Here is a 115,343-nt window from a genome sequence, read left to right on the forward strand (position 1 = left end):
CGGCGCGTTCGCCACGTACTTCGCCACCGGTATCGACGGCGTCTTCACCGACAACCCGGACACCGGCCTCCTCGCCCGCGAGGACTTCCTCAAGAAGAACTGACCCACCGCTGCTCCACGGCTCGGTACAGAGCCGAGCCGTGGCCGGTCCCGCTCGTCAACAGCCGAGCCCGCGGACCCGGTCGGGTGACGCACGGCCGTCCCGGCAACCTCGCGCCGGGACGGCCGCGTCGTGCCGCATATGACCCACGACATGGTTGCCACCCTGCGCCCCCTGCTCGTCGCCGAGGCCTCGGCCGAGGCATATGCCTCCGGGACCGAATCCAGTGACCTGGAACAGGACGTCTGGGTGCGCCTCCTGGAACGCCTCGGTACGGAGGGCCCGCCCGCCGATCCGGCGGCCTGGCTGCGCGTCGCCGTCCGCACCGAGGCCCGGCGCGCCGGCCGCACCGCGAGCATCGAACGGCCGTACGTGTCCGAGCCCGCCGACGACAGCGGACCGGGGCCCGAGCAGCTCGCGCTCAGCGCCGCCCGGCGCCGCGCCCTGTACTCCGCCGTACGACGCCTGCCGGGCCGCTGCCCGCGCCTCATGGCCGCTCTGCTGTCCCCGAAAGACCTCACTTACCGGGAGATCGCGGGGGAGTTGGGTATCTCACAGGGCAGTCTCGGTCCGGATCGTTCCAGATGCCTGAGTTGTCTGCTCCGAATGCTCACATCGGAGGTTGCGGCGCATGAACCGCGGGGATAGGAGTGAGGGACAACCGGCGGAACAGGTGAGCGGGAGGCATGCACACATGGGCATGAGCGTGACCATCTCGGCGGCGGCCGAACAGGACGCCGAACAGATCCTCAAACTGCAGTTCCTCTGCTACCAGAGCGAGGCCGAGCTGTACGGCGACTACAGCATCGAGCCCCTCACCCAGCCGCTGGACTCCCTCAAGGCGGAGCTCACGGACGGCACGGTCCTGGTGGCCCGGCTCGGCGACGAGGTGGTGGCCTCGGTGCGCGGCGCCGTGGGCACGGATGGCACGGCCCGGATCGACAAGCTGATCGTGCATCCGCGGATGCAGCGGCACGGGCTGGGCGGGCGGTTGCTCGACGCGATCGAGTCGCGGCTCGCGGCGGACGCGGGGGCGAAGAGCTTCCAGCTCTTCACCGGGCACCGCAGTGACCGCAATCTGCGGTTGTACCGGAAGCACGGGTACGAGCCGGTGTCGACCGAGCGCGTCGATGAGCGGCTCAGCGTGGTGACGTTGGCGAAGGACGCGCAGGCCGGCGCGTTCGTGGCAAGCGCTTGACGCTCCGCGCGGCGGCCGGTGCGAGTCCGCGTGTCCGTCGTGCCCGGGCGCGCGGTTCCCCGCGCCCCTGAAGGGGCGCGCCTCTCTATGAGGTGACTGCCCTGCTCCCGCGCAGCCAGAACATCGCTGTGATCGGGAGCAGGACCGGGATGAACAGGTAGCCCATGCCGTAGTCCGACCAGACCGTGGCGTCGGGGAAGGCGGAGGGGTCGGCCAGGGTCCAGGTGCCGACGATCAGCACGCCCGCGAGTTCGGCGGCGCAGCACACCAGCGCCGCCCTGCGGGCCCGCTCGCCGCCGCGGACGAGCGAGTAGGTGATGAAGCCGTACACGAGGCCGGCCACCGCCGACAGCGAGTAGGCGAGGGGCGCTTTGTCGAACTCCGTCGCGATCTGTACGGCCGAGCGCGACACGGCGCCGACGACCATCACCCCGTACAGCCAGACCAGCAGCATGCCGGGGCCGCGGATCAGCCGCGTGCGGCCGGGCTTCCCGGACGCCTCGGGCGAACCGGGCCCCCCGGGTGTCCTGGGCTCCTCGGCGGGCACCGCCATCTCAGCCTCCCCAGATGTCGTAGAGCCGTACCTGCAGCACGGCGAGGACCACGCCGCCCGCCGCGACCGTGATCGAACCCCAGCGGGTGCGCTCCGCCAGTGACATGAAACCCGCCGCCGGGACGCACGCGAAGGCGCCGATCAGATAGGACACGAAGATCGTCGTGCCCTGCTCGGGCTTCTCGCCGCGGGCCAGCTGGACGATGCCGACGACGAGCTGGACGAGGGTGAGGAGCGTCACCACGGCCATACCGATGAAGTGCCAGTCCTTGGTCGGCTGGTCCCGGTAGGCGGCCCAGCCGCACCAGGCGGCGAGCGCGAGCGCGGCGACGGCCGTCGCGACCGTCAGGGCATCAAGCATGCCGCGACCCTATTACGGGCCAAAAGGCCCGCTGCTCCCGCCCCCGGGGTGCCCCGTAGGGTCGAGGGCATGAAGATCCGAGCCGATGCCCTGCTGTTCGACAACGACGGAACGCTCGTCTCGTCCCTCGAGTCGGTGTACCGATGCTGGAGCAGGTGGGCCGCGGAGTACGGGATCACCGCCGAGGAGTTCGCCCGGGTCGAGCTGCACGGCCGCCCGGCCGCCGAGATAGCCGCCGACCTGCTGCCCGCCGCCCGGGTCCCCGAGGCCGTCGTGCGCATCGAGCAGCTGGAGGTGGAGGACGTCGCGGGCGGTGTGCACCTGCTGCCGGGGACGAAGGCACTCCTCGACTCGCTGCCCGCCGACCGCTGGGCCGTCGTCACCTCCGCCACCCGGCGCCTGGGCGAGGCCCGTCTCGCCGAGGTCGGCATCCGCCCGAAGAACCTGGTCGCCGCCGACGACATCACGCGCGGCAAGCCCGACCCCGAGCCGTTCCTGCTCGCCGCCCGGCGGCTCGGCGTGGACCCGGCCCGCTGTGTTGTCTTCGAGGACGCGCCCGCGGGACTCCAGGCGGGCCGCGCGGCCGGCATGACCACCGTGGCATTGACCACAACGCACCGGGCCGCCGAACTGAGCGCGGATGTCGTGGTCGAGGACCTCTCGGCCGTGTCCGCACTGGTCACCGACGCCGGAGTGGAGCTCTCCGTCGGCGACTGAGCGGCGTCTGAAAGGTGTCCACCGCTGTCCGTCATGCGGACAGCGGTTCTCTGTCCCACGCAAAGATCTGCTTTAATTTTCTCATGACCACGACGAGCAGCCGCATCCTTGCGACCGAGGCGACCATGACGCCCGGTGCTCGCTGTATGTGTCGAATGCGCGCCTTCTAGAGGGCCCCCGCACCACCCCAGCCTCGCGCCCCGAAGCGAGTTAGCTCACGTCTGCCCGTACGCCCTTCTCCGTACGCGACTGAGCCCGCCCCGCGCACGCAGTTCTGCCGAAGCCCGGTTCTCGACGCCACCGCGTGAACGACCGTGCCGCGTTCGACCGAAATGCACCCGTGCCCGGCGCACACCCACGCCCTGCACTCGACAGTGACGGAAACCCCAGTGATCACGACAACAGGCCTTACCAAGGTCTACCGCTCACGCGGCCGAGAGGTCACCGCCCTGGACGGCGTCGATCTGCATGTCCGCGAAGGCGAGGTGTACGGCGTCATCGGACAGTCCGGCGCCGGCAAGTCCTCTCTCATCCGCTGCGTCAACCTGCTGGAGCGCCCCACCGCCGGCACCGTGACCGTCGCGGGACAGGACCTCACGGCCCTCGCCGGGCGCGGCCCGCGCGCGGGCAAGGAGCTGCGGCAGGCGCGCAGCCGTATCGGCATGGTCTTCCAGCACTTCAACCTGCTGTCGACGCGGACCGTCCAGGACAACGTCGAGCTGCCGCTGGAGATCCTCGGGAAGTCGGGGAAGGAGCGCTCGCGCAAGGCGCTGGAACTGCTCGACCTGGTCGGTCTCACCGACAAGGCCAAGTCCTACCCCGCCCAGCTCTCCGGCGGCCAGAAGCAGCGCGTCGGCATCGCCCGCGCCCTCGCGGGGGACCCGAAGGTGCTCCTGTCGGACGAGGCGACCAGCGCCCTGGACCCCGAGACGACCCGCTCCATCCTCCACCTGCTGCGCGACCTCAACCGCCAGCTGGGGCTGACCGTCCTGCTCATCACGCACGAGATGGACGTCGTCAAGACCGTCTGCGACTCGGCGGCGCTCATGGAGAACGGGCGGATCGTCGAGTCGGGCACCGTCACCGAACTCCTTGCCACCCCCGGCTCCGAGCTGGCCGCCGCGCTCTTCCCGGTGAGCGGAGAGGCCTCGGGCGACGACCGCACGGTCCTCGACGTCACCTTCCACGGCGACGCGGCGACCCGGCCGGTCATCTCGCAGCTCTCGCGCACGTACAACATCGACATCTCGATCCTCGGCGCCGCGATGGACACCGTCGCGGGCCGGCAGGTCGGCCGTATGCGCATCGAGCTGCCCGGCCGGTACGAGGACAACGTCGTGCCGATCGGCTTCCTGCGCGAGCAGGGCCTGCAGATCGACATCCAGGGTCACGCGCCCGCGCTCGTGAAGGAAGGTGCCAAGTGACCTGGTCCGAGATGCAGCCGCTGCTGGAGCAGGCGTGTTGGGACACCCTCTACATGGTCGGCTGGTCGACGGTCATCGCCGTCGTCGGCGGACTGCCGCTGGGCATCCTGCTGGTCCTCACCGACCGCGGCGGCCTGCTGCAGAACACCGTGCTGAACAAGGTCATCGGGCAGGTCGTGAACATCGCCCGCTCGATGCCGTTCATCATCCTGATGGTCGCGCTGATGGGCTTCACCCGGTCGATCACCGGCACCACCATCGGCCGTGAGGCCGCCATCGTGCCGCTCGCGATCGGTGCGATCCCGTTCTTCGCGCGCCTGGTCGAGACGGCTGTCCGCGAAGTGGACGGCGGGCTCGTCGAGGCCGTGCAGTCGATGGGCGGCAACACCTGGACCGTCGTCCGCAAGGTGCTCGTCCCCGAGTCGCTCCCGTCGCTGATCTCCAGCACCACGACGACGATCGTCGCCCTCATCGGCTACTCCGCGATGGCCGGCACCGTCGGTGCGGGCGGCCTCGGAGACATCGCCATCCGCTACGGCTACCAGCGCTTCGAGACCGAACTGATGTGGATCACCGTGGGCGTTCTCGCCGTGGTCATCTCCCTCATCCAGTTCGTCGGCGACTACGCCGCGCGGGGGCTGTACCGGCGCGGCGGCCAGTCGGGTGCCGCGCCGCGGCTCAGGCTGCTCAGGAGCAGGGCCGCGGTGAACTCCGGTTCCGAGGCGTCCGACGACACCGACTCCGCGGACACCTCCAGCGAGGCGCCCAAGGCCGAGGTCGGCAAGGTCGCCTGAGGCCCTCGCGGGCCGCTCCCCATACGTCCCCACCCCACCCGCAGATGTCCCCGCACACCCTTCGCGGGTTCACCCAGCCCACATGGAAAGGCACTTTTCGTGCGTAACGCCGTAAAGCTCACCACCGCTGTCCTCGCCGCCGGAGCCCTCACCCTGGGCCTCACGGCCTGCGGCTCGGACAAGGACGACGCCTCCGACACCAGCGGACCGCTGATCGTCGCCGCCAGCCCCGTCCCGCACGCCGAGATCCTGACCTATGTGAAGGACAACCTCGCGAAGGACGCGGGACTCGACCTCCAGGTCAAGGAGTTCACGGACTACGTCCTGCCGAACACCGCGACCGAGGACGGGTCCGTCGGCGCCAACTACTTCCAGAACCAGCCGTACCTCGACGACTTCAACAAGAAGAACGGCACCCACATCGTGCCCGTCGTCACGGTCCACCTGGAGCCGCTCGGCCTCTACTCCAGCAAGATCAAGAAGGCCGACGAGCTGAAGAGCGGCGCGACCGTCGCCGTCCCGAACGACACGGTCAACGAGGCGCGGGCGCTCAAGCTCCTCGACGCCAACGGGATCATCACGCTCAAGGACGGCGCGGGCAACGACGCGACCCCCAAGGACATCGCGAAGAACCCGAAGAACCTCAAGTTCAAGGAGCTGGAGGCGGCCCAGACCCCGCGCTCCCTGGACGACGTGGACGCCGCGGTGATCAACGGCAACTACGCCATCGAGTCCGACCTCAAGCCCTCCGAGGACGCCCTGGTGCTGGAGTCCGCCGACGACAACCCGTACGGCAACTTCCTCGCCGTCAAGGAGGGCAACGAGGACGACCCGCGCGTCAAGAAGCTCGCCAAGCTCCTGACCTCCGCCGAGGTCAAGAAGTTCATCGAGGACAAGTACGCCGGTTCCGTCATCGCGTCCTTCTGACCGATCGCCCCGCACCATCCGAGTCACTGGAACCACCTGAGGAAGGCGCCGACGATGCGCAAACCCGTCATCTCCGCGGCGGCCGCCGCACTGGCCCTCGGTCTCGCCCTGACCGCCTGCGGTGCGAAGGACGAGGGCTCCGGGGGCGGAGGTGACGACGGCGCGCTGATCGTCGGCGCCACCGCGGTCCCGGCCGGCGAGGTCCTGTCGTACATCAAGAAGGACCTCGCCGCGAAGAACGGACTCGACCTGGAGATCAAGGAGTTCACGGACTACGTCCTGCCGAACACCGCGCTCCAGGAGGGCTCGCTCGACGCGAACCTGTACCAGAACGAGCCGTTCCTCGACGACTTCAACAAGTCCAAGGGCACCGACCTGGTCCCGGTCGTGGACGCGTACCTGCCGCCCATGGGCGTGTACTCGAAGAAGGTCCAGGACGTCGCCGACCTCCCCGACGGAGTCACCGTCGCGGTGCCCAGCGACATCACCAACGAGGGCCGCGCCCTGAAACTCCTCGCCTCCGAGGGTGTCATCACGCTCAGGGCGGGGGCCGGTACGACCGCGTCCCCGGCGGACATCGTGAAGAACCCGAAGAACCTGAAGTTCAAGGAGCTGGAACCCGCGCAGCTGCCGCGTTCCCTGGACGACGTGGCCGCCGCGGTCATCAACAACAACTACGCCCAGGACGCGGGCCTCAGCCCGGCCGACGACGCCGTCCTGCTGGAGTCCGCGAAGGACAACCCGTACGCGAACCTCCTCGCCGTGAAGAAGGGCAACGAGGACGATCCGCGGGTCGAGAAGCTCGCCGAGCTCCTGACCTCGGACGAGGTGCGGAAGTTCATCCAGGACACGTACAAGGGATCGGTCCTGCCCGTCACTTCCGGGTGACGCCGTGACCCGGCCGTCCCCGGGCCGTTCCCCCCTGCGCCACGGTGTCGACTCGTCGACAAGGAGCCGACGCCGTGGTGCAGTTCGGTGCCTGCATGCTGCATGCTGGGCAGTTCAGCAGGCCCGACGGTCCCTGATGGTTACGGAGCGGCGCATGACGAACACCTTCCCCGACATCTCCCTGAACACGGAGCGGTTGGTGCTGCGCCCTCTTGAGGACGAGGACATTCCTGCCTTCACGGAGATGATGAACGACGAACAGGTCGCGGCCTGGACGTCCGTGCCGCAGCCCTTCACCGAGGCCGCCGCCCGCAACTGGATCGAGGAGTACGCGCCCGCCGAGCGCACCTCGGGCCGTGGACTCGACCTCGTCGTCACGGAGTTCCTCACCCAGCGCCTGGTCGGCATCATCCAGCTCGGCAACACGAATTGGCATGTCCGCTCCACGGAGCTCTCGTACATCACCGCCCCCTGGGCCCGCGGCGAGGGCTACGCCTCCGAAGCGGCGCTCGCCACCGCCCAATGGCTGTTCAACGACCAGAAGTTCGAGCGTCTCGAACTGCGCACCGCGGCGGACAACACCGCCTCCCAGCAGGTCGCGCAGAAGATCGGCTGCATCAGCGAAGGCGTCCTGCGGGGCGCCTGTATAGCGCGCACCCGCACCGAGGACGGGCGCTGGGAGGACCTGCGCACCGACTTCATCGTGTGGGGCCTGCTTCCCGAGGACATCGAGGGCATCGCCGAGCAGCTCGCCGACACCGGTGGTTTCACCGCGTACTCCGACTGGAACTGAACCGGGAGGGGCCCCGGCCCCCGGCCCGCAACCCACCCGGACACCACCGAAGCGCCCCTGAGACCCCCGCCGACACCCCTGCCGACACCTCCGAACATCACGAGGTACGCTCACGGGGCTCCGCACGCCTGCCCGGCGGCTCACCGCCCACCCGACGACCTGCGAAGACTCCAGGAGACTGACGACGATGGCCGACCGGGTCACGGTGATCGGCTGTGACGGCTCGCCGCTGACCGACGCGGCGCGCTCGGCTCTCGGCGCCGCCACACTGGTGGCGGGCGCGGCACATCACCTGGCCCTCCCCGAGGTGCCCACGGCCGCCGAACGCATCCGGCTCGGCAGCGTCACCCTCGCCGCCCGCCGCGTCACCGCCCACCGCGGCACGGCCGTCGTCCTCGCCGACGGCGACCCCGGCTTCTTCGGAGTCGTACGCACCCTGCGCGCCCCCGAGTTCGGCCTGGAGGTCGAGGTCGTCCCCGCGGTCTCGTCCGTGGCCGCCGCCTTCGCCCGCGCCGGGATGCCCTGGGACGACGCACAGGTGGTCGTCGCACACCCGCGCACCCTGCGACGCGCGGTGAATGTGTGCCGAGCCCACACCAAGGTCGCCGTCCTCACCTCACCCGGCGCCGGACCCGCGGAACTCGGACTGCTCCTCGAGGGCGTCCACCGCACCTTCGTCATCTGCGAGGAACTGGGCACCGAACGCGAGCGCGTCACGATGCTCACCTCCGACAAGGTCGCCGACCACACCTGGCGCGACCCGAACGTCGTCATCGTCATGGGCGGCCCGGTCACCTCCTCCGAGGGCGGCGGCTGGATCGCAGGGCGCGACCCGGGCACCGGCCCGCGCGGCTGGGCGCTGCCCGACGACGTGTACGGCGACCAGCTCGGCGAGGGCGAGACCGAGGTCCTGCGGGCCGCCCAACTCGCCCGCCTGGGGCCGCGGATCGGCGACCTCGTCTGGGACATCGGCTCGGGCAGCGGTGCCTTCGCCACCGAGGCCGCGCGCTGCGGCGCCGCCGTCATCGCCGTCGACCGGGACGCGGACGCCTGTGCCCGCACCATGGCCACCGGCCGCCGCTTCGGCGTCCAGTTCCAGATCGCGCACGGCATCGCCCCGTACATCCTGGAGAACCTTCCCGAGCCGGACGTCGTACGCGTCGGGGGCGGCGGTGCGGCGGTGGTCTCCGCCGTCGCCGACCGGCGCCCCGAGCGGATCGTCACCCACGCCGCGACCCGCGACGCCGCCGAACTCATCGGGCGGGACCTGTCGGAGCACGGATACCGGGTGGAGTGCGCCCTGCTGCAGTCCGTCGAGCTGGACACGCGTGTCTGGACGGAGAAGGAGCGGAGTGTGGCGTTCCTCCTCTCGGGAGAGCTGGAACGGCGCCACACGCCGCGCTGAGCGGCTGGCGACGTGTCCGCCGGCGCGTCGCGGCCGGCGCCCGGCGGCCGGAGGCCGGTCGCGCCACCCCCCGCGCCCCCGTGCCTCTGAGGGCGCCGGTCGGTGCGGTGTGGTGCGGATCGGTGTGGTGCGGGGCGGGGTCACCGCTCGATCGCGTCCTGTGATCCTGTTGTCGTACTGCGCGCGGTAGGCTGGCCGATCGTTGTACTGCAATCGGGTTGTCCGGTATTTCGCCGGTCAATGCCCGCGAAACGCACCCATTTTGAGGGGCGTGTGGTACGGCAGAACCGGAGGACGCGCAAAGTGGCGCAGTCCACAGCGGGCCGTGACGGATCACCCTGTCGCGGTGGCGGGCCGACCGCGACAATGCCAGTTAATGGCTTTGTCGACCGGTCGTTCGTGCCGCCCGGCCCGTGTGCTCGTTCTCATGACGGGCGGTCGGTGCGCCGCCCCGGACGAGCAGGTCGTAGGAGCACTAAACCGATGGGCGAGGGGTACGCATGACCGACACCGGCCAGGTCCCGGGCGAGGGACTGCCGGAGAACGCAGGCATGGTGGAGCAGCCGGGCGTCCCCGCCCCCGGTGCGTACACCTACCTCTCCGAGCCCACCGCCGAAGACGAAGACCTGTTGCTGCTGCCGGGCGCCCAGGGTGCGTGGGGCAACGAGGTGGCCCCACCGGTTCCGGTGCCGGTCGTCGAGGCCGTCCACGAGCCAGGACCGCACGAGACGTCGGGCCGTGACAGCGGTTCGGTCGACCTCAGCGCCGTCCGGATGTCGTCCTCCGCGCCGCAGCCGCCCGTCGCCCGTCGCCCGCTGCACCTCGGCCCGCCGACCCCGGACGGTGCCGGCAGCCCGGTGCGTTCGCTCGCCGACCGCGGTCCTGCGGGGGCCCCGGGCACCCCGTTCCCCGTACGGCAGACCGGCCCGGCCCCGTCCGGTCCCGAGTACCTCGACGCGCCGCGTGACGAGATCGCGTTGCAGGGCGCGTCTCCGTGGGGCGCCCGGGCCCAGGTCCAGGTCGCGCCTCCGGTGGCACAGGTCGTTCCCGAGGGGACGCCTGCAGAAACGGTCTTCCCGGAGGGTGCGGGGGCGTACGCGGGCGCTCCGGTGACCGCGGGGGGTACGGCGGTCGCGCAGGCGCCCGACGCGCAGGCGTCGGAGGTGCATGCGCCCGGCGTGGGGGCCGGGCCGTCGCTCGCCGAGAGCCCGGAGGCTGCCGCTCCGTTGGAGCAGGCGGCAGGGGTTCCGCAGACGCACGCGCAGGTACAGGCGCAGGTGCAGGCGCAGGCACAGGACGTTTCGGGTGCTGACCCGGATCCTGAGGCAGTGCCCGCGCCGGCAGTCGTGGAGCAGGCCGAGAGCGTGGTGGACCCGGCTCAGGCCGTGGTGGACCCGGCGGTGGCCGCCGTGGAGGCCACGGAGGGCGCGCAGGTTCCCGGGCAGGTGCCCGGGCAGGCTCACGAGGAGGCTCCCCAGGAGGCGTACGTTCCTCCGCAGCCGGAACCGGTTCAGGCCCAGGCCCCGTCCGCTGATCAGCCGCAGCCGCAGTCGGCCGAGATCGCCCAGCCCGCGGAGGCCGTCCAGGTCCCGGATGCCGTCCAGGTTCCGGAACCGGTCATGGTCCAGGACTACGCGCAGGCCCCTCAGCTCGCCGACGGTTCGCTGTTCCCGCAGGCTCCGGAAGGGGGCCACGGCCCCGAGTACGCCCAGGCGCTCCCGGAGTTCGCGCACGCCCCTCAGCCGGCGTCCTTCCCGGACGCGCCCGCCGCCGTCCACTTCGCCGGCCCGGACGAGGCCGGACAGTACGCCGCCGTGGCGCCCGAACCCTCCCAGGTCCAGCCGGTCGAAGACGCGGCACAGCAGCCCGTGTACGAGGGTCAGGTCCCGCCGCCCGTCCACCCGCTGGAACCGCAGACTCAGGACACGGCAGCCCCCTTCGCCGAGGCCGGACCGCACACCGGCTTCCAGGAGCCGCAGCCGCAGTCGATGCAGGCCGAGCCCGTCGTCGTCGCGGAGGCCGGCCAGTTCCAGGAGGCCGCCGAGGCCCCGCACTTCGCCGCGCCTGCCGAACCCGGTGCGCCGGTGGAGGTCGCGGAGGGCGCCGACCCGAGCGCCGGTGCTCCCGCCGCGCCACAGCCCGACGCCACCGCACACGCCGAGGCGGCCCAGCCCCAGGACGAGTTCCATGCGGCTGAGCAGCCTGCCGGACAAGCCGCAGAGACCGACCAGGTCGGACAGATCAACCAGGTCGGACAGGTTGATCAGACCGATCAGGTCGGACAGTTCGTGCCGGTCGAGGGCGCGGTCCCGTCCGTCCCGTACCTCGCTCCCACCCCGCCGCACGGCATGACCGTGCAGCCCGTCGCGGAGGAGCGGGTGGAGCAGCCCGCCGAAGGCACGGCGACCCCGGCCGCGGCTCCGGTCGAGCAGCCCGCGCCGGAGCCCGTACCCGAATCCGTACCCGAACAGGCCCTCGCATCGGTACCGGCCGCGGAGACCGACATCGACCCGGCCCCCGACTCCGACCCCGACCTCGATCCCGACGAGGAGCCGATCCTCGTACTGCCGGCCCCCCGGGAGGCCGAGCCGGTCCCCGAGGCCGGGACGCTTCCCGCACCGGCGGCTCCCGTCGAGGCCGGAGCCGAGGCCGGGGCCGAGTCCGAGGACGACAGCCCGGAGCCCGTAGTCGCACAGCAGGCGGAAGACCTGGACACCCGGGCCGCCGACCAGGAAGAGAGCACGGCCGCCGTGGCCCAGACACATGAGTCCACCGGCCCGGCCGCGCCCGGCTACGACGACGCCGAGCGCGAGGCCGTCCTGCGTGTGATGCGCGAGCGCCGCGACATCCGCAACGGCTTCCGCAGCGACCCCATCCCGCACGACGTGCTGCTCCGCGTCCTGGAGGCGGCCCACACGGCGCCGTCCGTCGGCCACTCGCAGCCCTGGGACTTCGTCGTCATCCGCTCCGCCGAGACCCGGCGTTCGATGCACGAACTGGCCGCGCGCCAGCGGGAGGCGTACGCCAAGTCGCTTCCCAAGGGCCGAGCGAAGCAGTTCAAGGAACTGAAGATCGAGGCGATCCTCGACACCCCGGTGAACATCGTCGTCACCGCCGACCCGACCCGCGGCGGCCGTCACACGCTGGGCCGCCACACCCAGCCGCAGATGGCCCCGTACTCCTCGGCGCTCGCCGTGGAGAACCTGTGGCTCGCGGCCCGTGCCGAGGGCCTGGGCGTGGGCTGGGTCAGCTTCTTCGACGAGCGCGAGATGGTCCGGGGTCTCGGCCTGCCCGAGCACCTGGAGGTCGTCGCCTACCTCTGTGTCGGCTACGTCGACGAGTTCCCGGACGAGCCCGAGCTGATGCAGTCGGGCTGGTCCAAGCGCCGCCCGCTGTCCTGGGTCGTCCACGAGGAGACGTACGGCCGTCGCGCGCTGCCCGGCGAGGAGCCGCACGACCTGCTCGCCGAGACGATCACCAACATCCGGCCGCTGGACGCCAAGGCGCTCGGCGAGGCCTGGGAGCGCCAGAAGCGCATGACCAAGCCGGCCGGTGCCCTCGGCATGCTGGAGATCATCTCCGCGCAGCTCTCCGGCCTGTCCCGGATGTGCCCGCCGCCGATCCCGGAACCGGCCGCCGTCGCGATCTTCGCGGGCGACCACGGCGTACACGCCCAGGGCGTCACCCCGTGGCCGCAGGAGGTCACGGGCCAGATGGTGGCCAACATCCTCGGCGGCGGCGCGGTCTGCAACGCCTTCGCCGCCCAGGTCGGCGCCGAGGTCTGCGTCGTCGACGTGGGTGTGGCCTCCGACCTGCCCGCGACCCCGGGCCTGCTGCCGCGCAAGGTCCGGGCGGGCACCGCCGACATGACGACCGGTCCCGCGCTGACCCGCGAGGAGGTCAGGTCGGCCATCGAGGTGGGCATCGAGACCGCCCGCGACCTGGTGGCGGCCGGGAACAAGGCGCTGATCACCGGTGAGATGGGCATCGCCAACACCACGGCGTCGGCCGCCCTGATCTCCGTCTACACCGGCAGCGACCCTGCCGAGGTCACGGGCCGAGGTACCGGCATCAACGACGAGACCCTGGCGCGCAAGACCGACGTGGTACGCCGCGCCCTGGAACTCCACCAGCCGGACCCGGCCGACCCGATCGGCGTCCTGGCGGCCATCGGCGGCCTGGAGCACGCCGCGATGGTGGGCCTCCTCCTGGGCGGCGCGTCCCTCCGCACCCCGGTGATCCTCGACGGCGTCAGCGCGGGAGCCGCAGCACTGGTCGCCCGCGCTATCGCCCCCGAGGTCCTCGCGGCCTGCATCGCCGGCCACCGCAGCGCCGAGCCCGGCCATGTGGCCGCACTCAACAAGCTGGGCCTGCGCCCCCTGGTCGACCTCGACCTCCGCCTCGGCGAGGGCACCGGCGCCCTCCTGGCCCTCCCGGTCGTCCAGAGCGCGGCCAGGGCGATGCACGAGGTGGCGACGTTCGACTCGGCAGGCGTAACCGAGAAGTAGCGCGGGGGTCCAGGGGAGGAGCCCCGGTTTCGGGAAGGGGCGGGGTCGGGGAAAGAACCCCCACCCACCCCGACCCCCACCACCCCGCCCCATAAAATCCGCACGTCAGGCCCGCTCCACCGCCGCAGCGCGCCCCCCGCACCACCCGCATGAGGAGCCGCACCTCCATGGCCGAAAACCCCGCCTACCCCGTAGGCCTCCGCCTCGCCGGCCGCCGTGTCGTGGTCCTCGGCGGCGGCCAGGTCGCCCAGCGCCGCCTCCCGGCCCTCATCGCGGCGGGCGCGGACATCCAGCTCGTGTCCCCGTCCGCGACCCCGTCGGTCGAGGCCATGGCGGACGCGGGCGAACTGACCTGGACGAGGCGCCGGTACGAGTCGGGCGACCTCGCGGAGTCCTGGTACGTCCTGATCGCCACGCCTGACTCCGCGGCGAACGCCGAGGCCTCCGCGGAGGCGGAGGCCCGCCGTGTGTGGTGCGTCCGCGCGGACGACGCCGACGAGGCCACCGCCTGGACCCCGGCGACGGGCCACAGCGAGGGCGTCACGGTGGCGGTTCTGACCACGGACGTCAAGGGCCGCGATCCCCGCCACACCGCGGCCATCCGCGACGCGGTGGTCGAGGGGCTGCGCGACGGCACCCTCGTGGCACGCCACCACCGCACCCGCACGCCCGGCGTCTCCCTGGTCGGCGGCGGCCCCGGCGACCCGGACCTGATCACGGTCCGCGGCCGGCGGCTCCTCGCCGAGGCGGACGTGGTCATCGCCGACCGCCTGGGCCCGCGCGACCTGCTCGCCGAACTCCCGCCGCACGTCGAGGTGATCGACGCGGCGAAGATCCCGTACGGGCGCTTCATGGCCCAGGAGGCCATCAACAACGCGCTCATCGAGCACGCCCTGCAGGGCAAGGCGGTGGTCCGGCTCAAGGGCGGCGACCCCTTCGTCTTCGGCCGCGGCATGGAGGAGGCGCAGGCGCTGGCCGAGGCGGGCATCTCCTGCACGGTCGTCCCTGGCATCTCCAGCTCCATCTCCGTCCCGGGCGCGGCGGGCATCCCGGTCACGCACCGCGGGGTCGCCCACGAGTTCACCGTCGTGAGCGGTCATGTGGCCCCCGACGACGAACGCTCCCTCGTCGACTGGGCGGCGCTGGCCAAGCTCCGCGGCACCCTGGTCGTCCTGATGGGCGTGGACAAGATCGGCGCCATCGCCCGTGCCCTCATCGAGAACGGCAAGGCGCCCGGCACCCCCGTGGCGCTCGTCCAGGAGGGCACGACCGCGGCGCAGCGCCGTGTCGACGCGACCCTGGCCACGGTCGGCGAGACCGTCCGGGCCGAGGAGGTACGGCCGCCGGCGGTCATCGTCATCGGGGAGGTCGTGACCGTGGGGGCGGACGGCTCGTTCGAGACGTCCGACGGGACCTCCGACCCGACATCTGAGTAACCCCGGGTAACACAACCCGTTCCAAGCCGTTGGCACCGCACCCAGGACAAGGCAGTATCACCCTGTGGCCGATCTCATCACCGTTGAGGACCCAGCCGACCCGCGCCTGCGTGACTACACAGGCCTGACCGACGTGGAGCTGCGCCGCAAGCGCGAACCGGCCGAGGGCCTGTTCATCGCCGAGGGCGAGAAGGTCATCAGACGGGCCAAGGACGCCGGTTACGAGATGCGCTCGATGCTGCTGTCCGCCAAGTGGGTCGACGTCATGCGCGACGTCATCGACGAACTCCCGGCCCCGGTCTACGCGGTCAGCCCCGACCTCGCCGAACAGGTCACCGGGTACCACGTGCACCGCGGCGCGCTCGCCTCGATGCAGCGCAAACCGCTGCCGACCCCCGACGACCTGCTCCGCACGGCCCGCCGGGTCGTCGTCATGGAGTCGGTCAACGACCACACCAACATCGGCGCGATCTTCCGCTCGGCCGCGGCCCTGGGCATGGACGCGGTCCTGCTCTCGCCGGACTGCGCGGACCCGCTGTACCGGCGTTCGGTGAAGGTCTCCATGGGCGCCGTCTTCGCCGTGCCGTACGCACGCCTGGACTCCTGGCCCAAGGGGCTCGACTCGGTCAGGGAGGCGGGCTTCGGCCTCCTCGCGCTCACCCCGGACGAGAAGGCCAAGACCCTCGACGAGGTGGCCCCGCACCGCATGGACCGGGTCGCCCTGATGCTGGGCGCGGAGGGCGACGGCCTGTCCACCCAGGCCCTGGTGGCGGCGGACGAATGGGTCCGCATCCCCATGGCCCACGGAGTCGACTCCCTGAACGTGGGAGCGGCAGCGGCGGTCGCGTTCTACGCGGTGGCAACAGGCAGACCCACCCTGTAAAGAACCCCAGCGACCGGCCGGGCCCCGCCAGGGGCGCGAGGAACGGTGCGACAAGCCACAACGCCCCCGCACCCGGGCGCCCAATGCAAGCAAGCCGCTCGGCCAAGCCCCCCTCAAGGGGCGCGGGGAACTGCGCGGCCAGCCACAGCGCACCCGCACCCGGCAGCCAACCTCTACCCGCCCACCCCAACCCCGCCCGGCCGATAAGCCTGCTCCTGCCGCACATCCGCACCGGAGCCCGAACGCTCAAGCCCCCGAGCAGGCCCCTGACACCCCTGCGCCGCCGCGATCGCCAGCGCCACGAGCAACGTCACCACCACGAACACGAACAGCCGCTGCCGCAACAGCCGGGGATTCGCGGGCCGCCGCCCCGTCCCGGTGGTGCGAGGCCCGGTCCGCGGCCCGGTCCGAGGCCCGCCCCGCCCCGCACCACTCCGCGGCGCCCCGGTCCAACCCCCGGACTGCCCGGCACGGCTGCCCGACCGAGCCCCGGACCGCGACGAGGATCCCTTGCCGCCGCCGACACCCCCGCCACCGCTGCCGCCGGCACCCCCGCGGCCACCCCCACGCGGCGCGGAAGTCCCCTGCGTACGCCGCTGAGTGCGCTGCTCCGGATAGTCGTAGTCGTCGGCGAGCCGCCCCGTGGGCCGGTCGGCCTCCGCCGCACGGGGAGCGGGCGGCCGGGCCTCGCCCATGCCCTGCGCCTCCCGCGCCGCGATCTCCTTGAGCCGCAACGACAACTGCAGTGTGCTGGGCCGCTCCTCGGGATCCTTCGCCAGACAGGCGCGTACGAGAGGGGCCAGCGCGTCGGGCACACCGTGCAGGTGCGGCTCCTCGTGCACCACCCGGTAGAGCATCACTTCGGAACTGCCGTGCCCGAAGGGCGAGTCCTGCGTCGCGGCGTACGCCAGCGTCGCGCCGAGCGCGAAGACATCCGTGGCCGGCGTGACCGCGGCACCCCGCACCTGCTCCGGCGCGAGGAAGCCGGGCGACCCCACGGCCGTACCCACGTGCGTGAGCGTGCTCGCGCCGGTCGCCCAGGCGATACCGAAGTCGATGATGCGTGGCCCCTTCGGGGACAGCAGGATGTTCGACGGCTTGAGGTCCCGGTGCACGACGCCGGCCTCGTGCACGGCGAGGAGCCCCTCGGAGAGCGCCGCGCCGACGGACGCGACCTCGGACGCGAAGAGCGGCCCGTCCTCGGCGACCTTGTCGTGCAGCGAGGGCCCGGGGACGTACTGCGTCGCGAACCAGGGCCGTTCGGCCTCCAGATCCGCGGCGACGAGCCGCGCGGTGCACCCGCCCCTGATCCGCCGCGCCGCCGACACCTCGCGGGCGAAGCGCGACCTGAACTCCTGGTCCTCCGCGAGGTCGGGCCGGATCACCTTCAGCGCGACCCGCTGGCCACGCCGGTCGGAGCCCAGATAGACAACGCCCATCCCGCCCGCGCCGAGCCGTCGGTGAAGCCTGAACGAGCCGACGACACGCGGGTCCTCGCGCCTCAGGCGCATCATCGCCATGTCCATCCCCGCTGCCCGGTCCGTTTGACGAGCCACAGCTTACGTTTCCGCGGCCGGGTCCGCGCAGAGGCCGCGCCCTCGCGGCCCGACCGATTGTCAGTGCCGGGTGGGAAACTTGAAAGGTGGTCAGGGGACGGGGGACTGCGGCGGCGTTGAGCTGCGCGGATTCCCAACCATCGCTCGCAGAAGGGGGATTGGGCCCGTGAAGGGTGATCGCGTGGAGATAGTGGTCGACGCGGGAGACACAACCCGTACGTACGAGGTGGTGGCCAGCCGGGCGGGCCGTCGGGTGGAGACGGCGGTCCGCAGAGGGGTGGTCGAAGTGAGCGAAGTCACCAGGAGTGGATCAGTCGTCCGGACGGCCCGCTTCATGGCCACTCGGGTGCTCGCACTCGTCGAACAACCGGTCCCGAGGGAGGACAGCTCGGAACAGACCGGACGTCCCCTCCGGGAAACCCCCGAGACCTAGGACCTCTTCTCCACCCAGGGGAGTACTCCGCAGGTCACCGCTCATCCTCCGGGAGGCCCGGCAATAGGTACGAGGGCATGACGACCCGCACGCCCCTCCCGCCTAGATTTGTTGTCAAGCGGCGGGTGGCAGCACTCGTCCCCCGAGGTCAGACACCCGCCGCTGCCAGATATCGAGAGCCGACCGTCAGAAGCCGGCTGTCAAGAGCCGGACATCGCAAGAGCCGGACATCGGAAGCTTTTCAACAGAACGGTCAGGAGAGGGACCATGGCTGACACGGCATCGCGGACCATGATCCGCGCACAGGGACGCAAGGCGTACACCGCCGCGTTCGGGCCCAGCCGGTCCGGCCGACGCCACCCCCTGGTGGCGACGGCCATGGTCCTCCCTCTGGCCACCCTGCTCGTGGTCGTCTTCGGCGGCTGGGAGGCAGTGGTCACACAGGCGTCGTCCGTGGGCGTGATGCTGGGGCGCTGAGCGGCGCCCCAGGCCCGGAAGAGCGGTCCGGGCGGGGACATCCGGCCATGAAACCCCGTGGGGACGGGGGTGCGGCGGACGGCAAAAAATGCGGGCGCAGCTGGGGAGCTGCGCCCGCATTGCTTTGCCTGCGTACGCACCTGAGACCCGTGCCTGAGACCCTGTGGACCCGCCCACGCGGGACGGGGACGGGATCGTACGACTTCAGGGGGACCCGAGTGACCGCAGATGTGCTGCCCGCGCTCAGCGCGAAGGTGCGGGCCGCCGCCCATCCGGCGGCGGAGGCCTGCGTCTGCGGCGCGGACACCTCCGTGCTGGCCGACCGTCCCGACGGCACCGTCGTCCGGCACGGCGCCACGGTGGCGAAGGCGCACGCCGCCGGTACCGACCTCGCGGGGCTCGCGGCGCGACTGGCCGTGGCCGCGCACCCCGCGCTCGCCGGCATCCTCCTGCCGCCGCACGGGCCGGGCGCGGCCGAGCTGGACGGCAGACCGGTCACCTTCTGGTCCTACGGCACTCCCGTGGACCGTGAGGACCCGGACGCCGCCCCCTGGGAGGAGGCCGCGGCCCTTCTCGCGCGGCTGCACCGGACTCCGGACTCCGTCCTCCCGCCCGGCCTTCCTCCCATGCGCGGCCCGGCGAAGGCGGCCCGCGCGGTCGCCCGGCTCCGGGCGGCGGGCCCGCACCCGGCGGCCGCCCCCGTACTGCGTGCCTGGGCCGTCCTGCCCGCCTGGGCGCGGGACGAGGCCCCCATGCCGGACCTGGGCACGCTGTGCCACGGCGACCTCCACCTGGGCCAGCTGGTGCGGCCGGGGAGCGGCGACTGGTTGCTCATCGACATCGACGACCTCGGCCGCGGCGATCCCGCCTGGGATCTGGCCCGCCCCGCCGCCTGGTTCGCCTGCGGGCTTCTCCCGCCCGACGAGTGGACGCGTTTCCTCACCGCGTACCGGAAGGCCGGGGGCACGGCCGTTCCCGCGGACAGCGACCCCTGGCCGGCCCTCGATGTGCCGGCCCGCGCCCTGAGCGTGCAGACCGCGGCCCAGGCGATCGCCAAGTCGGTCGCGGGCGGGCGCCCGTTGGACGAGGTCGAGACGTCCGTGATCGACGCATGTGACCGAATGGCGGCGCACCCGCCCGAGTTGGCACCGGACTTCGCGACGTAGGGTGCAACCGACCGCAGCCGGGCAGAGTCTGTCCTGGCGGAAGCAGTACCGACAGGCGAGGAGTTGAGCCGAGCATGCAGTGTCCGAAGTGCCATGCGCCGATGCACACGTACAACCGCAATGGTGTCCAGATCGAGCAGTGCAGCGGTTGCCGGGGGATCTTTCTCGACTACGGCGAGCTGGAGTCGCTGACCCGCCTGGAGGGTCAGTGGTCGCAGCCCGGCCCGCCGCCCCCGGGTGCCCCGCAGGCCTACCCGTCCGCCCCCGCGCCCGCCTGGGGGGCTCCGCAGCACGGCGGCCACGGCGGTCACGGTGGTCACTACGGCCACAAGCGTCAGAAGGGCTTCGGCCACATGCTCTTCTCCTCCTGACCGGTCGCGACCGGCCCTGACCGGTCCCGCCCTGCTCCGAGGAACGACGAAGCCCCCGACCGTACGAGACGGCCGGGGGCTTCGGCTGGTGCGCGATACTGGGATTGAACCAGTGACCTCTTCCGTGTCAGGGAAGCGCTCTCCCGCTGAGCTAATCGCGCGGGGGCCCTGCTGGTGATGCGTACCGCTCAGGTACTACGTACTGCCTGTACTACGTACTGCTAGTACTGCGTGCGCGATACTGGGATTGAACCAGTGACCTCTTCCGTGTCAGGGAAGCGCTCTCCCGCTGAGCTAATCGCGCGGGGATCCGGTGAACCGGATCAGTGGACGATACTGGGATTGAACCAGTGACCTCTTCCGTGTCAGGGAAGCGCTCTCCCGCTGAGCTAATCGTCCTTGGAGGTGGAGACGGGATTTGAACCCGTGTAGACGGCTTTGCAGGCCGTTGCCTCGCCTCTCGGCCACTCCACCAGGAGCGCGGGGGGTCGGGAAGATCCCCCACTTCCTGCGAGCGGACGACCAGGTTCGAACTGGCGACCTCAACCTTGGCAAGGTTGCGCTCTACCAACTGAGCTACGTCCGCTTGTCGTTTCCGGTCGGCTCTCGCGTCCCGGCGACGTGTTGAACTCTAGCGGATACCGGGGCCAGCACAAAAACGCGTTTGCGCAGCGTGCTGCGTTACGCCCGCTCCAGGACACGGCCGAGGCACCCGCAGGTCACCCACCATAGACTCACGGTTGTGCACGACCTCCCAGCTCTCGCCCGCTTCGGCGGCCTCGTCGCGACCGGCCTCGTCGAGGTCACCGACGATCCCTCGGCCCTCGACTCCAGCGGCTTCTGGGCCGTCGCCGCCGACTTCGAGGGCCGCGTGGTCTGCGCCCGTTTCGCGGACGTACGCACCGAGGCCGTACCGGCGCCGGTGCCGGGCCGGTGGACGGGACCCGCGGCCGGCGACTGGACGTCGTCGCTCGACCGCGCCGCGTACACGGCGGGTGTACGCCGCATACGTGAGCTCATCGCGGCGGGCGAGGTGTACCAGGCGAACCTCTGCCGGGTCCTGTCCGCGCCCATCGCCCCGGACGCCGACGTGGACGCGCTGACCGCCCTGCTGGCCCGCGGCAACCCGGCACCGTACGCCGGAACGATTCGCCTCCCGGGCCACGGGGTCGACATAGCCACCGCGTCCCCGGAACTCTTCCTGCGCCGCACCGGCCGTGTCGTCGAGTCGGGTCCGATCAAGGGCACGGGACGCACCGAGGCGGACCTCCTCGAAAAGGATCACGCCGAGAACGTGATGATCGTGGACCTGGTCCGCAACGACCTCGGCCGGGTGTGTGCCGCAGGCAGCGTGACCGTGCCCGACCTGTGTGTCGTCGAGAAACATCCCGGCCTCGTCCACCTCGTCTCCACCGTCCGCGGCGAACTGCGCGAGAACGTGGGCTGGCCGGAACTGCTGGGTGCGACCTTCCCGCCCGGATCCGTCACCGGCGCCCCCAAGTCCAGCGCCCTGCGGATCATCGAAGAACTGGAGACGGCTCCCCGAGGGCCGTACTGCGGCGGCATCGGCTGGGTCGACGCCGACCGCGGCACCGGGGAACTGGCCGTCGGGATCCGCACCTTCTGGATCGACCGGGCCGAGGGTGTGCTGCGCTTCGGCTCCGGCGCGGGCATCACCTGGGGCTCGGATCCCCGGCGAGAGTGGGAGGAGACCGAGCTGAAGGCCGCCCGGCTGCTCGCTGTAGCGTCGGGGGAGTACCCAGGGGCGTACGACGCGGCGGAGGCGGGTGGGCTCATGTCCGCGCGGGGCCCCGGAGTCTCCGGCCGGAAGCGCACGTCAGGCCGGTGACCCGGCACGTTCTCGTCGTTCTCGTGAGGTGAGGTTCAGTGAAGATCTGGCTCGACGGCGGGCTGCAGGACAGCGAGTCGGCCCGTGTCTCCGTGTTCGACCACGGACTGACGGTGGGCGACGGCATCTTCGAGACGGTGAAGGCGACCGACGGCCGCACCTTCGCGCTCACCAGGCACCTCGACCGCCTGGCGCGCTCGGCGAGCGGCCTCGGACTGCCCGAACCCGACCGCGACGAGCTGCTCAGGGCCTGCGCGGCCGTCCTGGACGCCAATCCCGTGCCGCTCGGCCGCCTGCGGATCACGTACACCGGCGGTCACGGGCCGCTCGGCTCGGACCGTGGGGAGCAGGGGCCGACCCTGGTCGTGGCGCTGGCGGAGTCCGCCCGCCGCCCCGACTCCACCGCCGTGATCACCGTCCCCTGGACGCGCAACGAGCGCGGCGCGCTGACGGGCCTGAAGACGACGTCGTACGCCGAGAACGTCGTCGCCCTCGCCCGCGCGCGCGAGCACGGCGGTTCGGAGGCGCTGTTCGCGAACACGGTCGGACAGCTCTGCGAGGGCACGGGGTCCAACGTCTTCGTCGTCCTCGACGGCGAGATCCACACCCCGCCCGTCGCCTCGGGCTGCCTCGCGGGCATCACGCGCGCCCTCACCGTCGAGTGGACCGGCGCCAAGGAGACCGACCTCCCGCTGGACGTCCTGGAGCGGGCCGAGGAGGTCTTCCTGACCTCGACGCTGCGCGATGTGCAGGCCGTGCACCGGGTCGACGGCCGCGAACTGCCGGGCGCGCCGGGCCCGGTGACCGCGAAGGCCATGCGGATCTTCGCCGAGCGGGCGGCCGACGACCTGGATCCCTGAGGTCGGTCTCCGGGTCGGTCTCCGGGTCGGTCCCTGAGCCGATCCCTGGGCCGGTCGTCGTGCGGTGACTCGTCGGAACCGGCGGCCGAACTCGATGGCGTGAGGGCGTCCGGACGGGTACAACACCCCTGATGACCACCACCCTGCGGCCGACCGAGCCGCTTCAGCGTGACGCCGGCGGGGCGCTCTCCCGCCATTACACGGTCTGTGTGAACAGCCGTCCCGTGGGCGCGATACATCTCGCCACCGACCCTGGTTCCGGCCCCTCCGTCGCCCGGATCCACGAACTGGGCATCGAGGAGCCGGACCGTGGGCGCGGCAGGGGCACGGTGGCCGCGCTCGCCGCGGAGGAGGTGGCGCGCGGCTGGGGCTGCCGGCGGATCGAGGTGTCGGTACCCGCCGACGCGGCGGCGGCCCTGCGGCTCACGACGGCCCTCGGTTACGTGGTCCGCAACCGCGCCATGGAGAAGCGGCTCGGCGCGCCTGCGCCCGAACTCCCGGCCGGCAGCCGGGGCCGTGCCATGACGGAGGACGAGTTCACACCCTGGATGGTGCGGGCCAAGGAGGCCTACACCCAGGAGTGGATCACCCGCGGGGTGCCCGGGGCCGAGGCCCGTGCCAAGGCCGACCGGGACTACGCCACCTTGTTGCCGGACGGACTCGGCAGCGCGGGCACGGACCTGGACGTCCTGGAGCACGACGGAACCGTGGTGGGCGTGCTGTGGGTGGCGTCGCGTGACGGCTGGGCGTTCGTCTACCGCGTCGACGTCGACGAGAGCCACCGGGGCCGGGGGCACGGCCGCTCGCTGATGCTCCTCGCCGAGGCACGGGCACACGCCGCCGGACGCGCCGGTGTCCGCCTGAACGTCTTCACCGGCAACACCCCGGCCGAGCGGCTGTACGAGTCGCTCGGCTACGAGGCGACGACGTACCACTTCTACAAGGACTTGCTGTAGCGGCGGGGGCGGGCCGGAGCCGCCGGAACCGAGCCGGGGGAGCCGCCCGGGCCGGTGGAGCGGCCGGGGCGGGTGGAGCGGCCGGGAAGGACGGAGGAGGTGAGCGTCAGGCGTCCGGCGCGGCCAGCAGGCGGTCCACGATCTCCTCGACGCGCTCGCGCAACCCGTCCTGGCTCTTGCCGCCGTCCAGGCGCTCGCCGTCGATGACGTACGTCGGCGTGCCGGTCACGCCGATGGCCTTGCCCTCGGCCTGGTCGGCATCGACGATCAGGATGTGCCGGCCGTCGATGAGGGCCGTGTCGAACTCCTCGGCGTCCAGGCCGAGACCACGGGCCACATCGAGGAGGACCGCCTCCCCGTCACGGTCCAGCTCCGCCACGCGCTCCAGCACCGCTTCGACGTACGGCCAGGCCTTGCCCTGTTCCGCGGCCTCCTCGGCGGCCTGGGCCGCCGCGAACGCGTGCTTGTGCTTCTCCAGCGGGAAGTGCCGCAGCCGCAGCTCCAGCCGGTCGCCGTAGCGGGCACGCAGCGCGCGCAGGTCGTCGAGGGCACTACGGCAGTCCGGGCACTGCAGTTCGCACCAGATGTCCAGTACGGGGACGGCGGCGCGGGCGGGGGAGGAGTCGCTCATGGGGCCAGTCTCCCAGCCGGGACCCGCGCACCCCAACCGGGACCTCCGGCGGACCCGGGTCGGACCGGCACCTCAGGAGGACCCGACCCGGAGATGTCCCTGAGGTCTCCCCGGACCATGGCATACCGGGCATGCGGCGGTGCAGGATGGAAGGGACGAAGTACCCCTGCCCGACCCCGCCCGACCTGCCTGGAGGACCGGATGATTGCCGAGACCGTCTGTTCCGCCGTGGCCGCGGCAGGCCTGGGCATCGCCGCGGTCACCGCGTACCGCAAACGTCTTCTCACCGCGGCCCGCCTTGCCGCGTACTCGCTGGTGCCGCTCGGCCTGGTGATGACCGGGGTCGTCGAATGGGCGGCCGACACGGCCTTCAGCCCGACGGCCTGGGCCGGGTTCGGCGTGCTCGGAGCGGCCTGGCTGCTGTTCATGACCACGCGCGCCGTGGAGCGGCGTACGGGCGGCACCCGCAAGGAGCGCAGGGCGGCCCGGGCCGCGCAGCGCGACGCGGTGGCTCCGGCGGCCTCCGCGCCCTCCCTGGGCCCGGCGGCATCCCGTCCGGCGGTCCGTCCCGAGCCCAAGCCGCGCAAGGCCCCGGCGGGGGAGGACTTCAGCGACATCGAGGCGATCCTGAAGAAGCACGGGATATGAGGAAGCAGAATCAGCGGCACGCGAGGATCGTCTGACGCGCCGCTACGAGCCGCGCTGAGAGCAGCCGTCTGAACCCACGTCCGCCCTCCCTCACCGCTCGCCAGACCGGTCGTGTCGACGGCCTCACACCCGCGTATCCCAGATCGTGGAACACCGTGTCACGGATTTCGGCTAACTCCCCCATAATCCGGGCGTGTTGATCGCGTAGGGCGTCTCGGCTGCGTCATCATCGCGGCGAGATGCTGGACACAACCCAGAGCGACACCGTGGTTCCTCCCGAGGAGCGGCGGGGTTGTCTCTTCGCGCTTTCTCAGCCACCGCTGATGATCTTCCTTGCGGTGATCGGCTGTTTGCTGCTCATGGCTTCGCTGCACGATCTGCTGCTGCTCTGAGCCGTACGCGGAGTCCCCGGCGTCACCCGCTGAGGACTCCGTCAGCCTGCCGCTTCCTTGCGCCGCGCCCGGTAGGCGGCCACATGCAGGCGGTTTCCGCAGGTGCGGCTGTCGCAGTAGCGGCGGGAGCGGTTGCGGGAGAGATCGACGAAGGCGCGTCGGCAGTCCGGTGCCTCACAGCGGCGCAGCCGTTCCTCTTCTCCGGCCACCACGAAGAACGCCAGCGCCATGCCGCAGTCCGCGGCGAGATGGTCGGCGACGGACGCGCCGGGCGCGAAGTAGTGCACGTGCCAGTCGTAGCCGTCATGGTTGGTGAGACGCGGCGTGGTGCCGGCGGCGGCGACCAGCTCGTTGATGAGCGAGGCGGCGGTACGGGCGTCCGGGGCGGCGAACACCGCGGCGAAACGCCCCCGGATCCGGCGCACCGCCGAGAGATCGAGCTCGGACAGGGTCCCGACATCGCTCATGTCGTGTTTTCGCACGAAGTCGAGCAGTGCCGCGAGGTTCACGAGTCCGTCCGGGGTGTCGTCATCCGGTGCGGTGTTCACCAGATCGACCACGGTGTCGAGGGCACACCGGGTGTCGTGGGTGATCAGCACGTTTCGCTCCCTGGCCTGAAGGTCGGGCGAACGCCCGCCGATGCTGGCCGATGCTAGCGGCTCCAGGCCCCGCGACACCGGGCCCAGCCCTCCGCCCCCCAGGACCGGCCCGCTGCCCCACCACCCTCGGGGCCACGAAAAACACCACACCCCCGGGAACGAGCTGCGCTCAGCCCGGGACGACGTGCAGCCCCACTCACCCGGGGGCGCGGGGAACGGCGCGCTCAACGCAGACCGGCGTGCACCGGCCACACGGCGTGCAGCCCGACCCACCCGGGGGCGCGGGGAACGGCGCAATCAGTTGGAAACGACACGTACCCGGCAGGGAACCGCACGGGCGCCGCCCCCGCGCGCTAACGCGGAGACGGCGCCCATGTCATCCATATGCGGTTGTCTGAGCCCGAGCCGTCTCCCCGAGTGGACGGCGCCGGGCGGCTTGGTACGAAGCCTCGTCCTAGCTTTCGGCCAGGATGTGTGAGAGCTCCGTATCGAGATCGAAGTGCCGGTGTTCCGTGCCGGGAGGCACGGCGGCGTCGGTGCGCTTCAGGAACGACTCCAGGGCCCGCGCAGGGGCCTCCAGCAGAGCTTCGCCCTCCGGAGAGCTCAGGGCGATGCACACGACGCCCTGACCGTGACTGCGGGACGGCCAGACTCGGACGTCGCCGGTACCGGTGGGCCGGTGCAGGCCCTCGGCGAGAAGGTCGCGGGCGAACACCCACTCGACAGTCTCCTCCGCTCCGGTGTGGAAGGTGGCGTGCACGGCGTAGGGATCGGCCGTGTCGTACCGCAGGCCTGCGGGGACAGGCAGAGAGGACTCGCTCGACACAACGAGGCGCAGGTGCAGCTCGCAGCTGACCGTGGTGTTCATAAGCGCCAGGGCCTTTCGCTCAGTGTGCGCTCGGGGATTCGCACGTCGGCGAAATCGACATGCCACCTACGGTGCCGTTGTAAACCCCTCTGAGTGTTTTGCGTGTCTTTAGGTACCTCATCCGGCCGAGTCCTCGTTCGCGCACTACGACCATTCCGGTGACCGGTTTCCGTCCGGTAGGGTTTGGCCGTATGAATACGGGGAGTGACCGAACGGGGGAGGTCGCCGTGGCGGCCGACGAAACCAAGAGCGAGCCGGCGCTCGGATCCCGTGCGCCGCAATTCATCCAGGCACGCCGCATGCTGCACCTGAGCTGGCAGGTGGGCGTCTTCGTAGTGGGTCTCGCGGTCGTCGTGGCCGGCGTGATCATGCTGCCTCTGCCCGGCCCGGGCTGGCTGGTGATCTTCGGCGGTATGGCGATCTGGGCGACCGAGTTCGTCTGGGCGCAGCTGGTGCTCCGCTGGACGAAACGCAAAGTCACCGAGGCCACACAGAAGGCTCTCGACCCGAAGGTCCGCCGCCGCAACATCATCCTGACGACCATCGGGCTGGTGATCATCGCGGTACTGGTCGGGGTGTACGTGTGGAAGTTCGGCATCGAGATGCCGTGGAACATCAAGGAGTAGCGGCGGTTCACGCACGCACGGGCCGGTCGGACGCACGCCCTGACATGGGGTAATCTACTTCCTGCGCCCGGGCGATTAGCTCAGCGGGAGAGCGCTTCGTTCACACCGAAGAGGTCACTGGTTCGATCCCAGTATCGCCCACACTGCCGACAGGCGGCTTGGGTCCACGAGTTCCGTGGACCCAAGCCGCCTGTCGGCGTTCGGAACACCTCCGCCCGCCGGAAGTTCACCCGGCACCCGGCACGGCCCCCCGCAGCCGCGGCCCACGGTCCGCAATCCGTGCCCTCGCCCCCATATGCGTCCGACAGCCGTACGCCAGCCATACAGCAGTCGCCCAGCGGCAGCAGTCGTGTGCACCGCTCGCAGCTCTAGGCCTCGCCCGCGTCCCGCCTCGACGGGCGGCGCGTCCCGCCCCGAGGGGGCACGAGCCTCGCCGCGTGACGCCAGGGCTCCACGCGTGACGCCAGGGCTCAACAGGGCGGCCGCCCGGCCCCACCCCCCTCTACCTGCGCAGTCGCCCAACTCCGTAGTCAGTTCGTCCCAGTTGACGCTCACGCGTCCGCGAGGCGGTTCACATCAATTCCTGTCCGAATCATTGACGGCCGCTGAGGGCCTCCGTACCTTGTGCCAGCAAGCGCTTACTTGAAACGATTCATGGCAGCGGACAGTGACGTCGCGAGGAGGCCCGACTGTGGGGATAAACGGGAGTGTCGAGAGGCGGACGGTCCTCAAAGTGGCCGGGGCGTCGCTCGCGACGGCGGGGCTGGCCGCGACCACGGGCTGTGGGGGAGACGGCGGCGGGTCGGGCGACGGCACGGTCGAGATCCGCTTCGCCTGGTGGGGTGCCGAGGAGCGCGCCAAGCGCATCAACCAGTCCATCAAGCTCTTCGAGAAGAAATACCCGAAGATCAAGGTGAAGACGGACTTCCAGGATTACGTGGCCTTTTGGGAGAAGTTCCAGACCCAGGCCGCGGGCGGTAATCCGCCGGACGTATTCCAGAACGCGGTCGCATTCCTGCGGAAGTACGACAAGAGAAGTGTTCTGCTCGACCTCAAGTCGCAAGTGGACGCGGGAAATCTGGACCTCAAGAACTTCCGGGCGGGAGTCGAGAAGGTCGGCGAGGTCGACGGAAAACTGCTCGGCGTGCCCGTCGGCTCCAACACCATGTCACTCGTCATCGACGAGAAAGTCTTCAAAGCCGCCGGCGTGAAGGCCGAGCAGGGCTGGACCTGGGACGAGTACTTCGCCGCGCTCAAGAAGATCCACGACACCCAGAAGGTGGCGGGTGACACCGGCTACTTCGGGATCATGTACCTCTACGACCTCTATCTGCGCCAGAACGGCAAGGCGTTCTTCACCGAGGACGGACTCGGTTTCGACGAGGCCGATCTGACGGAGTGGTGGCAGGACGGCTACAACCGCGTCAAGGCCGGCATCGTCACCGACCCGAAGAAGGTCGAGCAGCTCAAGCCCAAGTCGGCGCTGGCCTCCGGGGACGGGGCGTCCGAGTTCACCTGGGACAACTTCACCGTGCGCTACACCACGGAGGGCGACAGCAGCTACGGCCTGGCGCCGATCCCCACGACCGACGGCAAGGAGACGGGCCAGTACCTCGGCTCGCTCATGCTGAGCGGTTTCGCGCGGACCAAGCACCCCGAGGAAGTCGCCCAGTTCATCTCCTTCATGGTCCACGACCCCGAGGTCGGCAAGATCATGGGCTACGACCGCGGCATCCTCGCCACCACCGAGCAGTTCGAGGCGTACAAGCCGACGGACGCCCCCAACCAGGCGATCGCGAAGTACGAGGCGGACGTCGCCGAGGCCGGACTGCTCGGGACCATCACACCGCACCCGGCGGGCGCCGACACGGTGGAGGCCGCGTTCCTGCGGGTCGCCGGTGACATGTCGACGGGCAAGACGAAGGTCTCCGACGCGGTCAAGCAGTTCTTCTCCGAGGCGAAGACCGCCCTCGCCACCTGATGGGAACAGCAGTGACGACGCTCATCAAGGACTCTCCGCCGGATGCCCCGGAGAAGCGTCCCGGCCGTCCCGTCGCCGTGCGGCGACGGGGCCGCCGGGAGAATCTCGCCGGCTACCTCTTCATGTCCCCCTGGATCGCGGGCTTTCTGCTGCTGACCGCGGGGCCCATGGCCGCATCGCTGTATTTCGCGTTCACCGACTACAACCTCTTCGACTCCCCGAAGTGGATCGGCTTCGACAACTTCACCAGGATGCTCGACGATCCCCGGTGGCAGAAGTCGGTCGAGGTGACGGCGAAGTACGTCGTCATCGGCACCCCCCTGAAACTGCTCCTCGCGCTCGGGGTGGCCCTGCTGCTCGCCCAGAGCCGCCGCGGACAGGCCTTCTACCGGGCCGCGTTCTACGCCCCCTCGCTGATCGGCGCGAGCGTGTCCATCGGCTTCGTGTGGCGCGCGCTGTTCTCCGACGACGCCGCCGTGGACCGTACGCAGTCGTTCCTCGGGTTCGACGTGGGCGGCTGGGTCGGCAACCCGGACTGGGTGCTCTACAGCCTGGTGGCGCTCACCGTCTGGCAGTTCGGCGCACCCATGGTCATCTTCCTCGCCGGTCTGAAGCAGGTACCGAAGGAGCTGTACGAGGCGGCCGAGGTCGACGGCGCCGGACCGTTCAAGCGGTTCTGGAGCATCACCCTGCCGATGATTTCCCCGGTGCTGTTCTTCAACGTGCTGCTGGAGACCATCCACTCGTTCCAGATCTTCGGTTCCGCGTACGTCGTCTCCAATGCCACCTGCGGACCGGCCGACTCCACGCTCGTCTACACCTGTTACCTGTACCAGAAGGGCTTCAAGGAGGCCCAGATGGGCTTCGCCTCCGCGATGGCCTGGATGCTGCTGCTCGCCGTGGCCCTGGTGACGGTGGTCCTCTTCTGGTCCCAGAAGCGGTGGGTGCACTACGAGGAGGCCTCCCGATGAGCACCACCACCCCCACGACCACAGGCACGGCGACGAGTACGGGTACGCGTACGGACTCCGCCCCGCCGCGCAGGGCTCCGGCGCTCGGGCGCAAGAGCACCGGCTCGCTCGCCTGGCACCTCGGCGCGCTGCTCGTCCTCGCGGTCGTCCTCTATCCCGTCGTCTGGGTCATCGGCGCCTCGTTCAAGCCGAGCCGGGAGATCATCGGCAGTCTGCAGCTCTTCCCGACCAGCCCGATCCTGCAGAACTTCAAGGGGCTGGCCGACGGCATCGCGGACATCTCGATCGCCACGTTCTTCCAGAACTCGCTCTTCTACGCGCTCGGCTCGGTCGTCGGCATCCTGGTCTCCTGCTCGCTGACGGCGTACGGGTTCGCCCGCATCCGGTTCGCCGGGCGCAACCTGATGTTCTCGCTGATGATCGGCACCCTGCTGCTGCCGTACCACGTGCTGCTCATCCCGCAGTACGTGATGTTCCAGAAGATGGAACTGATCAATACGTACGTGCCGCTGCTGATCGGCAAGTTCCTGGCCACCGAGGCGTTCTTCGTCTTCCTCATGGTGCAGTTCATGCGGAACCTGCCCAAGGAACTGGACGAGGCGGCGCGGCTCGACGGCTGCGGGCATCTGAGGATCTACTGGTCGATCGTGTTGCCGCTGTGCCGCCCGGCCCTCATCACCAGCGCGATCTTCACCTTCATCAACGCCTGGAACGACTTCATGGGCCCGCTGATCTACCTCAACGAGCCCGCCAAGTACACCGTCTCCCTCGGCATGATGATGTTCCGCGACCAGGAGGGCGTCGCCAACTACGGCGGCATGATCGCCATGTCGCTGGTGGCGCTGCTGCCCGTGCTGGCCTTCTTCCTCGCCTTCCAGCGCTATCTGATCGACGGTATGGCGACCTCCGGTCTGAAGGGCTGACTCACCCATGAAGGCTCGTACCGCACCGGTGCCGGTGTCCGCGCGGAAGCACCCGAAGCGGGAGTCCGTCCTCGCCGAGCGGTTCGCGCTGTTCGCCGAGTGTCTGCTCACCGGGGTGTGGATCGCGGTGGCCTCGCTGCCCGTGGTCACCTATCCCGCCGCGTTCGCCGCCGGGTCCCGGCACCTTCGGCGGCGTACGGCCCATGAGGCGGGTGGCTGGCGGGAGTTCGTCGTGGACTTCCGTGCGGCTGTGCGCGGCGGGTGGCTCGCCGGGCTCGCCGGGTGGGCCGCGGCCCTCGCGGTGTGGGTCGATGTGCAGGCCGTACGCGCCGGGATCCCGGGCGGCCCGTTCGTCGGGGCCGTGGGCCTGTTCGCGCTGCTCGGGCTGGCCGTCGCCGGGCTGCGCGCGGCGGCTGTCTGGGAGCCCGGCGCCCGGTGGCGGGAACTGCTCGGCGCCGCCGGACGCCGTACGGTCCTCGACCCCGCGGGATCCTTCCTGCTCGTCGGCGGCCTTGCTGTCGTGGCCGTCTCCGGCTGGTTCGTGCCGCCGTTGGCGATCCCCGTCCTGGGGGCTCTCGCGGCGGCGGCCCTCGCCGTGGAGGAACGCGGCCGGCGCCGCTGACCGGCCGCTTCGACCGCCCTCCACGCAGGCTGTCCTGGCCGCTTCACACAAGGTCGGCGCTCCGGCGTCGCACCTCTCTCTGTCATGCACCTGACCTCCTCGCAAGGAAAGGAAAGGCCATGTCCCCCATCCCCCGCAGGTCCCTCCTCAAGGCGGCCGCCGTCGCCGGAGCCGCCGCCCAGTTCAGCTGGGCCCTGGGCGCGCAGGACGCACAGGCCGCGCAGGCCGCCCCGAGAGCCGAGGCCGCCGACGCGGATCCGGTGACCCTGGACTGGCTGGAGGACGGCGGCCTCGGCGAGGCCCCCGGCTCGACCGTGGGCGTGCCCTGGCCGAAGGGCGCGTACGACAAGGACCAGACGTTCGCGCTGACCGACTCCGACGGCAAGGCCGTGCCCGTGCAGTCCTGGCCGATCGGCTACTGGCCCGACGGCTCACTGAAGTGGACCGCGCACGCGGTCGGGCCGGGAGCGGGCAGCGGAAGACTCACCCTCGACACGGGGTCGCCCGCCGCCCCGGAGAAGAAGGTCACGGTCGGCAGGAGCGGCGGCACCCTCACCGTCTCGACCGGGGTCATCACCGCGAGGATCGGCACGAGTGGGTCCACCCTCGTCAAGTCCGTCACCCGCGGAACGACGGAGATCGCCAAGGACGGCCGGCTCGTGCTGCTGCGCCAGCCGGAGATCGAGGACGGCGACCAGGGCGCCGAGAAGTACGAGCGGTTCGAGAGCGTCGTCGCGAAGGCGGAGGTCGAGCAGGACGGGCCGGTCCGTGCCGTCGTACGCATCGACGGCAAGCACCGCAAGGGCAGCCGCAGCTGGCTGCCGTTCTCGGTGCGGCTCTACTTCTACGCGGGCGGCGAGTCGTTCCGCATGGTCCACACGATCACCTTCGACGGCACCCAGGAGCCGGGGAAGGCGAGCGGTGACTTCATCCGCGGCATCGGCGTGCGCTTCAAGGTGCCGATGCGCGACGCCGCGTACGACCGGCACATCCGTATCGGCGGTGAGGGGACCGGGCTGCTGCGCGAGGCGGTCAAGGGCATCACCGGGCTGCGCCGGGACCCGGGCTCGGCCATCCGGACGGCTCAGTTCGAGGGGAGGAAACTGCCCGATCCGGCGACCTGGGACCAGCGGGTGACCACCCGGCTCCAGTACATCCCCGAGTGGGGCGACTACACCCTCTCGCAGCTCTCCGCCGACGGTTTCGGCGTGCGCAAGCGCACCAAGAAGGGCCACGGCTGGATCTCCGCGGGCGGTGGCCGGCGGGCCAGCGGCTTCGGGTACGTGGGCGGTGCCAGCGGCGGATTCTCCTTCGGGCTGCGGGACTTCTGGGAGAAGTTCCCCGCCCAGCTCGACATCCGCGACGCCCAGACCGACGAGGCCGAGGTCACGCTCTGGCTCTGGTCGCCCGAGTCGCAACCCATGGACCTGCGCTTCTACCACGACGGCATGGGCCAGGACACGTACCCCGAGCAGCTCGAAGGCCTCAACATCACCTACGAGGACTACGAGCCGGGCTTCGGCACCCCCTACGGGATCGCCCGTACCAGCGAACTGCTCTTCTGGGCCCATGAGTCGACGCCGAGTGCCGAGGCGATGGCGAAGCAGGTGGCCGCCGTACGCACGCCGGCGCAGCTCGCCGCGCCGCCCGGGCATCTCATCAAGGCGGGAGTCTTCGGCCGGCTGTTCTCCGAACCGGACCGCTCCACCGCCGCCAAGGCGAAGATCGAGGACCATCTCGACTTCCTCTTCACCTATTACAGGGACCAGGTGGAGATGCGTAGGTGGTACGGGTTCTGGGACTACGGCGACATCATGCACACGTACGATCCGAGCCGCCATCAGTGGTGCTACGACGTCGGCGGCTACGCCTGGGACAACTCCGAGCTGTCGCCGGACCTGTGGCTCTGGTTCGCCTATATGCGCTCCGGGCGTGCCGACATCTTCCGGTTCGCGGAGGCGATGACCCGGCACACCGGTGAGGTGGACGTCTACCACCTGGGGCAGTGGGCCGGCCTCGGTACCCGGCACGGCGTGCAGCACTACGCCGACAGCGCGAAGCAGCAACGCATCGCCAACACGACCTACCGGCGGTACTACTACTTCCTCACCGGCGACGAACGCGTGGGCGATCTGATGCACGCCAACGTCGACTCCGACGAGACGTTTCTCGTGCTCGACCCGATCCGCAAGATCCGCACCGAGCCGTACGAGCCGGACCGCAACGCCCTCTCGATCGGCTTCGGCACCGACTGGAGCGGGCTCGTGTCGGCGTGGCTCACCGAGTGGGAGCGGCGCGGGCCGAAGTGGGAGAAGGCGCGGGCGCGGGTGCTGTCCACGATGGAGACCATCGCCGCGCAGCCCAACGGGTTCGTGCAGGGGAGTGCGCTGTACGACCTGGACACCGGGAGGTTCGCTGTCGCGGACGCGCCCGTGGTGGGCGTCTCGCATCTCTCGGCGATGTTCGGGCTCGTCGAGCTGAACGCCGAACTGCTCGACCAGATCGACATGCCGGAGTTCAAGGAGGCGTGGCTCGACTACTGCCGGTACTTCAACGCGACCAAGGCCGAACAGAAGGCTCGTTACGGGTCCGACTTCGGGTCGCTGCTGCTGTTTCAGGGGCACTCACGGCAGGACGCGTACGCGGCGGTGGAGTTGGGCGACGACGCGCTGGCCGCGCGGGCGTGGCGGCAGTTCTACAACAGTGCCGACACGTGGGACTACAAGGAGTCGACCGACTGGTCCACGAAGAAGGTGGAGGGGCCGGTGGGGCTGGTCGCCGGCAGCGAGGCGTCCTGGGTGTCGACGAACACGACGGCGCTGTACGGGCTGGCGGCCATCCAGAACTTGGCATTGATTGGCAACAAGATGCCGTGACGCTCCGCCGGCTGGACCCCCTCACGGGGCGCGGTGAACTGCGCACCCCAGCCACGACGTGCCTGTAGCGGTGCGCGTACCGGCAGTGCGCCCACGCCTTTTCCCGGCGGGGCACCTCCGGGGAGGGGGTGTCCGGGTGCGGGTCCGTCGGGGCTGGCCGCGCCGTTCCCCGCGCCCCTCGGGAGCGCCCCTGGCGGGGCGACTCCCCGAGGGGCGCGACGTCAGCGCAGCTTGGACAGGGTGTCCCGGAGGCGGCGGGCGTCTCGTAGGCGTTGTTCGTATGTGGCGCCCAGGGTCAGGAGCAGGAGGCCCGCCAGGGCGGGCGGCGCCCAGCGGGGGACCGCGCCATGGCCTGGGCGATGTACGGGGCCAGTTCGTGGAGCGCGGTCAGGAGGAGCGTGGCGCCGCCGAGGATCAGCGGTGCCCGGAGGCGGTGGCGGACGCCGACGAGCGTGACGGCGAGTGCCGCGGCGCCCAGCAGCAGAGGGCGCAACCAGTTCGCGTCGCCCCACACCGCGAGGAGGCTCGGCAGCAGCGTCACCGAGAGGCCGGGACCGTACGCGGTCCAGGACGAGGCCTCCGCGTCACGGCTCCTGCGGACGTACCCGAGAAGCAGCGCGGGCACGGTCACCGGCAGCGTGTACGCCTCCGGCGCGCCGACCTCCCAGGCGGCCAGGCGGACCCAGGTGGCCAGCACGAACAGCGCGGCCGCCGCATGGCCGACCCGCCTGCGGTCCGCACGTACCGCCGTGCCCGCGGCGATCACGCCGCACAGGGCCAGGACCAGGGCGAGGACGGGCAGGTCGGCGGTCGCGAGGCCGATCGCGAGCAGCCCCGCGACGGCGCCCGTGATCTCGGCGGACACCGTCGTCGTGCGGTCGCCGAGCCGGGGCGCGAGCACCGCGGCGACGGCCGGCACCACCAGGACGAGCAGCGCGATGTGCTGCGGCCGCCAGTCGAGGGACGCGCCCGTGGCACAGGCGAGCGCCGTGGCGTACGCGAGGGCCGCGGCGGTCGTGACGGCCCTGACGTGCGGGTGCTTCCAGCGCGGCAGGACGGCGGCCGACGCGAACACCGCGGTCAGGCTCCCGAGCACGGTGAGCGTGGCGGCCTCGGAGGCCAGCGAGAGGGCCACGAGCTGGAGCGAGCCGAGGAGCGTGAGGCAGAGCGCGGTGGCCGGGAGCAGCGATGCGCGTCGGCCTTCCGGCGTGGTGCAGTCGCCGTCGCCGGTCGCGGACGTGTACGACGCAGCCGTCAGCGTCGCCACCGTGGTCGCGCCGTGCACCAGCAGGGCCGCCGGGTAGGGGAGTTGCGTGATCGCGGGGAGAATCAGGGCCGTGGACCAGGCCAGGAGCAGTGCCCCGCTCAGGGCGAAGGGGCGCGGCGGGCCGCCCCGGAACGTCAGGGCCAGCACCGCCGCCACCGCCGTCAGCACAAGCGGAGCGCTCTCCGTGCCGGACATCCACGGCGCGGAGACCGTCACCGCCTCGCGGGCGTCCGACGGGGTACCGGACCACACGCGTGCGGCCCAGTCGGCCGGGCCGAGAAGGATCAGCGCGACGAGGGGCAGGGTCCAGGCCACGGCGAGCGCCTGCACCGCCGTGGACGCCAGGAACAGGCCACGGCGTACGGCCTCGGGCAGCCAGGTGCCGCGTACCGGCAGCAGTGCGATCGCGCAGGCCAGGCAGGCCGGGACCGTCCACACACCGGGCAGTGCCGAGCGCAGTACGCCACCCGCCGCGGCGACGGCGAGCAGACCGCCGGCCGACGCGAGACCGAGAGCGGCCCGCGCCTCGGGGGCACGCCACGCGGCCCCGAGCGCGATCGCCGCGGCGAGGGCGAGGAGCGCCGCCGCACGGGCGGCGGCGCTCGGACCGGGGGCGTCCCACGTGAGGAGGCCGGCCGCCAGAACACCCAGGGCGCCCGTCCCGTACGCGCCGGCGGCGGCGACGATCCGTACGGGCCGCACCGGCGTCGTGAGGGCCACGGCCGCGTCGAGCGCCGCCGTCACCAGGAGTGCTGCCGTGATCGTGTGGTCGCCCGTGCCGGCCGCCACCGCCCAGAGCAGCAGGGGGAGTTGAGCCGCCACCACGGCCGCCGGGAGCGGCAGCCGCAGATCGCCGAGCACACGCCCGTACGCCGTCCACAGCGCGGCCAGGAGCGCCGCCGCCGCTGCCGCGTAGCCGGTACCGTCCAGCGAGGAGAGGGCGACCTCGTGCAGCGCGTAGGCGTCGAGGACCGTCAGCGCGAGGCCGAGGCCCGCCACCGATTCCGCCGTCGAGCGGAGCCCGCGCTTCAGCAGCGGCACGGGCGCGGCGAGCGCGGCCGTGGTGACCACGCCGAGGACCGCCGCCCGTCCGGCGATGCCCATGTCGCCCCAGCTCACCAGCGTGAACGCGATGGCCGCGATGGTCAGCAGGACGCCGCCGAGCACGAGCAGCACGTTCTGCACACCGGGGGCCGTGGCCTCCGGGCGTGGGGGCCGTGGCCCGCGCGGCGGCCAGGTGGCCGGGCCGTGGGCCGGGGCCGTCTGGGGCCCGGCCGACCGGAGCACGTCGAGCAGCCAGGCCCGGCGGGCCAGCAACTGGGCCCTGCGGGCGTCCAGTTGCCACAGCTCGTGGTCGAGGATCCGCAACTCCTCGGCCGGCGGCGGAATGTTCGTCATACCCCGGAGTGTGGTCCGGGTCACGTGCCACGGCATGAGCGCACATACTCAGGTCGTACTCAGATCCGTCATGGGTGTGCCGTCGGCGGGCATACCCCGCTCATGAGACCCATGGACATGGACTGGACGCACTATCGCTTCCGCAGCCTCTGGACCCTCGCCGCCCCGCTCGACGACGTCTTCGGCGCGCTGGCCGACGCCGAGCGCTATCCGCGCTGGTGGCCGCAGGTGCGCGAGGTGACGCCCTTCGACGAGGTCAGCGGTGTCATCCGGATCCGCTCGGTACTGCCGTACGACCTGGTCCTCACCGCCAGGGAGGTCCGGCGCGACCGGGCGGCCGGGATCCTGGAGATCGCGATGACGGGTGACGTGGACGGCTGGGCACGGTGGACCGTCGTCTCCGACGGGCCGGACACCCGCGCCCGCTACGACCAGGAGGTGCACGTGACCAAGCCGCTGCTGCGACGGTTCGCGGTGCCCGGGCGGCCCGTCTTCCGCGCCAATCACGCGCTGATGATGCGGGCGGGACGGCGGGGGCTGGCCGCCCACCTCCGGGGGAACCGTGAAGCGGTTTGAAGGAAACGCACGGAGACCTGTATTGTTCGGTGCGTTCCCGGGCGATTAGCTCAGTGGGAGAGCGCTTCGTTCACACCGAAGAGGTCACTGGTTCGAACCCAGTATCGCCCACCGGGAAAGGCCGGTCCGTCACAGACGGACCGGCTTTTTGCATGGTCGCGCCAGTGAGGGCCGCTCAGGCGGCCTCCGCCGGGAGTTCGGGGCGCAGGGGCCAGGACTGGTCGACCACCTCGTCCGAGCCGCTGCGCGCGAACCACGCCTGCAGGCCACGGGCCTGCGCCGCGTGCCAGCCGCCCTGCAGCGTGTGCAGTTCGGCCGGCGTGAGCCGCTCCATGCGGGTCGCGAAACGCCGCCCGATCGCCCGGACGACCTCCAGTGAGGCCAGCGCGTCGGCCGCCGCCTCGTGCGCGCCCTGCAGCTCCACCTCGTAGTGCGCGCACAGGTCCGTGAGCGTGCGGCGGCCCTTGCGGTAGCGGTCCAGATACTTGTCGAGGACCCGCGGATCGAGGACGCGCAGCGGCACGCCCTCGAACCAGTGGTCCAGCGAGGATGCCCGGTGCCTGCGCAACTCCCGGTCCAGGAGCGTCAGATCGAAGGGCGCGTTCATCACCACGAGCGGGCGTCCCGCCGCGCTCTGCTCGGCCAGTTCCCTGACTATCTCGTGCATCACGGGCGCCGGCCAGCGGCCGCTGCGCCGCAGATGTTCGTCCGTCAGCCCGTGCACCGCCGTGGCGCCCTCGGGCACCGGCACCCCCGGATTCACCAGCCAGCGACGCACGCGCGGGCGGCTGCCGGGAGCGTCCTGGACGACGACGGCCGCCGACACGATCCGGTCGGTTTCCACGTCGACACCGGTCGTCTCCGTGTCGAAAGCGGTCAGGGGCCCTTCGTACCAGCACGTCATACGCACACAACTCCTCGTTCACCTTCGGCAGTTGACGCGCCGTCCCCTGCCCTTTTTGTGATACCCGGGCTGTTTGCGCCGTACGCCGGAAGGAGACAACAGAGGTACGGGTCTTTGCAGTTCAGCGACTCGTCGCGGGGATTCACCGGATTCGGAAGGCTGTTGGACATGGCGCTCGCGCAGCCCGAGCAGGGCGGGCTGCTGCCCCGGCGGACGGCACCGCATCGCGGCTCACTGGCCACCACGGCGTGCATGGAGACACTGCAGGTCGGCTATCTGCACGCGGTGGCGGCCGCCTCGGGCTGCTCCCTGTCCCAGCCCTTTCCGGACAACGGCATCGACTGGCACGTCAGCCACAGCGCCCCCGGGCACACGGTCGACGACGAAGTCACCATCAAGGTGCAGCTCAAGTGCACGTACCAGATCCCGCCGAACCCGCCGGGCGCGGCCTTCTCCTTCACGCTCGACAACGCCCACCTGGAGAAGCTGGCCCGGACCCCGGTCTCGGTGCACAAAATCCTGGTCGTGATGCTGGTGCCCAGATCGCAGGACGACTGGCTGCGCGCCGGCCACGAAGGCCTCGACCTGCGGCACTGCTGCTACTGGATCAACCTCGCCGGACACCGGATCACCGGCCGGCGCAGGACCACCGTGCGGATACCGACCACGCGCGTCTTCGACGACAGGGCGCTCTGCGAGATCATGACGCGGGTCGGTACGGGAGGCATACCGTGACGCACCGCCCCTTCGACGAGCCCCTACGCCCCGTCAGGCCCCACCCCGTCGAGCCGCCGGGGCTGTGGGACCAGCCGCCGCGGCCGGACGAGGTCGACCCGGCGGTCCTCGGCGCGCTGCTGCACCGGCACGGCTGGCAGCGCCGCGGCGGAGCGCCGGGCCGGTACGGCCGCTGGACCCCACCGGGGCCCGGCGGTTCCGGCACCAGTCTGCTCGTGCCGGAGAGCCGGGCGTTCCCGGACAGCGAGGACCTCCTCGGGGAGGCCCTCGTCGCGCTGTCCCGCAGCGGCTCGCCCGCCGCCCGTGACGTCCTGGTCGGTCTCGCCGTGCCCAGCGACGAGATCCACTGGTGGCGCGATGTGCCGGTGGGCCCGGTCGGCACGTCGCCGTGGACCGTCGAGGAACAGACGCGTACGGCGGCACGGCAGATCCTCCTCGCGGGCGCCCTCGCCACCCGCGGGCGGGCCGGCTACCACGGCGCCCGCCACCGCAGGCCCGCCGCCGCCCTGCTGGACGACGCGCTCGTCGGAGCCGCCCCCGGCGGCCGTCGCCTCACTGCCTTCGTACCGGTCGCCACCGGACGCCCCCTCGCCGTCCGGCTGCACCACGCGTTGTCCGCGGCCCGTGAGGCGATCGACTACCGGCGCGCCACCGGCGGCATGGACGCCTTCGACGGGGCTGTCGAGGCGGGGGTGAGCCATGAGCTGACCGAGGCGCTCGTGGCGCTGGTGCGGGGCACGGAGGGCGCCAGGGTCGCCGTCGAGTGGGCGCCCGCCGCCGGGGTCCCCGAGGGGTGCGCGGCGTCCGCGGAACCCGTCGAGTTCTCGCCCGGCGACCTGCCCGCGCTGCGCGAGGCGGGGGCCCGCTATCTGCGGGAGGAGCCGTCCGTGCCCGTGCGTATCACCGGCGCAGTGGTGCGGATGCGCAGGTCAGGGCCGCGCGGCGACGGAACCGTACGGCTGAAGGTCATCGCGGGGGCCGAGGTGCCGCACGTCCGGATGACCCTCGACGAGGAGTCGTACCGCATCGCGGGGCACGCCCATCTCGTCGGGCTGCCGGTGCGCGTGCACGGGCGGCTGGAGAGCCGCGGCGGATTCCGGCGCCTGACCGGGGCGTCCGGGGTCACCCCGGTCCAGGTGGACGAGGCGGAGCGCGACCGCCTGATGAAGTCGCTCCAGGAGAACCTCGACTTCTTCGAGGAGGCCTGCACCGAGGGCTGACGTACGGCCGCGACGGGGTACGGCGGCGATGGCCGGCGTGCTCCGTCGGCACGTGCGGCGGGGGCCGCGAGGGCGTGATGGTTAACCGTTTCGCGGTGGGCGCCCCCGGCTCGGTACGATCCTTTCCATTACGCACGCAAGAGAAAGTGCGTTCCCTTCAGGCAGGAGAGTCCGGTGTCAGACGTCCGTGTGATCATCCAACGCGATTCCGAGCGGGAAGAGCGCGTGGTGACGACGGGGACTACGGCGGCCGAGCTCTTCGCCGGTGAGCGCACCATCGTCGCCGCGCGCGTGGCGGGCGAGCTGAAGGACCTCGCGTACGAGGTGAAGGACGGCGAGACCGTCGAGAGCGTCGAGATCTCCTCGAAGGACGGTCTCGACATCCTGCGCCACTCCACCGCGCACGTGATGGCCCAGGCCGTGCAGGAGCTGTTCCCCGAGGCCAAGCTGGGCATCGGCCCGCCGGTCAAGGACGGCTTCTACTACGACTTCGACGTGGCGAGGCCCTTCACCCCCGAGGACCTCAAGGCCGTCGAGAAGAAGATGCAGGAGATCCAGAAGCGCGGCCAGCGCTTCTCGCGCCGCGTCGTCACCGACGAGGCCGCCCGTGAGGAGCTCGCCGACGAGCCCTACAAGCTGGAGCTGATCGGCCTCAAGGGCTCCGCGTCCAGCGACGACGGCGCGGATGTCGAGGTGGGCGCGGGCGAGCTGACCATCTACGACAACCTCGACGCCAAGACCGGCGACCTGTGCTGGAAGGACCTCTGCCGCGGTCCCCACCTGCCGACCACCCGGAACATCCCGGCGTTCAAGCTGATGCGCAACGCCGCCGCCTACTGGCGCGGCAGTGAGAAGAACCCGATGCTCCAGCGCATCTACGGCACCGCCTGGCCCACCAAGGACGAGCTGAAGGCGCACCTGGAGTTCCTCGCCGAGGCCGAGAAGCGCGACCACCGCAAGCTCGGCAGCGAACTCGACCTGTTCTCCATCCCGGAGCAGATCGGTTCGGGCCTCGCGGTCTTCCACCCCAAGGGCGGCATCATCCGCCGCGTCATGGAGGACTACTCGCGGCGCCGCCACGAGGAGGAGGGGTACGAGTTCGTCTACACCCCGCACGCCACCAAGGGGAAGCTCTTCGAGACCTCGGGCCACCTGGACTGGTACGCCGACGGCATGTACCCGCCCATGCAGCTCGACGAGGGCGTGGACTACTACCTCAAGCCCATGAACTGCCCGATGCACAACCTGATCTTCGACGCGCGCGGCCGCTCCTACCGCGAACTGCCGCTGCGCCTCTTCGAGTTCGGGACCGTGTACCGGTACGAGAAGTCGGGTGTGGTGCACGGTCTGACCCGCGCCCGCGGCTTCACCCAGGACGACGCGCACATCTACTGCACCAAGGAGCAGATGGCGGAGGAGCTGGACAAGACGCTCACCTTCGTCCTCGGCCTGCTGCGGGACTACGGTCTGACCGACTTCTACCTGGAGCTGTCCACCAAGGACCCGGAGAAGTTCGTCGGCTCCGACGAGGTCTGGGAGGAGGCCACCGAGACGCTGCGGCAGGTGGCCGAGAAGCAGGGTCTCCCGCTGGTCCCGGACCCGGGCGGCGCCGCGTTCTACGGCCCGAAGATCTCCGTCCAGACCAAGGACGCGATCGGCAGGACCTGGCAGATGTCGACCGTGCAGCTCGACTTCAACCTGCCCGAGCGGTTCGACCTGGAGTACACGGGCCCCGACGGCACCAAGCAGCGCCCCGTCATGATCCACCGTGCGCTGTTCGGCTCCATCGAGCGCTTCTTCGCGGTCCTCCTCGAGCACTACGCGGGCGCGTTCCCGGCGTGGCTCGCGCCCGTCCAGGCGGTCGGCATCCCGATCGGCGACGCGCACATCGACTATCTGCAGAAGTTCGCCGCCGAGGCGAAGAAGAAGGGGCTGCGGGTCGAGGTCGACTCGTCCTCCGACCGTATGCAGAAGAAGATCCGCAACGCCCAGAAGCAGAAGGTGCCCTTCATGGTCATCGCGGGCGACGAGGACATGGCCGCCGGTGCCGTCTCCTTCCGCTACCGCGACGGCTCCCAGGAGAACGGCATCCCGCTCGACGAGGCCATCGCGAAGATCGCGAAGGTCGTCGAGGAGCGCGTGCAGATCTGAGCGTCCCGCGCGCCCGGCGCGTGACGGAAAGCCCCCGGCCGGCTCAGCCGCCCGGGGGTTTCTCGTTGCCGCCAGGTGGCTTCTCGGTGCCCTCGCCGGCGAAGACCTGGAGCAGCCAGGACGAGAAGGAACCCGTGACCGCGCCGAGCAGGGCGAGCCCGCAGGCCATCATCGCCACCGCGACCAACCGCCCCACGGGTGTCACGGGAGCCACGTCGCCGTACCCCACGGTCGCCAGCGTCGCGCAGGCCCACCACACCGCGTCGCCGAACGTGTGGATCGTCGCGCCCGGTGCCGTGCGCTCCTGCTGGTACACGGCGAGCGCGCCCGCGAAGCCGAGGAGGGACACGGCGAGACCCGCGTACGTGATCACGCGGGCGTGCAGGGTGAGCCGGGGCCGGCCGCGGCGCCGCTGAACCGCCTCGTAGACCTTCACCACACGCAGGGGACGCAGCAGGGGCAGCAGCAGGACGACCGTGTCCAGCCAGTGCTTCCGTACGAAGTGGGGCCCCTGGCCGCTCAGCCGCCAGCGCACGGCGTAGTCGACGGCGAACACCGCCCAGGCCCCGAGCATGACCGCGACACAGGCGCTCGGCCACGGCCGGGGCAGCCCGTGGCCCAGGACCCGGATCGCGTACGAGGTGAAGAAGAGCACCGAGGCGAGGGCGAGCGGCATCTCGGTGCGGCGCTCCCAGTGTGCCGTGCGGGTGTCGTCGTCCATCACCTCAGCTTGGCGGCGGGCCCTTTCGCGCGGTACCCGGCGACACGCCGCGAACGGGCGAAGCCATATGCTTCACCCCATGACGAGTGAGCCGGAGCAGCAGATCGGAGTCGGCACACAGGACGCGTTCCAGCGCCTGTGGACGCCCCACCGGATGGCATACATCCAGGGTGAGAACAAGCCGACCGGTCCCGGGGCCGACGACGGCTGCCCCTTCTGCTCGATTCCGGCGAAATCCGACGAGGACGGCCTCGTCATCAAGCGCGGCGAGCAGGTCTACGCGGTGCTCAACCTGTACCCGTACAACGGCGGCCATCTGATGGTCGTGCCCTACCGGCACGTCGCGGACTACACCGATCTGACCGTCCCCGAGACCGCCGAGCTAGGCGAGCTGACCAAGCAGGCGATGACCGCGCTGCGGACCGCGTCCGGTGCGCACGGCTTCAACATCGGGATGAACCAGGGTTCGGTCGCGGGGGCCGGGATCGCCGCGCACCTCCACCAGCACCTCGTGCCCCGCTGGGGCGGGGACACGAACTTCATGCCGGTGGTCGGTCACACCCGCGTGCTGCCCCAACTCCTCGCGGACACCCGAAAGATGCTCGCGGAGGCCTGGCCGTCGGCCTGAGGCCCGGCCTCCCTGAGGTCCACCCGGCGTAGACGCCTACGCGTCGTACAGGTCCGCCTTCCTGGGGGAGGCGTCCTGGACGGCCCCGCTGAGGGCGGACGAGCGGTTGCCGAACTTCGTCGTGTCCACGCCGTTGTCGTTCAGCACCCGGATCGCGGCCGCGTGCACCACCCGCAGCACGGGGGTCGCGGCGCGCAGCGCGTCGTCGGCCATGAAGCGGTGCCGCCAGGGCTTGGCCGCCCAGGCGTGCCGCAGACCGAAGGGCTCCGGCAGGATGAGCTTGCCGCCGAGGTGGTCGAGGATCGGCGGATACCAGGTGAAGGGTGCCCGCACCGCGAGCCGTACGACCTCGTCGGCGTCGATCAGCGGCAGTTTCTGCGTCTTGGTCTCCCAGAACCTGACGGTCTTGGGGACCGTCTTCGTCTTGGCGGCGGGCTTGCCGAAGAACAGCGAGTGCACGGGCCCCAGGGCGTGTCCGGTGACCTCGATGCGCAGCGTCTCGTGCAGCACGGTCACGGTGATCAGCATCGTGATGATCAACTGGCCGTCCCAGAGCGTCCACTGGACCCCGAGGTAGTGCCGGTCACCGCTGCCGAACTGCTGCTTGTTGCAGATCTCCTGTATTTTGTGCGCCTTGATCTGGTAGGCGTCCACGTCGGTGCCGCCCGGGCGGGAGACCGAGCCGGCGTTCTCGTTGATCGGGGTGACCACCCAGTGCTTTATCGAAGGCGCCGGGAAACCGCCGGTGTTGAGCGGGCCGCGCTCCAGCATGCGCAACTGGTCGTGGATCGACCGGATGACGTCCCAGCTGCGGAACGGATGGATCTCCTTGGTGGGGTCGGCCGACACCAGGTCCTCGGCGAGCTGCCAGGTGCCCCAGCGCGTACCCATGCCCAGTATGCCCTTGGGGCCCGCGTAGAAGACCGAGTTCGACTGCTGCTCCGCGCTCAGCCGGGCCAGGCCCTGGCGCAGTCGCTCGGCCTCCGTCTCGCCGGGGCTGCCGGGCACCGCCTCGGGAATCTTGGCGCCGACGCCGCCGCCCGCCAGCAGGCTGCTCCACCGCTCCCGCAGGTCGCGGGCGGTGCGCTCACAGATCTGCTTCGCCCAGACCCAGCCGAGGACGGGCGCGACGATCGCGGCGCGTGCGTACCAGGCCCAGAAGCCGCTGAACGGCATCTTCAGCAGGAAGAGGACCGCCAGGCCGCCCACGCCGATCAGGATCGCGGTGCCGAGGGCTCCGGCCCGCTTGTCCTCGGCCTTGGCGACCGAGCGGCGGATCTGGAAGACCAGCAGCCAGATGAGCAGACCGGGCAGGAAGATCAGGCCGGTCAGCACCATCACGGCGGTGAGCCAGCTGTCCCGCTCCTTGCGGATGCGGGTCGCCGCCAGGCAGTGCTCGACCACCACCTGCGGTTCCGTGCCGAAGGACTGGATGAGCGGGCTGCGGCCACCGCCCAGCATCCGGACCTGCACGGCCCGGGAGAAGGCCTCGCCCAGGTTCGGCTTGAAGATCGAAGCCCACTTCTGTCCCGGTGCGACCTTCGACTGGTGCCACTCGCTGTTGGCGTCGAGGATCGCTTCGACGGGACTGTCCCGGTAGGCCGCGGAGGCGAGCGCGAACGTCGCCGCCGTCTGTCCCGCGGAACCCGAGAGCGGCACCTGCGCCCCCGGACTGAAATCGAATGCGTCGTCCGCCATTACCGCCCCCATCGCCGCCGTGCCCCGCTGCTGCGGCATTCCCGACTTCGGTGCTCCGCACACCTGTTGATCAGGTCATCGTCTTGATCAGGTTCTCAGAGTATCGCCAGGGGCCGACATTCGTCGGCGGACGGCCGCAGCCGTCCGCCGATCGAAGGGGAGATCAACTAGTGAGCGCCCTGAGCCTGTTCGCGGATCCGGTCGGTCAACTGCGGTGGCATGGGCTCGTGCCGGGCGTAGGCGCGGTCGAAACGCGCGGTGCCGTGCGAGAGGGAACGCAGATCGACCGCGTACCGCCCGATCTCGATCTCCGGGACCTCGGCCCGTACGAGGGTCCGGCCGCCCGGCGCCTGCTCGGTGCCGACGACCCGCCCGCGCCGGCCCGACAGATCGCTCATCACGGCCCCCACGTACTCGTCGCCCACCAGGACCGTCACCTCGGCGACCGGCTCCAGGAGATGGATCCGCGCGTCGTTCGCGGCCTCCCGCAGGGCGAGCGCGCCGGCGGTCTGGAACGCCGCGTCCGAGGAGTCCACGGAGTGCGCCTTGCCGTCGGTCAGCGTGATCCGTACGTCGATGAGGGGATAACCCGTGGTCACGCCCCTGGCGGCCTGGGCGCGCACTCCCTTCTCCACGGAGGGGATGAACTGCCGGGGCACGGCGCCGCCCACCACCTTGTCGACGAACTCGATGCCGGAGCCGCCGGGCAGCGGCTCCACCTCGATCTCGCAGATCGCGTACTGCCCGTGCCCGCCGGACTGCTTCACATGGCGCCCGCGCCCGGCAGACTTGGCGGCGAACGTCTCCCGCAGCGACACCTTGTGCGGTACGACGTCGACCTGGACGCCGTAGCGGTTGCGCAGCCGTTCCAGGGCGACGTCCGCGTGGGCCTCGCCCAGGCACCACAGGACGACCTGATGGGTGTTCTGGTTCTGTTCCAGGCGCATCGTCGGGTCCTCGGCGACCAGCCGGCCCAGGCCCTGCGAGAGCTTGTCCTCGTCGGCCTTGCTGTGTGCCTGGATGGCGAGCGGCAGCAAGGGGTCGGGCATCTCCCACGGCTCCATCAGGAGCGGGTCGTCCTTGGCCGAAAGTGTGTCACCGGTCTCGGCGCGGTTCAGCTTGGCCACACACGCCAGATCGCCCGCGATCGCGTGTGTGAGGGCGCGCTGCTGCTTGCCGAACGGCGCGGACAGGGCGCCGATGCGTTCGTCGACGTCATGGTCCTCGTGACCGCGGTCGGCGAGGCCGTGCCCGGAGACGTGCACCGTCTCGTCGGGGCGCAGGGTCCCGGAGAACACCCGCACCATCGAGACCCGGCCGACGTACGGGTCGGAGGCGGTCTTCACGACCTCGGCGACCAGCGGCCCGTCCGGGTCACAGGCCCTGACCTTGCGGGCCCTGCCGTCCGGGGTGGTGACCATGGGGGCCTCGCGCTCCAGCGGCGTCGGGAAGCCACCCGTGATCAGTTCGAAGAGCTCCACCGTGCCCAGCCCCTGCCGGGCGCCCTCGGCGGCAGGCGCGGCGGCCAGCACCGGATGGAAGACCCCGCGCGCGACGGCCCGCTCCAGATCCTGCACGAGTGTCTTGAAATCGATCTCCTCACCGCCGAGATAGCGGTCCATGAGGGTCTCGTCCTCGCTCTCCGAGATGATTCCCTCGATCAGCCGGTTGCGGGCCGCCTCGATGAGCGGCAGGTGCTCGGGACCCGGCTCGGACTCCTTGCGCTCCCCGGACGAGTAGTCGAACAGCCGCTGCGAGAGCAGCCCGATCAGCCCCGTCACCGGCACGTGCCCGTCGGGCCCCGCGGCGCCGTGCAGCGGCAGGTACAGCGGCAGTACGGCGTCGGGGTCGTCCCCGCCGAAGGCGTCCGCGCAGATCCGGGTCATCTCGTCGAAGTCGGCCCGCGCCGACTCCAGGTGCGTCACCACGATGGCCCTCGGCATGCCGACCGCCGCGCACTCCTCCCACACCATGCGCGTCGAGCCGTCCACCCCGTCCGAGGCCGAGACGACGAAAAGGGCCGCGTCCGCGGCTCGCAGACCGGCCCTCAGCTCGCCGACGAAATCGGCGTAACCGGGAGTGTCCAGCACATTGATCTTGTATCCGTCCCAGTCGACCGGGACCAGGGAGAGCTGCACCGAGCGCTGCTGCCGGTGCTCTATCTCGTCGTAGTCGGAGACGGTGCCGCCGTCCTCCACGCGGCCCGCCCTGTTCACCGCTCCCGCGGTCAGCGCGAGAGCCTCCACCAGAGTCGTCTTGCCCGAACCGCTGTGGCCGACCAGCACCACATTCCGTACGGACGCGGGGTGGTCGGCCGCCGTAGCCCTGCCGGCGGCTCCGGGGTGTGCGTTCGCCTTGTCGCCCATGGAATTGCCTCCCGTGCACGGTGAGGTCACTGTGGGCGCGGGCCTGCGGATCCGCGAATGGCGGCTCCGATGACGCCCGCGGTGCCATCGAGCTTTGCACTCGTGTCACGGTGCGTCCATACACCGGACGCGATCCCGCCGCCCCCCTGTCACGGCCCCCGGATGTCACCAGGACGTGACCCGGGGCGCGGGTGCCCGACCGTCGCACACGCGCACGCGTGGCTACGATGGGCCAGCCGGTGGCCAGCAGGGGCCGCCCGGCCACACCGACCGTCGGGAAGGCCATGCTGAACAAGTACGCGCGTGCATTCTTTACGCGTGTCCTCACACCGTTCGCCGCGTTTCTCATCCGCCGGGGGGTAAGCCCCGACACGGTCACCCTCCTGGGCACGGCCGGAGTGATGGCGGGCGCGCTGGTCTTCTACCCCCGGGGAGAGCTCTTCTGGGGCACGATCGTCATCACGCTCTTCGTGTTCTCGGATCTGGTCGACGGCAACATGGCACGCCAGCTGGGCCGCTCCAGCCGCTGGGGCGCCTTCCTCGACTCGACACTCGACCGGGTGGCCGACAGCGCGATCTTCGGCGGCTTCGCCCTCTGGTACGCGGGCGGCGGTGACAACAACGTCCTGTGCGCCGTGTCGATCTTCTGCCTGGCCAGCGGTCAGGTGGTGTCGTACACCAAGGCGCGGGGCGAGTCGATCGGCCTGCCCGTCGCCGTCAACGGCCTCGTCGAGCGCGCCGAACGTCTGGTGATCTCGCTGGTCGCGGCCGGTCTGGCGGGCTTCCACAAGACCTTCGGGGTGCCCGGCATCGACGTACTGCTGCCGATCGCGCTGTGGATCGTCGCCGTGGGCAGTGTCGTCACCCTGATCCAGCGCGTCGTCACCGTGCGCCGGGAGGCCGCCGAGGCCGACGCGGCGGTCGCCGCCCCGCCCGAGAACGCGCCGGGAGCCGCGCCGGGAACGACCCCGGGAGCCGGGCCGGGGAACGCCTCGCACAACAGCGGGGCCACCTCGTGAGCGGTCTGCGGGACCAACTGTCCTACGCCGCGTACGCCGCGGGCTGGGGAGCCGTCAAGAAGCTCCCGGAGCCGGTGGCCGTGCGCCTCGGCCGGACCATCGCCGACATCGCCTGGAAGCGGCGCGGCAAGGGCGTACTGCGCCTCGAATCGAACTACGCGCGCGTGCTGCCCGACGCGTCCCCGGAGCGGCTCAGGGAGCTGTCCCGCGCGGGCATGCGCTCGTACCTGCGCTACTGGATGGAGTCGTTCCGGCTGCCGGCCTGGAGCAAGGAACGCATCAGGAGCGGTTTCGAGCCGAAGGGCCTCCACCATCTGACCGAAGGGCTCGCGGCGGGCAAGGGCGTCATCATCGCGCTGCCGCACCTGGGCAACTGGGACCTCGCGGGTGCCTGGGTCACCACCAAGATGGAGATCCCGTTCACGACGGTCGCCGAACGCCTCAAGCCGGAGAAGCTGTACGACCGGTTCGTGGCGTACCGCGAGGGCCTCGGCATGGAGGTGCTGCCGCACAGCGGGGGCACCGCGTTCGGCACGCTGGCCCGACGGCTGCGCGACGGCGGTCTGATCTGCCTGGTCGCCGAGCGCGACCTGTCCGCCTCCGGGGTCGAGGTCGGCTTCTTCGGGGACACGACCCGGATGCCCGCGGGTCCCGCGCTGCTCGCCCAGCAGACCGGCGCCGTGCTGCTGCCGGTGACACTCTGGTACGACGACTCGCCCGTGATGCGTGGCCGAGTCCATCCCCCCGTCGAGGTGCCCGCGTCAGGTAGCCGGGCCGAGAAGACGTCTGTCATGACACAGGCGCTGGCCGACGCCTTCGCCACGGGGATCGCCGACCACCCGGAGGACTGGCACATGCTGCAACGCTTGTGGCTCGCCGACCTGGAGCCCCGCCCGGGGCAGCCCGAGGGGGAGCCGGCCCCGGGGCCCTCCGGTGCGGAACTCCCGTCCGCGGCGGTACGCGACGATCAGGTCCGGCACGACGATCAGGTCCGGCCCGGGGAGCGGCCATGAGGATCGGCATCGTCTGCCCGTACTCCTGGGACGTGCCCGGGGGAGTCCAGTTCCACATCCGGGACCTGGCCGACCACCTCATCGCGCTCGGACACCATGTGTCCGTCCTCGCCCCCGCCGACGACGAGACACCGCTCCCGCCGTACGTCGTCTCGGCGGGCCGTGCCGTTCCCGTGCGGTACAACGGCTCGGTCGCGCGCCTGAACTTCGGGTTCCTGTCCGCCGCGCGGGTCCGCCGCTGGCTGCACGACGGCACGTTCGACGTCATCCACATCCACGAGCCGGCCTCGCCCTCCCTCGGCCTGCTGGCCTGCTGGGCGGCCCAGGGGCCGATCGTCGCCACCTTCCACACATCGAACCCGCGGTCCCGGGCGATGATCGCCGCGTACCCGATCCTGCAGCCCGCCCTGGAGAAGATCAGCGCGCGGATCGCGGTGAGCGAGTACGCCCGGCGCACGCTCGTCGAGCACCTGGGCGGTGACGCCGTGGTCATCCCGAACGGCGTCGACGTGGACTACTTCGCGAAGGCCGAGCCCAACCCCGAGTGGCAGGGCGGGACGATCGGTTTCGTCGGCCGTATCGACGAGCCCCGCAAGGGCCTGCCGGTCCTGATGAAGGCGCTGCCCGCCATCCTCGCCGAGCGGCCGGAGACCCGGCTGCTGGTCGCCGGACGCGGCGACGAGAAGGAGGCCGTCGAGAAGCTTCCGGCGGAGCTGCGCTCGCGCGTGGAGTTCCTCGGCATGGTCAGCGACGAGGACAAGGCGCGGTTCCTGCGCAGCGTCGACCTGTACATCGCGCCCAACACCGGCGGCGAGAGCTTCGGGATCATCCTGGTCGAGGCCATGTCGGCGGGCGCGCCCGTGCTCGCCTCCGACCTCGACGCGTTCGCCCAGGTCCTCGACCAGGGCGCGGCGGGCGAACTGTTCACCAACGAGGACGCGGACGCGCTGGCCGCGGCGGCGGTACGGCTCCTCGGCGATCCGGCGCGACGCGCGGAACTGCGGGAGCGGGGGAGCGCGCACGTGCGGCGCTTCGACTGGTCGACGGTCGGCGCGGACATCCTGTCCGTGTACGAGACGGTCACGGACGGCGCGGCGGCGGTGGCGGCGGCGGACGAACCGGCGGAGCCGGGGGGCCTCCTGGCCCGCTTCGGCCTGGCCCGCGACTGAGAGGCGCCGTCCCCTGGGGGCTGCGCCCCCAGACCCCCGCATCGGCCTGAACGGCCTCGTCCTCAAACGCCGGACGGGCTAAAAAGCACAGGCCCGGCGAAGCCGGCCTGTGAGGGGCGCGGGGAACTGCGCGCTCAACCCCGACCGACCCGCACCCAAAACCCACCGGGCGCCCGACTCACCTAGGGGCGCGGGGAACTGCGCGCTCAACCCCGACCGACCCGCACCCAAAACCCACGGCCACCCCCACTCACCCAGGGGCGCGGGGAACGGCGCACTCGGCCCTCATCGGACCCGCACCCGACAACCCCGGCGCCGGAGGCGCCGCGCACGCGCCGACGCCGCGTCAGACGGCGCAGGCCCCACCGGTAGCGTGTGCCCCCGTGACCTCCACCCTGATCTGGATCGTGGTCGCCCTCGTGGCGATCGGCCTCTACCTGAGCTGGACGGCAGGCCGGCTGGACCGCCTGCACTCGCGCATCGACGCCGCCCGCGCAGCACTCGACGCCCAGCTCCTGCGACGCGCCTCGGTCGCGCAGGAACTGGCCACCGCCGGAGTGCTCGACCCGGCCGCCTCGATGGTGCTCTACGAGGCCGCGCACGCGGCCCGGCAGGCCGAGGAGGACCAGCGGGAGGTCGCCGAGAGCGACCTCAGCCAGGCACTGCGGGCCGTCTTCGGAGCGACCGAGCAGGTAGAGGCGGTCCGCGCGGCCCGCGGCGGCGAGGACGCGGCCCGCGAACTCGCCCAGGCGGTCCGCCGCGTACCGATGGCCCGCCGCTTCCACAACGACGCCGTACGGGCCGCCCGCGCGCTGCGCCGCCACCGCAAGGTGCGCTGGTTCCGGCTGGCCGGACACGCCCCGTTCCCGCTGGCGTTCGAGATGGACGACGAACCCCCGACGGCGCTGGCGGACCGCCCGGGCACGTAGCCCACGCGCCCCCGGGGACCTCCGCCCGGCCGGTGCGTGCATCCCTGACAAGTCCCTGACCAGCGGAAAAGCTCCCTACGGGCCGGAAAATGAGCCACCGCCTACCCATTGGCCCTTGCTGTGGCCTGCTCCCCAGGCGTTTCCTCGGTGTTTGCAGAAGCCCTCTTTCACCGAGTGAGGTCAACCCGTGTCCAGCACGCTCTCCCACCCCGCCCAGCCCACCGACACCCCGGCCACCGGCACCGCGCGCGTGAAGCGCGGCATGGCCGAGCAGCTCAAGGGCGGCGTGATCATGGACGTCGTCACGCCCGAGCAGGCGAAGATCGCCGAGGACGCGGGCGCCGTGGCCGTCATGGCCCTGGAGCGGGTCCCGGCCGACATCCGCAAGGACGGCGGCGTGGCACGCATGTCCGACCCGGACATGATCGAGGGCATCATCGAGGCCGTCTCGATCCCGGTGATGGCCAAGTCGCGTATCGGCCACTTCGTGGAGGCCCAGGTCCTGCAGTCCCTCGGTGTCGACTACATCGACGAGTCCGAGGTGCTCACCCCCGCCGACGAGGTCAACCACTCCGACAAGTGGGCCTTCACGACCCCCTTCGTCTGTGGCGCCACCAACCTGGGCGAGGCCCTGCGCCGCATAGCCGAGGGCGCGGCCATGATCCGCTCCAAGGGCGAGGCCGGCACCGGCAACGTCGTCGAGGCAGTCCGCCACCTGCGCCAGATCAAGAACGAGATCGCCCGGCTGCGCGGCTACGACAACAACGAGCTGTACGCAGCCGCCAAGGAGCTGCGCGCCCCGTACGAGATCGTCAAGGAGGTCGCCGAGCTGGGCAAGCTCCCGGTCGTGCTGTTCTCCGCGGGTGGCGTGGCCACTCCCGCCGACGCCGCCCTGATGCGCCAGCTCGGCGCCGAGGGTGTCTTCGTCGGCTCCGGCATCTTCAAGTCGGGCGACCCCGCGAAGCGCGCCGCGGCCATCGTGAAGGCGACCACCTTCTACGACGACCCGAAGATCATCGCGGACGCGTCCCGCAACCTCGGCGAGGCCATGGTCGGCATCAACTGCGACACCCTCCCCGAGTCCGAGCGCTACGCGAACCGCGGCTGGTAATCACCGCCCGGACGGCAACCGCCACGCGGACGGCGGCAAGCGCCCTCCCGACGGTAACCATCCTCTCCAGGGCACCCCTTCACACAAGGCAGGCACTCCGTAGATGAGCACCACCCCCGTCATAGGCGTCCTGGCCCTCCAGGGCGACGTACGGGAGCACCTCATCGCCCTGGCCGCGGCGGACGCCGTGGCCAGGCCGGTGCGGCGCCCCGAGGAACTCGCCGAGGTGGACGGACTGATCGTCCCCGGCGGTGAGTCCACCACCATCTCCAAACTGGCCGTCCTCTTCGGCCTGATGGAGCCCCTCCGCGCGCGCGTGCGGGCCGGCCTGCCCGTCTACGGCAGCTGCGCGGGCATGATCATGCTCGCCGACAAGATCCTCGACCCCCGCTCGGGCCAGGAGACCATCGGCGGCATCGACATGATCGTGCGCCGCAACGCCTTCGGCCGGCAGAACGAATCCTTCGAGGCGAAGGTCGACGTGACGGGCATCGAGGGCGATGCTGTGGAGGGACTCTTCATCCGGGCCCCGTGGGTGGAATCCGTGGGCGCGGAGGCCGAGGTGCTGGCCGAGTACGGCGGTCACATCGTCGCCGTGCGCCAGGGCAACGCGCTCGCCACGTCGTTCCATCCGGAACTGACCGGCGACCACCGCGTGCACGGTCTCTTCGTCGACATGGTGCGCGCGACCCGGACAGCGGCGTCCTAGTAGGATCTGGGGGTCCCCCAGGCTCTCGAGGCCTCGGGAGTTCGTACTGGTTGGGTTACGCGAAGGAGACAGGCAGATGTCCGGCCACTCTAAATGGGCCACGACGAAGCACAAGAAGGCCGTGATCGACGCCAAGCGCGGCAAGCTCTTCGCGAAGCTGATCAAGAACATCGAGGTCGCGGCGCGTATGGGCGGCGTGGACCTCGACGGCAATCCGACGCTTTACGACGCCGTGCAGAAGGCCAAGAAGTCCTCGGTCCCGAACAAGAACATCGACTCCGCGGTCAAGCGCGGCGGTGGTCTCGAAGCCGGTGGCGCCGACTACGAGACGATCATGTACGAGGGTTACGGCCCGAACGGTGTCGCGGTGCTCATCGAGTGCCTCACCGACAACCGCAACCGCGCCGCCTCGGACGTACGCGTCGCCATGACCCGCAACGGCGGCAACATGGCCGACCCGGGTTCCGTCTCGTACCTCTTCCACCGCAAGGGCGTCGTCATCGTCCCCAAGGGCGAGCTCTCCGAGGACGACGTCCTGGGTGCCGTGCTCGACGCGGGTGCCGAGGAGGTCAACGACCTCGGTGAGTCCTTCGAGGTCCTCTCCGAGGCCACCGACCTGGTCGCGGTGCGCACCGCGCTCCAGGACGCGGGCATCGACTACGACTCCGCCGACGCCAACTTCGTCCCGACCATGCAGGTCGAGCTGGACGAGGAGGGCGCCCGGAAGATCTTCAAGCTCATCGACGCCCTTGAGGACAGCGACGACGTCCAGAACGTCTTCGCCAACTTCGACGTGAGCGACGAGGTCATGGAGAAGGTCGACGCGTAACACCGCGCGCCGCGCGTCACCGCGCCGCGGGCGGTACGGGCTCAACGGGCCGACGGGACACACCCCGTCGGCCCGTCCCGTTCCCGGCCGGTCCTCCTGTCGGGCGTCGCTGGCGGGCGTTGTCGGTGGCACCCGATAACCTGCACGAATCGGGGGCAGCTCCCCGGTGACGGCCGGGTGGGGCCGAAAGACCGAAGGAGGGGGCCGGGTGCGGGTACTGGGCGTTGACCCCGGATTGACCCGGTGCGGTGTCGGTGTCGTCGAAGGCGTGGCGGGCCGGCCGCTCTCCATGATCGCCGTCGGAGTCGTCCGCACCCCCGCCGACGCGGAGTTGGGGCAGCGTCTCGTCGCCATCGAGCAGGGCATCGAGCAGTGGCTCGACGAGCACCGGCCCGAACACGTCGCCGTGGAGCGGGTGTTCAGCCAGCACAACGTCCGTACGGTGATGGGCACCGCCCAGGCCAGCGCCGTCGCCATGCTCTGCGCGGCCCGCCGCGGCATCCCCGTCGCCCTGCACACCCCCAGCGAGGTCAAGGCCGCCGTCACCGGCAGCGGCCGCGCCGACAAGGCCCAGGTCGGCGCCATGGTCACTCGGCTGCTCCGGCTCGACGCGCCCCCCAAGCCCGCCGACGCCGCCGACGCCCTCGCCCTCGCCATCTGTCACATCTGGCGCGCCCCGGCCGTGAACCGCCTCCAGCAGGCACAGGCCGCGCACCGCCGGGCCCAGCTCTCCAGCCGGAAGGTCACCCGATGATCGCGTTCGTCAGCGGCAAGGTCGCCGCCCTCGCCCCCGACTCCGCGGTGGTCGAGGTGGGCGGTATCGGCATCGCCGTCCAGTGCACCCCGAACACCCTTTCCGGACTGCGCATGGGCCAGGAGGCCCGGCTCGCCACCTCCCTGGTCGTCCGCGAGGACTCCCTCACGCTGTACGGATTCGTGGACGACGACGAGCGCCAGACCTTCGTGCTGCTGCAGACCGCGAGCGGGGTGGGCCCGCGTCTGGCCCAGGCGATGCTCGCCGTGCACAGCCCCGACGCCCTGCGCCGCGCGGTGTCCACCGGGGACGAGAAGACCCTCACCGCCGTCCCGGGCATCGGCAAGAAGGGCGCCCAGAAGCTGCTGCTCGAACTGAAGGACCGCCTCGGCGAGCCGCTCGGTACGGGTGGGGCGGCCATCGGGCGGCCCGTCGCCGCGGGATGGCGCGAGCAGTTGCATGCCGCGCTGATCGGGCTGGGGTATGCGACGCGGGAGGCCGACGAGGCGGTCTCCGCGGTCGCGCCGCAGGCGGAGGCGGCCGGCGAGGTGCCGCAGATCGGTCAGTTGTTGAAGGCCGCGCTCCAGACGCTCAACCGGGCTCGCTGAGCGGGCCGCCGACCGCGGGGGAGGGGGCGTCCTGAAGGCGCGGGTGCGTCGTGGCCGGTCGCGCAGTTCCCCGCGCCCCCTCGGGGGCGCGCCCTCACGGGTCGCGCCCCCGTAGTAAAGACTTCTATCCGTACGACCCGGACCCACTACCCCGCGAGGCACGCCGAATGAACTGGGACGAGACGACCGACGACGCCGACGCCGAGCGGCTCGTCGGCGCGTCCACCGACCGTGAGGAGCAGGCCGTCGAGGCCGCCCTGCGGCCCAAGGACCTCGGTGAGTTCATCGGTCAGGAGAAGGTCCGCGAGCAGCTCGACCTCGTCCTGCGCGCGGCACGAGCGCGCGGCGCCACCGCCGACCACGTGCTGCTCTCCGGCGCCCCCGGTCTGGGCAAGACCACCCTCTCGATGATCATCGCGGCCGAGATGGAAGCCCCCATCCGCATCACCAGCGGCCCCGCCATCCAGCACGCGGGCGACCTCGCGGCGATCCTGTCCTCCCTCCAGGAGGGCGAGGTCCTCTTCCTCGACGAGATCCACCGCATGTCCCGGCCGGCCGAGGAGATGCTCTACATGGCGATGGAGGACTTCCGCGTCGACGTCATCGTCGGCAAGGGCCCCGGCGCCACCGCCATCCCCCTCGAACTGCCGCCCTTCACACTTGTCGGCGCCACCACGCGCGCGGGCCTGCTGCCGCCCCCGCTGCGCGACCGCTTCGGCTTCACCGCCCACATGGAGTTCTACGAGCCCGCCGAACTGGAGCGGGTCATCCACCGCTCCGCACATCTGCTCGACGTGGAGATCGACCCGGACGGAGCCGCCGAGATCGCCGGCCGTTCCCGGGGCACGCCGCGTATCGCCAACCGTCTGCTGCGCCGGGTCCGCGACTACGCCCAGGTCAAGGCCGACGGCGTCATCGACCAGGACATCGCCAGGGCCGCCCTCGCGGTGTACGAAGTGGACAGCCGCGGCCTCGACCGCCTCGACCGTGGTGTCCTCGAAGCCCTCCTCAAGCTCTTCGGCGGCGGGCCCGTCGGCCTCTCCACGCTCGCCGTGGCCGTGGGGGAGGAGCGGGAGACCGTCGAGGAGGTGGCCGAACCCTTCCTCGTACGCGAGGGGCTGCTGGCCCGTACACCCCGCGGACGCGTCGCCACCCCGGCCGCCTGGGCTCACCTGGGCCTCACGCCGCCCCGGTCGTCGACCGGTGGAAACGGACAAGGGGACCTGTTCGGGGCGTGACGGCGAGGGGGCTCGCGAGGTCAGGAACCCCGGTGCCATGCTGAGCGTTGTTCCTTGACGGCGGACTCGCTTAGACTCCGCCGATGCCGCCCTTGTCGACGGTGTACATACCCCCATCCACAGGCCGCTCACCATCGCGGTCGACTGAAGGAAGTTCCGTCCCGTGAGTCTCGTGACCCTCCTCCCGTTCATCGTGCTCATCGGGGCCATGTTCCTGATGACCCGGTCGGCCAAGAAGAAGCAGAATGCGGCTGCGCAGATGCGCAACGAGATGCAGCCCGGCACCGGTGTCCGCACGATCGGTGGCATGTACGCGACGGTGAAGGAGGTCAACGAGGAGACGGTCCTCCTTGACGCAGGCCCGGGCGTCGACCTGCTCTTCGCGAAGAACGCCATCGGCGCGGTCCTCGGGGACGACGAGTACAACCGCATCGTCCACGGCATCGAGCACGACCTGAAGTCCGACGAGTCGGTCGTGCCGGACGACGCCTCCTCCCTCACCGAGACGGACGAGTCCGCCGACGTCTCCGACGACCGTCACGTCGACCTCGGCAAGAAGGACACGGCCGACGAGCCGGTCGTCAAGCCGGTCGCCGAGCCCATCGCCGAGCCGGTGGTCGAGCCCGCCGACGAGTCCGCCGTCGCGGAGCCGAAGAAGACCGACGCCGCAGAGCTGAAGAAGTCCGACGGCGAGTCCGACACGAAGTAGCCACGACCGGGTGACCGCGGAGTGCGCCGCTCGCGCGCCGCGGTCCCCGGACGTCCGGCTTCGCGCGGAACCTCCACACCATTTGATGCCCGTCCGCGAAGGTACCGAGAGACCGGGCGGACGAAGAGGGAGAACGAGAAGGTGGCAGCACCTAAGAAGGGCCGACAGGGCACCCAGGGCAGGCCGGGGCGCACCTTGGCCCTGATCCTGATCGCCATCGTGGCGCTCACCGGCGGCATGTTCGCCTCCGGGCACACGACACCGCGACTGGGCATCGACCTCGCCGGCGGTACGAGCATCACGCTCCAGGCGAAGAACGAGCCCGGTCAGAAGAACGCGATCAACAAGACCAACATGGACACCGCGGTCGACATCATGAACCGCCGTGTCAACGGTCTGGGCGTCAGCGAAGCGGAGGTGCAGACCCAGGGCGACAGCAACATCATCGTCAACATCCCCAAGGGTACGAACTCCGAGCAGGCCCGGGAACAGGTCGGCACCACCGCCAAGCTCTACTTCCGTCCCGTCCTGGTCACCGAGGTCTCCGGCGCCGACGCCGCGACCCCGTCCCCGAGCGCGTCCGGCAGCTCCTCCGCGAGCCCGTCCGCCTCGGCCGAGGAGAGCGAGAAGGCCACCTCCTCCTCGTCGCCCTCCGCCTCTGCCACCTCGCAGGGCCGGGCGGTCACCGACGCGCTGAAGGCCGACCCCACTCCCTCGGCGAGCGGCGGGAGTTCCTCCGCCGACGCGTCCGCCTCGCCTTCCGCCTCCGCGAGCACCGACCCGGCGACCGCGAAGCTCCAGGCGCAGTACACCGCGCTGGACTGCAGCAAGAAGACGGTCCGCGCCAAGGCCGGTGACGGCGTCAAGGCCGGCGACCCGACCGTGGCCTGCGGCCAGAACTCGCAGGGCCAGTGGCAGAAGTACATCCTCGGCCCGGCCGAGGTCGAGGGCACGGACGTCGACAAGGCCTCGGCCGTGTTCGACACCCAGGGTGCCGCGGGCTGGAAAGTCACCATGGACTTCACCGGCAAGGGCGGCAAGAAGTTCGCGAGCATCACGGGCAAGCTGGCGCAGAACCAGTCCCCGCAGAACCAGTTCGCCATCGTCCTCGACGGTGAGGTCGTCTCCGACCCGTACGTCAGCCAGGCGCTGACCGGCGGCACCGCGGAGATCTCCGGCAGCTTCGACCAGCAGGAGGCCCAGGACCTCGCCAACATGCTGTCGTACGGCGCGCTGCCGCTCACCTTCACCGAGGCGAGCGTCACCACCGTCACCGCCGCGCTCGGCGGCGAGCAGCTGGAGGCCGGTCTGATCGCCGGCGCCATCGGCCTGGCCCTGGTCATCATCTACCTGGTGCTCTACTACCGGGGTCTGTCGCTCATCGCCATCGCCTCGCTGCTGGTCTCCGCGGTCATGACCTACGTGATCATGGCGCTGCTCGGCCCGACCATCGGCTTCGCGCTGAACCTGCCCGCGGTCTGCGGCGCCATCGTGGCCATCGGCATCACGGCGGACTCGTTCATCGTGTTCTTCGAACGCATCCGTGACGAGATCCGCGAAGGCCGTTCGATGCGTCCCGCCGTCGAGCGTGCCTGGCCGCGCGCCCGGCGCACCATCCTGGTCTCCGACTTCGTGTCGTTCCTCGCCGCCGCCGTGCTCTTCGTCGTCACCGTCGGCAAGGTCCAGGGCTTCGCCTTCACCCTGGGTCTGACCACCCTGCTCGACGTGGTCGTCGTCTTCTTCTTCACCAAGCCGCTCATGACGATCCTGGCCCGCAGGAAGTTCTTCGCCGAGGGCCACAGCTGGTCCGGCCTCGACCCGAAGCGACTGGGCGTCCAGCCGCCGCTGCGCCGCACCCGTCGCGCGTCCGCCCCCGTCGACACGAAGGAGGCGTGAGATGTCGAAACTCGGCACCCTCGGCGCCCGGCTCCACCGCGGTGAGATCGGCTACGACTTCGTCGGCAAGCGCAAGATCTGGTACGGCGTCTCGATCCTGATCACCATCACGGCGATCCTGGGCCTCGCGGTACGCGGCCTGAACATGGGCATCGAGTTCCAGGGCGGCGCCGTCTTCACCACCGAGCGCACCAGCATCTCGGTGAGCCAGGCCGAGACGTACGCGGAAGAGGCCTCCGGCCACGACGCGATCGTCCAGAAGCTCGGCAACGGCGGACTGCGCATCCAGGTCGCCGGCGTCGACACCAGCAAGTCCGACCAGATCAAGCAGCAGCTCGCCAAGGACCTGAAGGTCGACTCCGAGAAGATCGCGGCCGACCTGGTCGGCCCCAGCTGGGGTGATCAGGTCGCCAACAAGGCCTGGCAGGGCCTGGCGATCTTCATGGTCCTGGTGGTGATCTATCTGGCGATCGCCTTCGAGTGGCGCATGGCCGCGGCCGCCCTCGTGGCGCTCATCCACGACATCACCATCACGGTCGGCGTCTACGCACTGGTCGGCTTCGAAGTCACACCGGGCACCGTGATCGGTCTGCTCACGATCCTCGGTTACTCGCTGTACGACACGGTGGTGGTCTTCGACAGCCTCAAGGAACAGACGAAGGACATCACCAAACAGACCCGCTACACGTACAGCGAGATCGCCGACCGCTCGATCAACGGCACCCTGGTGCGTTCCATCAACACCACGGTCGTCGCGCTGCTCCCGGTGGCGGGCCTGCTGTTCATCGGTGGCGGTGTCCTCGGCGCGGGCATGCTCAACGACATCTCGCTGTCGCTGTTCGTCGGCCTCGCGGCCGGTGCGTACTCCTCGATCTTCATCGCCACGCCGCTCGTCGCCGACCTCAAGGAGCGCGAGCCGCAGATAAAGGCACTGAGGAAGCGCGTCCTGGCCAAGCGGGCCGCCGCCGCGGCGAAGGGCGAGTCCCTGGAGACCCCGGTCGTCGAGCGTTCGTACGAGGACGATGAGCCGGATGACGAGGCGACCCCCGCGGTCGTCGGACCCCGTGCCCAGCGGGCCCAGCCGTCGTCCCGCGGCAGGGGTCGCGGCCGTCCCTCGGGCAAGCGCCGATGACCGGCATCGAGGAGCTGCTGCTCAGCCGCATCCGTGACGTGCCGGACTACCCGGAGCCGGGAGTGACGTTCAAGGACATCACCCCGCTCCTGGCGGACCCGGCGGCGTTCACGGCGCTCACCGAGGCCCTGGCGGAGATCAGCGTCCGCAACGGCGCCACGAAGATCGTCGGCCTGGAGGCCCGCGGCTTCATCCTGGGCGCTCCCGTCGCGGTCCGCGCCGGACTGGGCTTCATCCCCGTACGCAAGGCCGGCAAGCTCCCCGGAGCGACCCTCAGCCAGTCGTACGACCTGGAGTACGGCTCCGCCGAGATCGAGGTGCACGCCGAGGACCTGGCGCCGGGCGACCGCGTCATGGTCGTCGACGACGTCCTCGCCACCGGTGGCACCGCCGAGGCCTCGCTCCAGCTGATCCGCAGGGCGGGCGCCCAGGTCGCCGGAGTCGCCGTTCTCATGGAGCTCGGCTTCCTGGGCGGCCGTGCCCGTCTGGAGCCGGCCCTGGACGGCGTCCCGCTGGAGGCACTGCTCACGGTCTGAGCGAGCGCACGGCCTGCCGCCCGGCAACCGGGCGGACACCCGTCCGACACCGCTCAGAACCCCGCAGGACACCGCGCAGGCGGGTCCCGGAGGAATCCGGGACCCGCCTCTCGTGTTTCTCCAGTGGAAGGCCGTCCCACCGGCCGAAGGGGAGACCCGGGCCCGGGATCGCTACCATGGGGTTTCCGGAGCCTGACCGGGGACCCGGATCGCGCACGAGGAGCCCTCTTGCCAGACGAGGCCCAGCCACTCGCCCCCAGGGCCGAACGCCCGGGGGTACCACCGGCCGCCAAGCCCGACCAGCCCGCGGCGCCCGCGCCCGCCGGGCCCGCAGCCGCGCCCGCGAAGAACGGGTCGGCCGCCCCGGCCAAGGCGGCGGATCAGCCACGTCCCGAGCCGGCGGCTCCCGAGCGGCAGGCATCCACGCCCGCGGCCCGCCCCGCGTCCGCCGCCCGGCCCGCCTCCGGTCAGCCCGCGCGCTCCGGTGGTGGCTCCTCCAACCGTGTACGGGCCCGGCTCGCCCGTCTCGGCGTCCAGCGCTCGAACCCGTACAACCCGGTTCTGGAGCCGCTGCTGCGGATAGTGCGCAGCAACGACCCGAAGATCGAGACGTCGACGCTGCGGCAGGTCGAGCGCGCCTACCAGGTCGCCGAGCGCTGGCACCGCGGCCAGAAGCGCAAGAGCGGCGACCCGTACATCACGCACCCGCTCGCGGTGACGACGATCCTCGCCGAGCTGGGCATGGACCCGGCCACGCTGATGGCGGGACTCCTGCACGACACCGTCGAGGACACCGAGTACGGGCTCGACACCCTCCGCAAGGACTTCGGCGACCAGGTCGCCCTGCTCGTCGACGGCGTCACCAAGCTCGACAAGGTCAAGTTCGGCGAGGCCGCGCAGGCCGAGACCGTCCGCAAGATGGTCGTCGCCATGGCCAAGGACCCGCGCGTCCTGGTCATCAAGCTCGCCGACCGCCTGCACAACATGCGCACCATGCGGTATCTCAAGCGCGAGAAGCAGGAGAAGAAGGCGCGCGAGACCCTGGAGATCTACGCGCCGCTCGCCCACCGCCTGGGCATGAACACCATCAAGTGGGAGCTGGAGGACCTCGCCTTCGCGATCCTCTACCCCAAGATGTACGACGAGATCGTGCGCCTGGTCGCCGAGCGCGCCCCCAAGCGCGACGAGTACCTCGCCATAGTGACCGACGAGGTCCAGTCCGACCTGCGCGCGGCCCGTATCAAGGCGACCGTCACCGGCCGCCCGAAGCACTACTACAGCGTCTACCAGAAGATGATCGTCCGCGGCCGTGACTTCGCGGAGATCTACGACCTGGTGGGCATCCGCGTCCTCGTCGACACGGTCCGCGACTGCTACGCGGCGCTGGGCACCGTCCACGCCCGCTGGAACCCGGTTCCGGGGCGGTTCAAGGACTACATCGCGATGCCCAAGTTCAACATGTACCAGTCGCTGCACACGACGGTCATCGGCCCCAACGGCAAGCCGGTCGAACTCCAGATCCGTACGTTCGACATGCACCGCCGCGCCGAGTACGGCATCGCGGCCCACTGGAAGTACAAGCAGGAGGCCGTCGCCGGCGCCTCCAAGGTGCGCTCCGACCAGCCGCGTACCACCGGCAAGGACGACCACCTCAACGACATGGCGTGGCTGCGCCAGCTCCTCGACTGGCAGAAGGAGACCGAGGACCCGGGCGAGTTCCTGGAGTCCCTGCGCTTCGACCTCTCCCGCAACGAGGTCTTCGTCTTCACGCCGAAGGGCGATGTGATAGCGCTGCCGGCCGGCGCCACACCCGTCGACTTCTCCTACGCGGTGCACACGGAGGTGGGTCACCGCACGATAGGAGCACGGGTCAACGGACGCCTCGTACCGCTGGAGTCGACCCTCGACAACGGCGACCTGGTGGAGGTCTTCACCTCCAAGGCGGCCGGCGCCGGACCCTCCCGGGACTGGCTGGGCTTCGTCAAGTCGCCCCGCGCCCGCAACAAGATCCGCGCCTGGTTCTCCAAGGAGCGCCGCGACGAGGCGATCGAGCAGGGCAAGGACGCCATCGCGCGGGCCATGCGCAAGCAGAACCTGCCGATCCAGCGCATCCTCACCGGCGACTCGCTGGTCACCCTCGCGCACGAGATGCGCTACCCCGACATCTCGTCCCTGTACGCGGCGATCGGCGAGGGCCATGTGGCCGCGCAGGGTGTCGTGCAGAAGCTCGTGCAGGCGCTCGGCGGCGAGGAGGCCGCCACCGAGGAGATCGACGAGAGCGTCCCGCCGGCCCGCGGCCGTGGCCGCAAGCGCCGCTCGAACGCCGACCCGGGTGTCGTCGTCAAGGGCGTCGACGACGTGTGGGTCAAGCTGGCCCGCTGTTGTACGCCCGTCCCCGGCGACCCGATCATGGGCTTCGTGACGCGCGGCAGCGGGGTGTCGGTCCACCGCACGGACTGCGTCAACGTCGACTCCCTGTCCCGCGAGCCCGAGCGCATCCTCGACGTCGAGTGGGCCCCCACCCAGTCCTCGGTGTTCCTGGTCGCCATCCAGGTCGAGGCGCTGGACCGCTCGCGGCTGCTCTCGGACGTCACGAGGGTCCTGTCCGACCAGCACGTCAACATCCTGTCCGCGGCCGTCCAGACGTCCCGCGACCGGGTGGCCACCTCCCGCTTCACCTTCGAGATGGGCGACCCCAAGCACCTGGGCCACGTCCTGAAGGCGGTCAGGGGAGTGGAGGGCGTGTACGACGTCTACCGCGTCACCTCGGCCCGCAGGCCCTCGGAGGCCTGACGGCCCGACACCACACAGGAGGGGCTCCCGTACAGGTTCGTACGGGAGCCCCTCCTGTGTTCGTGATTCGGCGTGCTACCCGCCGAACTCGTGCAGGCCCTTCAGCGCCTGGTCCAGCAGCGCCTGCCGGCCGTCGAGTTCCCGCTGGAGCTTGTCGGCCTTCGCGTTGTTCCCCGCGGCGCGTGCCGTCTCGATCTGCCCCTGGAGCTTGTCCACGGCCGCCTGCAGCTGCCCGGTCAGACCCTCCGCACGCGCGCGTGCCTCCGGGTTCGTCCGGCGCCACTCGGTCTCCTCGGACTCCTGGAGAGCCCGCTCCACCGCGTGCATCCGCCCCTCGACCTTCGGGCGGGCGTCCCGCGGCACATGACCGATGGCCTCCCACCGCTCGTTGATCGAGCGGAAAGCGGCCCTGGCCGCCTTCAGATCCTGCACCGGGACGAGCTTCTCGGCCTCCTCGGCCAGCTCCTCCTTGAGCTTCAGGTTCTCCGTCTGCTCCGCGTCCCGCTCGGCGAAGACCGAGCTGCGCGCCGCGAAGAACACGTCCTGGGCGCCGCGGAAGCGGTTCCACAGGTCGTCCTCGTGCTCGCGCTGGGCACGGCCCGCGGCCTTCCAGTCCGCCATCAGCTCGCGGTAACGGGCCGCCGTCGGACCCCAGTCCGACGAGGCCGAGAGCGACTCGGCCTCCGCGACCAGCTTCTCCTTGGTCTTGCGGGCCTCCTCGCGCTGCGCGTCCAGCGACGCGAAGTGCGCCTTGCGCCGCTTGGAGAACGCCGAGCGCGCGTGCGAGAAGCGGTGCCACAGCTCGTCGTCGGACTTCCGGTCGAGCCTCGGCAGGCCCTTCCAGGTGTCCACGAGCGCGCGCAGCCGCTCACCGGCGGCCCGCCACTGGTCGGACTGGGCCAGCTCCTCCGCCTCGACGACCAGCGCCTCCTTGGAGTGCCTGGCCTCGTCGGACTGCTTCGCCCGCTGCGCCTTGCGCTCCTCACGACGGGCGTCGACCGTCTCGACGAGCTTGTCCAGCCGGACCTTCAGCGCGTCGAGATCCCCGACCGCGTGGTGGGCGTCCACCTGTTCGCGGATATGGGCGATGGCGACCTGGGCGTCCTTCGAGGACAGGTCGGTGGTCTTCACCCGTCGTTCGAGGAGGCCGATCTCCACGACCAGGCCCTCGTACTTGCGCTCGAAGTAGGCCAGTGCCTCGTCGGGGGTACCGGCCTGCCAGGAACCGACGACCTGCTCGCCGTCGGCGGTACGCACGTACACGGTGCCCGTCTCGTCGACGCGGCCCCACGGGTCGCTGCTCACAGCGCCTCCTCCACATGATGCCTGCGTGGGGCTGCTTTGCCCCCGGGCATCGTCCACAGTTTCGTCACGGCCAACATAGGCGACCGGCGGGGCGGCTGTCCGCATCCCGCGCGACCGAAATTTCGCTGCCGAGGGTCAGGATTTCGTCACGGTCGCCTTGTCGATCACGACGGTCGCGTTGGGGGTGCCGTCGCCCTGGCCAGTGCTCTCGCCGGCGGCCGCGATTTTCTTCAGCACCTTCATGCCCGATTCGGAAATCGTGCCGAACGGTGTGTAGTTGGCCGGCAACTGACTGTCCTGGTAGACGAGGAAGAACTGGCTGCCGCCGCTGTCGCGGCCTTCCTTCGTCTGCGCGTTGTACTGGTTGGCCATCGCCACCGTGCCCGCCGGGTACACATCGCCCTTGAGGCGCTTGTCCTTGAGGTTCTCGTCGGGAATGGTGTAGCCGGGACCGCCCATGCCGGTGCCCTGCGGGTCGCCGCACTGGAGCACGTAGATGCCGTTCGTGGTGAGGCGGTGGCACTTGGTGTGGTCCAGATAGCCCTTGCCCACCAGGAAGCTGAACGAGTTCACGGTGTGCGGGGCCTTCGAGGCCGGCATGTCGATGTCTATCGCGCCGCAGGTCGTCTGCAGCTTCATCGTGTAGTCCGCCGACTTGTCGATGGTGATCGCCGGTTCCTTCTTGTAGGTCAGCGACTTCACCTTGCCCGCGGCGGCCTTGTCACAGGGGTCCGGAGCCTTGCTGGGGGCGGAGGCGCTGGGGCTGGCCTCCGCGGCCGCGTTCGACTTGTCGTCGTCGTCCTTCTTGAAGACCCCGGTCGCGTACGACACCACACTGCCGACGACGATCACGCCGAGGACCGACGCGATCACCGCGTTACGAGCGTGGGCCTTGCGCCGAGCGGACGTACGCCGCTGCTGTTGCCGCAAGAACTTCTCCCGGGCGAGCTGACGCCGCCGCTGTTCCTGGGTGACCACCGGGTTATCTCCTCATGCGTCTCGTACGTCAGGTGGGACGCGTGCGTCTTGTGAGCCGACCGCCTGCGTGTGCCCCGTACCGTATATGGGTTCGCTGTGGTTCCGGCAGCGCCGGTAGGCTCTGAACCGCAGCGAAGCCATTCCCCGTACGACATACCGACGCGCCGTATCGACGCCATACCGAAGGACGAACGTGCTCATTGCCGGGTTCCCCGCCGGGGCCTGGGGCACCAACTGTTATCTGGTCGCCCCCGCCGCCGGTGAGGAGTGCGTGATCATCGACCCGGGCCACCAGGCCGCCCAGGGAGTCGAGGAGACGCTCGCCAAGCATCGGCTCAAGCCCGTCGCCGTCGTCCTCACGCACGGCCACATCGACCATGTGGCCTCGGTGGTCCCGGTGTGCGGCGCGCACGACGTGCCCGCCTGGATCCACCCCGAGGACCGGTACATGATGAGCGACCCGGAGCGGGCACTCGGCCGCTCGATCGGCATGCCGCTCATGGGTGAGCTCACCATCGGTGAACCGGACGACGTGCGGGAACTGACGGACGGCGCCGCGCTGAAGCTCGCCGGCCTCGACTTCTCGGTCGCGCACGCGCCCGGCCATACGAAGGGGTCGGTGACGTTCCGGATGCCCGAGACCACGGAGATCCCTTCCGTGTTCTTCTCCGGGGATCTGCTCTTCGCCGGCTCCATCGGACGCACCGACCTGCCCGGCGGCGACATGGACGAGATGCTCGGCTCGCTGGCACGTGTGTGCCTGCCGCTCGACGACTCGACCGTGGTGCTGTCCGGCCACGGCGCCCAGACGACCATCGGCCAGGAGCGCGCCACCAACCCGTATCTGCGGCAGGTGGCGGCGCCCGGCCCCGGAGCGGACCCCACCTCCGCTCCTCGACGAGGAATGTGACGAGAGACCTCCCGTGAGCACCTTCAAGGCCCCCAAGGGCACGTACGACCTGATTCCGCCGGACAGCGCGAAGTACCTCGCGGTGCGCGAGGCGATCGCCGCTCCGCTGCGCAACTCCGGTTACGGCTACATCGAGACGCCCGGCTTCGAGAGCGTCGAGCTGTTCGCGCGCGGGGTCGGTGAGTCCACCGACATCGTGACGAAGGAGATGTACGCCTTCGAGACCAAGGGCGGCGACCAGCTGGCGCTGCGCCCCGAGGGCACGGCCTCCGTGCTGCGGGCCGCCCTGGAGGCCAACCTCCACAAGCTCGGCAACCTCCCCGTCAAGCTCTGGTACTCGGGCTCCTACTACCGCTACGAGCGCCCGCAGAAGGGCCGGTACAGGCACTTCTCCCAGGTCGGCGCGGAAGCGATCGGCGCCGAGGACCCGGCCCTGGACGCCGAGCTGATCATCCTGGCCGACCAGGCGTACCGCTCGCTCGGGCTGCGCGAGTTCCGGATCCTGCTCAACTCGCTGGGCGACAAGGAGTGCCGGCCCGTGTACCGGGCCGCCCTCCAGGACTTCCTGCGGGGCCTCGACCTCGACGAGGAGACCTTGCGCCGCGCCGACATCAACCCGCTGCGGGTCCTCGACGACAAGCGGGACGACGTCCAGAAGCAGCTGGTAGGGGCGCCGCTGCTGCGGGACTACCTGTGCGACGCGTGCAAGGCGTACCACGAGGAGGTGCGCGAGCTGATCACGGCCGCGGGTGTCTCCTACGAGGACGACGCGAAGCTGGTCCGGGGGCTCGACTACTACACGCGGACGACCTTCGAGTTCGTCCACGACGGGCTCGGTTCGCAGTCCGCGGTCGGGGGTGGCGGACGCTATGACGGTCTCTCCGAGATGATCGGTGGGCCCGCGCTGCCGTCCGTGGGCTGGGCGCTGGGCGTCGACCGCACGGTCCTCGCCCTTGAGGCCGAGGGGGTCGCCCTCCAACTGCCCTCCACCACCAGTGTGTTCGCCGTGCCGCTGGGGGAGGAGGCGCGGCGGGTGCTCTTCGGGGTGGTCACCGAGTTGCGGCGCAACGGGGTCGCTGCGGACTTCTCCTACGGGGCGAAGGGGTTGAAGGGCGCGATGAAGAACGCCAACCGCAGTGGCGCGCGTTACACCGTCGTCGCCGGTGAGCGGGACCTGTCCGAGGGCGTGGTCCAGCTCAAGGACATGGAGTCCGGGGAACAGGTCGCGGTGGCCGTGAACGAGATCGTCGCAGAACTGGAGTCCCGCCTGAGCTAGGGCCCCTTTTTTCTCGCCCCCGCCGCCCCTACCCTTCCCGTCACTGACTCGGGGGCGCTGCCCCCGAACCCCCGCTCCTCAAACGCCGGAGGGGCTGAGATGTCGCCGGACGGGCGTACATCTTTCAGCCCGTCCGGCGTTTGAGGACAACGGGGGCGAGGGGGCGCAGCCCCCATGCGGGACGGGAACGGGAAGGGGCGGCGGGGGCGAGGAAAGGTCACTCCAGCAAGCCGAAGCGCATCGCGCTGGTGACCGCCGCCGTCCGGTCGTCGACCCCCAGTTTTCCGAACGCCCGCAGCAGATGCGTCTTCACCGTCGACTCCCCGATGAACAACCGCCGCCCGATCTCCGCATTCGTGCACCCCTCGGAAACCAGCCGCAACACCGCCACCTCCCGCACGGACAACCGCGGCCGCTCCGGCCTCGCACGCAGCTGGTCCACCAGCCGCGCGGCGACCGAGGGCGCCAGTACCGTCTCCCCGCGCGCGGCGGCCCGCACCGCGTCCGCCAGCTCCCCGCGCGGCAGATCCTTGAGCAGATAACCCGCAGCCCCGGCCTCGACCGCCCGCAGGATGTCACTGTCGGTCTCGTACGTGGTGAGCACCACGATCCGGCACGGGAGCCCCGCCTCGGTCATCCGGACGATCGAGTCGACGCCACCGCCGCCGGGCATCCGCAGGTCCATCAGCACGATGTCGGGGCGGAGTTGTGCCGCCAGCGCCTCCGCCTGGGGGCCGCTGGAGGCGTCGGCCACGACATCGAGATCGGGTTCGGCGCTGAGCATCGCGCGCAGCCCCTCGCGTACGACGGGATGATCGTCGGCCAGGACGATCCGGATCACGGGGTACCCCTTTCGAGTGGTGCGCGTGGCATGAGCGGCACGGGAAGCCGGACCGTCACCGTCGTGCCCTCGCCGGGCGCGCTGCGGACCACCGTCGTCCCGCCCACCTCGGCGGCCCGCGCCCGCAGCCCCGCGAGCCCGTAACCACCGGACGGCAGGGAAGGGTCGAAGCCGCACCCGTCGTCGCCGACACCCACCGAGAGCCGCTCGTCGGAGTAGCGCAGGTCGATCCCGACAGTGGCTGAACTCCCCGCGTGCTTACGGGCGTTGGACAGCGCCTCCTGGCAGGCGCGCAGGACGACGACCTCCGTCGCGGCGGGCAGCGCCCGCACGGGCCCCGACACGGTCACCGACGCCTCGTGCCGTGCGGCGAGCCGGCGCAGCGCGTCGGGCAGCGACGCCCCGTCGAGGTCGGCGGGCGTACCGCCGGCGACCAGGGCCCGTGCCTCGGCGAGGTTCTGCCGTGCGGTCCCCTCCATCAGGACCAGATGCCGGCGGGCCTTCGCCACGTCGGAGCGGTCCAGCTCCGCCTCGACGGCCTGCGTGAGCATCAGCAGACTCGTGAAGCCCTGGGCGAGGGTGTCGTGGATCTCCCGGGAGAGGCGTTCCCGTTCGGCCAGGGCGCCGTGCGCGGCCGAGAGCCGGGAGAGTTCGTGGCGGCTGGCGTCCAGTTCGGCGATCAGCGTGGCCCGGTCCTGGCTCTGCTCGATGACCCGGATGATCCAGCTGCCGACGGCCGCCGAGCAGCAATCCTCCGATGCACCACGACCCCAGCACCAGCGCGATGCGACCGAACTCCCAGCTGCCCGCCTGCTCCAGGACCTGCGCCGAGTCCGGCAGGAACACGCCCCGCAGCCCCTGGCACATCCACTTCAGCGGGAACACCGCGCTGATGCCGAGCATCCAGTCCGGGATGGTGTCGATGGAGATGTACACCCCGGAGATGAACTGCAGTACCAGGAAGGGCAGTACGACCACGGAGGTGGCGCTCCTGCCGGTCTTGGGGACCGAGCTGATCGCGATGCCCAGCAGGGCGCACGCCGTCAGGCCCAGCAGGAAGATCCAGCCGAAGTGCAGCCACCTCGTGGCGTCCGAGGGGAGCTCCACGCCGTAGAACGTGATGCCGACGGCGAGCAGGATCACCGTCTCCAGGAAGCCGGTGACGAGAACGAGCCAGATCTTCCCGATGAAGTACGCGGCCGGCGGCATCGGCGTGCCGCGCAGCCGGCGCAGCACCTTCTCGTCCCGCTCGATCGCGATGGAGATGCCGAGCGACTGGAAGCTGGTGGTCATGATGCCGGCGGCCATCATCGCCGGGACGTACAGCTGCGAGGCGGTGACGCCGGCGCCCGTCACGTCGTCGCTGAAGATCGACGCGAAGAGGAAGAGGAACACGATGGGGAAGGCGAAGGTGAAGACCACCTGGTCGCGCAGCCGGAAGAACTGCTTGATCTCCAGGGCGCCCCGGTGGAAGCCGAGCCGCCAGGCCGCCGGGAGCCGCTGCGTGCCCCTCTCCCGCGTAGGCACCCGTGCCGTGGTCGTGGTCATCGCGCGGCCTCCTGCCCCGTGAGCCGCAGATAGACGTCCTCCAGGGTCGGGCGGCTCACCCGCAGCCCCGGGATCTCCCCGTCGAAGCGCTGCGTCAGCTCGGCGACCGTACGCGTGGGTGTGCCGGTGCGTTCCGTACGGGGCGAGCCGTCGGACTCCGTCCACTCCACGGTGGCCTCGGTGCCGAACCGGTCGCGCAGCTCCGCGGGTTCGCCCTCGGCCACGACCAGTCCGCGCGCGATCACCGCGAGCCGGTCCGCGAGCGCCTCCGCCTCCTCCAGGTAGTGCGTGGTCAGCAGGATCGTCGTGCCCTCGGCCGCGAGCCTGCGGATCAGCTCCCAGAACTGCCGCCGGGCCGCCGGGTCGAAACCGGTCGTCGGCTCGTCCAGGAGCAGCAGATCCGGGCCGCCGATCACTCCGAGCGCCACGTCGAGCCGGCGCCGCTGCCCGCCCGAGAGCGCCTTGATCCGGCTGCCCGTCTTCTCCTCCAGGCCCACCAGGCCGATGACCTCCGCCGGGTCACGCGGCGCCGGGTAGTAGCGCGCGAAATGGCGGACCGTTTCGCCCACCGTCAACTCGGCGGGCGCGGATTCGTCCTGCCAGACGATGCCGACCCGCGAGCGCCACGCGCGCGTGGCGTCCACCGGATCCAGACCGAGCACCGAGACCTCGCCCGCGTCGCGGGAACGGTTGCCCTGCAGGATCTCCACCGTGGTGCTCTTGCCCGCGCCGTTGGGTCCGAGCAGGCCGAACACCTCGCCCCGCCGGATGCCGAGGTCGATGCCGTCGACGGCGGTGATGTCGCCGTACCGCTTGCGCAGCCCCCGTACGTCGACCGCGAGTTCGTTCGCGTGTGCTGTCATGCGAACGAGCGTCCCGCCGAAGCGAGCGTTCCGGGACGACCGCACGTACTTCCTTATGTCCATCGAACGGTGGACACACGCGCGTGTGCGGCACAATGACCGTGCCCGGAAGGTCCTCTCAAGCTACGGAAACGGCGTGATGAGCAAGACGACAGTCAGGGAAGGCGTCTCCACCGGCCCGGAGGCCGCCGGAGCCCCACGGACCGTGGGCGGCGGGCGGTTCCTCGCCCTGCTGCTGGTGATCACGGGCGCGGCCGGGCTGCTGGCCTCCTGGGTCATCACCATCGACAAGTTCAAGCTGCTGGAGGACCCGGGCTTCACGCCGGGCTGCAGCCTGAACCCGGTCGTCTCCTGCGGCAACATCATGAAGAGCGACCAGGCCTCCGCCTTCGGGTTCCCCAACCCGATGATGGGCCTCGTCGCCTACGGCATCGTGATCTGCGTCGGTGTGAGCCTGCTCGCCCGGAGCACCTTCCCGCGCTGGTACTGGCTGACCCTGAACGCGGGCATGTTGTTCGGCGTCGGGTTCGTGACCTGGCTGCAGTACGAGTCGCTGTACACGATCAACTCGCTCTGCCTGTGGTGCTGCCTGGCCTGGGTCGCGACCATCGTCATGTTCTGGTCCGTGACCGCGCACAACGTCCGGCACGACTTCCTGCCCGCGCCCGGCTGGCTCAAGGGGTTCTTCGGCGAGTTCGCCTGGGTGCTGCCGGTCCTGCACATCGGGATCATCGGCATGCTGATCCTGACGCGCTGGTGGGACTTCTGGACCAGCTGAACGGGCTCAACCACCCGATGTGACCGCCGGAGCCCTTGCGGGACAAGGGCTCGGCCGCTCTGTCAGTGGCGTGACATAGGGTTTCGAACGTGGAGCCCGACCTGTTTACCGCCGCAGCCGAGGAACGCCAGGAGAAGGACCCGTCCGGGAGCCCTCTGGCCGTCCGGATGCGTCCGCGCACTCTCGACGAGGTCGAGGGCCAGCAGCATCTGCTGAAGCCGGGCTCGCCCCTGCGCAGACTCGTCGGCGAGGGCGGCGGCGGCCCCGCCGGACCCTCCTCGGTGATCCTCTGGGGTCCGCCGGGCACCGGCAAGACGACCCTCGCGTACGTGGTCTCCAAGGCGACGAACAAGCGCTTCGTGGAGCTGTCCGCGATCACCGCGGGCGTCAAGGAGGTCCGCGCGGTCATCGAGGGCGCCCGCCGCGCCACCGGCGGCTACGGCAAGGAGACCGTCCTCTTCCTGGACGAGATCCACCGCTTCAGCAAGGCCCAGCAGGACTCCCTGCTGCCCGCCGTGGAGAACCGCTGGGTGACGCTGATCGCGGCGACCACGGAGAACCCGTACTTCTCGATCATCTCCCCGCTGCTGTCCCGCTCGCTCCTGCTCACCCTCGAACCGCTCACCGACGACGACCTGCGCGGGCTGCTGCGCCGGGCGCTCACCGACGAGCGCGGTCTCAAGGGCGCCCTCACCCTCCCCGAGGAGAGCGAGGAGCACCTGCTGCGGATCGCGGGCGGCGACGCACGCCGTGCCCTCACCGCCCTGGAGGCCGCCGCCGGGGCGGCGCTCGACAAGAAGGACGCCGAGATCACCCTCCAGACCCTGGAGGAGACCGTCGACCGGGCCGCGGTGAAGTACGACCGCGACGGCGACCAGCACTACGACGTGGCCAGCGCCCTGATCAAGTCGATCAGGGGCTCGGACGTCGACGCGGCACTGCACTACCTGGCCCGGATGATCGAGGCCGGCGAGGACCCCCGGTTCATCGCCCGCCGGCTGATGATCTCCGCCAGCGAGGACATCGGCCTGGCCGATCCGAACGCCCTGCCGACCGCCGTCGCGGCCGCCCAGGCCGTCGCCATGATCGGTTTCCCCGAGGCCGCGCTCACCCTCAGCCACGCCACCATCGCCCTCGCCCTGGCCCCGAAGTCGAACGCCGCGACGACCGCGATCGGCGCCGCCATGGAGGACGTACGCAAGGGGCACGCGGGTCCCGTGCCCATGCATCTGCGGGACGGGCACTACAAGGGCGCGGCCAAGCTCGGCCACGCGCAGGGGTACGTGTATCCGCACGACCTGCCCGAAGGCATCGCCGCCCAGCAGTACGCGCCCGAGGAACTCAAGGACCGCGAGTACTACACCCCGACCAGGCACGGCGCCGAGGCGCGCTACGCGGACGCGGTGGAGTGGACCAGGAAGCACCTCGGTCGAGGACGGTCCTGATCACCTGTAGACTCTCCGAAGCGCTGCGTCCCGTGTCCGGCCCCGGCTGGCACCACCAGAACGGGACATGCAGCCGGAGCCCCCACCCCCGGGTGAGGAATCCAGGAGCGTCGCGCACCGTCGAAGGTGTCGCGGGCAGCCCATCACCCTCTCGGAATTCTCCGGGAACCGGTCGGTGGGCCTCTCGCGTGCTGCACATGTGCCCAGCTCAGGGAGCGGCTGCCCAGCAGGTCCGTCAGGGCCCGAAGGGTTTCCCTGGCTGCGGATGCGACCTCCCCTAACCACTGGTGAAGCCGTATTCACATCAGAAATCACGAGGTGTTTGGTTCATGACGAACCAGTCCCGCCCCAAGGTCAAGAAGTCGCGTGCCCTCGGCATCGCGCTGACCCCGAAGGCCGTCAAGTACTTCGAGGCCCGCCCCTACCCGCCGGGCGAGCACGGCCGCGGCCGCAAGCAGAACTCGGACTACAAGGTCCGTCTGCTGGAGAAGCAGCGTCTGCGCGCGCAGTACGACGTGTCCGAGCGTCAGCTCGTCCGCGCCTACGAGCGTGCCGCCAAGACGCAGGGCAAGACCGGTGAGGCCCTGGTCATCGAGCTGGAGCGTCGTCTCGACGCCCTGGTTCTGCGTTCGGGCATCGCCCGCACGATCTACCAGGCCCGCCAGATGGTCGTCCATGGCCACATCGAGGTCAACGGCGGCAAGGTCGACAAGCCGTCCTTCCGCGTCAAGCCGGACGACGTCGTGATGGTCCGCGAGCGCAGCCGCAGCAAGACGCTGTTCGAGGTCGCCCGTGCCGGTGGGTTCGCCCCCGACGGTGAGACCCCGCGCTACCTCCAGGTGAACCTCGGCGCCCTGGCGTTCCGCCTGGACCGCGAGCCGAACCGCAAGGAGATCCCGGTGATCTGCGACGAGCAGCTCGTCGTCGAGTACTACGCCCGCTGATCAGGCGTACACCGCACCACCGGCCTCGCGCCTGCTTTCAGCCCGTCGCCTCCCCACCCTTGCGGGTGGGCGAGGCGGCGGGTTCTCGCATGTCCGGGGGCGCCGGGATGCCACGCGGCGCCGCCGGCGCGCCGAGTGCCTCCGGCCGGGTGCGTCCCAGCGCCCGGCCCACCGCCGCCTGCCGGCCCAGCCGCGCCCCGGCCCGTACGCACTCCTCGTACCGTTCGTCGCCCAGCCGCTTACGGGCCATGGCCTCGCACTGCTCGTGCGGAGCGTTGTAGTGGGCCGAGCCGAACAGCGGCAGCCCCACCGACGGCCACATCCGGGACGCGGAACCCTGGAGCACCGCCGCCTCGGCCGCGTCGCCCTCCGCCACGGTGATCAGCGCGAGCAGTTCCACCGCCAGGACCGTGCCGAGCAGGTCGTGGAAGGCATCGGTGATGTCCAGGCCCTCCGCCAGCAGCCGCCGGGCCCCGGTCAGATCACCCTCGGTCCAGGCCGAGTACGCCAGCACATACAGCGCGTACGCCAGTGACCAGCGCTCCCCGTGGTCGACGCAGACCCGGCGCACCTCCTCGCACAGACGCACCGCGCCCGGCAGATCACCCTGGAAGGCCAGCGCCATCGCCAGCTCCACCTGTGCCATCAGGACGTTGCTGTTGAGCTCGCCGATCTCGTGATAGCGGTCGAGCGCCGAGCGCAGCAGGCTCTCCGCACGGGGCATGTCGTCGGTGACCAGGGCCAGACAGCCGGTGCGGTGCTCGGTGTAGGCCAGCGCGGTCCGGTTCCCGGCGAGTTCCGCCGTCCGGCGGCACTCGCCGAGCGCGGTGAACGCGGGCACGGTGTCGCCCTGGAGGATCGCCACATAGCCGAGCACCCACAGCGCCTTCAGCCGCGAGCCCTCGTGCTCGGTGTCGAGGTCAAGGCTGCGCTCCAACCAGTGCCGCCCCTCCGACAGCCGCCCGCAGCCCACCCAGTAGAACCAGAGGGTCCCCGCGAGGTACTGGCCCAGATGCCCGTCGTCCGGCTCGCTCAGGCAGTGCTCCAGGGCGCGGCGCAGATTCGGCAGTTCCGCCTCCACCCGCGCGGCCACCTCGCGCTGCCGGGGCGAGAACCAGTCCAGTTCGCCCCAGGTCGCGAGCCCCATGAACCAGTCGCGGTGGCGCCGCCGCAGCCGCGCCCCGTCGTCGGTGGCCTCCAGCCAGTCCGCGCCGTACGCCCGGACCGTGTCCAGCATGCGGTAGCGCACCCCGGCCGGTGTCTCCTCGCGGGTGATCACCGACTGGGCCAGCAGCTCGTGGAGGACGTCGAGGATGTTGTCGGGGTGCAGCCCGCCGCCCCCGCACACGTATTCCACGGACTCCAGGTCGAACTGTCCGGCGAACACCGACAGCCGCGCCCACATCAGCCGCTCCACCGGTGTGCACAGTTCATGGCTCCAGCCGATCGCCGTCCGCAGCGTCTGATGGCGTGGCAGCGTGTCGCGTCCACCGCCGGTGAGCAGCCGGAAGCGGTCGTCGAGCCGGGCCAGCAGCTGGGCCGGGCCGAGGGCCGGCAGCCGTCCCGCGGCCAGCTCCACGGCGAGCGGGACCCCGTCGAGCCGCCGGCAGATCTCCTGGACGTCCGCGCGGTTGCCGTCGTGCAGCGCGAAACCCGGCGTGCCGGCGGCGGCGCGGTCCGCGAACAGCTCGGCCGCCTCCGGCTCGGTCAGCGGTGCCAGCGGGAACACCCGCTCGCCCTCCACCGAGAGCGGTCTGCGCCCCACGGCGAGCACCCGCAGGCCCGCCGTGCGCCGCAGCAGCTCACCGACCAGCGACGCGCACGCGTCGACCAGATGCTCGAACCCGTCGAGCACGAGCAGGAGTCGGCGCTCCGCGAGATGGTCGAGCAGGACCCGGCGCGGCGGCCGCGAGGTGTGATCCGTGAGTCCCAGCGCCTCCACGACCGCGTACTCGACGAGTTCCGGTTCGCGCAGCTCGGCCAGCTCCACCCGCCACACCCCGTCGTCCGGCCGGAGCCCGGCCGCCGCGCGCGCCGCCAGCCGCGACTTGCCGACCCCGCCCGGGCCTGTCACCGTCACCAGCCGGCCGGCGTCCAGGGCCGCGCCCAGCTCCGTCAGTTCGGCCGCGCGGCCCACGAAAGCGTTGAGTTCGAGGGGCAGATTGCCGGCCCGGTGACCGCCCGCCCCCGTGTCGGAGGGCTCAGAACCCTGAGAAGAGCGCATAGGAAACGGAGCGTACTCATCCATGAGCACTCCGTACAATCACTTCGCACAACCCTGGCGGGGGCGGGAGTAATCCGGTACGGAGCCGCGGCCCCGGCGCGATAGGGTCGGAGGACGACTTTTCGATGGTGAGGCACGAGTTCAGGGAGCGGGTGCGCAGTGTCCGGTGGTGAGGTGGCCGGGATCCTGGTGGCCGTCTTCTGGGCGATCCTGGTCTCCTTCCTCGCGGTGGCACTCGCGAGGCTGGCCCAGACGCTCAGGGCGACCACCAAGCTCGTCGCGGACGTGACCGAACAGACGGTCCCGCTCCTCGCGGACGCCTCCGCGGCCGTGCGCTCCGCGCAGACCCAGATCGAGCGCGTCGACGCCATCGCGGCGGACGTCCAGGAGGTCACGTCGAACGCGTCGGCGCTCTCCTCGACCGTCGCCTCGACCTTCGGCGGCCCGCTGGTGAAGGTGGCGGCGTTCGGCTACGGCGTACGCCGGGCCATGGGCGGCCGCCGCGAGGACGAGCCCGCCAAGCCCACGCGACGCACCGTGATCGTGGGCCGCACCGTCCCGTCGGCGCGACGGGGAAAGCGGAAGAAGGACTGACGCAGCGATGTTCCGCCGTACGTTCTGGTTCACCGCGGGCGCAGCCGCCGGCGTATGGGCCACCACCAAGGTCAACCGCAAGATCAAGCAGCTGACGCCCGAGAGCCTGGCGGCCAGAGCCGCCGACAAGGCGATCGAGGCGGGCCACCGCGTCAAGGACTTCGCACTCGACGTCCGGGCCGGCATGGTCCAGCGCGAGGCGGAACTCGGCGAGGCGCTCGGACTGAACGCCGACCCCGAACTGCCTCCGCGCCGCCTCGCCGCCCTGGAGAGCGGCGACGACCCGCAGCACGGCAAGAACCCGAAGTACAGCAAGAACCCGACGTACGTCGAGAGGTCGACGTACACGTACAACCGGAATGAGGACCACTGATGGAGTCGGCCGAGATTCGTCGCCGCTGGTTGAGCTTCTTCGAGGAGCGCGGGCACACCGTCGTCCCTTCGGCGTCGCTCATCGCGGACGACCCGACTCTCCTCCTGGTCCCGGCCGGCATGGTCCCCTTCAAGCCGTACTTCCTCGGTGAGGTCAAGCCTCCCTTCGCCCGTGCCACCAGCGTCCAGAAGTGCGTCCGTACGCCGGACATCGAAGAGGTCGGCAAGACCACCCGGCACGGCACGTTCTTCCAGATGTGCGGCAACTTCTCCTTCGGCGACTACTTCAAGGAAGGCGCCATCAAGTACGCCTGGGAGCTGCTGACCAGCCCCCAGGACAAGGGCGGTTACGGCCTGGAGCCGGAGAAGCTCTGGATCACCGTGTACCTGGAGGACGACGAGGCCGAGCGCATCTGGCACGAGGTCGTCGGCGTCCCGAAGGAGCGCATCCAGCGCCTGGGTAAGAAGGACAACTACTGGTCCATGGGCGTCCCGGGCCCCTGCGGCCCGTGTTCCGAGATCAACTACGACCGCGGCCCCGAGTTCGGCGTCGAGGGCGGCCCCGCCGTCAACGACGAGCGGTACGTGGAGATCTGGAACCTCGTCTTCATGCAGTACGAGCGCGGCGAGGGCACCTCGAAGGAGGACTTCGAGATCCTCGGCGAACTGCCGAGCAAGAACATCGACACCGGCCTCGGTCTCGAACGCCTGGCCATGATCCTTCAGGGCGTGCAGAACCTGTACGAGATCGACACCTCCATGGCCGTCATCAAGAAGGCCACCGAGCTGACCGGTGTCGAGTACGGCGCCGCCCACGCCTCCGACGTCTCCCTGCGCGTGGTCACCGACCACATGCGGACGTCCGTGATGCTCATCGGCGACGGCGTCTCCCCGGGCAACGAGGGCCGCGGCTACGTGCTGCGCCGCATCATGCGCCGCGCCATCCGCAACATGCGGCTGCTCGGCGCCACAGGACCGGTCGTGCAGGACCTCGTCGACGTCGTCATCGAGATGATGGGCCGGCAGTACCCGGAGCTGGTCTCCGACCGCAAGCGCATCGAGACCGTCGCCCTCGCCGAGGAGGCCGCCTTCCTCAAGGCCCTCAAGGGCGGCACGAACATCCTCGACACCGCCGTCACGGAGACCAAGGCCTCCGGCGGCACCGTCCTGTCCGGCGACAAGGCCTTCCTGCTCCACGACACCTGGGGCTTCCCGATCGACCTCACCCTGGAGATGGCCTCCGAACAGGGCCTCTCGGTGGACGAGGACGGCTTCCGGCGCCTGATGAAGGAGCAGCGGGAGCGCGCCAAGGCCGACGCCAAGGCCAAGAAGACCGGGCACGCCGACATGGGCGCCTACCGTGAGATCGCCGACGCTGCCGGCGAGACCGACTTCATCGGCTACACGAGCACCGAGGGCGAGTCCACGGTCGTCGGCATCCTCGTCGACGGCGCCTCCTCGCCGGCCGCCACCGAGGGCGACGAGGTCGAGATCGTCCTCGACCGCACCCCGTTCTACGCCGAGGGCGGCGGCCAGATCGGCGACACCGGCCGCATCAAGATCGACACGGGCGCCGTGATCGAGGTCCGCGACTGCCAGAAGCCCGTCCCCGGGGTGTACGTCCACAAGGGCGTCGTCCAGGTGGGCGAGGTGACCGTCGGCGCCAAGGCCCAGGCCGTCATCGACGTACGCCGCCGCACGGCCATCGCCCGCGCCCACTCGGCCACCCACCTCACGCACCAGGCCCTGCGCGACGCGCTGGGCCCGACGGCCGCCCAGGCCGGTTCCGAGAACCAGCCCGGCCGCTTCCGCTTCGACTTCGGCTCCCCGTCCGCCGTACCCACGGCCGTGATGACGGACGTCGAGCAGAAGATCAACGAGGTGCTCACCCGCGACCTCGACGTGCACGCCGAGATCCTCAGCATCGACGAGGCCAAGAAGCAGGGCGCCATCGCCGAGTTCGGCGAGAAGTACGGCGAGCGCGTGCGCGTGGTCACCATCGGCGACTTCTCCAAGGAGCTGTGCGGCGGCACCCATGTGCACAACACCGCCCAGCTCGGCCTGGTCAAGCTGCTCGGTGAGTCGTCGATCGGTTCGGGCGTACGCCGTATCGAGGCCCTGGTGGGTGTCGACGCCTACAACTTCCTCGCCCGTGAGCACACGGTCGTCGCCCAGCTCCAGGAGCTGATCAAGGGCCGTCCGGAGGAGCTGCCGGAGAAGGTCTCGGCCATGCTCGGCAAGCTGAAGGACGCCGAGAAGGAGATCGAGAAGTTCCGCGCGGAGAAGGTCCTCCAGGCCGCCGCCGGTCTCGCCGGGTCCGCCAAGGACGTACGCGGCATCGCACTTGTCACCGGGCAGGTCCCGGACGGCACGAGCGCCGACGACCTGCGCAAGCTGGTCCTCGACGTACGCGGCCGTATCCAGGGCGGACGGGCCGTCGTGGTCGCCCTGTTCACCACTGTCAACGGCAAACCGCTCACCGTCATCGCCACCAACGAGGCCGCCCGCGAGCGCGGTCTCAAGGCCGGTGAGCTGGTGCGCACGGCCGCCAAGACCCTCGGCGGCGGCGGTGGCGGCAAGCCCGACGTGGCCCAGGGCGGTGGCCAGAACCCGGCCGCCATCGGTGAGGCCGCCGACGCCGTCGAGCGACTCGTGGCCGAGACCGCCAAGTGAGCGACGGCGAGCGGGTCATGCGCCGCGGCCGGCGGCTCGCCATCGATGTCGGGGACGCCCGGATCGGGGTCGCCTCCTGCGACCCCGACGGGATCCTCGCCACGCCGGTGGAGACCGTGCCGGGACGTGACGTCCCGGCCGCCCACCGGCGGCTGCGGCAACTCGTCGAGGAGTACGAGCCGATCGAGGTCGTCGTCGGTCTCCCTCGCTCCCTCAAGGGGGGCGAGGGCCCGGCCGCCGTCAAGGTCCGCGCCTTCGCACAGGAGCTCGCACGCGGGATCGCACCCGTACCGGTGCGCCTCGTGGACGAGAGGATGACCACAGTGACGGCCAGTCAGGGACTGCGCGCCTCGGGTGTGAAGTCCAAGAAAGGCAGATCGGTCATCGACCAGGTCGCGGCCGTGATCATCCTCCAGCAGGCCCTGGAGTCCGAACGGGTGTCAGGTACATCTCCGGGCGAGGGCGTCGAAGTGGTCATCTGATCGCGGTACGGTAACGTTCCGCGCGATGCGGTGGTGTTCGAATAGCCTCCGCACAGGAGAGAGGCGACGGAAGCCCAGCCACCGCGCGACCACCGCCTCGCGGCTCTAGGGGATCGATGACTGAGTATGGCCGGGGCCCAGGCTCCGAACCGTGGCATCCCGAGGACCCGTTGTACGGGGACGGCGGATGGGGTGGACAGGAGGCCCAGGCGGCCCAGTCCCCCTACGGCGGCCAGCCGCAGCACTATCCGGAGCAGCCGCAGCAGCCGCAGTACGGCGACTGGGGCACGGGTCAGCAGGCCGACTACGACCAGGGGCAGCAGCAGCACGCCCAGGGACAGCAGCAGCACTACGTCCAGGGGCAGCAGCAGTACGGCGGTCATGCTCCGCAGCAGTACAACGGTCAGGGTGGGCAGGGCTACACCGACCAGGGTGGCGGGCAGTACGACCAGAACGGCCGGCCGTACAACGGCGGCGGCTGGGACGGCCAGCAGTACCCGCCGCAGCAGCAGGTCCCGTACGCCGGTGATCCGAACGATCCCTACGGCGGCCAGGCCGTGGCGTACGACGGCCAGCAGCCCGACTACTACGGGACCCCCGACGCCTATCCGCCGCCGGAGCCGCCGAGCCGCCGTCGCGCCGAACCGGAACCCGAAGCGGAACCGGAATCGCAGCGCACCGACTGGGACCCGGGGCCGGACCAGGGCGAGCACGCGTTCTTCGCGGATGACGACGAGGACGACACCGACGACGACCCGCAGAGCCGCCGCCGTGGCAAAGGCGGCAAAGGCGGTAAGGGGAGCAAGGGCAAAGGCGAGAAGAAGAGCCGGAACGGCTGTGCCTGCCTGGTGGTCTCCCTCGTCCTGCTCTCGGTGGGCGGTGGCGTCACCTATTTCGGCTACCAGTTCTATCAGAGCCGTTTCGGTTCGGCCCCCGACTACGCGGGCGAAGGGACCGGCGGTCAGGTGACCGTCGTCATTCCCAAGGGCGCCTTCGGATCGGTGATCGGCCAGAAACTGAAGGCGGCCGGAGTCGTCAAGAGTGTGGACGCCTTCGTGGCGGCCCAGGCGCAGAACGAGAACGGCGACAAGATCCAGGCGGGTTCCTATCTGCTGAAGAAGCAGATGTCCGCGGAAAGCGCTGTCGCGCTGATGCTCGATCCCAAGAGCCAGAACAATCTGGTCGTCAGGGAAGGGCAGCGTAATGTCACGGTGTACGAGGCGATCGACAAACAGCTCGATCTCTCCAAGGGCACCACCGCGGACGTCGCCAAGAAGAAGTACAAGAGCCTCGGGCTGCCGGACTGGGCGGACGCCGACAGCGACATCAAGGACCCGCTGGAAGGATTCCTCTATCCGGCGACCTATCCCGCCGACAAGAACATGAAGCCCGAGACCGTCCTGAAGGACATGGTCGCGCAGGCCAACAAGGAGTACGCCAAGTACGACCTGGAGGCGAAGGCCAAGGACCTCGGCCTTGAGGACCCGCTGCAGGTCGTCACGGTCGCCAGCCTCGTCCAGGCCGAGGGCATCACGCACGACGACTTCAAGAAGATGGCGTCCGTCGTCTACAACCGGCTGAAGCCGACGAACGACGTCACCAACCAGAAGCTCGAGTTCGACTCGACGTACAACTACCTCAAGGGTCAGAGCAAGATCGATATCTCGGTCGCCGAGATCCGCAACTACGACGACCCGTACAACACGTACTTCTACAAGGGTCTGCCACCCGGGCCGATCGGTAATCCGGGCGACGAAGCGCTGAGGGCGGCGCTGAAGCCCGACGGCGGTGCGTGGATGTTCTTCATCTCCATCGACGGCAAGAAGACGGACTTCACCAAGACCCTGGCCGAGCACGAGAAGTTGGTTCAGAAATTCAATGAGCGGCGCAACAAGGACTGACGGGGACCGGCGGTGCCGAGCCGCCGTTCTCGGTTCCCCGATCGGCCATTCCCTTTCCCCGGTGCTGCACCGCGCCGCATACGGTGAATTGGGTCTGCACAACTGGTCGTACGACCGTTTCGAGATCGACGAGGCGGCGCTGCCCGAATTCATCGGGAAACTCGGTCCCGAATGGGCCGGACTCTCACTGACGATGCCGCTCAAGCGTGCGGTCATTCCGCTGCTCGACGAGATCAGTGACACCGCGGCCTCCGTCGAGGCCGTGAACACGGTGGTGTGCGCCGAGGACGGCCGCCGCGTCGGCGACAACACCGACATCCCCGGGATCGTCGCCGCCCTGCGCGAGCGCGGCATCGAACAAGTGGAATCCGCGGCGGTCCTCGGCGCGGGCGCCACCGCCTCCTCCGCGCTGGCCGCGCTCGCCCGGGTCTGCACGGGCGAGGTCGTCGCGTACGTCCGCAGCGCGGCCCGTGCCGCCGAGATGCGGCAGTGGGGCGAGCGGCTCGACATCGAGGTGCGTACGGCGGACTGGTCGGACGCAGAACAGGCGCTGCGCGCGCCCCTGGTGATCGCGACCACCCCGGCGGGCGCCACCGACGCACTCGCCCCGTCCGTCCCCGAGCGGCCCGCCACCCTCTTCGACGTCCTGTACGACCCCTGGCCCACCGAACTCGCGGCCCGCTGGTCCGCCTACGGAGGCGCCGTCGTCAGCGGGCTCGACCTGCTTGTACACCAGGCGGTCCTCCAGGTCGAGCAGATGACGGGCCTCGCTCCCGGCCCGGTCGACACCATGCGGACGGCGGGGGAGAAGTCCCTCGCGGCCCGCCAGGACGGCCGCTAGGATCCGGCTTTCGATTCCGCGGGGGCGGAGTCGGGGGTACCGGAAAATCGGGGGACAGAACCATGTACGTGACACAGGCGTCCTGGAAGTCGGAGATCTTCCAGTCCGTGGTCGGCTTCCTGCCGGACTGGGCGCAGGGCACCGCGCTGGGGGTCTTCGTGCTCGCCGTCCTGACGGTCTGGGCTCTCAAGCTGAAGCGCAAGCTCGCGTACCACCGGGCGGTGCGCGCCGGGCGGCCCATCCCCGAGTCGGCACGGTTCGCACAGGGCCGCGGCGCCGACCACCTGGGCTCGTACGCCCCGCAGGCCCGGCGGGACGACAGCGCGGCCTGACGCCGACCGGCACCACGACGTGACGCGTACCGGCATCACGGAGTGGCGCTTATCGGCACCACGGAGTGACCGGGGCGCGTCCGCCAGGTGGACCTGCGGCCGGGCGCGGGGCGCGGACGTGGGAGGATCGGAGGCGGCGGGCCAGGGCCGCGCACCCGGTCGCGCCGTCGCCGTACGCGAGGACGCGCGTACGCAGGAGCAGTACGCAGTACCAGGGCGCGAGCATGAGGAGCACCGTTGAGCAGGTTGCGCTGGCTGACCGCCGGGGAGTCCCACGGTCCGGCACTTGTGGCGACGCTGGAGGGTCTTCCCGCCGGCGTGCCGATCACCACGGAGATGGTGGCGGACCACCTGGCCCGGCGGCGCCTGGGCTATGGACGCGGCGCGCGGATGAAGTTCGAGCGCGACGAGGTCACCTTCCTGGGCGGTGTCCGGCACGGCCTGACCCTCGGTTCGCCGGTCGCGGTGATGGTCGGCAACACCGAGTGGCCCAAGTGGGAACAGGTCATGGCGGCCGACCCGGTCGACCCGCAGATCCTCGCCGAACTGGCCCGCAACGCCCCGCTGACCCGGCCGCGACCCGGTCACGCCGACCTCGCCGGTATGCAGAAGTACGGGTTCGACGAGGCGCGGCCGATCCTGGAGCGGGCCTCGGCGCGGGAGACCGCGGCCCGGGTGGCGCTGGGTGCGGTGGCGCGTTCGTACCTGAAGGAGACGGCCGGCATCGAGGTCGTCTCGCACGTGGTGGAGCTGGCGGCGGCCAAGGCCCCGTACGGCGTGTACCCCACCCCCAACGACGTCGAGAAGCTGGACGCGGACCCGGTGCGCTGCCTGGACGCCGACGCGTCGAAGGCGATGGTCGCGGAGATCGACCAGGCCCACAAGGACGGCGACACGCTCGGCGGAGTGGTCGAGGTCCTCGCGTACGGGGTCCCGGTCGGCCTCGGTTCGCATGTGCACTGGGACCGGCGCCTCGACGCCCGTCTCGCGGCGGCGCTGATGGGCATCCAGGCGATCAAGGGCGTGGAGGTCGGGGACGGCTTCGACCTCGCGCGGGTGCCGGGTTCCAAGGCGCACGACGAGATCGTCCAGACCGACGAGGGCATCCGGCGCACCTCGGGCCGCTCCGGCGGCACCGAGGGCGGCCTGACCACCGGCGAACTGCTGCGCGTACGGGCGGCGATGAAGCCCATCGCCACCGTGCCGCGCGCCCTGGCCACCATCGACGTGGCGACCGGCGAGGCCACCAAGGCGCACCACCAGCGCTCCGACGTGTGCGCGGTGCCGGCGGCCGGGATCGTCGCCGAGGCGATGGTCGCGCTGGTCCTGGCGGACGCGGTGGCGGAGAAGTTCGGCGGCGACAGCGTGCCGGAGACCCGCCGCAACGTGCAGTCCTACCTGAAGAACCTGGTCGTGCGGTGACCGGTCCCAGGATCGTGCTGGTCGGCCCGATGGGCGTCGGCAAGTCCACGGTCGGCGCGCTGCTCGCGGAGCGGCTCGGCTGCCGCTTCCGGGACACCGACGAGGACATCGTGGCCGAGCAGGGCCGCACCATCGCGGACATCTTCGTGGACGAGGGCGAGCCGGTCTTCCGCGCCATCGAGAAGCAGGCCGTGCGGCGGGCCCTCGCGGAACACGACGGCGTCCTGGCGCTGGGCGGCGGCTCCATCCTCGACGAGGACACCCGGGCACTGCTCGCCGGACAGCCCGTCGTGTACCTGTCGATGGACGTCGAGGAAGCCGTGCAGCGCACCGGCCTGAACGCGGCCCGCCCGCTGCTCGCGGTGAACCCGCGCCGGCAGTGGCGCGAACTGATGGACGCCCGCCGCCCGTTGTACGCGGGAGTCGCGAGCGCCGTGGTGGCCACCGACGGCCGCACCCCCGAAGAGGTCACCCGAGCGGTCCTCGACGCACTGGAGTTGAAGGAAGCATGAACGAGGCAGTGACGCGGATCCACGTCGGCGGTACGGCGGGCAGCGAGCCGTACGAGGTCCTGGTCGGCCGCCAACTCCTCGGTGAACTCGGCCAGTTGGTGGGGGAGCGGGCCAAGCGGGTCGCCGTCATCCACCCCGAGGCGCTCGCCGAGACCGGTGACGCGCTCCGCGCCGACCTCGCCGGACAGGGCTTCGAGGCCGTCGCCATCCAGGTGCCCAACGCGGAGGAGGCCAAGACCGCGGAGGTCGCCGCGTACTGCTGGAAGGCGCTCGGGCAGTCCGGCTTCACCCGCACCGACGTCATCATCGGCGTCGGCGGCGGCTCCACCACCGACCTGGCCGGCTTCGTCGCGGCGACCTGGCTGCGCGGGGTGCGCTGGATCGCCATCCCCACCACCGTGCTGGCCATGGTGGACGCGGCGGTCGGCGGCAAGACCGGCATCAACACCGCCGAGGGCAAGAACCTCGTCGGCGCCTTCTACCCGCCCGTCGGCGTGCTGTGCGACCTCGCCGCGCTCGACTCGCTGCCGGTCCACGACTTCGTGTCGGGGCTCGCCGAGATCATCAAGGCCGGCTTCATCGCCGACCCGGAGATCCTCGCCCTCATCGAGGCCGACCCGCAGGGCGCCCGTACGCCCGAGGGGCCGCACACCGCCGAACTCATCGAGCGCTCCATCAGGGTCAAGGCCGAGGTCGTCTCGTCCGACCTCAGGGAGTCCGGGCTGCGCGAGATCCTCAACTACGGGCACACCCTCGCCCATGCCATCGAGAAGAACGAGCGCTACGAGTGGCGGCACGGCGCCGCGGTCTCGGTCGGTATGCACTTCGCCGCCGAACTGGGCCGTCTCGCGGGCCGCCTCGACGACGTGACCGCGGACCGGCACCGCACGATCCTGGAGTCCGTCGGGCTGCCGCTGACCTACCGTTATGACCAGTGGCCCAAGCTCCTGGAGAACATGAAGGTCGACAAGAAGTCCCGCGGCGACCTCCTGCGCTTCATCGTCCTCGACGGCCTGGCCAAGCCGACCGTCCTGGAGGGCCCCGACCCGGCGGTGCTCCTCGCCGCCTACGGCGAAGTGGGCGAATAGCTCCCGCAGGCGGCACTTGCGCCGATTCGCCTTGCGCGGACGGGCACTTCGGGCCGTTCCCGGCCGTTCACCAAACGGCGGCCGGGGACGGTACCGTTCGGTAGGCGAGCGGGGCAGGTGCCCCGCTGCCAGCGCCCATTGCCTGTACGAGACGGAGTGGCACCGGATGCAGCACGCAGTGGGGTCTCCGCTGCCGCCGCCCCATCAGCCGGGGCACGGACCGGCCGCCGGTTGGTCGGGGGCCGCACCACACCCGGGACCGCACCACCCCGGTACGCACCCCGGTGTCCCCGCGGGGCCGCCGCCGGGCTTTGCCGGAGCGCAGACAGGGCCCGCGGCCCCGCGCCCGCCGGGTCCTCCGCATCCGCCGGGCCATCCGCCCGCGCCGCACCACGCCGTCCCGCAGCACGCTCCCGTACCGCCGACGCCGGACACCACGGGCCATGTCCAGCTGCCGCCGGGCGGTCCCGTGCCGATGCCGAGCGCGCCGCCCGCGACCGGCACGCCCGACCCGACGTCCACGACGCTCGCCGTGCTGCTCATCGGGCCCGCGGGCGCCGGCAAGACCAGCGTCGCGAAGTACTGGGCGGACCACCGCAGAGTGCCCACGGCGCACATCAGCCTGGACGACGTCCGCGAGTGGGTGCGCTCGGGCTTCGCCGACCCGCAGTCCGGCTGGAACGACATGTCGGAGGCGCAGTACCGGCTCGCCCGCCGCACCTGCGGCTTCGCGGCCCGCAACTTCCTGGCCAACAACATCTCCTGCATCCTCGACGACGCCGTGTTCCCCGACCGGCCCGTGGTGGGCCTCGGCGGCTGGAAGCGGCATGTCGGGCCCGGGCTGCTGCCGGTCGTCCTCCTGCCCGGCCTGGAGATAGTCCTGGAGCGCAACGCGGAGCGCTCCGGAAACCGCCGCCTCACCGACGAGGAAGTGGCCCGCATCCACGGCCGGATGGCCGGCTGGTACGGCTCGGGCCTGCCGATCATCGACAACTCCCAGCTGGACGTCCCCCAGACGGCCCGAGTCCTGGACGAGGTCCTGTCCCGCTCCATCGCAAGCCCACCCCAGTGGTAACCCCCACCTGACACCCACCCCGCAACGGCGCCCCCGAAGGGGCGCGGGGAACGGCGCGGCCGACCCCCACGGCCCCCGCGGGGAAGCTCCGGGGGCGCAGGCACCGGCACGTTTTTCAGGGGTGCGGGGAACGGCGCAACAAGCGGTCACGGCGCCGCACCCGCTTCTTGGGGGCGCGGGGAACGGCGCAACAAGCGCACCCCCACCCCACCCGGCCCCCTCAAACCGGCACAATCCGAGCGAAGCTCATACGCTCGCACCATGCCAGAGGTGCACGAAACCCGCCGAGCCCGGCTAAGGGAACGCGTCAACGCCAGCGGCAGCGCCTCCGCGCTGGTCACCCGCCCGGCCAACGTCCGCTACCTCACAGGCGTGGCCCCACCCGGCGCGGTCCTCCTGCTGGGCAGAGCCGAGGACCTGCTCGTACACGGCATCACACCCGGAGCGCAGGCCGCAGCGGCAGGCGCAACCGCAGCCGCGGACGGCCGCCCGGACGCCGCCCTGCGCGTCCACACGCTGCCGAGCCCCGGCGGCGACCCCGCCGTCGCCGCCGCGGGCCTCGCCGCAGGCCAGGGCGCCGACTCCCTCGCCGTCGAGGAGCACCACCTCACCGTGGCCCGCCACCGGGCGATCGGTTCGGTCGCACCCGCCCTGCGCCTCGCGGACGTCGGCGGAGCCGTCGAACAGCTGCGGGTGACCAAGGACGAGGAGGAGATCTCCTGTCTGCGCATCGGCGCGGAGATCGCCGACCAGGCCCTGGGCGAACTCCTGGAGTCGATCCTCGTCGGCCGCACCGAACGGCACCTCGCGCTGGAACTGGAACGCCGCCTCGTCGACCACGGCGCCGACGGACCGGCCTTCAGGACGTCGGTCGGCACCGGGCCGCACTCCGGACGCCGCGGCCACCGGCCGACCGACCGCCGGGTCGAGGAGGGAGATTTCCTCTCCGTCTGCCTGGGGGCGACCTACCACGGATACCGCTGCGAGGTCGGCCGCACCTTCGTCATCGGCACCTCTCCCGCGGACTGGCAGATCGAGCTGTACGACCTCGTCTTCGCATCCCAGAGGGCCGGCCGCGAGGCCCTGGTGCCCGGCGCCGCCTACCGTGACGTGGACCGCGCGGCCCGCCAGGTGCTGGACTCCGCCGGGTACACGGAGGGCCTTCCCGAGTCGACCGGACACGGTGTGGGGCTCGAAATCGACGAGGAGCCGCAGTTGGCCCCCGCGGCCATGGGTAAACTGGACGCTTGCGTGCCGGTCACCGTCGAACCGGGGGTCCACCTTCCGGGCCGGGGCGGTGTCAGGATCGATGACACGCTCGTCGTGCGCCCTGAGGCGGACGGCGGACCCGAGCTACTCACCATCACGACCAAGGAACTGCTCGCGCTCTAGTTTGCGCGTGTTACCGGGGTCGTCCACGTCAGTCCAGGAGATTCCGCAACCGTGGCTTCCACGAACGACCTCAAGAACGGCCTGGTGCTCAAGCTCGACGGGGGCCAGCTCTGGTCCGTCGTCGAGTTCCAGCACGTCAAGCCCGGCAAGGGCCCCGCCTTCGTGCGCACCAAGCTGAAGAACGTGCTTTCCGGCAAGGTCGTCGACAAGACGTTCAACGCCGGCGTCAAGGTCGAGACGGCCACTGTCGACAAGCGCGACATGCAGTTCTCGTACATGGACGGCGAGTACTTCGTCTTCATGGACATGCAGACCTACGATCAGCTCATGGTCGACCGCAAGGCCGTCGGCGACGCCGCCAACTTCCTGATCGAGGGCTTCACCGCCACCGTGGCGCAGCACGAGGGCGAGGTGCTCTTCGTCGAGCTGCCGGCCGCCGTCGAGCTCGTCGTCCAGGAGACCGAGCCCGGCGTCCAGGGCGACCGTTCCACCGGCGGCACCAAGCCCGCCACCCTGGAGACCGGTCACCAGATCAACGTCCCGCTCTTCATCACCACCGGTGAGAAGATCAAGGTCGACACCCGCACGAGCGACTACCTCGGCCGGGTGAACAGCTAACCGTGGCTGCCCGCAATACGGCCCGCAAGCGCGCCTTCCAGATCCTCTTCGAGGGCGACCAGCGAGACGTCGACGTCCAGACGGTCCTCGCCGACTGGATCCGGCACTCCAGGACGGACACCCGGCAGCCGCCGGTGAGCGAGTTCACGATGGAGCTGGTCGAGGGCTACGCGGACCACGCGCGGCGCATCGACGAGCTCATCTCGCAGTACGCCGTCGACTGGACGCTCGACAGGATGCCGGTCGTCGACCGCAACATCCTGCGTCTCGGCGCGTACGAACTGATCTGGGTGGACGAGACCCCGGACGCGGTCGTGCTCGACGAGGCGGTGCAGCTCGCCAAGGAGTTCTCCACGGATGACTCGCCCGCCTTTGTGAACGGGCTTCTCGGCCGGTTCAAGGAGCTCAAGTCCTCCTTGCGCCGGGACGACGCCTGAGCCTCGGCGCTCCACTTCGCACGGTTCGTTGTCGTGTGCGGGTCGCCGGGGGTCGAGCGCGCAGTTCGCCGCGCCCCTGAGGTACGCCGGAGGGCCCCCAGTGAGTAACTGGGGGCCCTCCGGCGTACCCGCTGCCACCTCGGGGCCGTACGGGGCGTGGAAAAGCCCTCGGGGTGGCCGGAACCAGCTGGTTCCGGCCACCCCGAGGGCACGTTTCTTCTCAGTGCTGGTGCGGGTCAGCCCTCGTCGTGGGAGACCGCGCGGCGCGCGTCCGCGTCCAGGACGCCCCAGCTGATCAGCTGCTCGGTGAGGACCGAGGGCGACTGGTCGTAAATGACGGCGAGGGTGCGCAGGTCGTCCTGGCGGATCGACAGCACCTTGCCGTTGTAGTCGCCGCGCTGGGACTGGATCGTCGCCGCGTAACGCTGCAGGGGGCCCGCCTTCTCGGCCGGTACGTGGGCCAGTCGCTCCAGGTCGAGGACCAGCTTCGGCGGCGGCTCGGCGGCCCCGCCCGGCGTGGTGCCCGGCAGCAGCTCCTGCACGGGAACGCCGTAGAAGTCCGCCAGCTCGGCAAGACGCTGCACGGTCACGGCGCGGTCGCCGCGCTCGTACGAACCGACCACGACCGCCTTCCAGCGGCCCTGGGACTTCTCCTCGACGCCGTGGAGGGAAAGGCCCTGCTGGGTACGGATGGCGCGGAGCTTGGCCCCGAGCTGTTTGGCGTATTCGCTGGACATATAGCTCCCCGGACACTGTGTCGACGTGCGGCTCGGCCGCGCGGCTGGTGACTCACTGTGAGGTTACGCAGCGTGACTCTGGCTCGTCAAGCCGAATGGTCCGGACCGGTCTCCCCGTGGAAGGGGAGCACGGCCGGGACGAGGGGGGTGATCAGGGGCATTGCCGGGCTGGTACCGTGGATGGCGCAATTCCGACGTCCTTTAATGATCCGTCCCGAGAGGCGGAGAAGGAGGTCCGTTTCGTATGGACACCGAACAGCAGAAGCAGCAGTACGAGTCCGACGCCCGGCCCGTTCTGGAGGCGCCCGACATCGCGCGGGTCCTCACCCGCATCGCCCACGAGATCGTCGAGCGCGCCAAGGGCGCCGAGGACGTGGTGCTCCTGGGCATTCCGACCCGGGGCGTCCACCTGGCGCGGCGGCTCGCCGTGAAGCTCCAGGAGATCACCGACCGCCGGATCCCGGTCGGCTCCCTCGACATCACCATGTACCGCGACGACCTGCGCATGCACCCGCCGCGAGCGCTGGCCCGCACCGACATCCCGAGTGACGGCATCGACGGCAGACTGGTCGTCCTCGTCGACGACGTGCTCTTCTCCGGCCGCACCATCCGCGCCGCCCTCGACGCGCTGAACGACATCGGCCGTCCGCGCGCCGTGCAGCTCGCCGTCCTCGTCGACCGCGGCCACCGCGAACTCCCGATCCGCGCCGACTACGTCGGCAAGAACCTCCCCACGTCGCTGCGGGAGACGGTCAAGGTCCAGCTCGCCGAGGAGGACGGCCGGGACACCGTGCTGCTCGGTGTGAAGCAGACCTCCCAGGGCGGGCAGCCGTAGCTCTCCGGCGTACGGCAGCGCCGTGCGCCGGGCCCACGCGTGCCCCCGCCCGCCCGGCGGTGCTCCCGAGCGCCTCCGGACGCCCGCTTCCCGACCCGAACCGCCTCGTGCCTTCTGCCTTACGGAGCCTGAAAGATGCAGCGTCATCTCATCTCGGCCGCCGACCTCACCCGCGACGACGCCGTCCTGATCCTCGACACCGCCGAGGAGATGGCCCGGGTCGCCGACCGGCCGATCAAGAAGCTGCCGACCCTGCGCGGCCGCACCGTCGTCAACCTCTTCTTCGAGGACTCCACCCGGACCCGGATCTCCTTCGAGGCCGCCGAGAAGCGCCTGTCCGCGGACGTCATCAACTTCACCGCCAAGGGCTCCAGCGTCTCCAAGGGCGAGTCCCTGAAGGACACCGCCCAGACCCTGGAGGCGATGGGCGTCGACGCCGTCGTCATCCGGCACGGCGCCTCCGGAGCCCCGTACCGCCTCGCGACCTCCGGCTGGATCGACGCCGCGGTCATCAACGCCGGGGACGGCACCCACCAGCACCCCACCCAGGCGCTGCTCGACGCCTTCACCATGCGGCGCCGGCTCGTCGGCCGGGACGCGGGCCTCGGCCAGGACCTGGCCGGCAAGCGCATCACGCTCGTCGGGGACATCCTGCACAGCCGGGTCGCCCGCTCGAACGTCGACCTGCTGCACACCCTCGGCGCCGAGGTCACCCTCGTCGCCCCGCCGACCCTGGTGCCGGTCGGCGTCGAGTCCTGGCCCTGCGAGGTCTCGTACGACCTCGACCGGACGCTGTCCAAGTCCGACGCCGTGATGCTGCTGCGGGTGCAGCGCGAGCGGATGAACGCGGCGTTCTTCCCGACCGAGCGCGAGTACTCGCGGCGCTACGGCCTCGACGGCGACCGCATGGCGAAGATGCCCGAGCACGCCATCGTGATGCACCCCGGGCCGATGGTCCGCGGCATGGAGATCACCGCCGAGGTCGCCGACTCGGAGCGCTGCACCGCCATCGAGCAGGTGACCAACGGGGTCTCGATCCGGATGGCCGTCCTGTACCTGCTGCTCGGTGGCAACGAACCCGCCGCCACCCACCCCCGTACCGAGGAGAAGTAAGTCACATGAGCAAGATTCTGATCCGTGGTGCGAAGGTGCTCGGCGGCGAGCCGCAGGACGTCCTCATCGACGGCGACACGATCGCCGAGGTCGGCAGTGGGCTGTCCGCCGAGGGCGCGGAGGTCGTCGAGGCCGACGGCAAGGTGCTCCTGCCGGGCCTCGTCGACCTGCACACCCATCTGCGCGAGCCCGGCCGTGAGGACTCCGAGACGGTCCTGACCGGTACGCGCGCCGCCGCGAGCGGCGGCTACACCGCCGTGTTCGCCATGGCCAACACCTTCCCCGTGGCCGACACCGCCGGCGTCGTCGAGCAGGTCTACCGGCTCGGCCAGGAGCACGGCTACTGCGACGTGCAGCCCATCGGGGCCGTCACCGTCGGCCTGGAGGGCAAGAAGCTCGCCGAGCTGGGCGCGATGCACGAGTCCGCCGCCGGCGTCACCGTCTTCTCGGACGACGGCAAGTGCGTCGACGACGCCGTGATCATGCGCCGGGCGCTCGAATACGTGAAGGCCTTCGGCGGCGTCGTCGCCCAGCACGCCCAGGAGCCCCGCCTCACCGAGGGCGCCCAGATGAACGAGGGCGTCGTCTCCGCGGAGCTGGGACTCGGCGGCTGGCCCGCGGTCGCCGAGGAGTCGATCATCGCCCGGGACGTCCTGCTCGCCGAGCACGTCGGCTCCCGCGTCCACATCTGCCACCTCTCGACCGCCGGCTCCGTCGAGATCGTCCGCTGGGCCAAGTCCCGCGGCATCGACGTGACCGCCGAGGTCACCCCGCACCACCTGCTCCTCACCGACGAGCTGGTCCGCTCGTACAACCCCGTCTACAAGGTCAACCCGCCGCTGCGCACCGAGCGCGACGTGCTGGCCCTGCGCGAGGCGCTCGCCGACGGCACGATCGACATCGTCGCCACCGACCACGCCCCGCACCCGCACGAGGACAAGGACTGCGAGTGGGCCGCCGCCGCCATGGGCATGGTGGGCCTCGAAACCGCGCTCTCGGTCGTCCAGCGGACGATGGTCGAGACGGGCCTGCTCGACTGGGCCGGCGTCGCCGACCGCATGTCCCTCAAGCCCGCCGCGATCGGCGGGGCGAAGGGCCACGGCCGTCCCGTCTCGGCAGGTGAGCCCGCCAACCTCACGCTCGTCGACACCGCATACCGTGGTGAGGTGGACCCCGCGGGCTTCGCATCGCGCAGCCGCAACACTCCGTACGAGGGTCGTGAGCTGCCGGGCCGTGTCACGCACACGTGGCTGCGGGGCAGGGCCACGCTCGTCGACGGGAAGCTCGCGTGACATCACTCACCCCCTTTGCAGCGCAGATCGCCACGGACCTCGGTACGGGCCTCGCGGCGGAACAGAAGTCCGCCGAGGTGACCGACTGGGCCGCCCGCATCGGCTGGCTCGTCGGCCTCGCCCTGTTCATCGCGCTCGTCTACTGGCTGATGCGCGAAGGCTGGAAATGGCGCGGCACCCTTCAGGGCGACCTGCCCGAGCTGCCCGACGCGCCGGATGAACCCGGCGAGGCGAAACTGACCATGAGCGGCCGCTACCACGGCTCCACCACCGCCGGGCAGTGGCTCGACCGCATCGTGGCGCACGGCCTGGGCACCCGCAGCAGGGTCGAGCTGACCCTGACCGACGCGGGCCTGGACGTCGTACGCCCCGGGGCGGCCGACTTCTTCGTCCCCCGCGAGCGACTGCGCGAGGCCCGGCTCGACAAGGGCATCGCGGGCAAGGTCCTCTCCGAGGGCGGCCTGCTCGTCGTCACCTGGGAACACGGCGACAAGCTGATCGACTCCGGGTTCCGCTCCGACCACGCGGCGGAGCACAACGAATGGGTCGACACCCTGAACGGCATGACCGACAAGAGCGGCACTGTCGACAAGAGCAACGACACGGAAGGCGCACGATGACCACCTCCGACCAGGGAACCGCCTCGCAGCGGCAGAAGGCGGCTCCCGCCGTACTCGTTCTGGAGGACGGCCGGACCTTCCGCGGCCGTGCCTACGGGGCCGTGGGGGTGACCTTCGGCGAAGCGGTGTTCTCCACCGGCATGACCGGCTACCAGGAGACCCTCACCGACCCGTCGTACCACCGCCAGGTCGTCGTGATGACCTCCCCGCACATCGGGAACACCGGCATCAACGACGAGGACATGGAGTCCCGGAAGATCTGGGTCTCCGGCTACGTCGTACGCGACCCCGCGCGCGTGCCCTCCAACTGGCGCTCCCGGCGCTCGCTGGACGAGGAGCTCGCCGCGCAGGGCGTCGTGGGCATCAGCGGCGTCGACACCCGCGCGCTCACCCGGCATCTGCGGGAGCGCGGTGCCATGCGCGTCGGCATCTTCTCCGGCAGTGCGCTGCCCGACGAGGGCACCATGCTGGCCGAGGTGCGCCAGGCCCCCGAGATGAAGGGCGCCAGCCTCTACGAGGAGGTCGCCACCGAGGAGTCGTACGTCGTCCCGGCCATCGGTGAGAAGAAGTTCACCGTCGCCGCGATCGACCTCGGCATCAAGGGCATGACCCCGCACCGCATGGCCGAGCGCGGCATCGAGGTGCACGTGCTGCCCGCCACCGCGACCGTGGAGGAGATCTACGCGGTCGCCCCCGACGGCGTGTTCTTCTCGAACGGCCCCGGTGACCCGGAGCAGGCCGAGCACCCGGTCGCCCTGATGCGGGCCGTGCTGGAGCGGAAGACGCCCCTGTTCGGCATCTGCTTCGGCAACCAGATCCTCGGCCGCGCCCTCGGCTTCGGCACCTACAAGCTCAAGTACGGCCACCGGGGCATCAACCAGCCCGTGCAGGACCGTACGACCGGCAAGGTCGAGGTCACCGCGCACAACCACGGCTTCGCCGTCGACGCGCCGCTCGACCAGGTCTCCGAGACCCCCTTCGGGCGGGCCGAGGTCAGCCACGTCTGCCTGAACGACCAGGTCGTCGAGGGGCTGCAGCTGCTCGACCAGCCCGCCTTCAGCGTCCAGTACCACCCCGAGGCGGCCGCGGGCCCGCACGACGCCGCCTACCTGTTCGACCGCTTCACGTCTTTGATGAACACAGTCCAGATGGAGGGCCAGCGTGCCTAAGCGCTCCGATATCCAGTCCGTCCTGGTCATCGGCTCCGGCCCGATCGTCATCGGACAGGCCGCCGAGTTCGACTACTCCGGCACCCAGGCCTGCCGCGTCCTCAAGGCCGAGGGCCTGCGGGTGATCCTGGTCAACTCCAACCCCGCGACGATCATGACCGACCCGGAGATCGCCGACGCCACGTACGTCGAGCCGATCACCCCCGAGTTCGTCGAGAAGATCATCGCCAAGGAGCGGCCCGACACGCTGCTGCCGACGCTGGGCGGCCAGACCGCGCTCAACACCGCGATCTCCATGCACGAGCAGGGTGTGCTGGAGAAGTACGGCGTCGAGCTGATCGGCGCCAACGTCGAGGCGATCAACAAGGGCGAGGACCGCGACCTCTTCAAGGGCGTCGTCGAGGCCGTCCGCGCGAAGATCGGCCACGGCGAGTCCGCCCGCTCGGTCATCTGCCACTCCATGGACGACGTGATCCAGGGAGTCGACACGCTCGGCGGCTACCCCGTCGTCGTACGCCCCTCCTTCACCATGGGCGGCGCCGGCTCCGGCTTCGCGCACGACGAGGAGGAGCTGCGCCGCATCGCCGGACAGGGCCTCACGCTCTCCCCGACCACCGAGGTGCTCCTGGAGGAGTCCATCCTCGGCTGGAAGGAGTACGAGCTGGAGCTGATGCGCGACAAGCACGACAACGTCGTGGTCGTCTGCTCCATCGAGAACTTCGACCCGATGGGCGTGCACACCGGCGACTCGATCACGGTCGCGCCCTCGATGACGCTGACCGACCGCGAGTACCAGCGGCTGCGTGACATCGGCATCGCGATCATCCGCGAGGTCGGCGTCGACACCGGCGGCTGCAACATCCAGTTCGCGGTCAACCCCGACGACGGCCGCATCATCGTCATCGAGATGAACCCGCGCGTCTCGCGCTCCTCGGCGCTCGCCTCGAAGGCCACCGGCTTCCCGATCGCCAAGATCGCCGCCAAGCTGGCCGTCGGCTACACGCTCGACGAGATCCCGAACGACATCACCGAGAAGACCCCGGCGTCCTTCGAGCCGACCCTCGACTACGTGGTCGTCAAGGCCCCGCGGTTCGCCTTCGAGAAGTTCCCGTCCGCCGACTCCACGCTGACCACGACCATGAAGTCGGTCGGCGAGGCCATGGCGATCGGCCGCAACTTCACCGAGGCGCTGCAGAAGGCACTGCGCTCGCTGGAGAAGAAGGGCAGCCAGTTCACCTTCGTCGGCGACCCCGGCGACAAGGACGAGCTGCTGGCGGAGGCCGTCCGGCCCACCGACGGGCGCATCAACTCCGTCATGCAGGCCATCCGCGCGGGCGCCACGCCCGAGGAGGTCTTCGACGCGACCAAGATCGACCCGTGGTTCGTGGACCAGCTGTTCCTGATCAAGGAGATCGCGGACGAGCTGGCCGCCGCCGACAAGCTGGAGCCCTCGCTGCTCGCCGAGGCCAAGCGGCACGGCTTCTCCGACGTCCAGATCGGCGAGATCCGGAGCCTGCGCGAAGACGTCGTCCGCGAGGTGCGGCACGCGCTGGGCGTGCGGCCGGTCTACAAGACGGTCGACACCTGCGCCGCCGAGTTCGCCGCCAAGACGCCGTACTTCTACTCCTCGTACGACGAGGAGTCGGAGGTCGCCCCGCGCGAGAAGCCCGCGGTGATCATCCTCGGCTCCGGTCCGAACCGCATCGGCCAGGGCATCGAGTTCGACTACTCCTGCGTCCACGCCTCCTTCGCGCTGAGCGACGCCGGCTACGAGACCGTGATGGTCAACTGCAACCCCGAGACCGTCTCCACGGACTACGACACCTCCGACCGGCTCTACTTCGAGCCGCTCACCCTGGAGGACGTCCTGGAGATCGTCCACGCGGAGTCGCTGGCCGGACCGATCGCGGGCGTCATCGTCCAGCTCGGCGGCCAGACCCCGCTCGGCCTGTCGCAGGCCCTCAAGGACAACGGCGTCCCGGTCGTGGGCACCCCGCCCGAGGCCATCCACGCCGCCGAGGACCGCGGCGCCTTCGGCCGCGTGCTCGCCGAGGCCGGACTGCCCGCGCCGAAGCACGGCACCGCCACCACCTTCGCCGGCGCCAAGGCCATCGCCGACGAGATCGGCTACCCCGTCCTCGTCCGGCCGTCGTACGTCCTCGGCGGACGCGGCATGGAGATCGTGTACGACGAGACGCGGCTGGCCTCGTACATCGAGGAGTCCACCGAGATCAGCCCGTCCCGGCCGGTCCTGGTCGACCGCTTCCTGGACGACGCGATCGAGATCGACGTGGACGCCCTGTACGACGGCCACGAGCTGTACCTCGGCGGCGTCATGGAGCACATCGAGGAGGCCGGCATCCACTCCGGCGACTCGGCGTGCGCCCTGCCCCCGATCACGCTCGGCGGCTTCGACATCAAGCGGCTGCGCGCCTCGACGGAGGCCATCGCCAAGGGCGTCGGCGTCCGCGGACTGATCAACATCCAGTTCGCGCTGGCCGGGGACATCCTGTACGTCCTGGAGGCCAACCCGCGCGCGTCGCGCACGGTCCCCTTCACCTCCAAGGCGACCGCGGTGCCGCTCGCCAAGGCCGCCGCCCGGATCTCGCTGGGCGCGACCGTCGCCGAGCTGCGCGCCGAAGGGCTGCTGCCGGCCGTCGGCGACGGCGGTGAGCTGCCGCTGGACGCGCCGATCTCCGTCAAGGAGGCCGTCATGCCGTGGTCGCGCTTCCGCGACATCCACGGCCGCGGCGTCGACACCATCCTCGGCCCGGAGATGCGCTCCACCGGCGAGGTCATGGGCATCGACTCCGTGTTCGGCACGGCGTACGCCAAGTCCCAGGCGGGCGCGTACGGCCCGCTGCCGACCAAGGGGCGCGCCTTCATCTCGGTCGCCAACCGGGACAAGCGCTCGATGATCTTCCCGGCGCGTGAACTCGTCGCCCACGGCTTCGAGCTGCTCGCCACGTCCGGCACGGCCGAGGTGCTCAAGCGCAACGGCATCAACGCCACCGTCGTGCGCAAGCAGTCCGAGGGCGAGGGCCCGAACGGCGAGAAGACGATCGTCCAGCTCATCCACGAGGGCGAGGTCGACCTCATCGTCAACACGCCGTACGGCACCGGGGGCCGCCTCGACGGCTACGACATCCGTACGGCGGCCGTGGCCCGTTCCGTGCCCTGTCTGACGACCGTCCAGGCGCTCGCCGCGGCCGTCCAGGGCATCGACGCGCTCACCCACGGAGACGTGGGTGTGCGTTCTCTGCAGGAGCACGCGGAGCGGCTCACCGCGGCCCGCGACTGACAGGTCCGCCTGCCGCGGGTGCTTCGTCTGCGGGTCCGTCGTGGCTGGTCGCGCAGTTCCCCGCGCCCCTTGAGGGCGCGGGGCTGCGGGACCGGCCTCCTTCATGAGGAAACCGAACATGTACAAGCTCTTCTTCCGGCTCGCGTTCCGGCGTATGGACCCCGAGCAGGCCCACCACCTCGCCTTCCGCTGGATCCGGCTGGCCGTCCGGATCCCCGTCCTGCGGACCTTCGTCGCCGCCGCGCTCGCGCCCCGGTACGAGGAGCTGCGGACCGAGGCGTTCGGGCTGCGGATGCACGGCCCGTTCGGGCTCGCGGCGGGCTTCGACAAGAACGCGGTCGCGATCGACGGCCTGTCGATGCTCGGCTTCGACCACGTCGAGATCGGCACCGTCACGGGGGAGGCGCAGAGCGGCAACCCCAGGAAGCGGCTGTTCCGCCTCGTGCCGGACCGCGCGCTCATCAACCGTATGGGGTTCAACAACGAGGGCTCCGAGGCTGTGGCGGAGCGCCTGAGGGCCCGTACGCCCGTCTTCAGGACCGTCGTAGGCGTCAACATCGGCAAGACCAAGGTCGTCCCCGAGGAGGAGGCCGTCGCCGACTACGTGAAGTCGACCGAGCGGCTGGCCCCGTACGCTGACTACCTCGTGGTCAACGTCAGCTCCCCGAACACGCCCGGACTGCGCAACCTCCAGGCGACCGAGTCGCTGCGGCCCCTGCTCACCGCCGTGCGCGAGGCCGCGGACCGGACCGTCACCACGCGCCGGGTGCCGCTGCTCGTGAAGATCGCGCCGGACCTCGCCGACGAGGACGTGGACGCCGTCGCCGACCTCGCCGTCGAGCTCGGCCTGGACGGGATCATCGCCACGAACACCACCATCGCGCGCGAGGAGCTGGGCCTGCGGTCCGACGCCTCCCTCGTCGCGGAGACCGGCGGGCTGTCCGGCGCCCCGCTCAAGGCGCGCTCCCTGGAGGTGCTGCGTCGCCTCTACGCGCGCGTGGGGGACCGGATCACCCTCGTGGGCGTCGGCGGCGTCGAGAACGCCGAGGACGCCTGGCAGCGCATCCTGGCCGGCGCCACGCTGGTCCAGGGCTACAGCGCCTTCATCTACGAAGGGCCCCTCTGGGGACGCGGCATCCACAAGGGCCTCGCCGCACGCCTGCGTACGAGCCCGTACGCCACCCTCGCCGACGCGGTCGGCGCCGACGTGAGGAAGACGGTATGAGCGGGGACGTCGTCGGTGGGGCCGATGTGAACGGCGGGGCCGATGTGAGCGCAGACGGCACGGGCCCTGAGCCCTTCGGTGCGCGGCTGCGCCGGGCCATGGACGAGCGGGGTCCTCTGTGCGTCGGGATCGACCCGCACGCCTCCCTGCTCGCCGACTGGGGCCTGAACGACGACATCGCGGGCCTGGAGCGCTTCAGCCGGACCGTCGTGGAGGCGCTGGCCGACCGGGTCGCCGTACTGAAGCCGCAGAGCGCGTTCTTCGAGCGCTTCGGGTCGCGCGGGGTCGCCGTCCTGGAGAAGTCGGTCGAGGAGGCGCGCGCGGCCGGGGCGCTGGTCGTCATGGACGCCAAGCGCGGTGACATCGGCTCGACCATGGCCGCGTACGCCGCCGCCTTCCTGGAGAAGGGCTCACCGCTGTTCGCCGACGCGCTGACGGTCTCGCCGTACCTCGGCTACGGGTCGCTGAAGCCGGCGGTCGATCTCGCCCGGCAGAGCGGCTCGGGGCTGTTCGTGCTCGCCCTGACCTCCAACCCGGAGGGCGCCGAGGTGCAGCACGCGGTACGCCCTGAGGACACGGCCCTGCGGAACGTGGGCGCGACCATGCTGGCGCACCTCGCGGAGGAGAACGCGGGACAGACCCCGATGGGCTCCTTCGGAGCGGTCGTCGGTGCCACACTCGGCGATCTCTCCTCGTACGACCTCGCCATCAACGGCCCGCTCCTCGCCCCCGGCATCGGCGCCCAGGGCGCGACCCCGGCGGATCTTCCCCGGGTCTTCGGAGCGGCGGTGCGCCAGGTGGTGCCGAACGTCAGCCGGGGTGTCCTGCGTCACGGACCCGACATCGGCGCGCTACGCGCGTCATCGGATCTCTTCGCGGAGGAGATCCGGGCGGCGGTGGAGGCCGCGTGACGGCTTCGGCGCGCGTCTTCCGGACGTCCCGCGTCTGAATACATGCTCAAATCCGGGGAGTTTTGTCGTAAATGTCGGACTCGATAGAGGCTGACCAGGACTTTTCCTCTGTTCTCGCTGACTCCGGCGGACTTGCCCGCTAGTCTCCGACCAGAGTCAACGGGCAGAAGTGTTGCTCGTTGCTCGCCAGGTGTGGGGCGACTAGGTTCCTCACCGGTCCGTATCCGACAGTTCGACATCCGAGGTGACGTAGGCGTGGCTCTTCCGCCCCTTACCCCTGAACAGCGCGCAGCCGCGCTCGAAAAGGCCGCCGCGGCTCGCCGGGAGCGGGCCGAGGTCAAGAATCGACTCAAGCACTCCGGCGCCTCGCTCCACGAGGTCATCAAGCAGGGTCAGGAGAACGACGTCATCGGAAAGATGAAGGTCTCCGCTCTCCTGGAATCCCTGCCGGGCGTGGGCAAGGTCCGCGCCAAGCAGATCATGGAGCGTCTCGGGATCTCCGAGAGCCGCCGTGTGCGAGGTCTTGGCTCCAATCAGATCGCCTCCTTGGAGCGCGAGTTCGGCGGCGGTGCGGCCTGACGTTCTCAGGCACCCCTGAGAACCTGGATAATCACCGCATGGCTGCAACACCCCGGGGGACGACCCCCGTACCCCCGGACGTACGTCCGCGGCTGACCGTGCTCTCCGGCCCCTCAGGGGTCGGCAAGAGCACGGTCGTCGCTCATATGCGCAAGGAACACCCCAAGGTGTGGCTCTCGGTGTCGGCGACGACCCGCAGGCCGCGCCCCGGCGAGAAGCACGGTGTCCACTACTTCTTCGTCAGCGACGAGGAGATGGACAAGCTGATCGCCAACGGCGAGCTGCTCGAATGGGCCGAGTTCGCGGGCAACCGCTACGGGACGCCCCGCGACGCCGTGCTCGAACGCCTGGAGTCGGGGGAGTCGGTCCTCCTGGAGATCGATCTCCAGGGCGCCCGGCAGGTCCGCGAGTCCATGTCCGACGCCCTGCTGGTGTTCCTGGCCCCTCCTTCCTGGGAGGAGCTGGTGCGCCGGCTCACCGGGCGGGGCACCGAGCCGCCCGAAGTGATCGAGCGCCGGCTGGGCGCCGCCAAGATCGAGCTGGCGGCCGAGCCGGAGTTCGATACCACCCTGGTCAACACCTCCGTCGAGGACGTGGCGCGCGAGCTGCTAGCCTTGATGGAAGTTGTTTGATCTTTCAGGATCACCTTTAAGGTCGATTTCCACCTTTCGGAAGGCAGAGCGTGTCCTCTTCCATCACCGCGCCCGAGGGCATCATCAACCCTCCGATCGACGAGCTCCTTGAGGCTACCGACTCGAAGTACAGCCTGGTGATCTACGCGGCCAAGCGTGCCCGCCAGATCAACGCGTACTACTCGCAGCTCGGCGAGGGCCTCCTCGAGTACGTCGGTCCCCTCGTGGACACCCACGTCCACGAGAAGCCGCTGTCGATCGCCCTCCGGGAGATCAACGCGGGTCTGCTGACGTCGGAAGCCATTGAGGGCCCGGCTCAGTAGTATTTTCTGCTTTCAGTTCGTTCATCCACAGGCCCGGCAGCGCCCCTGCCGGGCCTGTGGTGTGTGATGGGGACGTACGGATTCGAGGCGTACGAATTCGAGGCGTACGGGTTCGAGGCGTACGGGTTCGTGTGTTTTCCGAGGTGCGGGGAGTGACGTGGACAAGCCGAAGGTCGTGCTGGGGGTCAGCGGCGGCATCGCCGCCTACAAGGCGTGCGAGCTGCTGCGCCGACTGACCGAGTCGGGACACGACGTGCGCGTGGTGCCGACCGAGTCCGCGCTGCACTTCGTCGGCGCCGCGACCTGGTCCGCCCTGTCCGGACACCCCGTCTCCACGGAGGTCTGGTCGGACGTGCACGAGGTGCCGCACGTACGGATCGGGCAGGGCGCCGACCTGGTCGTCGTCGCGCCCGCCACCGCGGACATGCTGGCGAAGGCCGCCCACGGCCTGGCCGACGACCTCCTCACCAACACCCTGCTCACCGCCCGCTGCCCGGTCGTCTTCGCGCCCGCCATGCACACCGAGATGTGGGAACACCCGGCCACCCAGGAGAACGTGGCGACACTGCGCCGCCGGGGCGCCGTCGTCATCGAACCCGCCGTGGGACGGCTGACCGGCGTCGACACCGGCAAGGGGCGGCTGCCCGACCCCACCGAGATCTTCGAGGTCTGCCGCCGGGTGCTCGCCCGGGGAGCGGCCGAACCGGACCTCGCCGGCCGGCACGTCCTCGTCAGCGCGGGCGGCACACGCGAGCCGCTCGACCCCGTCCGCTTCCTCGGCAACCGCTCCTCCGGGAAGCAGGGGTACGCCCTCGCGCGCACCGCCGCCGCCCGGGGCGCCCGGGTCACCCTGATCGCCGCGAACACCGGGATGCCGGACCCGGCGGGCGTCGACGTCATCCAGGTCGGGACGGCCGTACAGCTCCGCGAGGCGGTGCTCAAGGCCGCCCCGGACGCCGACGCCGTGGTGATGGCGGCGGCGGTGGCGGACTTCCGGCCCGCGGCATACGCGTCGGGAAAAATCAAGAAGAAGGACGGCCAGGAACCGGAGCCGATCGTTCTCGTGCGTAATCCGGACATCCTCGCGGAGATCTCTGCGGAGCGCGCCCGCCCAGGGCAGGTCGTCGTCGGTTTCGCCGCCGAGACGGACGACGTACTGGCCAACGGCCGGTCGAAGCTCCAGCGCAAGGGCTGTGACCTCCTCGTCGTCAACGAGGTCGGAGAACGCAAGACCTTCGGCTCCGAGGAGAACGAGGCGGTCGTGCTCGGCGCCGACGGAAGCGAGACCCCGGTGCCGTACGGGCCCAAGGAGGCACTGGCCGAGACTGTGTGGGATCTCGTGGCGCGCCGACTGGGCTGAACGCCCCCATCGTTTCAGGACACTCCATCGTCACTCCAGCACACCCCTTTTCACCTGCGTGCAAGGGTGTGGGAACCTGGCGGAGACGGTTCTTCGTGTCGCAGAATGCCCGTGCCGCAGGTCACAGCGCTTCCGAGAGGCGAGACAGTAGCCCCGCGACGGAGTGCGACAGATAAACTGTTACCGGACGACGCCGGGCGCAGCTCCCGGCCGTCCGCCAATGATCAGCCAGCAGCCGCTGCAACCACAGGGAGCGTTGTGTCCCGTCGCCTGTTCACCTCGGAGTCCGTGACCGAGGGTCACCCCGACAAGATCGCTGACCAGATCAGCGACACCATCCTCGATGCGCTTCTGCGTGAGGACCCGACGTCCCGGGTCGCCGTCGAGACGCTGATCACGACCGGCCTCGTACACGTGGCCGGCGAGGTCACGACCAAGGCCTACGCGCCGATCGCGCAGCTCGTGCGCGACAAGATCCTCGAAATCGGCTACGACTCCTCGAAGAAGGGCTTCGACGGCGCGTCCTGTGGCGTGTCCGTGTCGATCGGCTCTCAGTCCCCGGACATCGCGCAGGGCGTCGACACCGCGTACGAGAAGCGGGTCGAAGGCGACGAGGATGAGCTCGACAAGCAGGGCGCCGGCGACCAGGGCCTGATGTTCGGCTACGCGACGGACGAGACCCCCGAGCTCATGCCGCTCCCGATCCACCTCGCGCACCGCCTCGCGCGCCGCCTCTCCGAGGTCCGCAAGAACGGCACGATCCCGTACCTGCGCCCCGACGGCAAGACCCAGGTCACCATCGAGTACGACGGCGACAAGGCGGTCCGCCTGGACACCGTCGTCGTCTCCTCGCAGCACGCGTCGGACATCGACCTGGACTCGCTGCTCGCGCCCGACATCCGCGAGTTCGTGGTGGAGCCCGAGCTGAAGGCGCTCCTGGACGACGGCATCAAGCTGGAGACCGAGGGCTACCGCCTCCTGGTCAACCCGACCGGCCGCTTCGAGATCGGCGGCCCGATGGGCGACGCCGGGCTGACCGGCCGCAAGATCATCATCGACACCTACGGCGGTATGGCCCGCCACGGCGGCGGTGCCTTCTCCGGCAAGGACCCGTCCAAGGTCGACCGCTCCGCCGCGTACGCCATGCGGTGGGTCGCCAAGAACGTCGTCGCGGCGGGCCTCGCCTCCCGCTGCGAGGTCCAGGTCGCCTACGCGATCGGCAAGGCCGAGCCCGTAGGACTCTTCGTCGAGACCTTCGGCACCGCCAAGGTCGACGCGGAGAAGATCGAGACGGCCATCTCCGAGGTCTTCGACCTCCGCCCGGCCGCGATCATCCGCGACCTCGACCTGCTGCGGCCGATCTACTCCAAGACCGCCGCGTACGGCCACTTCGGGCGCGCGCTGCCCGAGTTCACCTGGGAGAAGACGGACCGGGTGGACGCCCTGCGCAAGGCGGCAGGCCTCTAGCCTCCCGCTTCCGCGCCTTCGGCGAAGGCCCAGCCCTTCCGCCCCCGCGCCGTCGGCAGAGGCTCAGCCCTTCCGCCCCCGCGCTTTGACCGAGGCCCGGCCCCTGATTGAGGGGGGTCGGGCCTCGGTGTTCTACGGCTCGGGCTCTGAGGGAAGCCGAGCTTGGGTGGTGTGTCGAGAGAGCCATGTCGGCCATCGCTTCGGGGGTGTGTGCGATCCGTGGCACGGCCGGTCCCGGGCGGGCGGCGGTGTCAGTGCGGTCTGGTAGGAATGCTGCTGTGAGCAGCGACGACGGGCAGGCGGGTGGCGGGGCCGAAGGGGCGCCGCCCGAGCAGCTTGCGTTGATCCGGGATGCCGTGCGCAAGGCGCCGCGGGCCAAGCCGCGGACCTGGCGAGGGGCCGCGGTCGCCCAGCACCTGCCCGTCGCACGGGTGCTCGTGGACAAGGGCGTGCTGCACCTCGACCGCTACTTCGACTACGCCGTGCCCGAGGAACTGGACGCCGACGCCCAGCCCGGGGTGCGGGTGCGCGTGCGGTTCGGGGCCGGGCGGCACCGGGTGCGGGAGGGGCGGCGCGAGGGCGGCGGGCTGATCGACGGGTTCCTCGTCGAGCGGCTCGCCGAGTCCGACTACTCGGGGCCCCTGGCGGCCCTCGCCCATGTCGTGTCGCCCGAGATCGTGTTGAGCGAGGAGTTGCTCGGCCTCGCGCGTGCCGTCGCCGACCGGTATGCCGGAAGCCTGGCCGATGTGCTGCAACTGGCCGTCCCGCCGCGCAACGCCCGTGCCGAGGGGAAGCCCTCGCCCGAGCCGTTGCCCGTTCCCGAGGTGCCCGCGGTGGGGTCCTGGGCCAGGTACCCGCGAGGTGCCGCCTTCATCGAGTCGCTCGCGGGCGGCGGGACACCCCGGGCCGTCTGGAACGCGCTGCCGGGGCCCGGCTGGGCCGAGGAGCTGGCGCGGGCCGTGGCGGCGACGCTCGCCTCGGGGCGCGGCGCGCTCGTCGTCGTGCCGGACGGGCGGGCCGTCAGCCGGGTCGATGCCGCACTGACCTCCGTGCTGGGGGAGGGGCGGCACGCCGTGCTCACCGCCGAGGCCGGGCCCGAGAAGCGGTACCGGCAGTGGCTGGCCGTGCGGCGCGGATCCGTACGGGCCGTGGTGGGGACCCGGGCCGCCATGTTCGCGCCCGTACGGGATCTTGGGCTGGTGGTCATCTGGGACGACGGGGACGGCAGCCACAGCGAACCGCACGCCCCGCAGCCACACGCCCGCGAGGTACTGCTGCTACGGGCCGCCCATGACAAGTGCGCCTTTCTGCTGGGGAGTTGGAGCTGCACCGTCGAGGCCGCGCAGCTCGTCGAGACCGGCTGGGCGGCTCCGCTCGTCGCCGAGCGGGAACAGGTACGCGCGGCGGCTCCGCTCGTACGGACCGTCGGGGACCACGACCTCGCGCGGGACGAGGCGGCACGGGCCGCGCGGCTGCCCACCCTCGCCTGGCAGGCCGTGCGGGAAGGGCTGAAGCACGGGCCCGTACTCGTGCAGGTTCCCCGGCGGGGTTACGTGCCCCGCATGGCCTGTGCGCGATGCCGGGCACCCGCGCGCTGCCGGCACTGCGCCGGGCCGTTGGAGGGGCAGGACGCCGGGGGCCTGCAGTGCGGCTGGTGCGGCCGGGAGGAAGGCAGTTGGCACTGTCCCGAGTGCGGCGGGTTCCGGCTGCGGGCGCAGGTCGTGGGGGCGCGGCGGACCGCCGAGGAACTGGGGCGCGCGTTCCCCGCTGTGCCTGTACGGACATCGGGGCGCGAGCAGGTGCTGGACACCGTGCCGGGGTCGCCCGCGCTCGTCGTCAGTACGCCGGGCGCGGAGCCCGTGGCGGAGGGCGGCTACGCGGCGGCACTGCTGCTCGACGGCTGGGCGATGCTGGGGCGTCCCGATCTGCGGGCCGGGGAGGAGGCGCTGCGGCGGTGGATCGACGCGGCGGCGCTGGTGCGGGGGCAGCAGGACGGCGGGACCGTGGTGGTCGTCGCCGAGCCGACACTGCGGCCGGTGCAGGCGCTGGTGCGCTGGGACCCGGTCGGGCACGCGGTGCGTGAGCTGGCCGAGCGGGCCGAGCTGGGGTTCCCGCCGGTGTCGCGGATGGCGTCCGTGTCCGGGACCGCGGAGGCGCTCGCCGGGTTCCTCGCCACGGTCGAACTGCCCGGCGAGGCCGAACTGCTGGGTCCGGTGCCGGTGACTCCGGCGGACCCGGGCGGGCCGCGGCGGGTGGGGGCGCCGCCCGCGGGCGAGCAGTGGGAACGGGCGCTGATCCGGGTGCCGCCGGGGAAGGGGGCGGCACTGGCGTCCGCGCTGAAGCATGCGCAGGCCGCCCGGATGGCTCGTGGGGGGAGTGTTCGCGGGGGGAATGTTCGTGGTGCGGGTGCGGGTGCGGGTGCGGGTGGCGGGGGCAGCGGGGGTGGCCGGGGTGGTGGCGGTGGCGGGAGTGACGTGGTGCGGATTCGGATTGATCCGCCTGATATCGGGTGACCCGCGCCTCAGGGCTCAGGGCTCAGGGTCTGAGGGTCTGAGGGTCGCGGCCCAGGGTGGACGCGCGTCTGCCCCCGAAGTTCCTCGGGGGCAGACAGGGGACCGCTTCGGGGTGAGACCGGTGAGGGCGTCAGCCGTTGCGCGGGCCGGGAAACGCGCTCGGCCTGACCTCCTCGCGGAGGGTGGGGCTGCCTGCGGTCGGCTGGGTCGGCATCGGCATGGGCATCGGCATCGGCATGGAGCGGGCGGCCGGGACCGTGGGGAGACCGGTGTTGACGCCGACCGTACGGGCTCCCGACGGCTCGGTCGCGCGCTCGGCCTCCGCCGCCGCCTGGGTGGTCGCCCGGCGGGCGCCGTAACGGCGGTGCACCGCCTGCTTGGTGACACCGAGAGCCGAGCCCACCGCGTCCCACGAGAAACCCAGTGAGCGGTCGAAGTCCACGGCGGCCGTGACCAGGGTCTCGACGCTGTCCCGCAGCTCCTGGGCGAGGCGGACGGTCGGAGCGGGAGCGCGTCCGTAGACGACGAAGCCCGTGGAGGGGCCGGAGCGGCGCGGACGGTAGACGTTGCCCAGCTGGGCTGTCAGCGTGCGCAGTGCGTCCACCTGCCGGCGGACCCGCTCGATGTCCCGCACCAGCAAGTGCAGGCTGGCCCGAGCCTGGGCGTCGTGGGTTGCGTGGTCGGCCATGAACAAGCCTCTCGAACCGGCGTTGAAAAGGACCGGGCCGCGATTGCGGCCCGTTTTGGTCAACTCTTTCTTGACCAACGCGTTTCGAGGTGAGTGGTCACGCATCAGGGGCGTGGAGGAATGTGCGTACGCCCCCGGCGGTCGGAGCGGCGCGTTTCTTGGCAGTTGGTCTGCCTGGGGTTTTTGCCGTCCCCGGCGGCCGGGGGGAGGGCTTTGGGTGCGGGTTCGGTGGGGGCTGTTGCGCAGTTCCCCGCGCCCCTGGGTGGGGGTGGGTGTCGTGTGTTTTGAGGGGTGCGGCCCCTCCGTGGTGGGCGTCGCGCAGTTCCCCGCGCCCCTGAAAGGGCGCCCTTTCAGGGGCGCGGGGAACTGCGCGACGGGGGCCGGGGCGGAGCCCCGAGTCGGTGGCGGGGAGCCGTCTGGAAGCGCGGCCCATAGACTGGTGCGCTGCCCGTTGTGAATTCGCCCGAGAGGCCGACTGCCACCCATGAAGCTCGTCTTCGCCGGTACCCCCGAGGTCGCCGTTCCCGCTCTGGACGCCCTGATCGCCTCCGGGCGGCACGAGGTCGCCGCCGTCGTCACGCGGCCCGACGCGCCGGCCGGACGGGGGCGCAGGCTTGTCGCGAGCCCCGTCGCCCAGCGCGCCGAGGAGGCCGGCATCGAGGTGCTTAAGCCGGTCAAGCCCCGGGACGAGGACTTCCTCGCGCGGCTGCGGGAGATCGCCCCGGACTGCTGCCCCGTCGTGGCCTACGGCGCGCTGCTGCCCCGGGTCGCGCTCGACATCCCCGCGCACGGCTGGGTCAACCTGCACTTCTCGCTGCTGCCCGCCTGGCGCGGGGCGGCGCCCGTGCAGCACGCCGTCATGGCCGGGGACGAGATCACCGGGGCGTCCACCTTCCTCATCGAGGAGGGACTCGACTCCGGGCCGGTGTACGGGACCGTCACCGAGGAGGTGCGGCCCACCGACACCAGCGGGGATCTGCTGACGCGGCTCGCCTTCGCCGGGTCCGGGCTGCTCGCGGCGACCATGGACGGGATCGAGGACGGCACGTTGAAGGCCGTGCCGCAGCCTGCCGACGGTGTCACCCTGGCCCCGAAGATCAGCGTCGAGGACGCGCATGTGGACTGGGTCGCGCCGGCGTTGCGGGTCGACCGGGTGGTGCGGGGGTGCACGCCCTCGCCCGGGGCGTGGACCGTGTTCCGGGGGGAGCGGTTGAAGTTGATCCAGGTCGTGCCGGTTCCTGAGCGGAGCGATTTGGCGCCGGGGGCGTTGGCGGTCGGGAAGAACAACGTGTACGTGGGTACGGGGTCGTACGCCGTCGAGTTGTTGTGGGTGCAGGCGCAGGGGAAGAAGCCGATGCGGGCGGCTGATTGGGCTCGGGGGGTTCGGATCGCCTCTGGCGAGGTGGTGGGGGGCTGAGGGGGGCGCTCCGCGAAGCGCTCCGCGGAGTGCTCCGCTGGGTGGGGGTGGGTGTCGCGTGTTCTGAGGGGTGCGGCCCCTCCGTGGTGGGTGTTGCGCAGTTCCCCGCGCCCCTTAGGGGGGTGTCGGGGACCCGTGCCTGGAGGTGTGGGGCCTCATTGGGGTGGGCGTTGCGCAGTTCCCCGCGCCCCTGAGGTGGGGTGGCGGAGCCCGTGCCTGGAGGTGTGGGGCCTCATTGGGGTGGGCGTTGCGCCGTTCCCCGCGCCCCTTTCGGGGCGGCGTAGTCTGGGGGTGTATCTCTTCCCTTGAGCCGGAGCACCTTTTTCGTGAGTGAGCAGACCCGTCGGCCCCGTCAGCAGGGCAAGCCCTATCGCCGTCCCAAGCAGGACCCCGTGCGGATGCTTGCCTTCGATGCTTTGCGGGCGGTGGACGAGAGGGACGCGTATGCGAATCTCGTGCTGCCGCCGCTCCTGCGGAAGGCGCGCGAACAGGGCGACTTCGACGGGCGCGACGCGGCACTGGCGACGGAGCTGGTGTACGGGACACTGCGCAGGCAGGGGACGTACGACGCCGTCATCGCCGCGTGCGTCGACCGGCCGCTGCGCGAGGTCGACCCGCCGGTCCTCGACGTGCTGAGCCTCGGCGCACATCAATTGCTCGGCACGCGGATCCCGACGCATGCCGCCGTGTCCGCGACCGTCGACCTCGCGCGGATCGTGCTCGGCGACGGGCGGGCGAAGTTCGTCAACGCCGTGCTCCGCAAGATCTCCCGCCAGGAACTGGACGCCTGGATCGAGCAGGTCGCACCGCCCTACGACGAGGACGCCGAGGACCATCTCGCCGTCGTGCACTCGCATCCGCGGTGGATCGTCTCGGCCCTGTGGGACTCGCTGGGCGGCGGACGCGCCGGCATCGAGGATCTGCTGGAGGCCGACAACGAACGGCCCGAGGTGACCCTGGTCGCCAGGCCCGGCCGCGCCACCGCCGACGAGATCCTCGGCGAGCTCGACGAGGAGAGCGCACTGCCCGGGCGCTGGTCGCCCTACGCCGTGCGGCTGTCCGAGGGCGGGGAGCCGGGCGCCATCGACGCCGTACGCGAAGGACGGGCCGGTGTCCAGGACGAGGGCAGCCAGCTCGTGGCGATCGCTCTCGCGAACGCGCCCCTCGACGGACCCGACAAGGCGTGGCTCGACGGATGCGCGGGACCGGGCGGCAAGGCGGCCATGCTCGCCGGGCTCGCCGCCGAGCGCGGGGCCGTGCTGCTCGCCTCCGAGAAGCAGCCGCACCGGGCCAAACTCGTCGCGAAGGCGCTCGCCGGTAACCCAGGCCCGTACCAGGTCATCGCCGCCGACGGGACCCGCCCGCCATGGCGTTCGGGGACCTTCGACCGCGTACTGATGGACGTGCCCTGCACCGGGCTCGGTGCCCTGCGGCGGCGGCCCGAGGCGCGGTGGCGGCGCCGGCCGACGGACCTGGACGGGTTCGCTCCGCTGCAGCGCGGACTGCTGCGCACCGCGCTCGACTCGGTGCGGATCGGCGGTGTCGTGGGGTACGCGACCTGCTCGCCGCACCTCGCCGAGACCCGGGCCGTGGTCAACGACGTACTCAAGGAGAAGGACGCCGAACTCATCGACGCGCGTCCGCTCTTCCCGGACGTACCGGCCCTGGGTGAGGGTCCGGACGTCCAGCTGTGGCCGCATGTGCACGGGACGGACGCCATGTATCTGGCGCTGATCCGCCGGACCGGCTGACCACCCGCCGGACCGGCTGACCACCCGCCGGTCCGGTTGACCACCCGCTGGTCCGGTCGGCCACGTGCTGGTCCGGCTGACCCGCCAGTCCGGCTGATCCGGCCGAACCGGTTGACCCGCCGACCGCCGACGGTCCTCCGCCGACCGCCCGCCGCCCCTGCCGCTACACGTCGGGCCGGTTACTCCGACGGGCCGCCCGGGCGTGAGGCCGGTCCCGTCGGGGACTCCGCCCCAGGTGCCCCAGGCGCCCCAGGTGCCCCAGGCGCGGCAGGTGTCGCAGGCGCCCCAGGCGTCGGCGGGGCAGCCGCCGGGCCGCTCCCGCCCGTGCCTCCGACGCCCGTGTCCCCGGCACCCGTGCCTGCGGCGCCTGCGCCCCCGGCGCCCCCGTCCCCCGTCTCCTTCGCCAGTCGGCTCGGCCACCAGACCCTTGGGCCTACGTCCAGGAACAGGGACGTCACCAGGACCGAGCGCACGATGAATGTGTCGAGCAGTACGCCTAGGGCGACCGTGAAGCCGATCTCGGCGAAGGCGACCATCGGCAGCGTCCCCAGCGCGGCGAACGTGCCCGCGAGGACCAGGCCCGCCGACGTGATGACCGCGCCGGTGGCGGCGAGGCCCGTGACCACGCCCGGGCGCGTGCCCTGGCGGGCGGCCTCCTCGCGGATGCGGGTGGTCAGGAAGATGTTGTAGTCGATGCCCAGCGCCACCAGGAAGACGAAGACGAAGAGCGGGAAGTCCGTCGTCTCGCCGGCGTAGTCGAAGACGTACCGGAACGCGAGCGCGCTGATCCCCAGCGCGGCGGCGAAGGACAGCACCACCGTGCCGATCAGCAGCAGTGGGGCGATCAGGGCGCGGAGCAGGACGCAGAGGATCAGCAGCACCACGACCAGCACCAGCGGGATGATCAGGATGTTGTCGTGGGTCGTCGCCCTGTCCATGTCCAGCAGGGCCGCCGTACCGCCGCCGACCTGGGCGTCCGCGTCCGGTACCGCGTGCACGGCGTCCCGTACCCGCTCCACCGTCTGTTTCGCGGCCTCGCTGTCCGCCGGGGCGGTCATGGTCGCCTCGAAGAGGACCTTGCCCTCGAACTCCGGTTTCGTGCCCGGTGGCAGGCCCAGGGACTCCGGCAGGACCCCGCGGGTGTCCGCGACCGCCCGGCCGACCTCCTCGGCCTGTTCGCTGTTGCTGATGACGACGAGCGGATCGCCGCTGCCCGCCGGGAAGTACCGCGCGGACACCTCCTGGCCGACGATCGAGTCGGGTTTGTCGGTGAAGGAGTCGGCGTTGCTGATGCCCTCCGCGCGCAACTGGATGAGGCCAAGGGACAGCAGCGCGAGCGCCGCCGCCGTGATGACCCAGACCAGTCGCGGGCGGTGCGAGAAGCGGTTGCCCATTCGCGCCCAGACACCGCGCTCGGTCGGGTCCTCGGAGCCGAAGTGCGGGACCACCGGCCAGAAGATCCAGCGACCGAAGATCACCAGCAGGGCCGGGAAGAGCGTCAGCATCGCGACCAGCGCCACGGCGACGCCGATGGCGGCGACCGGGCCGAGGCCGCGCGTCGAGTTCATCTCGGCGGCGAGCAGCACCAGCATGCTCAGGACGACGGTCGCGCCGGACGCGATGACGGCCGGGCCCGCCCGGTGCAGGGCCAGCGCCAT

At 70.9% G+C, this 115,343-nt stretch carries 101 protein-coding genes, 7 tRNA genes and 3 pseudogenes (2 of these 111 only partly in view); 85 read left to right on the forward strand and 26 right to left on the reverse strand.

Annotated elements, in window-relative coordinates; translation table 11 throughout:
- The 3 genes from IE278_RS15445 to IE278_RS15455 form a co-directional block, all read left to right on the forward strand.
- Positions 1–103: the 3' end of a glycerophosphodiester phosphodiesterase gene (locus tag IE278_RS15445; RefSeq protein WP_189772661.1), read on the forward strand. The gene continues 1,088 nt to the left of window position 1, outside the view; the window shows 103 of its 1,191 coding nt (coding positions 1,089–1,191); its start codon lies beyond the left edge, outside the window; it ends in the stop codon at positions 101–103.
- A gap of 138 nt (positions 104–241) precedes the next feature.
- Positions 242–748 carry an RNA polymerase sigma factor gene (locus IE278_RS15450; protein WP_189772663.1) on the forward strand — a complete coding sequence of 169 codons (507 nt, stop codon included), beginning with the start codon at positions 242–244 and terminating at the stop codon, positions 746–748.
- Between the two features lie 46 nt (positions 749–794).
- Complete coding sequence (locus IE278_RS15455) at positions 795–1,298, forward strand: GNAT family N-acetyltransferase (protein WP_189772665.1); 504 nt, start codon at positions 795–797, stop codon at positions 1,296–1,298.
- An 85-nt stretch (positions 1,299–1,383) separates the two neighbouring features.
- Here IE278_RS15455 and IE278_RS15460 read toward each other — a convergent pair whose 3' ends face one another.
- Together IE278_RS15460 and IE278_RS15465 are read right to left on the reverse strand one after the other, a co-directional pair.
- Positions 1,384–1,752 (reverse strand): hypothetical protein, encoded by a 369-nt coding sequence (locus IE278_RS15460; RefSeq protein WP_189772956.1) that lies wholly within the window; start codon positions 1,750–1,752, stop codon positions 1,384–1,386.
- Positions 1,753–1,852: 100 nt separating this feature from the next.
- A complete protein-coding gene (locus IE278_RS15465; protein WP_189772666.1) occupies positions 1,853–2,212 on the reverse strand; it encodes a hypothetical protein in 360 nt (119 codons plus the stop codon).
- 69 nt (positions 2,213–2,281) lie between these two features.
- Here IE278_RS15465 and IE278_RS15470 point away from each other — a divergent pair, with 69 nt between their 5' ends.
- The 10 genes from IE278_RS15470 (at position 2,282) to IE278_RS15515 (ending at position 15,987) form a co-directional block, all read left to right on the forward strand.
- A complete protein-coding gene (locus IE278_RS15470) occupies positions 2,282–2,929 on the forward strand; it encodes an HAD family hydrolase (protein ID WP_189772668.1) in 648 nt (215 codons plus the stop codon).
- Between the two features lie 332 nt (positions 2,930–3,261).
- Positions 3,262–4,353 carry a methionine ABC transporter ATP-binding protein gene (locus IE278_RS15475; RefSeq protein ID WP_189772963.1) on the forward strand — a complete coding sequence of 364 codons (1,092 nt, stop codon included), beginning with the start codon at positions 3,262–3,264 and terminating at the stop codon, positions 4,351–4,353.
- Complete coding sequence (locus IE278_RS15480; protein ID WP_189772670.1) at positions 4,350–5,147, forward strand: methionine ABC transporter permease; 798 nt, start codon at positions 4,350–4,352, stop codon at positions 5,145–5,147. The genes IE278_RS15475 and IE278_RS15480 overlap by 4 nt, the downstream gene beginning before the upstream one ends.
- Before the next feature lie 99 nt (positions 5,148–5,246).
- On the forward strand, positions 5,247–6,074 hold the full coding sequence (locus IE278_RS15485) for a MetQ/NlpA family ABC transporter substrate-binding protein (RefSeq protein WP_189772672.1): 828 nt from the start codon (positions 5,247–5,249) through the stop codon (positions 6,072–6,074).
- 54 nt (positions 6,075–6,128) lie between these two features.
- Positions 6,129–6,962, forward strand: a complete 834-nt coding sequence (locus IE278_RS15490) for a MetQ/NlpA family ABC transporter substrate-binding protein (RefSeq protein ID WP_189772674.1) — start codon at positions 6,129–6,131, stop codon at positions 6,960–6,962.
- A 154-nt stretch (positions 6,963–7,116) separates the two neighbouring features.
- Positions 7,117–7,755: a GNAT family N-acetyltransferase gene (locus IE278_RS15495; RefSeq protein WP_189772676.1), complete on the forward strand. Its 639-nt coding sequence runs from the start codon at positions 7,117–7,119 to the stop codon at positions 7,753–7,755.
- Between the two features lie 187 nt (positions 7,756–7,942).
- Positions 7,943–9,160 (forward strand): precorrin-6y C5,15-methyltransferase (decarboxylating) subunit CbiE, encoded by a 1,218-nt coding sequence (gene cbiE, locus IE278_RS15500; RefSeq protein WP_189772677.1) that lies wholly within the window; start codon positions 7,943–7,945, stop codon positions 9,158–9,160.
- A gap of 500 nt (positions 9,161–9,660) precedes the next feature.
- Positions 9,661–13,668, forward strand: a complete 4,008-nt coding sequence (gene cobT, locus IE278_RS15505) for a nicotinate-nucleotide--dimethylbenzimidazole phosphoribosyltransferase (protein WP_189772678.1) — start codon at positions 9,661–9,663, stop codon at positions 13,666–13,668.
- A gap of 167 nt (positions 13,669–13,835) precedes the next feature.
- Positions 13,836–15,104, forward strand: a complete 1,269-nt coding sequence (gene cobA, locus IE278_RS15510) for a uroporphyrinogen-III C-methyltransferase (RefSeq protein ID WP_189772679.1) — start codon at positions 13,836–13,838, stop codon at positions 15,102–15,104.
- 64 nt (positions 15,105–15,168) lie between these two features.
- A complete protein-coding gene (locus IE278_RS15515; protein ID WP_189772680.1) occupies positions 15,169–15,987 on the forward strand; it encodes a TrmH family RNA methyltransferase in 819 nt (272 codons plus the stop codon).
- A 173-nt stretch (positions 15,988–16,160) separates the two neighbouring features.
- On the opposite strand, the gene IE278_RS15520 is transcribed toward IE278_RS15515, so the two are convergent.
- Positions 16,161–17,513, reverse strand: coding sequence for a serine/threonine-protein kinase (locus IE278_RS15520; protein ID WP_189772965.1), 1,353 nt, complete (start codon positions 17,511–17,513; stop codon positions 16,161–16,163).
- A gap of 196 nt (positions 17,514–17,709) precedes the next feature.
- Here IE278_RS15520 and IE278_RS42265 point away from each other — a divergent pair, with 196 nt between their 5' ends.
- The 4 genes from IE278_RS42265 to IE278_RS15535 all read left to right on the forward strand — a co-directional run bounded on the left by IE278_RS42265 (position 17,710) and on the right by IE278_RS15535 (position 19,990).
- A complete protein-coding gene (locus IE278_RS42265; protein WP_055511046.1) occupies positions 17,710–17,976 on the forward strand; it encodes a DUF8836 family protein in 267 nt (88 codons plus the stop codon).
- 267 nt (positions 17,977–18,243) lie between these two features.
- Positions 18,244–18,453: a hypothetical protein gene (locus tag IE278_RS15525; protein ID WP_189772681.1), complete on the forward strand. Its 210-nt coding sequence runs from the start codon at positions 18,244–18,246 to the stop codon at positions 18,451–18,453.
- Positions 18,454–18,671: 218 nt separating this feature from the next.
- The gene (locus IE278_RS15530; RefSeq protein WP_246570335.1) at positions 18,672–19,619 is read left to right on the forward strand and encodes an aminoglycoside phosphotransferase family protein; all 948 of its coding nucleotides are present in this window, start codon (positions 18,672–18,674) and stop codon (positions 19,617–19,619) included.
- A 74-nt stretch (positions 19,620–19,693) separates the two neighbouring features.
- Positions 19,694–19,990 (forward strand): TFIIB-type zinc ribbon-containing protein, encoded by a 297-nt coding sequence (locus IE278_RS15535; RefSeq protein ID WP_189772683.1) that lies wholly within the window; start codon positions 19,694–19,696, stop codon positions 19,988–19,990.
- 86 nt (positions 19,991–20,076) lie between these two features.
- Here IE278_RS15535 and IE278_RS15540 read toward each other — a convergent pair.
- The 5 genes from IE278_RS15540 to IE278_RS15560 all read right to left on the reverse strand — a co-directional run bounded on the left by IE278_RS15540 (position 20,077) and on the right by IE278_RS15560 (position 20,576).
- Positions 20,077–20,151, reverse strand: a tRNA-Val gene (locus IE278_RS15540).
- 71 nt (positions 20,152–20,222) lie between these two features.
- A tRNA-Val gene (locus IE278_RS15545) sits at positions 20,223–20,294 on the reverse strand.
- Positions 20,295–20,317: 23 nt separating this feature from the next.
- Positions 20,318–20,389, reverse strand: a tRNA-Val gene (locus IE278_RS15550).
- A 1-nt stretch (position 20,390) separates the two neighbouring features.
- Positions 20,391–20,464, reverse strand: a tRNA-Cys gene (locus tag IE278_RS15555).
- Between the two features lie 39 nt (positions 20,465–20,503).
- Positions 20,504–20,576, reverse strand: a tRNA-Gly gene (locus IE278_RS15560).
- Positions 20,577–20,732: 156 nt separating this feature from the next.
- Between IE278_RS15560 and IE278_RS15565 the strand changes: the two genes are divergently transcribed.
- From IE278_RS15565 to IE278_RS15575, 3 genes are all read left to right on the forward strand, one after another.
- Positions 20,733–21,839: a chorismate-binding protein gene (locus tag IE278_RS15565; protein WP_189772685.1), complete on the forward strand. Its 1,107-nt coding sequence runs from the start codon at positions 20,733–20,735 to the stop codon at positions 21,837–21,839.
- A 38-nt stretch (positions 21,840–21,877) separates the two neighbouring features.
- On the forward strand, positions 21,878–22,699 hold the full coding sequence (locus IE278_RS15570; protein WP_189772687.1) for an aminotransferase class IV: 822 nt from the start codon (positions 21,878–21,880) through the stop codon (positions 22,697–22,699).
- Positions 22,700–22,830: 131 nt separating this feature from the next.
- On the forward strand, positions 22,831–23,655 hold the full coding sequence (locus IE278_RS15575; protein ID WP_189772689.1) for a GNAT family N-acetyltransferase: 825 nt from the start codon (positions 22,831–22,833) through the stop codon (positions 23,653–23,655).
- A gap of 106 nt (positions 23,656–23,761) precedes the next feature.
- Here the strand turns inward: IE278_RS15575 and IE278_RS15580 are convergent, their stop codons facing one another.
- The gene (locus IE278_RS15580) at positions 23,762–24,286 is read right to left on the reverse strand and encodes a DsbA family protein (protein WP_189772691.1); all 525 of its coding nucleotides are present in this window, start codon (positions 24,284–24,286) and stop codon (positions 23,762–23,764) included.
- Positions 24,287–24,487: 201 nt separating this feature from the next.
- Between IE278_RS15580 and IE278_RS15585 the strand changes: the two genes are divergently transcribed.
- Both IE278_RS15585 and IE278_RS15590 read left to right on the forward strand, forming a co-directional pair.
- A complete protein-coding gene (locus IE278_RS15585) occupies positions 24,488–24,934 on the forward strand; it encodes a hypothetical protein (RefSeq protein ID WP_189772693.1) in 447 nt (148 codons plus the stop codon).
- A gap of 239 nt (positions 24,935–25,173) precedes the next feature.
- Complete coding sequence (locus IE278_RS15590; protein ID WP_189772695.1) at positions 25,174–25,326, forward strand: hypothetical protein; 153 nt, start codon at positions 25,174–25,176, stop codon at positions 25,324–25,326.
- Between the two features lie 41 nt (positions 25,327–25,367).
- Here IE278_RS15590 and IE278_RS15595 read toward each other — a convergent pair whose 3' ends face one another.
- Both IE278_RS15595 and IE278_RS15600 read right to left on the reverse strand, forming a co-directional pair.
- Positions 25,368–25,925 carry a CGNR zinc finger domain-containing protein gene (locus IE278_RS15595; protein ID WP_189772697.1) on the reverse strand — a complete coding sequence of 186 codons (558 nt, stop codon included), beginning with the start codon at positions 25,923–25,925 and terminating at the stop codon, positions 25,368–25,370.
- Positions 25,926–26,379: 454 nt separating this feature from the next.
- The gene (locus IE278_RS15600; RefSeq protein ID WP_003959770.1) at positions 26,380–26,793 is read right to left on the reverse strand and encodes an SsgA family sporulation/cell division regulator; all 414 of its coding nucleotides are present in this window, start codon (positions 26,791–26,793) and stop codon (positions 26,380–26,382) included.
- Between the two features lie 191 nt (positions 26,794–26,984).
- On the opposite strand from IE278_RS15600, the gene IE278_RS15605 reads away from it, so the two are divergent.
- From IE278_RS15605 to IE278_RS15635, 7 genes are all read left to right on the forward strand, one after another.
- On the forward strand, positions 26,985–27,419 hold the full coding sequence (locus tag IE278_RS15605; RefSeq protein ID WP_189772699.1) for a TIGR02611 family protein: 435 nt from the start codon (positions 26,985–26,987) through the stop codon (positions 27,417–27,419).
- Between the two features lie 69 nt (positions 27,420–27,488).
- Positions 27,489–27,560 (forward strand) — tRNA-Val (locus IE278_RS15610).
- Between the two features lie 550 nt (positions 27,561–28,110).
- Positions 28,111–29,400, forward strand: coding sequence for an ABC transporter substrate-binding protein (locus IE278_RS15615; protein WP_189772701.1), 1,290 nt, complete (start codon positions 28,111–28,113; stop codon positions 29,398–29,400).
- Positions 29,400–30,371 (forward strand): carbohydrate ABC transporter permease, encoded by a 972-nt coding sequence (locus tag IE278_RS15620; RefSeq protein ID WP_189772703.1) that lies wholly within the window; start codon positions 29,400–29,402, stop codon positions 30,369–30,371. Before IE278_RS15615 ends, IE278_RS15620 begins: the two co-directional genes overlap by 1 nt.
- Entirely contained in the window at positions 30,368–31,294 is a 927-nt protein-coding gene (locus IE278_RS15625) for a carbohydrate ABC transporter permease (RefSeq protein WP_189772705.1), read from the forward strand. The genes IE278_RS15620 and IE278_RS15625 overlap by 4 nt, the downstream gene beginning before the upstream one ends.
- A 7-nt stretch (positions 31,295–31,301) precedes the next feature.
- Entirely contained in the window at positions 31,302–31,916 is a 615-nt protein-coding gene (locus tag IE278_RS15630) for a hypothetical protein (RefSeq protein WP_189772707.1), read from the forward strand.
- Positions 31,917–32,035: 119 nt separating this feature from the next.
- A complete protein-coding gene (locus IE278_RS15635) occupies positions 32,036–34,792 on the forward strand; it encodes an exo-rhamnogalacturonan lyase family protein (protein WP_189772709.1) in 2,757 nt (918 codons plus the stop codon).
- A 221-nt stretch (positions 34,793–35,013) separates the two neighbouring features.
- On the opposite strand, the pseudogene IE278_RS15640 reads toward IE278_RS15635, so the two are convergent.
- Positions 35,014–37,493 (reverse strand): annotated as a pseudogene (locus IE278_RS15640) (SCO7613 C-terminal domain-containing membrane protein).
- Positions 37,494–37,574: 81 nt separating this feature from the next.
- Here IE278_RS15640 and IE278_RS15645 point away from each other — a divergent pair.
- Positions 37,575–38,033, forward strand: a complete 459-nt coding sequence (locus tag IE278_RS15645; protein WP_189772967.1) for an SRPBCC family protein — start codon at positions 37,575–37,577, stop codon at positions 38,031–38,033.
- A 39-nt stretch (positions 38,034–38,072) separates the two neighbouring features.
- Positions 38,073–38,144: transfer RNA gene (locus IE278_RS15650), tRNA-Val, on the forward strand.
- 64 nt (positions 38,145–38,208) lie between these two features.
- Here the strand turns inward: IE278_RS15650 and IE278_RS15655 are convergent.
- Positions 38,209–38,937 carry a 3'-5' exonuclease gene (locus IE278_RS15655; protein ID WP_189772711.1) on the reverse strand — a complete coding sequence of 243 codons (729 nt, stop codon included), beginning with the start codon at positions 38,935–38,937 and terminating at the stop codon, positions 38,209–38,211.
- Positions 38,938–39,105: 168 nt separating this feature from the next.
- Between IE278_RS15655 and IE278_RS15660 the strand changes: the two genes are divergently transcribed.
- The 3 genes from IE278_RS15660 (at position 39,106) to thrS (ending at position 43,043) form a co-directional block, all read left to right on the forward strand.
- Positions 39,106–39,672, forward strand: a complete 567-nt coding sequence (locus IE278_RS15660) for a DUF4365 domain-containing protein (RefSeq protein WP_107019874.1) — start codon at positions 39,106–39,108, stop codon at positions 39,670–39,672.
- Complete coding sequence (locus IE278_RS15665) at positions 39,669–40,892, forward strand: hypothetical protein (protein ID WP_189772712.1); 1,224 nt, start codon at positions 39,669–39,671, stop codon at positions 40,890–40,892. The genes IE278_RS15660 and IE278_RS15665 overlap by 4 nt, the downstream gene beginning before the upstream one ends.
- Positions 40,893–41,066: 174 nt before the next feature.
- On the forward strand, positions 41,067–43,043 hold the full coding sequence (gene thrS, locus IE278_RS15670; protein ID WP_189772714.1) for a threonine--tRNA ligase: 1,977 nt from the start codon (positions 41,067–41,069) through the stop codon (positions 43,041–43,043).
- A 43-nt stretch (positions 43,044–43,086) separates the two neighbouring features.
- Here thrS and IE278_RS15675 read toward each other — a convergent pair whose 3' ends face one another.
- Positions 43,087–43,764 carry a potassium channel family protein gene (locus IE278_RS15675; protein WP_189772716.1) on the reverse strand — a complete coding sequence of 226 codons (678 nt, stop codon included), beginning with the start codon at positions 43,762–43,764 and terminating at the stop codon, positions 43,087–43,089.
- A 67-nt stretch (positions 43,765–43,831) separates the two neighbouring features.
- On the opposite strand from IE278_RS15675, the gene IE278_RS15680 reads away from it, so the two are divergent.
- Positions 43,832–44,392: an HIT family protein gene (locus IE278_RS15680; protein ID WP_189772718.1), complete on the forward strand. Its 561-nt coding sequence runs from the start codon at positions 43,832–43,834 to the stop codon at positions 44,390–44,392.
- 36 nt (positions 44,393–44,428) lie between these two features.
- On the opposite strand, the gene IE278_RS15685 is transcribed toward IE278_RS15680, so the two are convergent.
- Positions 44,429–46,090: an AbeC-like domain-containing protein gene (locus IE278_RS15685; RefSeq protein WP_189772720.1), complete on the reverse strand. Its 1,662-nt coding sequence runs from the start codon at positions 46,088–46,090 to the stop codon at positions 44,429–44,431.
- 167 nt (positions 46,091–46,257) lie between these two features.
- Complete coding sequence (locus tag IE278_RS15690) at positions 46,258–48,456, reverse strand: elongation factor G-like protein EF-G2 (protein WP_189772722.1); 2,199 nt, start codon at positions 48,454–48,456, stop codon at positions 46,258–46,260.
- A gap of 227 nt (positions 48,457–48,683) precedes the next feature.
- On the opposite strand from IE278_RS15690, the gene pgsA reads away from it, so the two are divergent.
- The 15 genes from pgsA to IE278_RS15765 all read left to right on the forward strand — a co-directional run bounded on the left by pgsA (position 48,684) and on the right by IE278_RS15765 (position 64,901).
- Positions 48,684–49,475, forward strand: a complete 792-nt coding sequence (gene pgsA / locus IE278_RS15695) for a phosphatidylinositol phosphate synthase (RefSeq protein ID WP_246570343.1) — start codon at positions 48,684–48,686, stop codon at positions 49,473–49,475.
- Positions 49,476–49,480: 5 nt separating this feature from the next.
- Entirely contained in the window at positions 49,481–50,488 is a 1,008-nt protein-coding gene (locus tag IE278_RS15700) for a phosphatidylinositol mannoside acyltransferase (protein ID WP_373312002.1), read from the forward strand.
- Positions 50,485–51,657, forward strand: a complete 1,173-nt coding sequence (locus IE278_RS15705; RefSeq protein WP_189772724.1) for a glycosyltransferase family 4 protein — start codon at positions 50,485–50,487, stop codon at positions 51,655–51,657. Before IE278_RS15700 ends, IE278_RS15705 begins: the two co-directional genes overlap by 4 nt.
- Before the next feature lie 383 nt (positions 51,658–52,040).
- Positions 52,041–52,586: a LemA family protein gene (locus tag IE278_RS15710; RefSeq protein WP_189772725.1), complete on the forward strand. Its 546-nt coding sequence runs from the start codon at positions 52,041–52,043 to the stop codon at positions 52,584–52,586.
- A gap of 187 nt (positions 52,587–52,773) precedes the next feature.
- Entirely contained in the window at positions 52,774–53,697 is a 924-nt protein-coding gene (gene pdxS, locus IE278_RS15715) for a pyridoxal 5'-phosphate synthase lyase subunit PdxS (protein WP_189772726.1), read from the forward strand.
- A gap of 103 nt (positions 53,698–53,800) precedes the next feature.
- A complete protein-coding gene (pdxT, locus tag IE278_RS15720; protein ID WP_189772727.1) occupies positions 53,801–54,406 on the forward strand; it encodes a pyridoxal 5'-phosphate synthase glutaminase subunit PdxT in 606 nt (201 codons plus the stop codon).
- 76 nt (positions 54,407–54,482) lie between these two features.
- The gene (locus tag IE278_RS15725; protein WP_189772728.1) at positions 54,483–55,235 is read left to right on the forward strand and encodes a YebC/PmpR family DNA-binding transcriptional regulator; all 753 of its coding nucleotides are present in this window, start codon (positions 54,483–54,485) and stop codon (positions 55,233–55,235) included.
- A 208-nt stretch (positions 55,236–55,443) separates the two neighbouring features.
- The gene (gene ruvC / locus IE278_RS15730) at positions 55,444–55,989 is read left to right on the forward strand and encodes a crossover junction endodeoxyribonuclease RuvC (protein ID WP_189772729.1); all 546 of its coding nucleotides are present in this window, start codon (positions 55,444–55,446) and stop codon (positions 55,987–55,989) included.
- A complete protein-coding gene (gene ruvA / locus IE278_RS15735) occupies positions 55,986–56,597 on the forward strand; it encodes a Holliday junction branch migration protein RuvA (RefSeq protein WP_189772730.1) in 612 nt (203 codons plus the stop codon). The genes ruvC and ruvA overlap by 4 nt, the downstream gene beginning before the upstream one ends.
- Before the next feature lie 167 nt (positions 56,598–56,764).
- On the forward strand, positions 56,765–57,835 hold the full coding sequence (gene ruvB / locus IE278_RS15740; RefSeq protein WP_189772732.1) for a Holliday junction branch migration DNA helicase RuvB: 1,071 nt from the start codon (positions 56,765–56,767) through the stop codon (positions 57,833–57,835).
- A 163-nt stretch (positions 57,836–57,998) separates the two neighbouring features.
- The gene (gene yajC, locus IE278_RS15745) at positions 57,999–58,544 is read left to right on the forward strand and encodes a preprotein translocase subunit YajC (RefSeq protein WP_189772734.1); all 546 of its coding nucleotides are present in this window, start codon (positions 57,999–58,001) and stop codon (positions 58,542–58,544) included.
- A gap of 141 nt (positions 58,545–58,685) precedes the next feature.
- Entirely contained in the window at positions 58,686–60,440 is a 1,755-nt protein-coding gene (secD, locus tag IE278_RS15750) for a protein translocase subunit SecD (RefSeq protein ID WP_189772736.1), read from the forward strand.
- Position 60,441: 1 nt separating this feature from the next.
- Entirely contained in the window at positions 60,442–61,572 is a 1,131-nt protein-coding gene (gene secF / locus IE278_RS15755) for a protein translocase subunit SecF (RefSeq protein WP_189772739.1), read from the forward strand.
- Positions 61,569–62,108, forward strand: a complete 540-nt coding sequence (locus IE278_RS15760; RefSeq protein WP_189772741.1) for an adenine phosphoribosyltransferase — start codon at positions 61,569–61,571, stop codon at positions 62,106–62,108. Before secF ends, IE278_RS15760 begins: the two co-directional genes overlap by 4 nt.
- Positions 62,109–62,336: 228 nt before the next feature.
- Complete coding sequence (locus IE278_RS15765; protein WP_189772743.1) at positions 62,337–64,901, forward strand: RelA/SpoT family protein; 2,565 nt, start codon at positions 62,337–62,339, stop codon at positions 64,899–64,901.
- 75 nt (positions 64,902–64,976) lie between these two features.
- Here IE278_RS15765 and IE278_RS15770 read toward each other — a convergent pair whose 3' ends face one another.
- Both IE278_RS15770 and IE278_RS15775 read right to left on the reverse strand, forming a co-directional pair.
- On the reverse strand, positions 64,977–66,206 hold the full coding sequence (locus tag IE278_RS15770; protein ID WP_189772745.1) for a DUF349 domain-containing protein: 1,230 nt from the start codon (positions 66,204–66,206) through the stop codon (positions 64,977–64,979).
- Between the two features lie 135 nt (positions 66,207–66,341).
- On the reverse strand, positions 66,342–67,184 hold the full coding sequence (locus IE278_RS15775; RefSeq protein ID WP_189772747.1) for a peptidylprolyl isomerase: 843 nt from the start codon (positions 67,182–67,184) through the stop codon (positions 66,342–66,344).
- A gap of 193 nt (positions 67,185–67,377) precedes the next feature.
- Between IE278_RS15775 and IE278_RS15780 the strand changes: the two genes are divergently transcribed.
- Together IE278_RS15780 and hisS are read left to right on the forward strand one after the other, a co-directional pair.
- Complete coding sequence (locus tag IE278_RS15780) at positions 67,378–68,094, forward strand: MBL fold metallo-hydrolase (protein WP_189772749.1); 717 nt, start codon at positions 67,378–67,380, stop codon at positions 68,092–68,094.
- Positions 68,095–68,107: 13 nt separating this feature from the next.
- The gene (gene hisS, locus IE278_RS15785; protein ID WP_189772751.1) at positions 68,108–69,370 is read left to right on the forward strand and encodes a histidine--tRNA ligase; all 1,263 of its coding nucleotides are present in this window, start codon (positions 68,108–68,110) and stop codon (positions 69,368–69,370) included.
- A gap of 217 nt (positions 69,371–69,587) precedes the next feature.
- Here the strand turns inward: hisS and IE278_RS15790 are convergent, their stop codons facing one another.
- The 4 genes and pseudogenes from IE278_RS15790 to IE278_RS15805 form a co-directional block, all read right to left on the reverse strand.
- The gene (locus IE278_RS15790; protein ID WP_189772754.1) at positions 69,588–70,211 is read right to left on the reverse strand and encodes a response regulator; all 624 of its coding nucleotides are present in this window, start codon (positions 70,209–70,211) and stop codon (positions 69,588–69,590) included.
- A pseudogene (locus IE278_RS15795) lies at positions 70,208–70,954 on the reverse strand (sensor histidine kinase); the annotation flags it as partial. The pseudogene IE278_RS15795 and the gene IE278_RS15790, both read right to left, overlap by 4 nt.
- Positions 70,953–71,759: pseudogene (locus IE278_RS15800) on the reverse strand (ABC transporter permease); the annotation flags it as partial. The pseudogenes IE278_RS15800 and IE278_RS15795, both read right to left, overlap by 2 nt.
- A complete protein-coding gene (locus IE278_RS15805; protein ID WP_189772756.1) occupies positions 71,756–72,622 on the reverse strand; it encodes an ABC transporter ATP-binding protein in 867 nt (288 codons plus the stop codon). The pseudogene IE278_RS15800 and the gene IE278_RS15805, both read right to left, overlap by 4 nt.
- Positions 72,623–72,761: 139 nt before the next feature.
- On the opposite strand from IE278_RS15805, the gene IE278_RS15810 reads away from it, so the two are divergent.
- The 3 genes from IE278_RS15810 to rpsD all read left to right on the forward strand — a co-directional run bounded on the left by IE278_RS15810 (position 72,762) and on the right by rpsD (position 75,789).
- Complete coding sequence (locus IE278_RS15810) at positions 72,762–73,400, forward strand: vitamin K epoxide reductase family protein (protein WP_189772758.1); 639 nt, start codon at positions 72,762–72,764, stop codon at positions 73,398–73,400.
- Positions 73,401–73,489: 89 nt separating this feature from the next.
- Positions 73,490–74,845, forward strand: coding sequence for a replication-associated recombination protein A (locus tag IE278_RS15815; protein ID WP_189772760.1), 1,356 nt, complete (start codon positions 73,490–73,492; stop codon positions 74,843–74,845).
- A 329-nt stretch (positions 74,846–75,174) separates the two neighbouring features.
- On the forward strand, positions 75,175–75,789 hold the full coding sequence (gene rpsD, locus IE278_RS15820; RefSeq protein WP_107019683.1) for a 30S ribosomal protein S4: 615 nt from the start codon (positions 75,175–75,177) through the stop codon (positions 75,787–75,789).
- Between the two features lie 37 nt (positions 75,790–75,826).
- Here the strand turns inward: rpsD and IE278_RS15825 are convergent, their stop codons facing one another.
- Complete coding sequence (locus tag IE278_RS15825) at positions 75,827–78,013, reverse strand: ATP-binding protein (RefSeq protein WP_246570336.1); 2,187 nt, start codon at positions 78,011–78,013, stop codon at positions 75,827–75,829.
- A gap of 159 nt (positions 78,014–78,172) precedes the next feature.
- Between IE278_RS15825 and IE278_RS15830 the strand changes: the two genes are divergently transcribed.
- The 14 genes from IE278_RS15830 to nusB all read left to right on the forward strand — a co-directional run bounded on the left by IE278_RS15830 (position 78,173) and on the right by nusB (position 91,752).
- Positions 78,173–78,607, forward strand: a complete 435-nt coding sequence (locus IE278_RS15830; protein ID WP_107019681.1) for a DUF948 domain-containing protein — start codon at positions 78,173–78,175, stop codon at positions 78,605–78,607.
- Between the two features lie 7 nt (positions 78,608–78,614).
- On the forward strand, positions 78,615–78,980 hold the full coding sequence (locus IE278_RS15835) for a DUF6167 family protein (RefSeq protein WP_189772764.1): 366 nt from the start codon (positions 78,615–78,617) through the stop codon (positions 78,978–78,980).
- Positions 78,980–81,652 (forward strand): alanine--tRNA ligase, encoded by a 2,673-nt coding sequence (gene alaS, locus IE278_RS15840; protein ID WP_189772765.1) that lies wholly within the window; start codon positions 78,980–78,982, stop codon positions 81,650–81,652. Before IE278_RS15835 ends, alaS begins: the two co-directional genes overlap by 1 nt.
- Positions 81,653–81,669: 17 nt before the next feature.
- Complete coding sequence (gene ruvX, locus IE278_RS15845) at positions 81,670–82,134, forward strand: Holliday junction resolvase RuvX (RefSeq protein ID WP_189772971.1); 465 nt, start codon at positions 81,670–81,672, stop codon at positions 82,132–82,134.
- Positions 82,135–82,250: 116 nt separating this feature from the next.
- Positions 82,251–84,035: an endolytic transglycosylase MltG gene (mltG, locus tag IE278_RS15850; RefSeq protein WP_189772768.1), complete on the forward strand. Its 1,785-nt coding sequence runs from the start codon at positions 82,251–82,253 to the stop codon at positions 84,033–84,035.
- Positions 84,013–84,876, forward strand: a complete 864-nt coding sequence (locus IE278_RS15855; protein ID WP_189772770.1) for a shikimate dehydrogenase — start codon at positions 84,013–84,015, stop codon at positions 84,874–84,876. The genes mltG and IE278_RS15855 overlap by 23 nt, the downstream gene beginning before the upstream one ends.
- A 62-nt stretch (positions 84,877–84,938) precedes the next feature.
- Positions 84,939–85,208: a hypothetical protein gene (locus IE278_RS15860; RefSeq protein ID WP_189772772.1), complete on the forward strand. Its 270-nt coding sequence runs from the start codon at positions 84,939–84,941 to the stop codon at positions 85,206–85,208.
- A gap of 237 nt (positions 85,209–85,445) precedes the next feature.
- Complete coding sequence (aroC, locus tag IE278_RS15865; protein ID WP_107019675.1) at positions 85,446–86,630, forward strand: chorismate synthase; 1,185 nt, start codon at positions 85,446–85,448, stop codon at positions 86,628–86,630.
- A gap of 29 nt (positions 86,631–86,659) precedes the next feature.
- Positions 86,660–87,142 carry a shikimate kinase gene (locus tag IE278_RS15870; protein ID WP_189772972.1) on the forward strand — a complete coding sequence of 161 codons (483 nt, stop codon included), beginning with the start codon at positions 86,660–86,662 and terminating at the stop codon, positions 87,140–87,142.
- On the forward strand, positions 87,139–88,230 hold the full coding sequence (gene aroB / locus IE278_RS15875) for a 3-dehydroquinate synthase (protein ID WP_189772774.1): 1,092 nt from the start codon (positions 87,139–87,141) through the stop codon (positions 88,228–88,230). The genes IE278_RS15870 and aroB overlap by 4 nt, the downstream gene beginning before the upstream one ends.
- A 166-nt stretch (positions 88,231–88,396) precedes the next feature.
- Positions 88,397–89,305, forward strand: coding sequence for a Pro-rich N-terminal domain-containing protein (locus IE278_RS15880; protein ID WP_189772776.1), 909 nt, complete (start codon positions 88,397–88,399; stop codon positions 89,303–89,305).
- A 261-nt stretch (positions 89,306–89,566) separates the two neighbouring features.
- Positions 89,567–90,697 carry an aminopeptidase P family protein gene (locus IE278_RS15885; protein ID WP_189772778.1) on the forward strand — a complete coding sequence of 377 codons (1,131 nt, stop codon included), beginning with the start codon at positions 89,567–89,569 and terminating at the stop codon, positions 90,695–90,697.
- Positions 90,698–90,748: 51 nt separating this feature from the next.
- On the forward strand, positions 90,749–91,315 hold the full coding sequence (gene efp, locus IE278_RS15890; protein WP_055513022.1) for an elongation factor P: 567 nt from the start codon (positions 90,749–90,751) through the stop codon (positions 91,313–91,315).
- Between the two features lie 2 nt (positions 91,316–91,317).
- Positions 91,318–91,752, forward strand: a complete 435-nt coding sequence (gene nusB, locus IE278_RS15895) for a transcription antitermination factor NusB (RefSeq protein WP_189772780.1) — start codon at positions 91,318–91,320, stop codon at positions 91,750–91,752.
- Between the two features lie 236 nt (positions 91,753–91,988).
- Here nusB and bldD read toward each other — a convergent pair whose 3' ends face one another.
- Positions 91,989–92,489 carry a transcriptional regulator BldD gene (gene bldD, locus IE278_RS15900; protein ID WP_067366005.1) on the reverse strand — a complete coding sequence of 167 codons (501 nt, stop codon included), beginning with the start codon at positions 92,487–92,489 and terminating at the stop codon, positions 91,989–91,991.
- A 244-nt stretch (positions 92,490–92,733) separates the two neighbouring features.
- Between bldD and pyrR the strand changes: the two genes are divergently transcribed.
- From pyrR to IE278_RS15970, 14 genes are all read left to right on the forward strand, one after another.
- Positions 92,734–93,324, forward strand: a complete 591-nt coding sequence (gene pyrR, locus IE278_RS15905; RefSeq protein ID WP_189772783.1) for a bifunctional pyr operon transcriptional regulator/uracil phosphoribosyltransferase PyrR — start codon at positions 92,734–92,736, stop codon at positions 93,322–93,324.
- Positions 93,325–93,459: 135 nt separating this feature from the next.
- Positions 93,460–94,437: an aspartate carbamoyltransferase catalytic subunit gene (locus IE278_RS15910; protein WP_189772785.1), complete on the forward strand. Its 978-nt coding sequence runs from the start codon at positions 93,460–93,462 to the stop codon at positions 94,435–94,437.
- Positions 94,438–94,442: 5 nt separating this feature from the next.
- On the forward strand, positions 94,443–95,729 hold the full coding sequence (locus tag IE278_RS15915) for a dihydroorotase (protein ID WP_189772787.1): 1,287 nt from the start codon (positions 94,443–94,445) through the stop codon (positions 95,727–95,729).
- Complete coding sequence (locus IE278_RS15920) at positions 95,726–96,349, forward strand: PH-like domain-containing protein (protein ID WP_246570337.1); 624 nt, start codon at positions 95,726–95,728, stop codon at positions 96,347–96,349. Before IE278_RS15915 ends, IE278_RS15920 begins: the two co-directional genes overlap by 4 nt.
- The gene (gene carA, locus IE278_RS15925) at positions 96,346–97,518 is read left to right on the forward strand and encodes a glutamine-hydrolyzing carbamoyl-phosphate synthase small subunit (protein WP_189772797.1); all 1,173 of its coding nucleotides are present in this window, start codon (positions 96,346–96,348) and stop codon (positions 97,516–97,518) included. The genes IE278_RS15920 and carA overlap by 4 nt, the downstream gene beginning before the upstream one ends.
- Positions 97,511–100,819, forward strand: a complete 3,309-nt coding sequence (gene carB / locus IE278_RS15930) for a carbamoyl-phosphate synthase large subunit (protein ID WP_189772805.1) — start codon at positions 97,511–97,513, stop codon at positions 100,817–100,819. The genes carA and carB overlap by 8 nt, the downstream gene beginning before the upstream one ends.
- 118 nt (positions 100,820–100,937) lie before the next feature.
- A complete protein-coding gene (locus IE278_RS15935; RefSeq protein ID WP_189772806.1) occupies positions 100,938–102,044 on the forward strand; it encodes a quinone-dependent dihydroorotate dehydrogenase in 1,107 nt (368 codons plus the stop codon).
- Positions 102,041–102,955 carry an orotidine-5'-phosphate decarboxylase gene (pyrF, locus tag IE278_RS15940; protein ID WP_281403181.1) on the forward strand — a complete coding sequence of 305 codons (915 nt, stop codon included), beginning with the start codon at positions 102,041–102,043 and terminating at the stop codon, positions 102,953–102,955. The genes IE278_RS15935 and pyrF overlap by 4 nt, the downstream gene beginning before the upstream one ends.
- Before the next feature lie 255 nt (positions 102,956–103,210).
- Positions 103,211–103,534 carry an integration host factor gene (locus IE278_RS15945; protein ID WP_005319887.1) on the forward strand — a complete coding sequence of 108 codons (324 nt, stop codon included), beginning with the start codon at positions 103,211–103,213 and terminating at the stop codon, positions 103,532–103,534.
- 38 nt (positions 103,535–103,572) lie between these two features.
- Positions 103,573–104,166 carry a guanylate kinase gene (gene gmk / locus IE278_RS15950; protein WP_189772808.1) on the forward strand — a complete coding sequence of 198 codons (594 nt, stop codon included), beginning with the start codon at positions 103,573–103,575 and terminating at the stop codon, positions 104,164–104,166.
- A gap of 50 nt (positions 104,167–104,216) precedes the next feature.
- Positions 104,217–104,489: a DNA-directed RNA polymerase subunit omega gene (gene rpoZ, locus IE278_RS15955; RefSeq protein ID WP_005319902.1), complete on the forward strand. Its 273-nt coding sequence runs from the start codon at positions 104,217–104,219 to the stop codon at positions 104,487–104,489.
- Positions 104,490–104,646: 157 nt separating this feature from the next.
- The gene (gene coaBC / locus IE278_RS15960) at positions 104,647–105,849 is read left to right on the forward strand and encodes a bifunctional phosphopantothenoylcysteine decarboxylase/phosphopantothenate--cysteine ligase CoaBC (protein ID WP_189772810.1); all 1,203 of its coding nucleotides are present in this window, start codon (positions 104,647–104,649) and stop codon (positions 105,847–105,849) included.
- 258 nt (positions 105,850–106,107) lie between these two features.
- Positions 106,108–107,316, forward strand: coding sequence for a methionine adenosyltransferase (metK, locus tag IE278_RS15965; RefSeq protein ID WP_189772812.1), 1,209 nt, complete (start codon positions 106,108–106,110; stop codon positions 107,314–107,316).
- Between the two features lie 278 nt (positions 107,317–107,594).
- Positions 107,595–109,829 (forward strand): primosomal protein N', encoded by a 2,235-nt coding sequence (locus IE278_RS15970; protein WP_189772814.1) that lies wholly within the window; start codon positions 107,595–107,597, stop codon positions 109,827–109,829.
- A 130-nt stretch (positions 109,830–109,959) separates the two neighbouring features.
- On the opposite strand, the gene IE278_RS15975 is transcribed toward IE278_RS15970, so the two are convergent.
- Positions 109,960–110,517, reverse strand: coding sequence for a hypothetical protein (locus IE278_RS15975; RefSeq protein ID WP_189772816.1), 558 nt, complete (start codon positions 110,515–110,517; stop codon positions 109,960–109,962).
- Positions 110,518–111,001: 484 nt separating this feature from the next.
- On the opposite strand from IE278_RS15975, the gene fmt reads away from it, so the two are divergent.
- Positions 111,002–111,934 carry a methionyl-tRNA formyltransferase gene (gene fmt, locus IE278_RS15980; RefSeq protein ID WP_189772818.1) on the forward strand — a complete coding sequence of 311 codons (933 nt, stop codon included), beginning with the start codon at positions 111,002–111,004 and terminating at the stop codon, positions 111,932–111,934.
- Between the two features lie 326 nt (positions 111,935–112,260).
- Positions 112,261–113,685 carry an RsmB/NOP family class I SAM-dependent RNA methyltransferase gene (locus IE278_RS15985; protein ID WP_189772820.1) on the forward strand — a complete coding sequence of 475 codons (1,425 nt, stop codon included), beginning with the start codon at positions 112,261–112,263 and terminating at the stop codon, positions 113,683–113,685.
- Positions 113,686–113,864: 179 nt separating this feature from the next.
- Here the strand turns inward: IE278_RS15985 and IE278_RS15990 are convergent, their stop codons facing one another.
- Positions 113,865–115,343, reverse strand: partial view of an MMPL family transporter gene (locus IE278_RS15990; RefSeq protein ID WP_246570338.1) — the 3' portion only. It continues 768 nt past the right edge of the window; 1,479 of the gene's 2,247 nt are visible here — the last part of the coding sequence; its start codon lies off the right edge, out of view — the gene reads right to left on this strand; its stop codon occupies positions 113,865–113,867.

It is taken from the genome of Streptomyces tauricus (assembly GCF_014650955.1).
Classification (GTDB): Bacteria; Actinomycetota; Actinomycetes; order Streptomycetales; family Streptomycetaceae; genus Streptomyces; species Streptomyces tauricus.

Bases quoted from the DNA above. Each gene is read 5' to 3' on its own strand.
- carA (WP_189772797.1), top strand. From the start codon at position 96,346: ATGACCACCTCCGACCAGGGAACCGCCTCGCAGCGGCAGAAGGCGGCT.
- IE278_RS15535 (WP_189772683.1), top strand. From the start codon at position 19,694: ATGCAGTGTCCGAAGTGCCATGCGCCGATGCACACGTACAACCGCAAT.
- IE278_RS15915 (WP_189772787.1), top strand. From the start codon at position 94,443: ATGAGCAAGATTCTGATCCGTGGTGCGAAGGTGCTCGGCGGCGAGCCG.
- ruvA (WP_189772730.1), top strand. From the start codon at position 55,986: ATGATCGCGTTCGTCAGCGGCAAGGTCGCCGCCCTCGCCCCCGACTCC.
- IE278_RS15600 (WP_003959770.1), bottom strand. From the start codon at position 26,793: ATGAACACCACGGTCAGCTGCGAGCTGCACCTGCGCCTCGTTGTGTCG.
- IE278_RS15625 (WP_189772705.1), top strand. From the start codon at position 30,368: ATGAGCACCACCACCCCCACGACCACAGGCACGGCGACGAGTACGGGT.
- pyrF (WP_281403181.1), top strand. From the start codon at position 102,041: ATGAGCGGGGACGTCGTCGGTGGGGCCGATGTGAACGGCGGGGCCGAT.
- bldD (WP_067366005.1), bottom strand. From the start codon at position 92,489: ATGTCCAGCGAATACGCCAAACAGCTCGGGGCCAAGCTCCGCGCCATC.
- IE278_RS15760 (WP_189772741.1), top strand. From the start codon at position 61,569: ATGACCGGCATCGAGGAGCTGCTGCTCAGCCGCATCCGTGACGTGCCG.
- IE278_RS15575 (WP_189772689.1), top strand. From the start codon at position 22,831: ATGACCACCACCCTGCGGCCGACCGAGCCGCTTCAGCGTGACGCCGGC.
- IE278_RS15935 (WP_189772806.1), top strand. From the start codon at position 100,938: ATGTACAAGCTCTTCTTCCGGCTCGCGTTCCGGCGTATGGACCCCGAG.
- IE278_RS15645 (WP_189772967.1), top strand. From the start codon at position 37,575: ATGGACTGGACGCACTATCGCTTCCGCAGCCTCTGGACCCTCGCCGCC.
- gmk (WP_189772808.1), top strand. From the start codon at position 103,573: ATGGCTGCAACACCCCGGGGGACGACCCCCGTACCCCCGGACGTACGT.
- alaS (WP_189772765.1), top strand. From the start codon at position 78,980: ATGGAGTCGGCCGAGATTCGTCGCCGCTGGTTGAGCTTCTTCGAGGAG.
- IE278_RS15490 (WP_189772674.1), top strand. From the start codon at position 6,129: ATGCGCAAACCCGTCATCTCCGCGGCGGCCGCCGCACTGGCCCTCGGT.
- pyrR (WP_189772783.1), top strand. From the start codon at position 92,734: ATGGACACCGAACAGCAGAAGCAGCAGTACGAGTCCGACGCCCGGCCC.
- aroB (WP_189772774.1), top strand. From the start codon at position 87,139: ATGAACGAGGCAGTGACGCGGATCCACGTCGGCGGTACGGCGGGCAGC.
- IE278_RS15470 (WP_189772668.1), top strand. From the start codon at position 2,282: ATGAAGATCCGAGCCGATGCCCTGCTGTTCGACAACGACGGAACGCTC.
- ruvB (WP_189772732.1), top strand. From the start codon at position 56,765: ATGAACTGGGACGAGACGACCGACGACGCCGACGCCGAGCGGCTCGTC.
- IE278_RS15495 (WP_189772676.1), top strand. From the start codon at position 7,117: ATGACGAACACCTTCCCCGACATCTCCCTGAACACGGAGCGGTTGGTG.
- IE278_RS15675 (WP_189772716.1), bottom strand. From the start codon at position 43,764: ATGGACGACGACACCCGCACGGCACACTGGGAGCGCCGCACCGAGATG.
- IE278_RS15520 (WP_189772965.1), bottom strand. From the start codon at position 17,513: ATGGACATGGCGATGATGCGCCTGAGGCGCGAGGACCCGCGTGTCGTC.
- IE278_RS15885 (WP_189772778.1), top strand. From the start codon at position 89,567: ATGCCAGAGGTGCACGAAACCCGCCGAGCCCGGCTAAGGGAACGCGTC.
- IE278_RS15475 (WP_189772963.1), top strand. From the start codon at position 3,262: ATGCACCCGTGCCCGGCGCACACCCACGCCCTGCACTCGACAGTGACG.
- fmt (WP_189772818.1), top strand. From the start codon at position 111,002: ATGAAGCTCGTCTTCGCCGGTACCCCCGAGGTCGCCGTTCCCGCTCTG.
- secF (WP_189772739.1), top strand. From the start codon at position 60,442: ATGTCGAAACTCGGCACCCTCGGCGCCCGGCTCCACCGCGGTGAGATC.
- IE278_RS15835 (WP_189772764.1), top strand. From the start codon at position 78,615: ATGTTCCGCCGTACGTTCTGGTTCACCGCGGGCGCAGCCGCCGGCGTA.
- IE278_RS15810 (WP_189772758.1), top strand. From the start codon at position 72,762: ATGAGCAAGACGACAGTCAGGGAAGGCGTCTCCACCGGCCCGGAGGCC.
- cbiE (WP_189772677.1), top strand. From the start codon at position 7,943: ATGGCCGACCGGGTCACGGTGATCGGCTGTGACGGCTCGCCGCTGACC.
- IE278_RS15705 (WP_189772724.1), top strand. From the start codon at position 50,485: ATGAGGATCGGCATCGTCTGCCCGTACTCCTGGGACGTGCCCGGGGGA.
- rpsD (WP_107019683.1), top strand. From the start codon at position 75,175: ATGACGAACCAGTCCCGCCCCAAGGTCAAGAAGTCGCGTGCCCTCGGC.
- IE278_RS15465 (WP_189772666.1), bottom strand. From the start codon at position 2,212: ATGCTTGATGCCCTGACGGTCGCGACGGCCGTCGCCGCGCTCGCGCTC.
- IE278_RS15690 (WP_189772722.1), bottom strand. From the start codon at position 48,456: ATGGGCGACAAGGCGAACGCACACCCCGGAGCCGCCGGCAGGGCTACG.
- IE278_RS15860 (WP_189772772.1), top strand. From the start codon at position 84,939: ATGTACGTGACACAGGCGTCCTGGAAGTCGGAGATCTTCCAGTCCGTG.
- IE278_RS15660 (WP_107019874.1), top strand. From the start codon at position 39,106: ATGGCGCTCGCGCAGCCCGAGCAGGGCGGGCTGCTGCCCCGGCGGACG.
- IE278_RS15455 (WP_189772665.1), top strand. From the start codon at position 795: ATGGGCATGAGCGTGACCATCTCGGCGGCGGCCGAACAGGACGCCGAA.
- ruvX (WP_189772971.1), top strand. From the start codon at position 81,670: ATGCGCCGCGGCCGGCGGCTCGCCATCGATGTCGGGGACGCCCGGATC.
- cobT (WP_189772678.1), top strand. From the start codon at position 9,661: ATGACCGACACCGGCCAGGTCCCGGGCGAGGGACTGCCGGAGAACGCA.
- IE278_RS15880 (WP_189772776.1), top strand. From the start codon at position 88,397: ATGCAGCACGCAGTGGGGTCTCCGCTGCCGCCGCCCCATCAGCCGGGG.
- IE278_RS15825 (WP_246570336.1), bottom strand. From the start codon at position 78,013: ATGCGCTCTTCTCAGGGTTCTGAGCCCTCCGACACGGGGGCGGGCGGT.
- IE278_RS15605 (WP_189772699.1), top strand. From the start codon at position 26,985: ATGAATACGGGGAGTGACCGAACGGGGGAGGTCGCCGTGGCGGCCGAC.
- IE278_RS15630 (WP_189772707.1), top strand. From the start codon at position 31,302: ATGAAGGCTCGTACCGCACCGGTGCCGGTGTCCGCGCGGAAGCACCCG.
- IE278_RS15590 (WP_189772695.1), top strand. From the start codon at position 25,174: ATGCTGGACACAACCCAGAGCGACACCGTGGTTCCTCCCGAGGAGCGG.
- IE278_RS15450 (WP_189772663.1), top strand. From the start codon at position 242: ATGACCCACGACATGGTTGCCACCCTGCGCCCCCTGCTCGTCGCCGAG.
- pgsA (WP_246570343.1), top strand. From the start codon at position 48,684: ATGGGCCAGCCGGTGGCCAGCAGGGGCCGCCCGGCCACACCGACCGTC.
- IE278_RS15620 (WP_189772703.1), top strand. From the start codon at position 29,400: ATGGGAACAGCAGTGACGACGCTCATCAAGGACTCTCCGCCGGATGCC.
- IE278_RS15685 (WP_189772720.1), bottom strand. From the start codon at position 46,090: ATGGCGGACGACGCATTCGATTTCAGTCCGGGGGCGCAGGTGCCGCTC.
- IE278_RS15680 (WP_189772718.1), top strand. From the start codon at position 43,832: ATGCTTCACCCCATGACGAGTGAGCCGGAGCAGCAGATCGGAGTCGGC.
- mltG (WP_189772768.1), top strand. From the start codon at position 82,251: ATGACTGAGTATGGCCGGGGCCCAGGCTCCGAACCGTGGCATCCCGAG.
- IE278_RS15585 (WP_189772693.1), top strand. From the start codon at position 24,488: ATGATTGCCGAGACCGTCTGTTCCGCCGTGGCCGCGGCAGGCCTGGGC.
- IE278_RS15580 (WP_189772691.1), bottom strand. From the start codon at position 24,286: ATGAGCGACTCCTCCCCCGCCCGCGCCGCCGTCCCCGTACTGGACATC.
- IE278_RS15635 (WP_189772709.1), top strand. From the start codon at position 32,036: ATGTCCCCCATCCCCCGCAGGTCCCTCCTCAAGGCGGCCGCCGTCGCC.
- IE278_RS15870 (WP_189772972.1), top strand. From the start codon at position 86,660: ATGGGCGTCGGCAAGTCCACGGTCGGCGCGCTGCTCGCGGAGCGGCTC.
- IE278_RS15725 (WP_189772728.1), top strand. From the start codon at position 54,483: ATGTCCGGCCACTCTAAATGGGCCACGACGAAGCACAAGAAGGCCGTG.
- IE278_RS15525 (WP_189772681.1), top strand. From the start codon at position 18,244: ATGGCTGACACGGCATCGCGGACCATGATCCGCGCACAGGGACGCAAG.
- IE278_RS15910 (WP_189772785.1), top strand. From the start codon at position 93,460: ATGCAGCGTCATCTCATCTCGGCCGCCGACCTCACCCGCGACGACGCC.
- cobA (WP_189772679.1), top strand. From the start codon at position 13,836: ATGGCCGAAAACCCCGCCTACCCCGTAGGCCTCCGCCTCGCCGGCCGC.
- IE278_RS15975 (WP_189772816.1), bottom strand. From the start codon at position 110,517: ATGGCCGACCACGCAACCCACGACGCCCAGGCTCGGGCCAGCCTGCAC.
- IE278_RS15655 (WP_189772711.1), bottom strand. From the start codon at position 38,937: ATGACGTGCTGGTACGAAGGGCCCCTGACCGCTTTCGACACGGAGACG.
- IE278_RS15805 (WP_189772756.1), bottom strand. From the start codon at position 72,622: ATGACAGCACACGCGAACGAACTCGCGGTCGACGTACGGGGGCTGCGC.
- IE278_RS15855 (WP_189772770.1), top strand. From the start codon at position 84,013: ATGAGCGGCGCAACAAGGACTGACGGGGACCGGCGGTGCCGAGCCGCC.
- IE278_RS15460 (WP_189772956.1), bottom strand. From the start codon at position 1,752: ATGCTGCTGGTCTGGCTGTACGGGGTGATGGTCGTCGGCGCCGTGTCG.
- pdxT (WP_189772727.1), top strand. From the start codon at position 53,801: ATGAGCACCACCCCCGTCATAGGCGTCCTGGCCCTCCAGGGCGACGTA.